Here is a 115343-nt window from a genome sequence, read left to right on the forward strand (position 1 = left end):
AAAAAACAAATCGATAAATTTGAATTAAAACCTGATGATTTAGGGTTTAAAACAATCTAAATATCAAAATAAAAAAGTGACGTTAGTCAGAATTTTAAAGATGTAGAAAATAAGGAAGATGTATTGTTTTTATGGCGGGACTTTGGAGATAGTTCTATTGATTATGAATTAAGGTTTTGGATTAATTCTACTTCTGCTTTAGAAGTAGCTAAAGCTAAAAGTGAAACAATTATGTTAATAAAAGAAGCTTACAAAAATAATAATATTAATATCCCATTCCCTATACGAACTTTGGATTTGCCAAAAGGTTTTGATTTAAAAAAAGAAAACAATTAAAACACAGACAAAATAAAGTGATAGATTGTCTTTTCAATATTATATTAAGAACATATATATATAACAAAACAATTTTGTATAGAGACTTAATAGCCTCTTTTTAATATTAGCAGATGTAATTCATTATATAATATGAACTTAAATGTTTTGTAAAATTTAAATACTGATATCAGAAAAATTGAAAAACTTGTATGATATTGTTTTGTTGTTTAAAACTAATGAAGGATGTTATGTTTAATTCCTAATTGAGAGGCTATTTCGAAGAGGATTGCCTCGAAAACAAAATATTTTTCGGCAGTATATCTCGTGAGTTTACTTCGAGGTTATTGATTAATTACAAATTTTTTTATTGTTATAATTTAACCAAACTAATATCTAATATTATGAGAAATATTAATCCTAGCATTATTAGACAAATTTTTATATTGCTTTTAATTCTTATTATTGGGGGGCTTATTTTTAGAGAAATATTACCTTATTTTTCGGGTGTTCTTGGAGCAATTACAATTTATGTTTTATTACGTAAATGGATGGTTATTCTTTTAAGAAAGGGTTGGCATCCAGATATGGCAGCTACAGCATTGTTATTAGGATCGTTTATAGGTATCTTAATGCCAATTGTTGGTATTGTTTTTATGCTAGGAAACAAGGTGGGAGATGTAGTTAAAAACTCTGAAAAAGTGATTGTTGCATTAAAAAACAGATTAGACACATGGGAATATCAATTAGGATATGATATTAGCTCTCAAATAGATCCCGAATCTATATCTTCATGGCTTTCCGAAAGTTTACAAAACTTTGCAGGAGGTACATTTAACGTGTTTATCTCCATCGGAATCATGTATTTCTTATTGTATTATATGTTTACTAACCGAAGAGAGTTGAAAGAGTCGTTATTTGAATATATACCTATAAATCAAGAAAATTTAAAAATTATAGGTAATGAAAGTCAAAAAATGGTTCGATCCAATGCTTTAGGAATACCTTTGGTTGCAATAGTACAAGGAATAGTGGCACTTGTAGGTTTCTTAATTTTTGGGATAGAAGATCCATTATTTTGGTTCGTGATTGTAACTGTTGGTTCGATGATTCCTTTTATAGGTACTTTGGTAGGAGTTTTGCCTGTGTTTATTTTAACTCTTTCTATGGGTAATACATTTCAGGCGTGGGGGATTTTACTCTATGGGCTTCTTATAGTAGGCTCTTCTGATAACTTAGTCAGGTTATATGTCTTAAAAAGGTTAGATAATGTACATCCAATAATAACTTTAATAGGAGTTGTTGTCGGGGTCCCGTTATTTGGATTTATCGGGCTTATTTTTGGACCGTTATTAATTAGTTTGTTTCTTATTGTAGTACAAATTTATAAATCCGAATATGGGAAATCAAATTATAAAGGAGAAGGAGAGTTGTAAATAATACAATAGGTGGTGTTAAAAGTCTTATTATCAAAAATTTAAATCATGAAACTTGTAGGTTTTTTAGCTGTTTTTATATTTACTATAAATTATAGTTCGGTTGCACAAGAAAAAGTTCCTAATGCTGTTAAGCAATCTTTTCAAGAAAAATATCCTGGTGAAAATGATCCAGATTGGCATAAAGATAAAAATGGATATTACGAATCTAATTTCAAAAAAAAAGGTAAGCATTTTCGGGCAGATTTTGATGCTTCAGGAAATTGGATAGAGACAGAAAGGAGTATGAAAAAGAAAAATTTATCAGAAGCTATAAAAGAAAAAATAAAACAAAATTTTAAGGATTATAAAATTGTAGAAATAGAAGAAGTGGATCATTATTTAAAAGGAAGATTCTACGATGTTGAATTTAAAATTGATGGAAAAAAACAAGATGTTGAGTTTGATGAAAGCGGAAAAATAATTAATTAATACGATTTACGAATAAAAATCTCGCATATAATCGCATTCTTTTTCTACTATATTTTCTTCATAAAATGAAACAATAGCTATGGCTATTCTTTAATTTGATTCATCAATCTAGCGAAAAACCTTTGCAATTATTTATACGCAATTCTCATCCGTAAATCGTATGAGTATGTTCGAAATTTTGATAATAAAAAAACAGTAGATATAAATATGCTGCTTTCTGTTAGTATTTTTTATCGATACTTGATCTTTAGAGTTACTTCATTAAAAATTAAACTAAAGATAGTTTGTTAGTAACAATACTCTTATAATTAAAAAAATGTTCTTTACCCCATGTTTTTAAAAAACAGGTAAAGGGTGGCAATAAAATGTTTGAAATAATTATTAATAGAGAGCTATTCTTTTAGTTTTTACAGTTAAAATTTAAAATTATAGGTTATTATAAAAGGAAGTATTTTTTGATTGTTAAATTAGTACTTCCATATCATTTTTAAGGTGTGTTTCCTGCTTTTGCATCGCACATAATAAAAGCTTTTTACATTCACATATTTTACACAGGTCTGTTTTTACAGTTATTCTCTTTTTGATCATATCAAATATTTTTTATAAAAGATGCTAATTTTTAATGATGAATATTAATCCTATTGATTAAATCAAAAACAATTCTGGATTCTTAAATTTTTATAATGAAATGTTAAAGTAGTAAATGAGTTAATGTTTATTTCTTTTGAACAAAGCGAAGCTTTAAAGCAGTAGTAGTTTTACAGTGAAATAATTGATTATACAAATTTAATAATATGGATTTACATTTAATACTAATATTCGTGAGTGGGTTTGCATCTGGTATTATAACAATAGTTACGAAGGAATCTTTTACAAGAAAATCAAATAACAACTAATTTATATTAATAATTATTTAACCGTAATAGAGATGTTAAAGGATATGCATCTTTAAATAACTATCCATAATTTAAAAAAATAAAATTATGAAAACATACACTGAAGAAGTAGGAAACAAATTGAATGATTTATTAGAAAAAACCTATGATGCAGAGAAAGGCTTTAAGAAAGCAGCGGAAAATGTAGAACATTTTGCTTTAAAAAATTATTTTAACCAAAAGGCTCAACAGCGTTATGATTTTGGTCATGAATTAAAAACAGAAATTAAATCTTTTGGACAAGAGGTTGATAAAGGAGGAAGTATAACAGGAGGCTTGCATAGAACATGGATGGATATAAAATCTTTGGTATCTGTAGACAGTGAAGAAGGAATGCTAGAAGAAGCTATCCGAGGAGAAGAAGCATCGATAAAGGAATATAATGAAGTGCTTACTGAAACTTCTCTACCACCAAGTACACAAACTGTTTTAACGCAACAAAAAAATAAAATTGTTAGTGGTCTGTCTAATATTAGAACTTTAGAAGATCTAAAATAGTTTTTAGTTCACCTATTTAGGTGTCATAAAAATCACCAGAAAAGCTTACTTATTTTTATTTGTTAGCTGTTTTGGTGATTTTTTGGGTTATAATAAAAATCATAACGAATGAGTATAAATCAAGGATGAATAAAAGAGTTTTAATGATGGTGTTAAATAATTTTTATTAGTAGTTTTATAAAACTACTAATAAGAATTCAATAGAAAATATAGCTTTCTTGAACTCCTTCTTGTTACTTGTTTTTTTGTATATCCTCAAAATTAATACTATTATCTATTGCTCCTTTAAAAGCTTTTACCCAAGCATTTTTAAAAATATTAAAAACTGTAGGCCATACTTTAGTTGTAACATTATTTAAATCCCCTTCTAATGGTACCTTTGTTGCCAAAGTATTATTTTTTTGGTTCTTTAATATAAATTTAAAAACACCAACAAAACCTTCCCATAAAGTCTCTAAGAAAGAATCTTGTTTGTTAAGTAATTTTATATTTTTAAACATAGGTTTTATATATCCTTTTAAATACCCATTTGAAATTGCTATTTCGCTATATATATTATAGCTACCACTATCAAAGTCAATGCCTGCATAATAATCTGTTAAATCATTGAGAGATGTTATATTGGCATTCTCTAACGAAAAAGAAAGATCTATATCAGGAATTTGTTTCACTAAGTCCATTTTTCCTTCTAGCTTAACATCTCCTTTTCCTATAGATGTAGCGGTAGCATAAACAGAAGAAGGTAATTTTTTGTCATCACGAACTACGTTCCTAAGGTTTTTAGCTTTAAGATTAATTTGATTTAGTTGTAAATCAATATCAGGTTTTGCAGATAATTGTAAAAAAGCTATTTTTCCATTATTTATTTCTAGTGTATTAATATCAATAGGAACTAAATTGGTTAGAGCCTTAGACCAATCCTCAAGCTCTGGATCTTTTACATTTTCTTTTTTTTGATCCTCAAATACATAAATCAATTCTGGTTTGATTATACTTATCTCACTCACAATTTTACCTTTAAATAAAGATTTCCATTCTATAGAGATATCTGATTTTTCAAATTTTAAAAACGGAATCTGAGAGGAGGCATCTATTTTATTAAGGTATAGTCCTTTGATCTGATAGGCTCCCCGTATTAAAGAAATATTAACACCTTCGATTTGACCATAATATCCAGGAATATCAGATAGAACATTATTTACATATTTTTTTACTAAATATGGCATTGACAGCCTTATGATGATTAGTAAAGTTATGATTGTAATAGGAATACCATATCGCTTTTTTCTTAGATTTCTTTTGTTACTTTTATTCATTTAATCCACATTGTAGAGTTTACTTTTCTGAGGCTTGCCTCAAAAACAAAATATATTTTTGGAAGTACACCTCGTGAGTTTACTCTGAGGTTATTGATTTTTTTCTAATATTATTACTAATTTTATTTTTTTCCATTGCCTGCAACCACATCTTTTAATCCATCACGAATACTTATCCATAGAAAATTAAAAAAGGACTTCGTTTGATCTCTTTCTATTTCAATTTTTCCAAATCGATACCCATTGCTATCTGTTTTAGAGCCATCATTTACCAATAGGTTGGCTAAAGCTGTGAAAGTTTTGTTTATTTTTAAGGCATCTTTTTTTAAGATTACAAATTCAAAATCCTGATATTTCATTTTCATATCCCCTATGGATCTTTTATCATTTCCACTGATAGTAAAATAAGCTTCACTTACTTTACCTTTGGCTCTGGATCGTAAATTATTTTCTAAAAAAGAATTGATGCTTTTTGATGTAAAATTTTTAAAACTTCCTGAAGCGGTGAAATTATCTTGAGTTGTCTCTGTTTTAAATCTTAAATCTAGTGCAACAGCCGCTTCTCCCATAAATACAGCACTGCTATTTATTTTTATATTTTCATTTTTTTTATTCGCACTTGATAAAGCTATAGATGTATTAATATTCTCAAAATATATTCTTCCTGCCTCTGTGTGATAATGTACAAGCTCTTCGTATCCAACAAAACCATCGATTACCTCTATTTTTGGTATATGTATATTAAAATTTAATTGTTTTAACATTTTGCCATATAGCGGTTTATATGTTTTGTTATCTGGTATTAATTTATCCCTATATAATTCTAGTATAGGTTGTTTAATTTTACTGCTGTCAGCCTTAAAAAATAAATTGCCTTTATTGTTAGAGTAGTAGTGATAATTATATAATTCTAAGACAGGAATGGATAAATAAACATGATCTCTTTCTGTTTGGATTTTGTTAGATAAGTTACGTTTATCATATTTGGTTTTTATCTCTACTTTTTTAGCAAGTACATTATTTTTATCAAAATAGATATCATCTATAATAAGGTTATCAAACTGGTTTAATATTACGTTTAATTTTTTAAAGTTAGCATTAATATTGTGATAACGAAATGGAATTTTTTTTAACAAAGTGTGATTGTCTGTTCCAAAATCTGTTATCTTAATATTAAATTTTTTAATATCTAATTTGAGTGTGTTACTTGGTTTTTCAAAGACAGAAATTTTTCCGTTTTGTATTGTTAATTCATTAATGTTAAAAGAAGAAAATCCTGGGTTTTTAATTGATTTTTTAGAAATACTACTAATATTGGTATTAGAATATTTATAAATTTCAGGCTCTTTTAAAGTAACATTAGATATACGTATATTTTTTTTTGTAATGTATGGCAAATACTCAAACCTAAGAACAGATAGTTCTTCTAATTTTATTTTAGTGTAATGTAAAGAATCCTTTGAATAAAAATGTATCACAGGCTTCTGTATAGATACATTTCCATTGATCCATTCTGTATTTAAGTCTGAATATTCGATATTTATATTATCTGGTAAGCCTGTATCCAAAAAATTCTCTACAGTTATAGTAAGCCATGCTTTAATCAAAAAATACATCAGTACTATCAAAAAGACTATTGTTAATAACACAATGATTAATCGCTTTTTTTTGAGAGTATAATTCATAGGATATTTTTTTATCTTAAATAGCCTATTAAGTTACTATAAATACTAGATAAATGTTGCTTCATATAAAATCAAGATTAACTCTTTTGATATACTTTGAAGTAGATAGATTAATAATAAAACAGATTTTTGTGACAAAATTAGTTGATTATGAGTTGATTTTTGGAGATGTTTAGATTTAAGTTTTTTCTTTTTTTAGAGCCTAATTGTATTTCGTCTATATTTTTTCAAATTGATGATAACGGTTTCTTTTTAAATTATAATCAAATGCGTTATTATTTAAACCATACACGATAACTTAATAGCCAGAATCTGTATTACTTGCATAACTATAATAAGAAGTGTAATTATGGATATGTACAATAAAGTTTCGAATACAGCAGAAAGAAAAATGATAGAGAATGAATTTGGTGTAACTTTTAAATTTCCCAAATTATATAAGCCTTCTCCTGTAATAAATGGGGCAGAAGAAGCTACTTTATCTATTATAACCATGGAAAATCCTGATATTATATCCTATGGTATTTGGGGTATTTTACCAAATGATTATAAAGATGAATGGATGGATTTTCAGAACGTATTAAGCACACTAAGTGTAAATAAAAAAAACTTAAATAGAGATTTTTTATTCAAAAAACCCTTTCGTTACAGAAGATGTCTTATTATTGTTACCGGATTTTTTATCAATCACTTACACAATGGACACTTATATCCATATTATGTTTACTTGAACACTAAAAAACCATTTTGTCTTGCAGGAGTGTATAACACTCTGGATGATGGGTTTTTAACATGTTCTATTGTTGTGACAAATACATTTGGTGTTATTAACAAAATTCAAAATATAAATTCAAAAATGCCTGTAGTTGTTCCTAAGGATTTATATAAACTATGGTTAAATCAAGATTCTACCTCAGAGCAATTAAATGATCTTATTGTGCCTAGTAGTTTAAAGTTTCAAGCACACCCTATTGCCAAAGAATTCTTTAAAAATGGGATTTCTTATGAGTCTATGCTGGAACCTGTGTATTATAAAGATATTCCTAATAGATTATAATATTGTTATATGAAATTGTTGCATTGAAGGGTATAGTTTAAAGAACTTATATCTATTTTTAAAGTTTTAGGGATTATCCCATACCTTAGACCAACACCTTTTATTAAAAAACCTTTGAGATATTGTTCTGCAGATTGTGTGTTCTGAAATATATAGATTCCTCCCACAGTATTTGTTATCTCATTTGAATGACAAAATAAGGATATCAGACCTTCTGTTTGTATTAATTCTTTTTTACGATTTTCTATTAATACATATAGTTCTTTTATAGATAATTTGGACTGAAAATTTAAATTAATAATCGCTTTCTCTTCTTTCATAACCATTTATTCTAATTTGGATTAGGGAGATAAATCTTGTATCGAGATTATAAATCGAAACAACTGCAGGAATATGTTTTGAAAATGATATTTTACTAATAAATTATTTAGATTTTATTTTTTTTCTATAATCTATTGGTAAAACGCCATATTTTTCAAAAAATATTTTGGAAAAATAACTGCGACTTTTAAATCCAACCTTATATACTATTTCTGATACAGAGTCATTAGTGTTCTTTATATAATCCCTTGCAGTTTCTAGTTTTATTTGTCGTACATATTCATTGACTGTTTTAGAAAATAATATTTTAAAACCTAATTGTAATTTTTTAGGGTTTAACCCTGATTTAGTGGATAGAGATGTAATAGACATAGGTTCAGATATATTATTTACAATATAACTAGATAGGTTATTAATTTTTTTAATATCGGATCTAGATATAGATTCAGGAAATCTTATGTTATCTTCAAAATTATTAAGCTCCAGAATTTGCATAGCCATTATACGATTTAATTGCCCTTCTATAAAAAGAGTTCTTACAATACCATTATCACATATTTCTTGTAATTGCTTAATCTGATCTGCTATTTTTAAATTAAAATCACCAAAATGATTGTAAACAGACTCTGCCTTCTCATTTAGAAAAGTAGAAAGTAAGTTTATATTAAGATAAGATAAATTATTGTTTTTCTTTTTAACATACTCTTTAGGCTGCATGTAAATAAAATTTACTTTTATGGTAGTTTTATTAAGAAAGAGATATGTTTCTTTAGAGTTTTTTTTATTACAAGTTATGATATTCTGATATCTTTCAAAATCATATTCGGTATCTTCATCATCATTATAATATTTTAAATTTCCTTCTGATACAAAAATAAATTTTATTGGATTTATATCTGAAGATTTGAAAATAATTCTTACATCTTTTGTGAAACAAACATTGTAATCTATTAAGGATACTCCCCAATCAAAAGTTATACTGCGTATAACCCCTTTGCCAAATTCATTTTCAAAAACCAAGGAATGTTCTCCACAGTGTTCTTTTAAATCTCCATTTAAATGTATATTTAATTGCTCTAATATTTCGTGACTCTGAACAGTGTTTATCTCTATCACCCGCATTCTCTTAAAAATTTTCAATTTATAAGTTGTGCAAAGAAATAACATAACTGTTAGGCACATTAACAATTTTGAAACCTATACTAACAATTTTAATTAGTTTATAGTAAAATGAAGTTTATAAAAAATAAACAGAGATAGATAGTATTATATGACTTATACTAACTAAGCAGATTGAGAGTTTCTTTTTTTATTTCTAACTTGATCTAAATATTGTTTAGGACTTACCCCATATTTTTCTTTAAACAGTTTAGAGAAATAACTTCTTGAGTTAATCCCGACTTTATAGGTGATTTCTGTTATATTAAGGTCAGAAGATTCTAGCAAAATTTTAGATTTTTCTATTCTAAAGTTTCGTATATATTCGTTTACTGAAGTTTTGTAAAGTTGTTGAAATCCATTTTGTAAAGTATTTTGATTTAGCCCAACTCTTTTAGCTAATTCTAAAACATTGCTGATACTATCAATTTCTTCTTTGATAATAGAAACTGCCTCTTCTATAGACTCTATAGTGGCTTGTCTTAAAATAATTCTTTTATCGGGTTCATTAAGATCATCTAGAAATTGTTGTAATTGATGTGTCAAAATCTCGTATGCTTTACCTTCAAGATATACCTGTCGCATAAAATCGGTTAATTCACATTCTGTAAATTCAGAAATAAATTTAGAGATCTCTAAACTGTAGTAATTTTTATAATAAAATTGGTTAATCCCATTAACATCTCTAAATAGAGATATTAAGTCTTCATTCATATTAGGTAAAAATGCTTCTATTTTTTCTTCAAAAAGTTTTCTGTTTATTTCTAGACTAAATATACAAATAGGGGTGTTTGCAGGGATTTTAAATATATGATTATTTTTTGAGGTACTAGAAATCATAGCATTCTCTAATCTCCTGATTTCTTGAAAAGATGTATCTTCTTCAAACCTATGATAAAAACCAGACTCTCTGTTAAACATGATTTTAAGTGGGTGTATAACTCCTTTTTCAAGTGTTATATGAAGATCCTCTTTTAATAAATAATCACTTTCAATAACTCCGATGCCAAAATCAAACTCGTAGGACTTAATGTAACCAGAACCATATTTTTTTGGAAATCGAAGGCAACATTCAAATTCGGATTCTTCATAATCAATACCAATATTTTTAGCCAGATCAATAATAGTATCTTTAATATGATAGTCGCGAATCAACAATTTTTTTTTCATTATTTTTTTCATTAGCCCCAGTTTTGTTAAAGGTACTTTATTTTTCAAGAATTTATCTCGAAACTTTTTTAACAAAAGGGATGGAGTTAATATTAGTATGGATACCGTTAACAAAATGCCTTCTGTTTTAAGAAATTTACACCAGTGAAAGATTTGATAGTCAAATCGCTCTATATTGGGCTTCTAATTAACTAAAAAATATATATTATGTTACGTTACACCATTATTTTTGTAGTTCTTGCAATAATCGCAGCCGTTTTTGGGTTTGGAGGTATTGCTGCAGGTGCTGCTAGTATTGCTAAAATACTATTCTTCATCTTTATTGTATTATTTATATTATCATTAATCTTTGGAAAAAAATTCAGAGCCTAACCAAAAAAACTAATAATTATGAAAAAGACACTTATATCATTTTTATCTATAATTTTTATTGCAACAATTACTTTAAGCTGTAGAGAAAAAACAGCTGGAGAGAAAGTAGAAGACGCTGTAGAAGACGTTGGAGACGCTGTTGAAGATGGAGTAGAGGATGTTAAAGATGCTGTTGAAGATGCTACAGATGACAACTAAATACTAAGAACATTTAAAAAGTTCTTTTTAGTAAATAAAAAAACGGATAATGGTCTAAGTAAAACTTGTCAATATCCGTTTTTTTATTTTCAATCCACATTGTGGAGTTTGATTCTACGAGGCTTGCCTCAAAAACAAAATATATTTTCGGAAACACACTAGTGAGCTTTATCCGAGGTTATTAATTATTAAATAATAATAAAAAAAAATTATATAATGAAACAAAATTTTGCTAAAAATGAAAAAGAGTATATAGATAAGTACCAACAAAAAGGATATACCACTAATTATCGTTTTGTTGATAATAGGCTAATCGATACTACTAATAATAAAGAGTATTTTGCTGATGATATTTTTATTGTTACTCAATATCGTTTTGAAGGAATGAGCAATCCTTCGGATATGTCTATTCTATACATAATAAGAACAAAAGATAAATCAAAAGGAACTATGTTAATTGGGTATGGACCAACTGGCGATATAGAATTAGCAGATTTTTTTGATTCTATTCCAGAAAAAAATTTTTGTAACGACAAAGATTTACTTTGATATATTTTTATTATACATTTTGGAAAAACACAAACAAATAATTGTTTGACTTCTATCTCTAGGGTTTTAATTATTCGAGATCTAGTCTTAAAAACAAAATATATTCTATAAAACACTCCCCATAAGTTTACTCAGAGGTTATTGATTTAAATACTTTTTTTGTGGATTGTTGAAGTGTCGGAATCTGTTAACCTTACAAAATCAGAAGGGTTTTCTAATAAATAGAACTGCTCTCCTTTTATAACAATAGGATAAGTAACAACTTCTGGGTGTCTTTTTATTACTTTAAGCCAGTCATTTACTTCTAATTCAGTTTGTTCGCTGTATGTTTTTTGAAAATCAGGATGCTTTTTGTTTATAAGGTTAGAGAGCTCAATGTTCAATTTTTGTGCTATTTCTATCCACTGTGTTCCTGTTAAAGTGTCCATAGATAAGTCTATGCGTAGAATACTTTTGTTAGAAGTACTCACATAGCTATTAGCTTGTTTTCCCAAAGATGTTTTAGAATTATATATAAGTGTTATTTTATTTTTATCTGTAGAAAAGATTCCCATAGCTATATATTTTTTATTTTTATAAAAGTACTATACTGTCAATATCTTTTGTTGTTCAATAGCTATAAATTTTAGCGCATTTAATAGATACAATACAAACTCTAAAAAATTAATTAATGACTATTTTTATTATCATTTATAGTATTGTAAGCATATTATCTATTTTACATATTATCCTTTATGGATCCCGACCAACAAAATCATTAAGTTGGCTTCTTATTGTTTTGATATTGCCATTTATAGGAGTGATGTTGTATCTTATATTTGGGATCAACCGTAGAAGATTTAAATTTTTTAAATTAAAACAAACTGTAAAAAGAAAATTATACGACAAAACACATAAAAATAAAAGCACCAAAGAGCAACAGGTTCAATTTAAAGATCCTAAAAAAGCCAAATTAGCTAAGCTTTTAAGAAACAGCTCAGATTTTTCAGCAAGATCTAATAACGAAGTAAAGGTTATTCAAACAGGAGAGAAAACCTTTGATACTATCTTTAAAGAGTTAGAGAATGCCGAAAAGTTTATCCACATGCAATATTATATTATTGAAGAAGGTGAAATATTTGATAAGCTTTATAGACTATTTAAAAATAAAATAACTCAGGGAGTAGAAATACGTGTTTTATATGATGCAATAGGGAGTTATTCTTTACGAAAAAAAATAATTAAAAAATTTAAAGAAATAGGGGTGAAAATATACCCCATATTACCATTGCGATTTGGTAGTTTTATATTTACTTTAAATTATCGTAATCATAGAAAGATTATTATAATAGATGGAGAGGTAGGTTTTACTGGAGGGGTAAATATTTCAGATAAATATATCAAACCCAAAGATTATTTAGGAATATGGGATGACACCCATCTATATATTAAAGGACCCGTTGTAGACACTCTTAACCGGGTGTTTATAAAAGATTATTATTTTGCAAGTGATCAGGAACTATTACTCTCTGATCAATATCTTCCAAAAATACAGGATAGTGGAAATGTGACTGTGCAAATAGTAGCAGGAGGACCAGATTCTGATCACCCCTCTATTATGCAACAATATATTACTATGATAAATTTGGCAGAAAAATACATTTATATTTCAAACCCTTACTTTATTCCTAATAGCGCAATGTTAGAAGCATTAAGAATTGCAGCATTAAGCGGTGTAAATATAAAATTGCTTGTTCCTAAAAAATCAGACTCTTGGTTAGCTAAACATAGTATGTTATCTTTTTTTGAAGAACTATTATTTTTGGGAATAGAAATATATCAGCAAAAAGATGATTTTTTACACAGTAAAACTATTGTTATGGATGGAGAAATAGCATCTGTAGGTTCTGGAAATTTCGATCATCGAAGTTTTGAACATAATTTTGAAACTAATGCTATAATTTATGATAAAAAAATAGCAGAAAGCATTTGTAAAGATTTTATAGAAGACTGTAAAAAAAGTATCATATTGGATTATAAATGTTATAAAAACCGTCCTTTAAAAAGAAAATTATCTGAGGGTATTGCTCGATTTTTTAGTCCGTTGTTATAAATACTTGTTAATTAGTGGGTTTATTATTTAAATGATCTTTTTTGTTTTTTTAAGCTTTTATTAGCCCCATACTTTTGTGTTTAATGAGTTAAAAACTCAGTTATATGAGTTAATCAAAATACACTTTTCTAGGTAGTTTTGATCTAACAAAATTTTATAACTAAAAACTTAAAAAAGATGAAAAAAGTCATTTTATTTTTAACACTTACTTTTTGCAGTACATTTTTATTCGCACAACAAGACACAAGTAATAAAATTCAATTAGGAGCTCGTGGCGGGGTTAATTTTGCTACTATAACTGGAGACGATTTTGAAAGCCCTGAATCCAGAACTAGTTTTTATGCAGGTTTAGTAGCAGAAGGTTTTGTTACAGATAGATTTTCTTTGCAAAGTGAAGTGTTCTATTCAGGACAAGGGTTTGATATAGAAGAAACACTTATTACACCAAAAGCAGAATATCAAATAGGGTATATTCAGGTTCCGGTTTTAGCTAAAATATATCTAGTAGAAGGGCTTAACATCCATGCAGGACCACAATTTGGATTTAAAGTAAACGAAGAAATTGATTTTGATCCAAATAGTGATGGTGGGGATTTTGATATGGATCAAATTAAAGATTTTGATTTTCAATTAGCAGCAGGGGCAGAGTACAAGTTTTCAAATGGTTTATTCATTCAAGCTAGGTATACATATGGTTTCTCTGAAGTCATTAAAGATACAGACGTGCATAACTCTGTACTTTCGGCAGGTTTAGGGTTTATGTTTTAATCCACATTGTGGAGTTTAATTCTCTGGGATTATTGATTAAAACACACAGATTTAAAATAATAAGGATAATAAAGGCTAGCTGTTTACCAGTAAGCCTTTATTTTTTTGAGTAAACTATAACCAATTTTATTCTTAAAGTAAAAAAAGATAAAGGTTAATAGTAGGAACAACTTTAATGCAATCTTAATATAGAATTAAATCGCTGATTTATTAGCGATAACCACTATAATTAGATGCCAAAAAAGCGTCAACATTTTGCAATAATAAAACCTCTGAAAATATTTTGAAAAAAATGAAAAATTTGTAAGTATATGTTCTCAAAAATTAGTTGGTTTTATTAAGGGATATTTAAAAAAAAACATGAAGATACTCTCATTAATTATGAAAATTATGTAGAAATATTTAGAGCTCTAGATACAAGGCGTTTCAAAGTTAAAATGGTATAAGATATATATTTGCCAATCTAGACTAACCATAAGCTATTACTCTTAATTATTTTAGAATTAATATCTGGATTACAACTAAGTTTCGTTATAATTTAAGTTTTAAACCAGCTCTAATATATAAGCTATTTTGATCATTAATCGTGAGGATATTATCTTGGTTACCATTACGTAATCGTATATCATTTATAATAGTAAACCCTGTATAGGTATAAAATAATAAGTGATCTGTAAATAATCGTTCATATCCAAAACCAGCTAATACAATAGTCATGGATATATTGTTAGCAGTTTTTTCTTCTAAGGATTCTAAATCTGCTAGATTTCTGTTTTTTTGGATATTAGCAAAAAAACCATCTAGTGTAATAAAACTTTGTAAGATGTTTTTTTCTTTAAAATAATATTTAAGATTTGATTTTGGAACACCTAATACAAATGACCAAGAAGGATGAAATTTTCTATAATAATTTACAAAAGGAAGAGGAAAAGGTCTTCCTGATGAGGTAGAGTACTGTAAACCTAAAATTAGACGCCAAGGTTTAGTTGTTTCTATATTTTTTTTGTCTTTTATAAAATAGAAAGAACCTGTAAATAATAAGTCATCACTAATCAATTTATGTTCCTCAAAATTTGAGGCAGCTATAACTCCAGACTGAACAGCAAATCTCCAATAGTTTTTTAATTTAAAGGTATAGCCCAGGCTTGCCTCAATAGAGCTAAATCTTTCTAAGTCATTAGTATTAAAAGAGGTTTTATCTCTATAGATAAAATTTACATTTCGATATTCGATTCCAGGTACTAAAAAACTACCTTTATCATTTAATTTAATAGGCAGTCTCGCAAAAGCTCTAAATCTCCTAAAGGAATTATCACTATCTCTTTGTGGGAAATAAGTGTATTCTACTCTAGCAAGATCTGACATCTGAGCTTGCAGAATTGTGGTAAAAATTACCATCTTAAAAAATAAGATAAACTTACATCTCATAATTTTTAATTCTTAAAATTTAAAAGTAAAATCGAAAGAAAACCTCTCACCGTCTTCCCCTGAGAACAGATTAAATGTTGCATTCATTGCATTAGCACTATTAATCCAAAATCCTCCACCATAATCGCTATGCCATTTGTTAGATATATCGTTTTTACGAATCCAAACCCTGCCGGTATCTGCTCCTGCAAATACTCCTATTTGTAAAGGAAGTATTTTGGTTTTAAATTGCGTAAAACTATACCTAATATCTGCGCTTCCTGCTAATGCCGATTGTCCTGTAAATCTTTCGGTTCTGTATCCTCTTAATAAATTTTGAGCACCTATTTGAGCTCCTTGATAAAATTCATAATTTTCTCCTATATTAAATTGCCCTTGTATAGCTGTTTTTAATACCAATTTACGATTACGAATTAATGCATTATAAAATCCTAAATATGGTTTTATATATCCAAAAGTTCTTTTCGTATCTTTTATGTTTATTCTACCTCCTGCATTAATTTCAAATTTCATTCCTCTGGTAGGGTTTACATTTATATCATAACTTTCGTATCGGTATGTTCCATCTAATCCCACAAACCATTTGCGGTTAAAAATATTGGGATCTTCTATATTTGCTTCTTGAGTGATAAATCGAGAAGGAGTATTGTCTACTTCAATTCCTTCTAGAGAACCTTTGTATTCAAAATAACTACCTAATCGACCATTTTTTACAGCTCCTATAGATACCTTATAAATACTTAGTTTAACACGATTATAATCAAAATTCAATACATTTTGATTGTTTTTAGTTTCATTTCCAAAACCAAAAAAGTTTTCAGCAAAATTAGGGCTGGTGTACTTTAGTTCTGTAAGTAAATTGTAATTTCCTAATACTCCTGCAAACTCTCCTCTATACCCCAAATCAAAACCATGTGTGGCAAAATAATAACCTCCAGAAAAAACATGCTTACTCGAAAAAGGATTTCTATGAAAACCTTTAAAAGTAAGATTTACCAATGGTCCTATGCGTATACCATCATCTGGATTAAAACCTATAGATGGCAGTACGGATGAGGTTGCTAAGACTCTTTCGTTTTTATCAAAATTATTTATTCGATAATTATCTGTAAGTCTAATTTTTGCTGCTCCTTTTTTTTCCACAGTATTTGGTTTGCTTTTATGATCATAAACAGAAATTTTATGCCCTTTTTTAAAACGGTATATATCGTTATTCTGACCGCCTATAATATTGATTTTTATAGGGTTATCGACGTTTCCTTCTGCTTCAAAAATATCATCGTCATCTAATCCATAAATCCATATTTCTTTAGTAACTTTTTTGTCAAATATCTTATCACTTATTACATCTGCTTTTTCTCCATCTTTAATTCTGGATACTACTACCCGAGTTTTTCCTTTTTTCATTCGTTCAATACGAATAAAATCATCTTTATCGGTTCCTGTTATAATAGCAAGTCTTGCCAGATAATCATAATATCTATCTGCTATGTCTACCAAATTTAGACGTCTACCTTTTAGATTTTCTTTAATTATGTTCAAATCTTCTCCCTCTGCTTCTTTAGGGATGTTTTTAAAGGCTTTTTCGATGGATTTATCCGTAAGGTTTTCTTGTATGAATTTAGCTTGTTTAAGCCACTCGTCTTTACCACTGTTTTTAATTAGCGTTCTATCTAACCTTGTTACCGAAGCATTAATCCATTTAATGTCTTTTAATTCTTCGTCATAAACTTGAAATTGATTAGCAAACCCAAGAAGCCCTTTTAATGTACCTAAAAAACCTCCGTCAAAATTAGAAAATGCCTGATCCCGATCTCTTGGTATAGGTTTAAAAATATGGTTTCCGTTATCTAATTTATACTCTGCCCATCGCCATTGATCTTGATGTCGATCCCAGTCTCCTATAAGCATATCAAACATTCTTGCACGTATGTAAGAGGGTTCGTCTATTTTGTATTTCTCATCTCTACGTAATCTTTCATAAACATCTGCTGTGCTCTCTATATCATCAGGTTTTCCAAAAGAGGCTAAGTCTTTGTGATTTTCTTCTGGTCGCTCCTCTATCATATACAATTCGTTACCATGATCTGTATTATGTTTTCCTAAAGCTTTTTGTTTAGGAACATAATAAATTTTCGGATTGGTATGAAAGATCCCTATAGCATCAGACAATTCTGGTATGACTGTAAATATGTATGGATGGGATGCGGTGTAAAAATCGAGAAGGATATCTTCTGAAATAGTATTTTCCAGAGATTCTTCAATATAATTATCAGGAAACACCGTAGATTGAAGGAATTTTACTCCACTTTTCTTTAAAGCACGCATATTATATTCCTTACCGTCTTTACTTTTCAATCGTAAAGACCTTGTTTGATGACCACCGCCTTTTCTTACTACCTCTAATCCTCCGTACAATGTATCCAGAATTGCTGTTTTAGCTTTAATTTTTTTCCCATACAGATCTCTATAATGATCTCCCCATATACTCTCATAAAAATCAGTTCTATCTGTAACTTCTTTTTCATACACAGAGGCTGCTATTGTTTGCTGTGTAACTTCTGGGATCTTAGTAACATCATATCCTAGTGTTTTTTTATATATTTCTTTTCGGAAAAGTAATTCAGCTTCGTTGTTTTTAACTCCGTAATAAGAAGCCCAAGATGCACCGTTTTTATAGATATCCAGCCTTACAAAGCCTTGACCTCCATATGCAAATAAACCGTCGTTGCCAAGATTGGCATAAGAGTTTTTTGCTCCTGCACCAGAGACTATCTGTTTAATTCCTTCATGCTCTATATACTGTAAAGAATGTTCGTGACCCGAAGCAAAAATAATCCGTTCTGATCCTTTGGCTAAAGTCTCTAAGCGGTTTACTAAAGATTTGTATTGTTTATTTTGAGTATCTTGTGTGGATATTGCTCCTGCAGTTCGTATTTGCATTGCTAAGGAACCTAAAACAGGTACTGGTATTTTTTTTTGGGATGGATAAAGGTGTTTTACTGGCGCATATTTTCCTCCATGTACTCCGTTCGTATATAAAGGGTGGTGCAAAGCAAAAACGATAGTTTTATTTTGATTTTTCTTAAATTCACTTTCTATTTCGAGAAACATAGCTTCTCTGGTTTTAATTTCGGGACAGTTATCGTTAATAGTCGGGTGCTTATCCCAATCCTCTAAATACCATTGCGAATCCAGAATAATAAGTTGAATATTATCTGTAATATCGATACTCTCTAAAGCACATCCTTTGGATGGGCGAAAAACTTTTTTATCTTTTAATTTGTTCTCAAAATATTTTTCTTCTCGTTCTAGTCCTTTTAAACCTTCATTATACCAATCGTGATTACCAGGGATAAAGTATACTTGTCCGTCAAAATTTTTAACTGCATCGATTTGCGCATCTAAGCGATGTTCTGCAATTTTTCTATCTTTTTTGCCAGCTTTTGGCATACCAGCAGGATAAATATTATCTCCTAAAAAAATAGTATAATTACCTTTATGTTTGTTTTTATTTAAATAGTTTTTTAGAGCGGATAGGGCAGGGGTACTTTCTCCTTCAGAAGCATAACCTGCATCACCTATAAGATAGAACGTTTTTTCTATTTCATTAGATGATGGTACTATAGTATCTTTAAAAGGTTCCCTGTACTTAGGCTCATACAATGCACAACTTGAAACTAAGATTGTAATTATAAAAAGAAAAATATACTTATAATGCATACATTAAATTTTTTAAAGAAAAACTAAAAGTGATTCTCTGTATTTTATTTTAAAATTAGTTTCGATACAAATGTTTTCCATTCACTAAATTTTTCTTCAGACATCACTCTTTCCATTTTCACTTGTCCTCCTTTTTTCTTTTGTGTTCCACTCCACTCTGAAAAAAGATCGATAGGAACTTTAGTTACTTTGACTCCTTTTAAAGCCTTTGATCTGGCAACTCTATAATTTTTATTAGCTTCTTTTAGAATTTCATCCAGAGCTTTTGCGAGTTCTTCATTTGTTATATCTGTTTCGGTCCCCAAATACCAATGGTGGTAAAACTCTTCATTGATTTGAACTGCTGAAAGTGTAAATTCGGGAACCTTTATATTAAATTTTGCTTCGATTTCTCGTAAGGCAGTATTCATTTTTTGTACAGATAATTGCGACCCTACTACATTAAGAAAAAATTTTGTACGACCAGTAATTCTAATTTCTGCTCGTTCGATATCTGTAAACTCTATGGTGTCCCCAATAATATATCTCCATGTTCCAGAGACGGTACTAATTAGCAACACATAATCCTGACCAACTTCTACTTCTGCTAAGGTAATAGAGGGAGCATCTTGTTGTAAGGATCCATCTTGATTAATGTATTCTGGCTTAAATGGCACAAATTCAAAATAGATTCCATTGTCGGTAATCAACTTCATTGCATCGGTTTCTGGTCTTTCTTGATAAGCAATAAACCCTTCTGATGCTAGGTACGTATCAATTACGGTAATCGGGTGATCCAAAAGACTGTTAAAACTCTTTTCGTAAGGAGCAAAAGCAACACCTCCCGAAGTATATACCTGTAGATTTGGCCAGATATCGTGTATGTTATTTAAATTGTGGTGTTCTATTACTTTTTGCAACATGAGTTCTATCCAAGAAGGAATACCACTAAGGGCACCTATATCCCATTCTTTTGCTTTTTCGGCTATTCTTTGTACACGCTTATCCCAATCTTCTATTTCTGAAATTTCTTTACCAGGCTTGTAGTACCCTTCAAACCAAAAAGGTATATTGCTGGCGCTAATACCACTTATTTCTCCTTCTAGATGGCCATCTTTTTCTCGTAAATTTGTAGAACTACCTAACATCATAATTTCTTTCTCGAAGAATTCTGCAGGCAAATCAAAATTAGATAAAGCTTCTACTTGTTTTATTCCTGCTTTTCGTATAGCTTCAATCATTTCATTAGTAACAGGAATACGTTTACTTTTTTTTCCTGTAGTTCCAGAACTCAAAGCAAAATAATCAGGGGTTTCTGGCCAGGTAACATTTTTTTCTCCGTTTATAACTCTGCTCCACCATTTTTCGTGTAACTGATGATAATCAAAATAAGGAATGTTATTAGCATACGCATTTTGTATATCCTCTGCTTCTAGAACACTATTAAAATTATATTTTTTTCCAAAATGGGTATCCAAAGCTTTTTTTAATAAACCTTCTAATACCTTTTTTTGCTCCTCGATATGATTTGTTTCAGAAGATAATACTCCCTTTAAATCTATAGCTCCTTTTATTAAATTTCCTATAATTGCCATGGTTTGTTTTTTATTTTAATATTATGGGATCACTTACTTTTTCAACTAAATCCATATCTGCAAAAGCAACGATAAAAGCAATTACTGATAGGATAATCCCAATAGTGAAAACTATATAAGTTATTTTAAGTAAAGCATATTTTCGTTTAAGTACTAACCCTAGTAAGTATAAGTCTTTTGTTAGCATTTTATATACATAAGATTTATCATCTATAATCTCATTGATAGCCCATTGATATTCTTCATATTTCATTTTATAGAAATTGCCAAAAAATAGTAAGTTAACCTTTCTGTTTTTAACTTGTTCTTTAGTGAATTCTCCTCCTGTAACATTAGGTTGCGTAGACATTATAGACAATATGATAGATGCAACACTGAAGAGGACAAGGATCAAACTGGGAATCATTAAATGACGATTACTTACAGCATCTAGTTTAGGGATAAGGTTAGCTAATGCTAAAGAAATAATAATAGCATTAACAGATAATAATATATTGGCCTTAGTGTCTGCTATATCACTTAATTTAATATGATTTCTAAGGGTCACCCTAAATAATGTTTGTATACCTCGCTCGGGGCTTTCTTCTTTATATTTTGCTTTTAGCTTAGCTTTAGTAATTTCTCGTTGTTGTTTCTTTTTATTTTTGTTCTGTCTTTTTAATAAGTTAAGTAGGTTTTCATTTTTTTTTGGAGTCCAATTTTCTACTGCATAGCGAGTATAATACTGGTGTTGTTCAGAAAACATTTTTATATTTTCTGCTCTCCATTCCTTTATAGAATATGTAGAGATGCTGTGAAGAATCATTTCTTGATGTAATAGTTCGCTAACTTCCTTAAAATAATCTTTTGCAAAATGGGAACTATCGGCATCTTTAATAATTTCTTCCACTATGTTTTGGGGTTTATGATTAATTTCTGTGGCTAAAATGCAATCTTTTACTGCAATGATCTTTTGTTCCTCTAGGTTGTATTTGGTTAGAAATTTTTCAGCTATTTCTGCACTTATTATTTCATGACTTTCAAAGCCTTTAATGTATCCAGCGTCATGAAACCATGCTGCCAGTAATATAATTTCAGTATTTTCTTTGCTGATTTCTATATTTTCAATAATTTCTTGAGCACTTTCAACAACACGTCGTGTATGTAAAAAATTATGATACAGATAGGTTTTGGGGAGCTCATTTTTGAATAGCTCAAATATATAGTTTTCTGCTTTTTTTATAAGTAATGACATATCCTTAAATTTTATTAAATAGTGAGAATTGAATTGGTAAAAGGTTTCAGAAATTTAATTTCCTTCTTGTTCTTTTACCAGCATTAAAATCTCATCTGGGGATAAGTATAATCGCCTTATACGCGATTTATAAATTTCAGGTAAATCCCCTTTACTAAGTATAAATTCTTTTGTAGCCAAAATATAATCCTTCATATTATGGGTAACCGCATAAGTGTCTGCAATGCGTTCTGCTTTTCGAATATAACCTTGAGAGAAAAAGTATTTAATACCAAACAATACCAGATTTGCACTACTTCGGTTTTGATAATCCATTATATGCCCTAATTCATGCCCTAACCACCCTATTAAAACCTCTTTAGGAATATCTTTTATATGAAGTTGTATATTTTCTACCTTAAAAACTCTACTCATTAAGATTACATAACCTCTTTTGCTTTTTGAAGCAAAAAGTGTAGGGATTTTTGGTTGCGCTTTCATAAAAGATTTACTTAATGAAGATTTAAACTTAAATTCAATAGAGACTTCTTTTAATTCTGGATAATGAGATAATGCTGTTCTTGCTTCCTCTAGAATTTCTTCAGGAATTATTTTGTTTTTAAAAGATATCGTATCAGATGGAATCATAGTAGCATTTAAAATTTGGGTAAAAAGGAAAGCTATTATAAATATTTGAGAATAAAGTATATGTTTCATTTTACAGAGGCAATATAGATAAGAACCATTTATGATCTTAATGCATATGATAAAAAGGGTAACTCTTTTACTAGTTTAAATTGTTTTTTTTTGATGAGTTTTATACTTTTCTGAAAATAACCTAGTTTAATCCATATTGTGGGGTTTAATTCTCGAGGCTTGCTTCGAGGTTATTGATTAAGTGAAATAATCATCCAGATACGAGAGTAGATCTGTTAGCCAAGATCCCATATGCTTTTACGTTAATCCAGTGTTATATTTTGACCCCTATTCTATACTAAAGACTCTCTTTTATACATTTTATTACCTTTAAGTAATCATAGATTGATTAATATTTTCAAAAGAAGGATTTGTTTTAATCCTACTTATAATAATAGGTGACTTAAATTTTTCGTCGTTGTACATTAAACTATGACTTGTTTGATAAGATAATTTAACTAAATAGGTTGTGAGGCTAAGTCTTTTTTGTATAGTGGTTTATGATTTTGTGCTTTTGATTGATCTTATAATCATCCTTTTCTAGGATTATCGTTATTATGCTTGAGCGTAAATTTGAAAAGAAACAAGCATTATTATAAACATTGAAATTAACACTTGTTTTTTTTCATATTCTTACATGCAGTTCGCTTGTATAGTATGACCAAGTTACAAAAATGATCATTAGTAATTTTAAAAGATAACTCTATCCGAATAAGTTTTAACTGTATCGATAAATAACTCTTACAAACACATACTTTTTAAGTACTTTGGAGACTACAATAAAATTTGATTCATGATAACTAGATTAATTTTTGCCTGTTTATCACTTACTTCTAAAAATGTAGGTAGAGTTATTGATGCCCCAAAGCTAGTTGTTTTAGTAGATCAAATGCGTTATGATTATTTAACTCGTTTTTATAACCAATTTACTTAAGGTGATTTTAAAAAGATGATAAATAAAGAAAAAAAATATTGGGGACATGATTCGACTACATCTCTTATATGGTTAAATAAATTATTAAATACATTAGGTGTGGAAATAGACAAAAAAATCGGCTTAGTTTTTTTAACTCTAGATGATCACGCTACACAAGTTCCACAATATCTAAAATCGGTAAAAGAACCTTTAGAGTATTTTACAGAAAGGGCTGTATCTATAGAAATAAAAAATCAAACAGCAAGCTTTCTTTTACAACTTGAAGATGTGCAGCATTTATATGCACGTACTCAGTTTCAAAACACAACTTTTAATTTAGGTATAGTAGTATTAATACAAAAAGACTTCAATCTAAAAAGAAGGATAGATGATTGTTATACCTTAAACCCAGCTGTTATTTCGTATTCAAAAACAGGTCTATTTCATAGAAGCAGTTTTGTATATGATATACATGTGCCTCTAACATTCTATGATATGGAATGCTATAAAAGAACTATCTGTCAAAAAACATTAGTCGTTGATATTGCTCCTGTCTCTATATTACAAATTGTATTGGCAAAGAATATTACAAGAAATGTTATAAATGAAGTTGTTGATTAAATAAAACGACATAAAAAAATAATGAACTATACCACTATAACTCTAAAATCATTCTTAAATATTATAGCTACTACCTATAAAAATTGGATAAGCAATGAACCTTTTCAAATGAGTGCTGCAGTTAGTTATTATGCGTTATTTTCTTTTCCTGCATTATTGATTATAATTATTCAAACCACAGGAGTGTTTTACGAGAAGAGTCAAATAAAAGAAAAAATTATTAATGAAATTAAATTAGTATTAGGAAAAGATTCTGCTCAAACTGTTGAAATAATGTTAAAAAATGCAATAGACCAAGAACAATCTACACTGGTTATTATAGTCGGAATAATTACATTGTTATATGGTGCCACAGGAATGTTTATAGCATTGCAAAAATCTTTAAATACGATTTGGGGAGTTAAGCCTAAACCAAAAAATGAGTTTTTGAAAATGATTAAAGATCGTGTTTTTTCTTTAGGCTTAATATTAATGATAGGTTTTTTGCTATTAGTATCTTTGGTAATGACCGCGCTAATTACTGCCACTACAGATTGGTTGAGTCAATATTTCCCAGAAATTATCATCTATGGTATTCAAATTTTGAATTTTGTAGTATCTCTAGTTTTGATTACAGTTCTTTTTGCTATGATGTTCAAAATTTTACCAGACGCAAAGATAAGATGGCGAGATGTTTGGTTAGGAGCCTTTGTCACTACAATATTATTTAGTATTGGCAAATCTGCTTTAGGTATTTATTTTGGTACAGTTAATCCTGGATCTACTTTTGGTGCTGCTGGATCTGTTATATTAATATTGTTATGGGTTTCTTACTCTAGTCTTATTTTGTTTTTCGGGGCAGAATTTACTCAGGTTATTGCTTTAAAATATGGTGCAGGAATACACCCTACTACTTATGCTGAAAAAATTTCTTAAGACAGTTTTTTAAAATACGCGGTGTCTATGTTATTGAATATTAAAAATATTGATAATCAGTTTTTTGTAAATAAATTGAATGTTTTCGTAGAATTCTCTGAATACCTTGTATTGAGATTGTTGATTATAGAATGTCCAAATCAAATATGATGTTTAATTAAATCCAGATAATTACTCTATATAAAGTTGTTAGATATATATGCAACCATTGATTGATAGAATTGTCTTTTAATTTATAAAATTAATACATGTAAGAAGTAGTAGTTTCTTAAATAAAGCCTTGTTAGCTTCTTAAAGACTACAATAATAATTTAATGTCTATGAGAAATCAAACAGGCAAACACTATTTCTACTCTAAAACCTATTAACTAAGTAAAGAATATGATAACACAAGAAGAAGTAGTCGTTCAAAAAGTCTTTAAACAATTAGACGGTATGTCAAAAATAGAAGTATATGACATACTTTTTAAGATAGAAAGTATGTTGCTAGACTTTAAAAGCCCCATCCAGTATGAAGAGCTGAAAAAAACATTAAAAAGCACTTCTAGAAAAATAAATGTAGGAGCGGTAGATAATTTCGGGCATTTCTATTTAGAAGACCAATGCGAGTATATCAAAATATATAAAGTTAAAACTTTACTACCTAATTTTTTGGACAAAGAGTTATTATACTTTTTTACACCTTGGCAGTTAAAAATTATGGATTATACAACCGAAAACCTGAAAGAAACTTTTCAAGGAACATACCTAGAAACTGTGGTAAATCATTTTTTAGAAACTCATACTCCACAAACACGAAATCCTGTTACTAATAGGTTTATCCTTTTAGAATTCTTAGATCAAATGGATTTAGATTCTTGAAATTAATATGTAGTATACAGAGTAGTCGATTTTGTTATTTTATTTAAACCTAGGATGAATAAAATACGAAGAATAGTTAAAATAGCTTAAAAAACTAAACAATATGGAAACATATCTAGTTTTGTTTTTTCCTTTAAACAATAATAAATAGCTTTGTTAAGAATTATCTTAATAAAAAAATATGGCTTTACATACACAAAAAATTCCAGTAACTATAATTACAGGTTTTCTGGGATCTGGTAAAACAACTTTAATACATAAAATCGCTCAAAATGCTAATGGTAGAAGGTTAGCAATTATTGTTAACGAGTTTGGCGAACTAGGTATGGATGGAGAAATACTAAAAGGTAATGATTGTGGATGTGAAGAGGAAAATATACTCGAATTAAGTAATGGTTGTCTTTGTTGTACAGTACAAGAAGAATTTCTACCAACAATGCTGCAATTAATGGAGCGTAAACAAGATATTGATCATATTATTATAGAAACCTCGGGATTAGCATTGCCTAAACCACTATTAAAAGCTTTTAATTGGCCGGATTTAAAACCACAAATAACCGTAGATGCAGTAATTACTGTAGTAGATAGTGTAGGACAAGCTACGGGAGAAATATGTGATCGGGATAAAGTACAGTCACAAAGATTAGAAGATGAAAATCTGGATCACGAATCCTCTATAGAAGAGTTATTTGAAGATCAGTTGGCATGTGCAGATTTGATTGTAATGACAAAATCAGATTTAATTAACCAAGAGCAATATGATGAGGTAAAGAATGTCATCCAGAACCGAGTAGGAGAAAAAATCAAATTAATTTCAGCCATAAAAGGAGACGTTTCTGTAGAGGTTTTATTAGGTATTGGAGCCCAATCCGAAGATCATGTAGATAGCAAACACTCACATCATGAAGACCACCACCATCATCATGACCATGAACATGACGATCATCACCATGATCATGAACATGACGATACTATAAACTCTATTGTTATAGAAGTAAAAGTTGCACATACACCAGTAACATTAATAAAAGCACTAAAAGAATTGGTAGCAGAAAATTCTATTTATCGAATTAAAGGAATTATCCACGTGCCTGGTAAACCAATGCGTATGATTGTTCAAGGAGTAGCAGAACGGTTTGAAAATTATTTTGATAGAAAATGGACGGATGCAGAACCAAAAACTACACGGGTAGTAATTATAGGAGAAAAACTAGAAGAGCAAAAAATTCAGCAAGTATTAGAAGAAAAACTGATGATTGAAGCAGAAGTATAAAAATACCCTAAAAACTTAATTAATTTAAAATTGACACCTTGAAAATATATACACGCAAAGGAGATACCGGTATGACCGGAGTTTTTGGAGGAAAAAGAGAATATAAAGATTCTGCTCGTATAGAGTGTAACGGAGCTTTAGATGAAGCAAATTCAACCATTGGTCTGCTACGAGCAAAATTAAGTAATGATCATGAGTGGCAACCAAACTTGCATAAAATTCAAAAAGATTTGATGGATATGATGTCGCATTTGGCAAGACCATCCGATTCTAAAAAAGTAAATACAAACCCTAAACCTATAGATGGAGCTGATTTTTGCGAACAGTGGATGGATGCGATGGAAGCGAATATAAGCTCTCCTTCCGATTATTTTTTATTGCCAGGCGGGAACGAAATCTCGGCTTTATGTCATGTATGTAGAACTCAAATAAGAAGAGGAGAACGTAGACTAGTTACATTAATGCACGAAGATCCAAACTCTGTAGAAGAATATGTAGTAGCCTATGTGAATAGATTATCAGATTTGTTCTTTACTATGGCAAGAGCAGAAATGGATAAAGCAGGAGTAGCAGAAGAAAAATGGCAGTTATTTTTGTATAAACGAAAAAAGAAAACAACATAACTATTTTGCACACTATTCATGGAATAGCTTTGGGTCCTGGAGATCCAGAGCTTCTTACCCTAAAAGCATTACGAATACTAAAGGAAGTAGATCTCATTTTTTATCCTGGATCCATTACCAAAAATCAGAAAAAGAGTTTTGTGTACCCCATTTTGCAATATCACGGGCTGGAAAATAAAGAATTGACTGGTTTTTTTCTAAAAATGTCGAATGATCGTAAAGAAGCCTCAGACACGTATGCAATAACAGCAAAGAATATAGAAGAAGCCTATCGTTCAGGAAAAAAAATAGCGATTGTATGCGAAGGAGATATTAGCTTATATGCATCTTTTTCCTATTTATTAAAAGAGCTTCAAGATTTAGAATTACCTGTATCCTTAGTACCAGGGATTAATTCCTTTTCTTTAGGAGCATCCCAACATCAAGTACCATTAAGTTTACTTAATGATAAGGTTGCTATACTTCCTAGAGTAAAAAAAATTCAGGAAATCACACAGTATTTTCAAGAATTTGATACCGTAGTACTAATGAAAATACGTTCTGGGTGGAACACTTTTTACACAGACTTGATACAAAAAAACTGGAAATATTATTATTGTGAACGCTTAGGAACCAATGAAGAATATATAACTACAGATTTAAGCACTCTGGCTAATAGAGAAATACCATATTTCTCTTTATTAATTATAAAAAAATGATCAAAGTTGTAGGACTAGGTCCAGGACATTCCGACTATATTATACCAATGGCTACTCAAGCAATTTCAGAAGCTACAGTAATCATAGGCTATCATTATTATTTTCAATTTATACAACATCTGGTACTCCCCGATGCTTTATGTATAGGAAAAGAGTTAAGTGAAGAAGAAAAAAGAGCTGAAATAGCAATACAACACGCCCTAGAAGGAGAGTCTGTAGTGGTTATAGGCTCTGGCGATGCCAGTATATATGCAATGGCATCTATTGTATATCAAAAAGTAGCAGAGCAAAACTTAGATATTCCTGTAGAGACAGTGCCAGGGATTTCTGCATTTATTACAGCAGGTAGTAAATTGGGAGCTATATTAGGACATGATTTTTGTTGCATCTCCTTATCCGACTTAATGACTCCGTGGACCACAATCGAGAAACGTATTCATGCTGCAGCTATGGGGGATTTTGTAACTGGTCTTTATAACCCCAAAAGTAAAAAGCGATATTGGCAATTACAGACCTTAAAAAACATATATCTGAAATACCGCTCTGTAGCGACACCTGTAGCGATCTGTAAGCAATTAGGAAGAACCGAAGAAGAGATTAAAATTACTACTTTAGGAGATCTGGATGTTAACAAAGTCGATATGTTTTGCGTGGTATTGATAGGAAACAGCCAAACCTTTAGATATAAAAATCACTTGATTACGCCTAGAGGATATCTGAACAGAAAACCAGAAACGGGTGAAGAGATACAGCAAGCCAGTTTTGCAGAAATACTAAATAATATTCCGCAAAACACGTTGGCAAAAGATACATTATGGGCAGCTATACGATGTATCCATACTTCGGGAGATTTTGAGTACATAAACTACCTTAAAACTTCAGAAAATGCGATTTCGATCTGGCATGAGTATTTAATAAAAGGAGGAACTATAGTTACCGATGTAACCATGGTAGCAGCAGGAATTACAAAAGCATATACTACTAAGTATAATAATAAAGTAATTTGCTTGTTAAATGATAAAGAGTCTCTTCAGCTTGCTGAAAAAGAGGGATTAACACGCACACAAGCAGGTATAAAATTAGCAGCAAAAAAGTATCCTAAAGCACTTTTTGTTATAGGTAATGCTCCAACAGCATTAATCGAAATAACAGATCAGATGCAAGAAGGAGTGTTATCTCCAACAGGAGTTATTGGAGCCCCAGTAGGATTTATTAATGTAATAGAATCCAAAGAACGGTTAAAAACAATAACCAATACACCCTATGCATTAATTACTGAAAAAAGAGGAGGAAGTAATTTTGCAGCAGCTATTGTAAATGCAGCATTTACTCTGGAAGAATCCAAAACATAAGTGGATATGGAAGAAATATCTCCACAACGTTTATTTACTGCTAAAGAACAAGAATTACTAGAAGAGATACTGATCCATCGTAGAGATGTTCGAGGAAATCATTTTTTAAATACTCCAATACCGCAAGAAGCAATAGATACTATACTACAAGCAGCGTTAGCAGCTCCTTCGGTTGGGTTTTCACAACCTTGGGAGTTTGTATTGATTCGAGATCAAAAAACAAAGCAAGCAGTAAAAGAAACTTTTGCTGAAGAAACAGCACATGCAGTAACCCAATTTACAGACCAAAAACAAAAAGAATATATTCAGCTTAAACTAGAAGGGATTTTAGAATCGCCACTAAATATAGCAGTGTTTTATACCCCTAAAGATGGTCCTGTTCTTGGGCAAACCAGTATGCCCGATATGGGTAAATATAGTGTGGTTTGTGCTATACAAAATATGTGGCTCATGGCTCGTTCTTTAAATATTGGAATGGGATGGGTGAGTATTTTGGATCCCGAAAAAGTAAAAAAAGTACTTAAGGCTCCAGAAAAAAATCAGTTAATAGGGTATTTATGTTTTGGATACACTGATATGTTTTATAACCAACCAGAATTAGAATTAAAAAAATGGAATCGTAAAAAACTTCAAAACGAAGTGGTTATTCAAGAAAAATATAAGTAATGGAGGAGATTATTATATCATTTTAATTTTGAAACTTTTTCTCTTTTCTTTTTACTCTTCTTCTATTCTTCCTTTTAAGGAACTTAATCCCTAATCCAGTTGCTGAAAAACTAAGGATTGTACCTCCTGTCAATAAAATAAAAAGAACAATGTCCCATAGAGGTCTGTTCCATGCTAAAAATGAGAAATCTAAACTGTGTAAGCCATGATAAATCCAACGTTGAATTTTGTTTTCTGTGGCACATTTATAGACTATTTGAGTTGTTTTTGGGTTAATGTAGTACGTTATATTTTGAATCGTTTTAATCCTGATTATGGGTAAATCTTTATCATTATGTCGACTGTAATAATAGTTGTCATATTTTTTTAGAAGAATAGTTTCTACCACATCATTTTCAAGAGAAAAAGAATTTATAGCTTTTTGGTAACTGTTTAAGTTTAAAGAAAAATTAGAATTCCCTAATTTATATAAAGAACTTGTGTTTTGGAATAAAACTTGAGCGTAAGCATTATTTTGAAAAAAATTAAAATTTACCTCTTTAAATTCCTTTGATTTTATCTGATTTAAAAAACTAGCCCAATTATCTTTATCATAATAATTTATAGTATGTTTTTGGGATTGCCATTTTAAAACTTCTTTCTCATTTAATTGGGTGCTTGGGAGCCAGTTAAAAGGAGTCATACTCATCCATCCGCTAAAAATCCAGGTACAAACAAATAGCCCAAAAAATAACCCAAAATAATAATGATAATTGTACCATTTATTTTTGAATCTTTTAAACTTAGCTTTTGGCTTCTTTTTGTATCTCACTAGCCCTGTTACTATACCTGTAATCACCATGATAAAACCTAAAGCAGCTAACCATGTAACTAGTTGTTTCCATAAAGTATTATGAACTCTAATGTCTTTAAAATAAATCCAGTGAGGAATAGCTCCTAGCCAAGACCAAAACCTTTCAGAACTAGTGTTAATAGCAAGTAACTCTCCCGTTACAGATGAGATATAAACCAATGTCTTATTTTTATCCTCAAATTTTATTTTAAAAATAGGGAGATGCCGTAAATATTTTGTTCTAGGGATCCATTGGTCTAACTCTGTTAATGTTTGGATAGTAGAATTAGCTGTTATTTTTGTGTTTTTTATGGTAGCTTTTAGCGCTGCTTCTTTTGTTAAAAAAAAATCCCTCCCATTATCTGCATATTTGGAAAAAAGCTTTCCTTGATTTGTAATCAAATGAAAAACAGGTCTGTCTAGAATAAAACTTAGTTTAAGTTGAGCTATGTTGCCAATGCTATCATTCTTAAAAACAGTTTTAGGAGATAGGATCTCTGTATTTACTCCATTAGAAAGCATTTCTATTCTTTTTGCTTGCCCTAGATAAGGAAAACTTTGATACATCATAACAAAACCTGATAAAAACCAAATTAAGAATAAAGCACAAAAAAAAGTACCTAACCAATGATGTAAAGAGATAATTTTTTTCATCTGTTTTACCGTGTAAATTAACTATATGTTTTATTAAAATAAAGGGGAATGAGTAGATACATCTAGTTATCAACTCATTCTCCTTTTTAAGCTTGCTCAAAAATTATATGCCAAACTTAATTTATAGTTTCTTCCTTGACCAGGAAAAAACTGGTTGGAATAAATGGCATCTGTAAAATAAAGTGTATCAGCAATGTTATTTATGTTTAACCCTATTCTAACTTTTTTTGCTTTATAATAAAGAGATCCATCTACAGTCGTGTAAGCAGGTAAAGTATATGTGTTACTCGAATTAGTAAAGTTTTTGTCTACATAATTTAATCCCAAACCAGTACCTAATCCTTGTAGAAATCCTTTTTGAAATTCATAATTCCCCCAAAAATTAATAGAATTTTTAGGAGCATAAGGCAATCTATTTCCTGCTGGTATAGTTTGTAATATTTTGTTGTAATCTCTAATTTTGGCATCTACAAAAGCATACCCTGCTTTTATATAAAGCCCTTTGACAGGTTTTGATTCAATATCTAATTCTATCCCTTTAGAATCTGCAGAACCTATTTGTTGATAATTGTCTACACTCGTTTTTTCTACTATATTATTTTTTAACATGTAATATGCAGAAAACGTAGCAGTAAATAGGTCATTTTTTTGAAACTTGATTCCTAGCTCATTTTGAAAACCAGTTTCAGGATCAAATATAGCCCCATCAGGAGTTACTCTTCTGGATGGTTTAAAATAGTTAGAATATGAAGCAAAAATACTAACCATATCTTTAATTGGTTGATAAACAATCCCTGCACGATATGAAAAAGAAGACGAAGGGATTTCTGTACGAGCTCCAGGGGTAATTAAATCTCTGTTATTATCAATACTATCTCTATAATAAGTTCCAGTAAATGTATCATAACGAAGCCCTATCAATGCTTTAAATTTATTAGAAAATTTAATCCAATCTTGTAAATATAATGCATATACTATTTCTTCCTTTATATCGACTTGATTATCTATAGCTTCAATATGTCCTTGATTTAAAGTAGGGTTTTGGATAGAAATAGTCGTAAAAGTACCAGGGCCAATAACCTCTCCTCTAAAAGTTTTACGATCCAAAATACTTATAGAATTCCCTAATAAAGCCTTGTGTTCTATAGTACTTGTTTTAAATTTATAACTTAAATCTAATTGATTTTGCAGGGTTTTGGTTTGGTGATTAAAATAAAAAGGAAAAGCTCTGGTAATAGAATCTTTAGTTGGATTTACCTCTAAAAACTCTGTAGAAAGATAATCTATATCGTCATTGGAATACGATAAGAGATTAGATATTTTTAAATTAGAATTAAAATCATGTGAGTAATTTATTTGATAATCAAACCGTTTATGTTTTAAATAATCCTGTGGATCGTTGTATCTGGTTTCTGGATCCATTCCTGAGATAACAGAACTGTTTTCGTTAACAGGGATACCTGTATCAGTATCATATATATCTTTATTGGCCTGAAAATAAAATTTTAGATTGTCATTTGCAGAAAGAGTATAATCTAACATTAAGGATCCGTTATTGGTCGCTACCCCATAATCTCTCCATCCTTTAGTACGTGTTATTCCTACATCTACTCTATAGCGTAATTTATCTGAAACAGGACCGCCAATACCACCTTCTATATTATAAGTATCATAACTACCATAAGTGGCTTTAAAATTGGCTTTTTGATTATGTGTAGGTTTTTTACGGACTATATTTATAATTCCTCCTAATGCCGAATGTCCATATAGAACCCCTGCAGGCCCTTTGAGTACTTCTATTCTTTCTACACTTGCCAAATTCGTTGAAGGAGCACTGGTAGATATATTATGCCGTTCATCCCTAACGCCATCGACTAGTAAAACAAAATTATTAAATCCTCTAATTCTAAAAGTTTGAAAACCTCCATACCTATTTATAGGCCTCACACCTGTAACACTTTTAACCGCATCTCCTATGTCTGAAACATTACGTTGTAACATCATTTCGCCATTAATACTGTTGGTAGTTACAGGAATGTCTATGTTTTTAACACCTAATTTATTTACACTTAATACTTCTTTATTTATCTTATGGTTTCCTCCATTAATAAGCACTTCTTCTAGTCCAGTAATACTTTTTTTAAGAGTTACATCCAAAATTTGAGATTCTCTGTCCAAAATAATATTTTCAATAACTTCTTGATAACTAATAGCAGAGAATAATATATTGTAATTTCCTTTTTCTAAGGAGATAGAATATCTTCCTTTTTCATCTGTAATTACCCCTTGATTTGTTTGTTGTATACTAATAGATACATTAGGAATCCCTTTTCCAGAAGCTAGACTTTTTACAGTTCCAGAAATTGTAATGCTTGATTGTGTATACGCAGTGAAGGCGCATAACAATAAGACACTGCATAATACTAATTTTTTCATTTTTCAAAAATTGAGATTAAGCAGGAAAATTGTAGAAATAAATAAAGACTACTTTCGAAGTTAAAAGCAGTTATTATTATTCATACTCTTTACCCGAGAGTTAATAATTATTAAATTTTATGGCAGGTATCCTGACTTGATCCGGTAGTTGCCTCCTTCCCATAGGTTTTGCTACAGTGGTTTTATGGCAGTACTTTTTTATGAATCTTACAGTTGCGGGAACAGTTTTGGATTTTCACCAAATTCCCTTTTAATTTTCACCATAGGTGAAAAACCATTTATCGAGCGCAAATATAGTTTTTATACTCTTGGATTAAGTTGAAAACTTTATAATTTTAGGATAGCATTTTTGCAATATGAAAACTTATATTTTAGGTATAATAAAACCTCTATCTTCTAACAAGTTTTTTTATAAAATTGTGATGAAGTATGGAGGAGTATATCTTTATTAAGTTTTCCAAAAATATTTTTTTAATCTCTCATTAAGAGGTTTTGTTCTCTGAAATATGCTTACGAAAATATTGGTGCAAATCTTGCTTCTAATACTAAATAATTGTAAAACAGAGAAGCAATATAATTTTGTCGAAGTGTGATAAATATTTGATTTCTATAAACTTTAACTTTGTAGCTTTGTTGACTCGATAAGAGAATATACAATATAAAAAAGACTATGACTTTTTATGTAATAGGTATTGGAAATAAAAAACCAAACTTTACCGCAAAACAGCAACAAAATATTCTGGATACCTGTGTTTTTAGTGGCGGAAAACGGCATTATGAATTGGTTAAAGACTACCTCCCTAAAAATCATCAATGGATACCTATTCAATCTCCTATGCAGGAGGTGTTTAATGCATACGAAGAAGTGACAGCATCGATTATTGTTTTTGCTTCTGGAAACCCTTTGTTTTATGGTTTTTCAAATACATTAAAAAATAAATATCCAGATGCAGAAATCGTAACGACTCCTTATTTTAGTTCGATTCAATTATTGGCTAATGCAATGAACATAAATAGTAACCAGCTACAAACAATAAGCGTACATGGCAGAACCTGGAAAGCACTAGATACAATTCTAATCCAACAAAAAGAATGTATAGGAGTGCTTACCGATGCCGATAAAAATCCAGCTACCATTGCAAAACGACTTTTGGAATATGGGTATGATAATTATAAAATGTTTGTAGGAGAGGATATAGAAGGAGAAGAAGAGAGGTTTCAAGAAATAATCCTAAAAGAAGCTACCATGATGAGGTTTCATTCTCTGAATTGTGTTATACTAGAAAAGATACACCATCGCCCAATTGATTTTGGAGTAAGAAATACAGGTTTTAAAGGCTTACCAGGTAGACCTAAAATGATTACCAAAATGCCTATTCGATTAATGACCTTACACTATTTAAATATTCTTACTATAGATACAATATGGGACATCGGTTTTTGTACAGGATCTATTAGTATAGAAGCTAAATTGAAAAATCCAGATATAACAGTAGTCGCTTTTGAAAAAAGACCAGAATGTGAAGCAATAATGATAGAGAATCAAAAACGATTAGGAGTTCCAGGGATCCAAATAGTAATGGGGGATTTTTTGGAGCAAAATCTTAATCGATTACCAAAACCTGATGCTATCTTTATTGGAGGACATGGTGGTAAATTAGAACAACTGTTTTTAAAGATCGCTCCTTTTTTACATCAAAAAACAAGTATTGTTATTAATGCAGTAAAAGAAAGTTCGATACTAGGTTTTAAACAAGGGTGTACAAAAATAGGATATACGATTACCGAAGAAAATACGATTACATTAGATACACACAATCCAATTACAATATTGAAAGCAGAGATACCTTCAAGATTTTGACACCTTCAAGGTTTTTAGGGAACTTTGAAGGTCTGGAAAAAAAACCTTTTCATATCATTCAATTTATGTAGGTTTGTTATTTAATCATTTTTTAGATGAAAATAACTTCACTTGTAACTGGCGGGGCAGGATTTATAGGTTCGCATGTAGTAAATCATTTACTAAAACAAAATCATCAGGTTATAGTTTTAGACGATCTTTCTGGAGGAGATAAGGAAAATGTCAACTCAGAAGCACTATTTTATGAAGGTTCGATACTGGACGTTACCTTAATACATACTCTTTTTGATACTTATAAGTTTACTTATGTTTACCATTTGGCGGCGTATGCAGCTGAAGGTTTAAGTCATTTTATTAGAAACTTTAACTATCAAAACAATCTCATAGGTAGTGTTAATCTCATTAATGCATCGGTAAATTATGATATAAAATGTTTTGTTTTCACCTCTTCTATTGCGGTCTATGGTACAAATACGTTACCATTGGTAGAAACACAATTTCCACAACCAGAAGATCCTTATGGGATAGCAAAATATGCGGTAGAATTAGATTTGATAAATGCACATAAGATGTTTGGGATGGATTATATTATTTTTAGACCTCATAATGTATACGGAAGACATCAAAATATTGGAGATAAATATCGCAATGTTGTTGGGATATTTATGAATCAAATTCTAGAAAATAAACCGTTAACTATTTTTGGAGACGGTGAACAGACAAGAGCATTTACACATATTGATGATGTTGCACCTTATATTGCTAATTCGGTAACGATACCCGAAGCATGTAATACAATTTTTAATATAGGAAGTGATACGGTATACTCTGTAAAAGAATTGGCAATAGCAGTTAGTAATGCAATGCAATCAGAACCGAATATAGAACAATTAGAAAAACGGGAAGAAGTTACGCATGCCTATGCGAATCATGCAAAATTTGATACTGTTTTTAATCCCAAAAAACATATAGATTTAGAGATGGGGCTTTTAGAAATGGCCAAATGGGTAAAAACCCATGGAGCTCGTTCTAGTAAAGAATTCCAACACATTGAAATAACAAAAAAATTACCAAGTTCTTGGAGAAAACCCGCAAAGTAATGACAAATCAACCACTAGTTACGATTATAATGGCAGTCAAAGATACGGCTCCATATTTACACGATTGTTTAGATTCTATTCTGGCGCAAACGTATCAAAACTGGGAGCTTATCGCAGTAAATGATCATTCATCAGATGATAGCCCAAAAATTTTGCAGGAGTATGCCGCAAAAGATTCCAGAATTCGATTTTTTAATAGTGACAGGCCTAAACTAATTCCCACATTACAAGTAGGATATGCAGAAACCAAAGGAACATTGATAAACAGAATGGATTCTGATGATAAAATGCCAGACTATAAAATAGAAGTGCTTGTAGAAGAATGGAATAAACACGGAAAAGGTACTGTGATAGCAGGAGGAACCGAGCATTTTGTAGGCGAAGGTGTTGTTGGCGACGGGTTTATTAAATATGAAAAATGGTTGAATCAAGTTGCTAGAACAAGTACACATTATCAAGAAATTTATAGAGAATGTGTAATCCCTTCTCATTGTTGGTTATTACACAAAGAGGATTTTGATGCAGCAGGAGCTTTTGACCCAATAATATATCCAGAAGATTATGATCTCTGTTTTCGATTTTACAAATTAGGACTAAAGGTTGTGGGGATGGATAAAATCCTGCACCACTGGAGAGATCGATCCGATAGAATTTCACGCACTTGGGAAGAGTACAAAGACAATAGATATTTTGATCTTAAACTTCGTTTTTTCTATGAATTAGACAGAGATAAAACACGACCTTTGGTATTGTGGGGGGCAGGAAAAAACGGAAAAGATATGGCAAAACTATTACAATCCTATGAGGATGAATTTCATTGGGTATGTGATAATGACAGGAAAATAGGAAAGGATATTTATGGAGTAGTATTAGAACATTATAAAGATGTCAAAATGCTAGAGGCTCCTCAGATAATAATTGTGGTAGCATCCCCAACAGGGAAAAAAGAAATAGAAGAGTTACTCACTTCATGGAATAAAAAACCAGTTGTTGATTTTTGGTTTTTTGCGTAACAGGTATATATAATCTGATATAATTTCAATAAACATTTTTTAAGACGTTAACAACCTAATATCTTTGTGTCTAAGTGAATTTAATAGCTTTTTCAAAAAAACACATGTCAGAACACACTATAAAAGTTGCAATCCTCTGTTTTACAGATCAGGGAGTATCCATTGCAAAAACCTTGCAAAAAGAATTTTATCGTTCTAAGCTCTTTACAACAAGAACAGTAGAAGCTAGTAAGGATATAAAGCAAATCGATTCCGTATCTGTATTGATGGAAGATTCTTTTCAGAAATATGATGCATGGATTTTTGTAGGTGCCTTAGGTATTTGTGTACGCAGTATTGCTCCTCATATCAAGGATAAAACCACAGATCCTGCAGTTATCAATATAGATGATCAAGGTAAATTTGCACAAGCAGTACTTAGTGGTCATATAGGTAAAGCAAACGAACTTACTACTCAAATTAGTAGAATCCTTAACGCACAAGCAGTTATTTCTACGACCAGTGACTTACAAAACCTATGGGCGTTGGATACTTTATCCAAAACCTATGGTTGGAAAACAAAAAGTTCACTACCTCTTAATGAAATTATATCCCTATTTGTCAATAAAAAACCTACTGCATTAGTACTTAGAGTGAAAGACAGAGGGACTCAGTATTTAGAAAAAACACGTCCGGATTTTGTAGATATTTATTATTCTATAGAAGATTGTGATATCACGAAATACGAATTAATATTATATGTAGGGTATGAACTTTTACATATCGATAAACCTCTACTTTCATTGTACCCTCCATGTATAGGATTAGGTAGTGGTTGTGCAAAAGATATAGAACCTTCCTTATTAATTAATGGAATAGAGCAAGAGTTAATAAAGCAAAATATCGCTATAGAAAGTATTGGTAGTATTGGATCTGCAACTATTAAAAACGAAGAGCAAGCGTATTTTGATTTTTCAAAAAAACACACTATTCCTTTTGTTACCTATACAGGAGAAGAACTAAATACAGTAAAAGTAGCCAATCCATCAGAAGTGGTAAAGAGAAAAGTTGGCGTATATGGAGTATCTGAAGCAGCAGCATCTATACTAGCGGGGCAACAAAGTTGGCTGGTTGAAAAAACAAAAGTACTTACATCCTCTGGTAAAAAATTCACTTATGCATTAAGCGTATTGGCAGTATACGAGCGAAAAGCAAGTATTGCCATTGTAGGTGCAGGATCAGGAGATCCAGAATTGTTGACCCTAAAAGGACAGTATATTTTAGAAAATGCAGACTGTATTTTATATGCAGGTAGCTTGGTGCCAGAAGCCTTGACCCACATGGCAAAAGAAGGAGCCTTAGTGCGAAACTCTGCATCTATGACCTTAGAAGAGCAAATACAGATCATGGATCAATATTATGCACAAGGTAAATCTATTGTACGGTTACATTCTGGTGATCCTTCTATTTATGGAGCCATACAGGAGCAGATGACGATTTTTGACGAAAAAGGATATGAATATTACATCGTTCCGGGGATTTCTTCTTTTCAGGCAGCGGCTGCATATCTCAAATCAGAATTTACAATCCCAGAAGTAGCGCAAACCATAATCCTAACAAGGGGAGAAGGAAATACACCGATGCCAGAGCATGAAAAAATTGCAGATATGGCAAAATTAAGAGCTACTATGTGTATTTTTTTAAGTGTGGGGATTGCCAAAAAGATACAAGCGCAACTTCTGGAGCATTATCCAGAAAACACTCCATTGGCAGTACTATATAGAGTAAGTTGGGAAGATGAACAAGTGTGGACAGGAAAGCTATCAGAATTAACAACGATTATTAAAGACAACAAACTTACCAGAACAGTTTTAATAGTGGTAGGAGAAGCAGTAGGAGCCCGAAAAAACAGATCCTGGCTGTATGATGATAAATGGAATCATATCTTCAGGAAAAAAGAAAAAACCTTGCAATCGTGAGAATACTTGTTTTTGGAGGGACTACAGAAGGTAAACAAGTTGCCAAAATATTGGACGAACTAGAATATCCGTATTACTATTCCACCAAAACAAAAATAGAGTATAAAGGAAAAGGAATTTATGTATATGGAGCCATGACAATGTCCTTTTTAGAAAACTTTTGTATACAAAAAAAAATTACGCATATTATTAATGCATCCCATCCTTTTGCTGTAGAATTGCATAAAACGGTTTCTGATATTTCTATAGTAATACCATTGATCCGTTTTCAAAGAAAGTTTTCTCCACGAGTAATAGATCCAAAAGTTTTTTATGTGGATAGTTTTGAAGAAGCAATACAGCATTTTAATAAAAATAAATACAGTTCATTAGTAGCATTATCTGGGGTACAAACCATAGTAAAGCTAAAGTCGTATTGGAAAAACCATCCTACCTGGTTTCGTATTTTAGATAGGGATAGTTCCCGAGCAATTGCTACAGAAGCAGGTTTTCCTATAGCCAATTTATTATTTGGATACCCGCAATCTAAGGAGGAGGAAATAAGTTTGTTTACTAAACTATCTCCCGATGCGGTTTTTACAAAAGAAAGCGGCAGTAACGGGAGGTTAGAAGAAAAAATAGAAGCGGCATTGTTTCTAGAAATTCCAATTGTGATTCTCAAAAGACCAAAAATATCTAATCGGTATATTTGTATACAAACAAAAGAAGAATTGATTAAAGAATTACAATAACTTTTGGGAGAGTTACAAGACATACCAGACAGACCATTACGAAAAGGATATACTACAGGAGCGTGTGCTACGGCATGTACAAAAGCAGCATTATGGAGTCTGGTAACCCAAAAGGAAATTAAAGAAACTCAAATACAACTACCTATTGGAGATCTGGTAACGTTTAAAGTACAGAGAAATAAATTCACAAAAAAAGAAGTTACCTACACTACCATAAAAGATGCTGGCGATGATCCAGATGTAACACATAATGCAGAGATCTTGGCAACTGTATGTCTTAACAACACAGGGGATATTCTTTTTAAAAGAGGAGAAGGGGTGGGGTTAATTACCTTACCAGGACTAGAAATCCCTGTAGGAGAACCAGCCATTAATCCTGTTCCTCGGGATATGATGCGTATTGTATGTAAAAAAATACTATCCGATCATGGATTAGAAAAAAATGGAGTAACTATTACGATATCCGTAAAAAACGGAGAACAGTTAGCAAAAAGAACCTTAAATAGTCGTTTGGGGATTTTACACGGAATTTCGATTCTAGGAACCACAGGCGTTGTTACCCCATTTTCTGCGGCTTCATATATTGCAAGTATTCAACAAGGAATAGATGTTGCGATTGCCAATGGTAAAACAGAGTTACTCATAAACTCTGGAGCGCGAAGCGAAAAAATGTTGAAGGCATTATTTCCAAATATTTCAGAAATTTCATGTATACATTACGGAAATTGGATACAGGAAACTTTTGAAAAAATTGACCAATCCCCACAAATAACCAAGGTATCTATGGGTATTATGCTGGGTAAAGCAGCAAAACTTGCACAAGGCATGACCAATACCCATAGTGGTAAAACCACCTGGGATAAGGATTTTATATACCAACTAGCCATAGAAGCAGGATACCCTGATCAAATTGCTAACAAAGTTTTAGCATTAAATATGGCAGGGCGCTTACGAGAAATTTTTACTTTTAACGATCAAGAAAATTTTTACCAAAAATTAATAGAACAATGCCATTATTATTGTCAGAGAATAGCACCAAAAGTAACAATAACCATGTATCTGATTAATTCTGATGGAACACACATATCTTATTCAATATGAACATAATGAACCTTGTCCGGCCTTTGATTGCTGGTGTTTTACACTCTTTTGAGCCCGATCACATGTCTGCGGTATCTGTTTTAGCAGCAGAAAATGCAATACAAAAAAAGAAAGTTTCTTTTAAAACAGCCTTTACGGCATCACAATGGGCATTTGGACACTCTGTTACACTATTAATGTTTGGAGGAATTGCACTGGCTTTTAAAGCAGCATTGATGACCTTTGTAGAAAGTATTTCTTTTTGGGCTGAATTTTCTGTCGGACCTATTATGATTTGGTTAGGCATTACAGCAATTCGACGAAATCATAAGATTAATGAAATGATGGCAGATCATAAAAAAATAGAAGCACACGAGCATCTTGCCGGTAATCCTATTCATCTGCATGGCAAAAAAGGAGAAGAAATAGCTATGAATCCTATAAACCGTTCTTTTTGGATAGGTATGCTACATGGTTTGGCAGGTACAGGAGGAGCGCTTACATCGGCATTAATTATTAGTGCAGATACTATTTCTGACGCTATTTTAATACTTATCGTAGAATCTGTAGGGATTATTTTTTCTATGGCAGTGTATAGTTACGTTCTTATTTTTACGATGAGTCGTTTTATAGAGCGTAATATATCCATTTTTAAATGGATGAATGGTGTTATAGGAGTGATCTCTATATTAGCAGGATTAATGGTGTTACAAGCAGTGCTTTTTGAGTAATTTGTAGCTAAATATATTTGTGGTATAAAAAATACTCGTACTAATAATACTAATTTAATCTTTTTGTTAAAACATGTTGCCGTAACTAAGGCTATGCTAAAACATTTTGACTTAATCTTGGAAAAAAAATAACTCAATTTAATTACACGTCATCAAAAAATTAAATATAAGATGAAATTATTTGTCATTTTGGAGAGAATCAGAATCCGTGATCAGATCAAAATAGTTAAATTAAATGTTTCTAATTAAAAATAAATCAAAATGGAACAACCAAACTTATCTGCAATACATAAATTATCGAATGGAGATAAAATTTTTGAAGAAAAAATATTTAATGTTATAAAAAGAGAATTTCCCGAAGAGAAAGCACAGTACTTTATACATTTAGAAAAAGGAGACTACGTAAAGGCAGCAGAAGACGTTCATAAATTAAAACATAAGATCAGTATTTTAGGATTAGAAAAAAGCTATGAAATAGCCACAGATTATGAAAAAAACTTGAAATCTGGAACGTATGATCTTAAAGAAGAATTTGAAAAAATTCTACAAATGATTACAGAATACGTAAATACACTATAAATCATAAGTAGAACTTTTTTATTTAGGAAACTATAGTTTTACTTAACTTTTGATTTTACCTTAAAATTATAGTAATAAGCAATATGGGCAAGTTGTCCCACAATTTTTATGGAATCTTTCATAGATAATTTTGAGCCATCTGCATGAATCCACCGTTTAAGAGGTTGTTCACATATATAAGAAATAGCCTTTTCTTTACCATAAAACTTACGCATTTTCATAAAAATCTCTACATCAAATAACCATTTTGTTATAAATTTTTCACGAAACATTTCATTTACTATTTCCCGATCCATAATTTTTGCGCCGCATTGCGTATCGTTAAAAGACATTCCTAGGATATTTCGGATAATTAAATTAATAGTTTTGCTTATTATTTTACGTGCAGATTCTTTCGTAATGTTAGCTCCCATTCTACTCATTCTGGAACCGCTTACAATTTTAAATTTTGAAGACTCTATAGTTTTAACCAAATCGTCAAAATCTTTAAAATCTGTAGACAAATCGGCATCCAGATATCCTATATAATCTAACTGAGGGTCTTTGGCTAGATGAAGAACTCCTTGGCGTACAGCCTCTCCTTTTCCTCCATTTTTAGCACAATTATAAACACTAATGTTATCTTCTCGCCCTTTAGATAATTTTTTTAACACCTCTAACGTTTTATCGGTACTACCATCATTAACAAAGCATAAGTGGTATCCTAAATTACTATGAGTAAAATCAATAAACTCTTTACTTAAAAGTCGTTTTTCTTCATTGTAACAAGGGATCACTACTCCTACACAATGTCTTTGTAACATTTGTCCTTTAGAACTGTTATCTAAAAGTTTTTCAGACTTTATCCCAAAAATTCTGGCTATTCGAGCAGATATTTCATTAAGAGATAATGGTTTTTTCATATAATCATCGATCCCTAAATCAAAACCATCTATGATAGTATCCTCATCGGTATTACCAGACATTACTAAAATCTTAACATCCGATTTTTTTTCTTGACGAATGTTTTTAATTACTTCTAAACCACACATGCCGTCCATATTAATATCTACGATAACAATATCGGGTTTAAAAGATTCAAATAACTCTAACCCTGTTTGACCATCGCTAGCACATTTAATAGTGTATCCTAAATCGGTAAGGTGTTTTTCTAAGGATAATAAAATAAGTTGTTGGTCATCTATCGCTAAAATTCTTTTCATATAAATAGTAGGTTTCTATGAGTAAAATAAAAATTAATATCATTGAGATAGATAGGGGTTTGTAACGAATTTGTTTTTTATAGGATTAATAATTCGTTGACATCTATATAAAGATTGAACTTGCTTTTTGTGTAAAAAGTGAGGTTCAATACTATCCTAAAAATAGGGAATTATTAGCAGATTTAGTTTGTGAAGTGTTAAAATTTTATGATAATTTATTTGATGTTAACTAAAACTCCATAGAATTGAGGATGCAATACAGGTATTTTTGACGATTGTTTGGCTCCCTGATATGCCAGAGATTTGTAGTGTTAAATACTTAAGATCAAATCCAGACGATAAAAGAACAGATAATCTGGAACACTTAATAGATTTTGATTGGATTGCTCCATACTGGATTCCAGATCAAGTCTGGAATGACAGGGCTTGTCTTTGATTTGTCATTCCAGCGTAGGCTGGAATCCATAAGGAGTGAAAACGAATTGTCTTTGATTTGTCATTCCAGTGTAAACTGGAATCCATGAGGGAATTGCTGCTCCATACTGGATTCCAGATCAAGTCTGGAATGACAGGGCTTGTCTTTGATTTGTCATTCCAGCGTAGGCTGGAATCCATAAGGAGTGAAAACGAATTGTCTTTGATTTGTCATTCCAGTGTAAACTGGAATCCATGAGGGAATTGCTGCTCCATACTGGATTCCAGATCAAGTCTGGAATGACAGGGCTTGTCTTTGATTTGTCATTCCAGCGTAGGCTGGAATCCATAAGGAGTGAAAACGAATTGTCTTTGATTTGTCCTTCCAGCCCTTCAGAAAGCTCAGGATAAACTAAAGGCTAGAATCTATATAAGATTTCCTTGTTAGAGATTGACTTTAAGTAATTAAACATTATTTTTATCTAAAAGTCTTGTCATTCCAGTGTAAACTGGAATCCAAATGTACATCACATGCTAAAACCTAAACATCAATATGCTGTTTATATACTTACAAATAAAAAGAATGGAACACTCTACATAGGTATGACTAATAATCTAGAAAGAAGGATTTTTGAGCATAAAAATAAAAGTGTAGAAGGTTTTACTAAAAAATATGGAGTAGATAAATTAGTTTATTTTGAGGTATACCAATATGTAAATGATGCTATCACTAGAGAGAAAAGATTGAAATCTTGGAATCGACAATGGAAAATAGACCTTATAGAAGAAGAAAATTCAAATTGGAAAGATTTAGCCTATGATTGGTATGATTAAAATGACCCCGGTCTACACCAGAGGACAATTCGTTTATTAGTATGAATACGTTATACTTGTCGTCCCCACAAACATAATTCCGTATTTTTACCATCCATTAAGATCAAAAACCATACATACGCTAATGCAATCCAAATACACCTATCCTTTTACTGCAATCCTAGATCAGGAAGATTTAAAATTATGTTTAGTACTCAATCTGATAGACCCAAGTATTGGCGGCGTTTTGGCAACAGGAGATAAAGGTACCGCCAAAACCACTATGGTACGAGGATTGAGTCAATTAATGGGAGACGATTTTCCGTTTGTTAATTTGCCAATAGGTGCTACCGAGGATCGGGTGCTAGGAAGCATTAATCTGGAAGCATTAATTAACCAAAAAACCACTATGGTAGACAAAGGACTACTAGCGCAAGCACATCAGGGGTTTTTATATATCGATGAGGTAAATTTATTGAATGATTATCTAATGGATGTATTATTAGATGCATCGGCAACAGGAGGCTATCATCTAGAAAGGGAAAGTATCTCGCAATGGATGGATAGTCGTTTTTGTTTGGTAGGTACTATGAATCCAGAAGAAGGCGCATTGCGCCCCCAATTATTAGATCGATTTGGATTAAGTGTACATATTACTACCCCAAAAGAAATAAAAATTCGAACCAAGATAGCCATGCAACGCCTTAACTTTGATAGTGATCCAGAGGCATTTTATCAAAAGTTTGAAAAAGAAGAAAGAACCATTAAAACTCAGGTTCTTTTAGCAAAAGAACGACTTCATAAAGTAACCATTTCAGAAACTATACAAGAGCAATGCGCAGAACTCACCATTGCTAATCAGGTAGAAGGAATGCGCGCAGATATTTTATTATTAAAAACAGCAAGAGCTTATGCTGCATATTATAATAAGGAACAGGTAACCACAGAAATGGTAACTGTAATAGCTCCATTTGTATTACAACATCGTGCAAAAGAATATACACCACCATCTAATCAAGATCAAGAACAATCTTCTGATCCAGAAAATCAAGAACCTAAAGAGGAAACAGCTCCTCAAAATGGACAAAGTAACACTACATATCAATTGCCAAAAACTGTACGGCAAGGCTTAAAATTTACCGCTTCAAAAGCAACCAAAAAACAAGAAATCCCATTAGATACATTACAAAAACTATATCAGGTATCTTATCCAGCTCAGCGACAACCTGAAATTTCGGTACTGCAATCGGTAAAAAATTATCTTAGTACCAATAAATTTAGAACCATATACAAACAAGCAACAAAAAAAGCAGTAGCGCGAATTGTATTTTTGGTAGATACCAGTGCATCTATGGCGATAGAGCAACAGATGGGATATATAAAAGGCATTATCGAAAAAACGATCACTTCCTGCCCAATGCAAAAAGTACAGTATGCCATTGTAGGTTTACAAGACACAACCGCAAAAGTTTTTCAGGAATTTACAACCAGTACACCACAGATTTTATCGGTAAATTACCAATTAAAAACAGGAGGAAAAACCAATTTGGGAGCGGCTTTTTTTAAAGTATACGAAGTTTTACGATCCATGAATATGCAAACCGTACAATTGTTTGTCTTTACAGATGGAAAAATAAATACAGGAACAGAAAACCCGTTTCAATACGCAGTTACTACCTACAAAAAGTATCTTGCCAGAATCCCTAAAGCCACCATTGTAGATACAGAATATGGTTTTGTACGATTAGGCAAAGCACAGCAATTGGCACAGCAGTTACGACTTGGTTATAGTACTATTTCTGATTTTTAATACACTTGTTGTTTCCCCATACCAGATTTCAGGGCAAGTCTGGAATGACAGGGCTTGTTTTGATTTGTCCTTCCAGTGTAAACTGGAATCCATGAGAGTATTGTTGCTCCCCAAAGTAGATTCCAGGGCAAGTCTGGAATGACAGGGCTTGTTTTGATTTGTCCTTCCAGCGTAGGCTGGAATCCATAAGGGTATTGTTGCTCCCCAAAGTAGATTCCAGATCAAGTCTGGAATGAGAGGGCTTCGAGTGCCGTATCCCGCGATTTGCAACCACAACTCCTGAGCTTCGATTGTCTCTGCCAGCTATGCAATCTTTACAAAGGATGCCTTTAGAGTGACCCCAACCCATGATATACTTGCTCCCGGCAGCCGGGACGATACTTTTGATTGCCGGGAAGGGGTACGACACTGCCGGGAAAGGGTTTTATAGTGCCGGGAGAGCATTGTTAACTGCTGGGAAGGGTCTCTATACTTACGGGAAAGGTAAACACACCTACGGGAAGGATTTTTTATTGCCAGGAAGAGGTTCTATATCGCTGGGGACATAAAATAAGTTGCGGGGACGGTGAATATGGTGCCGGGCTTCGGTTTCGAGTGCTTCAGCAATCTATTGTTGAACTTTTATATTTATTATTTTTCGGTTTTATATTAAAAATTCGGGCTTTGGTATGTAGTTATAAAAATCAAACAGTCTAATATCTAATCTTTAACAGCAAAGCGGTCTGGACTTCTAAAAGCGTAGCAATCTAAACAAAACTATATAATAGTACTCTTGCGATATCTTATACACTAAACTATCTTTGGTATTTAGTTATAAAAATTAAACAGTCTAATATCTAATCTTTAACAGAAAAGCGGTCTAACTTCTAAAAGCGTAGCGATCTAAAATCTCAATTCTTTATAAACCTATGTCCAAAGCATTTTTAATAGCAGCTCCGTGGAGTAACTCAGGAAAAACAACACTTACTTTAGGAGTGTCAAGATGGTTTAGTAATCAGGGGTATAACGTACAAACTTTTAAATGCGGACCCGATTATATCGATACCATTCATCATGGTACTGCAGCAAGAAAAGCAGCAATAAATTTAGATACAATTATGATGCCTGCACAACACATGATCGATGTTTTTGAGCGATATAATGCGGCTTCCGATATTAGTATTGTAGAAGGAGTAATGGGATTGTTTGATGGCGCCGTAAAAGATGAAGGAAGTTCTGCAGCGATAGCCAAAATGTTGGATATACCTGTGATTTTGGTAGTAAATGCAAGTAGTATGGCATATACTATAGCTCCGATCTTACATGGGTTAAAAACTTTTGACCCCCAAGTTAAGATTGCAGGCGTTATTTTTAATTTCGTAAAAACAGAATCTCACTACGCCTTTTTAAAAGAAGCGTGCGATACGGTCGGGATACCATCATTGGGATATATCCCGCCAAATAAAGAGATTGCTATCCCATCGCGTCATTTAGGGCTACATATTGAAGACCTTTTTGAAAATGTTATCGAAAAAGCAGCATCACATATAGCAACCCATATATCGTTGCCAAAACTTTTGGAACACACCAAAACCTATCCTAAAATCGATCCTAAAATCCCTGTGAAGACAACGGGAGAAAAAAAATATAGAATCGCGGTAGCCAAAGACGAAGCATTTACATTTACCTATCTAGAAAACCTAAAATGGTTAGAAACGATAGCAGAGATTATATATTTTAGTCCAATTAGGGATCAAAAACTACCAGAAGCAGATGGCATTTATTTGGCAGGAGGATATCCAGAATTATATGTAGAAGCATTGTCTGCTAATACCACAATGCGAAACCAAATTAAACAAGCCGCAGATCGGGGAGTAAAAATATTGGCAGAATGCGGCGGGATGATGTACTTAGGAACTACTATTGTTAATGAAGAAGGAACTGCATATCCTATGGCAGGTATATTTCCGTTTCATACCTCTATGCAAGACAAAAAACTATCCCTAGGATATCGTAAAGTAATTTTTAAGGATATAGAAATATGGGGACACGAATTTCATTACTCTAAAGTATCGAACGACGATAATATACCAACGGTAGCAAGAGTATTTTCCGCAAGAGAAAAAGAAGTTGCTACAAAAATATATCAATATCAAAACGTATACGCTAGCTACATACATTTGTATTGGGCAGCGTTACAACAACCAGCAGACTTATGCATTTAATAGCAACCATACCCGGAGGGTGGAATCCCAATGACGATGGGATATTTTATATAGAGCAACAACCAGGCGATATTGTATTTCTTAGCGCAGGAGATACAGAAATTCATACCTTAAATGAAGCCTATAAAGAGCTGTACCAAACCGAAGGAGATACACTACCCAGTTTACGAATGACCAATCTGGTATATCTTAAACAAGAACTAACTATCGATACCTATCTCGAAGAAGTACTAAGCAAAGCTAAAGTAATTGTTTGTAGCATGCTTGGGGGTGTTAGTTATTATAAATATTTGGTAGAATCTTTGGTAGAGTTGCAGGAACAAACAGGTAATACGGTGTTGTTTTTACCTGCGCATGAACCCGATTTTGAATTGATGCAATTATCCTCGGCAGATCTACAAATAGTACATCAATGCAGACAATATTTGCAAGAAGGGGGAAAAGAAAATGCCATAGCATTACTTAACTATATACAAAACACTTTTTTTGGTACCACTTTTACTATGGTACCTCCTACATCTATTGCAGAGGTATTTTTGTATACCCAAAAAACAGGTATGATCTCTCAGGAAGCTTTCGAACCTACAATAGATAGCTCTAAACCTACGGTGGTATTGTTAGCATATCGTACCCATTACCTCTCGGATAATATGGAGCCGTTGCATGTGATAGCTAGTGCGCTACATAGCAGAGGGATGAATGCCTTTGTAGTATTTGCTAGTAATTTAAGAGATCCAGAGTTAGTAGAGCAGGTAGAAATGTTGATGACATATAATGGAAAACGTAATATCCATACCATTATGAATACGACAGGATTTACCATCAAGCCGATGGATGGCTCTGCATTTATTTTTGAAAAACTAAAAGTACCAGTACTGCAAGCTATATTTTCTACTTCTAATAAAGAGGTGTGGCAAGACGGGCTTTTTGGATTACCACCTACCGATATTGCGATGAATATAGCCTTGCCCGAAATTGATGGGCGAATCATTGGTCGTGCAGTTTCTTTTAAAAAAGAAATAACCAAAGATACCCTTACCGATAGTTCTATCTTAAAATATGAAGCATATCTCCCCGCATGTGAGTTTATGGCAGAACTAGCACAACGATGGACGGTGCTACAGTATAAAAAAAATATAGATAAAAAAGTAGCCGTTATTTTGCCAAATTATCCAAATAAAGATAGCCGTTTGGCTAATGGAGTGGGTTTGGATACACCAGAAAGTTGTATTGTTTTATTAGATGCGCTTAAAGCGGAAGGATACGACGTAGGAGAGCAATTACCTCAAAACGGTACAGAACTGATGCACTGGATAACGCAGGTAACAACTAATGATATTACCACTACAAGAACAAGACCACATGCACTGGTTTTTGAACGTTCGGATTTTGATAGCTGTTTTTTGGCATTGTCAAACGAATTACAAAATAAAATAAAAGAACAATGGGGAGAACCAGAAGAAGATCCCTATTATACAGGTGCTGGATTTATCGTTTCCGGATTTTTATTAGGAAATATATTTGTGAGCATTCAGCCTTCGCGAGGATACAATCAAGACCCACAAGCAATTTACCATTCTCCCGATTTGCCACCAACCTATTCATATTTAGCATATTATTTTTGGGTACAACAAAGCTATAACGCAGATGCAGTAATCCATTTAGGAAAACATGGAAACTTGGAATGGTTACCAGGAAAAAGTGTATCTCTGGATCCTGAAACTTGTTTTCCAGCAGCCGTATTTGGGGCATTACCTCATTTTTATCCCTTTATCATAAATGACCCGGGCGAAGGAACACAAGCAAAACGACGTAACCAAGCAGTGATCATTGACCATTTAATTCCGCCGATGACCCGTGCAGAAACCTATGGTGGTTTGATGAAATTAGAACACTTGGTAGACGAATATTATGAAGCAGCATCACTAGACCCAAAACGAGCTAGAGTATTAGAAAAAGAAATAGCAACAGTAGTAAAAGAAACAAAGCTAAATATTGACTTAGGAATAGCCACCGAAGATGTAGATGAGTTATTAGTGAAACTAGATGGGTATTTATGTGAGTTGAAAGAAGCACAAATCAGGGATGGATTACACATTTTTGGAAAAGCCCCTGTAGAGGAGCAACTTATCGATCTGTTAATTGCATTACATCGTGTGCCAGGATACCATCAAGAAGGCATAACACAAGCATTAGCTAAAGATTTAGAAATCACCCAAAATATTTTAGAAATAGCCTATACAGAACCGATGGAGGTAACTATCGAAGGCGTTTTTTGCAAAACTGCAGGGCAAGTTACTGCACAATTAGAAAACATAGTAAAAAGAGTACTTATCCTGTATCTACAAGAAGGAACACTACCAGAACTCTATCCAAGAACTACAATACAGCTACAACAAATAAAAGCAAGTACCTTAGTAAAAGTAGAACAAACTACAGACGAGATAACTTGTCTTTTAGATGGGCTTAATGGATATTATGTTCCATCGGGGCCATCTGGAGCACCAACAAGAGGTAGATTAGATCTATTGCCTACAGGACGAAACTTTTATTCTGTAGATGTACGTACCATCCCTACCGAAACCGCATATCGGTTAGGGGAAAAAAGTGCCCAACTGATCATCGATCGGTATTTGCAGGAAAACGGAGAGTATCCCGAAACCATAGGGATTTCTGTTTGGGGAACCTCGACCATGCGTACAGGAGGAGATGATATAGCACAAGCATTTGCATTAATGGGAGTACGACCGATTTGGAAAAATGTAAACCGAAGAGTAACAGACTTTGAAGTGATCCCAATTATACAATTAGGAAGACCCAGAGTAGATGTAACTTTGCGAATTTCAGGGTTTTTTAGAGATGCATTTCCTGATGTTATTAATTTATTTACTGCGGTAGTTACCCGCTTGGCTAATCTGGAAGAGCCTTTGGAGGATAACCCAATCCGAAAACGATTTTTAGAAGAACAAAACCAATGGCAAGGACAAGGATTACCACAAGAAGAAGCAACACAACGTGCTTTATATCGTGTTTTTGGATCAAAACCAGGGGCTTATGGTGCAGGATTACAAGCGGTAATCGATGAAAAAAACTGGCAAACACAAGAGGATCTTGCTAAGGTATATATCAATTGGAGTGGCTATGCCTACGGAAATTCTAAAAAAGGAGTATCGGCACACGAGTCTTTTCAATACCGATTACAAGCCATGCAAATTGTAATGCAAAATCAGGATAATCGAGAGCATGATATTCTGGATAGTGATGATTACTATCAATTTCATGGGGGATTAGCAAATGCAGTAAAAACTATAAAGGGTAGTGATGCCGAAATTTATTTTGGAGATAACTCCAGACCAGAAACCCCTAAAGTAAAAACATTAAAAGAAGAGTTACTAAAAGTATATCGCTCTCGGGTAATTAATCCTAAATGGATTGCAGGAGTACAACGCCATGGATATAAAGGCGCTTTTGAAATGGCAGCTACCTTGGATTATCTATTTGCATATGACGCAACCACCAATTTGATCGATGATTTTATGTATGAGGGGATTACCGAAAGCTATTTGTTAACTCCCGAAAATAAAGAATTTATAAAACAAAATAATCCTTGGGCATTAAAAGATATGAGCGAACGATTGCTAGAAGCAATACAACGAGGTATGTGGGCAAATCCATCCGATAAAATCAAAGAACAACTAGAGGATTTGTATATGGAAGGGGAAGGATTAGTAGAGTAAGTAAAAAAAAGTTTATATACACTATTTTAAAATTGAAATGGTATTGAATAAAGAATAATTAAAAAATACACCCTCCAATTTAGGGTAACAATACACCAAAATAAGAACTAGTATAACAAATACAGTACAATACATGATTAAAATTACACCAGTTAGATTTCAGTTTAAAAAAAGGATTATTTCGAGACTCGCTATTACAATTTTATGTACAATACTATCCGTTTCTTGTACTGGGCAAATAAATGAGGAGAAAGGTTTAGTAGAAAAAATTATATATAACAAATCCAAGTTAGATTATTCTGTAAACCTTCAAACTCATTACCCTGTTGAGGTTTTTGTAAACAATTTTCCTGTTATACAAAGTTTGGTTCGTGTTAATAGTTCTTTTATTGATATGGCTATCCATAAAAAAGGAACACAGAAATTAAAAATAGTATTGGATTTGAATGTTACTTTAATGAAAGGATATACTCCTAAAAATGAGGATCCAGTATTAAAATTCAAATTAGAAAAAACGAATATAACAGACGAATTTTATGAGGAAAAAGAAATAGAGAATTTTGAAATTTTATACTCAGATTTAAAAAAGGAAGATTTTGAAAAAGGATATTATAGCAAAGAAATAACCTTTGAGGCAAATCCAGAATACGAATTTAACAGTTGGAAAAATGCTATAGATTTACGATTGCTAGATAAAAACATATTATTAGATAATGTTTATAAAGCGTATGAAACATTGATATCAGATATTAAAAATGCAAATACAAAATCATTTGTACATAAAATACAATTAGCAGAATATGAAATATCGCAATTGCGAGGAATGAAAAAAGAATGGGTGTATAAAGAAAGAGAAAGATTATATAATAACGAATTCAAATGGATGCCCAAAGATAGTTGTAAACTCGTTTTTTTTGATGAAGGTAAGCTCGTTTCTCTCGCAAGAAAATATGATATTTGGAGCAAAAAAGATACTTCTGTTATTGATTTTACCCCGCTTTCTGGTAAATGGGAAAAAGGGAGTGTTCCCCGATTTATAACCTATTATCATAACTTCTATTATACAAAACCCAAAAGTGACGCACCATTACAGTTGATACGATATAGAACCTTTACTTATGATATGGATTTATAAATTGGGATGGCCTCTTATTGAAGGGATAATTCCCTATGATGTTTTAAAAATATACCTCGTAAGGTAGCTTTTGGATTGTAGATGAATAAAAATAGGTAGTTGACTAGATTTAGTAGTGTTTATGAAAAAAATGATTGTAATTATATCTGTTGTTGTACTGTTTTGTTTCCTTTTTTTAGATAGATGTAGCATTATTAATATTACAACTGCCGATATATTTAGGCCTAAGGCATATAAAAGATTTACTTCTTTAAAAGACAGTGTAGCCTCTGATAAGTATGTGATTACTCCAATATCAAGTGCTTTTCCGATACTGTTTGATAGTATTAAAAGTGAGTTTTATTTACGAAACGGTAAAGGATTAACAAAAATAGATAGAGAAGGAAATGTTATTATAACAAACTCTTTACATCAAGAGGAATATAGTTCTACAGCAAATTTCGCTAATTTTATCCCGTATGTATTTGTGAAAAACGGAGTATACGATTTTTCTGGAAACGAAATGAGGTATCATACTTTTTCTGAAATAATAAATAGTAATAATGAAGTTAAGGACGAAGATTTTAAAACAGAGTTTGAGAAAAGTTATAAGGAAGCAGAACTGGTAGTTTATGAAACAGATCAAAATATAGATCTGGAATGCCAATGCTATCCCATGTATTTTAAAATCAATACCCAATGGAAATTAATTTTTTCTCAAAAAGGAGAGTATAGATTTACCCATTTGTCTAACAATCTAGAAGCAAAGGATACTATTGGTCAGATAGATTTTGAAAAATTTCCGGCAAAGTTTACAAACAAAAAGCTAATAGTATTAAAGGACGATAAACATAAACGATATACTATAGAAAGCCCAGGAATGACTCGCAATACCGACGAATATTTTGATACTTATTATACACAAATTTTAAAGGAGAAAAGTTTTAATTATCATTCTGAAAACACCTTAAAAGTATTGTCTTATAAAAAAGAAAAGTATTATCATACAGGAGGGTATTGGGATTTTCCGGATTGGGTAACCCCTTCGTTTGAGGTAACAGCATTTTTTGAGTTAACCTATAATGAAGAAAAATTATTTTTTAAAGAAAACGCTATAAAATATTATAGTAAATCAAATATAGATAAAGGCATTTTTCTTTATGAATTACCAGAACACGAAAGACATAAATCTAAAGTAGCTTTCTTTTATTATGAAGGCGGTTCAAATTACTATAACCCGCAAACAGGAGAAACAGAAAGTGGCGCAAACGGATTGTATATTATTAAACCCAAGTCAAAAAAATGAATGATATTATTGAGTTTTTACTAAAGAATGAAGCAGATACACCTCAAGTTATCTTTTTTATGTTCTTTAGTTGTGGGATTGCTATTTTTCATACTGTGATATTAGGCGGATTATTTAATCTAAAGTTTAAACCTTGGTTATTCTTTGTTTTAAACCCTTTATCATTATTGATAGTCTCGGTAATAGACAAAAGATTAGTTCTTCCGTTATTATTACTCCATTTTATATCTGTTTTTTTATTAGGGATTATTGGTGCTATTTACTCAGGGATTAGATCTGTAAATAAAGAGAAAAAAGAAATAGCCAAAATAAAAAGAAAATACAATGCAAAGGAGACTCCATTATGGAAAAAAATAGCAGGTATTTTACTTATGATACTGTTTTTTATAAGTTTCTTTTTTATTGGTATTCATGCCTTTTTATTATTATTTTTAATAGTCCCTGTGCTATCCTCTTTTTTTCCGAGCAATAAAAGCAGATTTTTGAAGTATCAAAAAGTTTTACCAACAGCTGCTATTCGTTCGGTTGCAATGGGGTTAGCAGAAATAGAAGGTACTCTCGAGATGATAAAACCAGTAGTTTCGCCCATAAAAAGCAAAGAGTGTATTGGTTTTAGGTATAGAATAGAAAAAATAAGTAGCGATAAAGATGGTCGAGACAGTTTTTCTACCATCTTCGATGAAATTACTTGTAACCCTTTTTATATGGTAGACGAAACGGGTAAAATTGAAGTGAATCCTGATAAAATGGAATTTGTATACGTTCCCGAAGATGAGCAATATAGAGGTTCTGGAAAGAGATACACGCAATTTATTTTACAACCAAATGATAAAATGTTGTTAATTGGTAAAGCGAGTTTAAAAGAAAACAACCAACCTGTTTTTGAATACGAAGATATCAAAAAAGTATTTGCAATTGCACCTGTAGATAAAGTGAAGTATTATAATACCTATAAACCTTTACTTAATTCATTTATATTATTTACTTGCTTTTTTGCTTTTATAGCATCACTTATTCTAATTTCTCCAATACGAATAGAAAACGATACACTTATAATAGATCCACCAAAATTTATAGCCAATATAGATGCAAATACTGTTATAGAGCAAGACCATGTAAATCAAGACCATGTAAATGAAGATATAAAGGAAGCAAATGCAACAGAAGCAGGACAAGCTACAAAAAATGAAGTTGCTCCAGAAGATGATACGAAACCAAATCAAGATAGTTTTTAATAGTTAAAATAATAATTTATGAATCCACTTATCTCTTACTCCATCTTAGCTTTATTAGCACTAGGGGTTATTAGTATTATCGTTTCTGCTTATAATAAGCTAATAATGTTAAAAAATAATGTAGCAAAGTCATTTTTTAATATTGATATTTTGCTAAAACAAAGAGCAGACGAAATACCTAATCTTATAAAGGTAGTAAAAGAAAGCATGAAATATGAAGAAGCTACGCTTACTAAACTTACAAGATTAAGAACAGATTTCCTGAATTCTACAAAGGATGAGGATAAAATTTCATTATCTAATGAAATGGATAAAATGGTGAAATCTATTTTTGCAGTATCGGAGAACTACCCGGATTTGAAAGCAAATAATAATTTTATGCTTTTACAACAAAGGGTTTCGGGAATTGAAGATGCAATTGCAGATCGACGAGAATTTTATAATGAGAGCATAACTATGTACAATATAGGTATAGCAGAGTTTCCTACAGTAATCTTATCTAAATTGATGAATTATAAAGAGAAGCAATTATTACAAATTACAAACGAAGAAAAACAGTATAATGGAATTGAATTTTAGTTTTATAGATCTTCTAAAAATAATAGATGAGGAGCCTGTATTTATGGTTATGTGGGCGGCATTTGGAGTTTTCTTTACTATTTTCCTTTTGATGATCCCAATGTATATATTCAGAAAATTAGGTATTAGTACTTATTTTAAAACTGCTTTTGGAATATTAGTTGGAACTATTTTAATATCATGGATTACAGGCTTTATTTCACAAATCATACTCCTGTTCTCAGATGTTTCTGGAATAAGAATGTTATTGATATGGATTGTTATGTTTGTAACATATTTAGCGTTTTGTATTTTCAATAAAAAAGCAATATTAAAATGGGTCAATGAGCATTCTCCTGTAAAGTAGAAAAGATAAGATAGTCAAATACTCTTTCTAAAAAGGATGGAGGATAGGATAAGTGTTTACTCATAAAGTTATATTTCTAGTTGTTTTATCAAGACTATTCAATACTAAAATAAAGGCTTAATAAGCCCCCTGTTTTCAGGGGGATGATTTACCTGAAAACAGGGAGAAGATTGGTCTAAAATAATATTAATTTTACTAAGTGTTAATGACTGTTTTGCATTAACTTATTTATAATAACCTAATAAATAAAACCTTTTAAAACCTTTAAAATGAAACAAATGATTTTACTTCTCTATTCTATGAAGTTGTATTTATCTTTATAAATATTTCTCATAGCAAGCTTAATGTCAGATAAATTTATAAATTATATTAAAGATGTAATTTTGTTTTTGAAACAATAAGCTTACCATGCTCTTTTATCTTAAAATTAGCGTTTTTAGTTATGCTTTTTTTGAGTATGTAAAAAATAATTTAAAAACCTATATTAAAAAGGAATCATGTATAAATAGTCTTTAATAACAGATGTTGGTTAAGCTTCTTTGAAGGATTCTTCTATACTAATAAAAAGTTAACTATTAGTTAAAAAAAGTTTATGTTAAACAAAAAAACAGACGTATATCACTTATAATCAAAGGTTTATTTTTTTTGTTTTTTTTAAAATATTTAATTACGGTTTAACCACAACCTTTCTATTGATTAAGATTTGTAAATTTGATCATAGCATTAAAATTAAATTGCAAAATATGTGATTTAATGATATTTAAGTCTTTATTTTTATTTTGGAAATAGATAGGTTTAGACAGAAAATAAAATAGTTATAAAAGTTAAATTTTATTTTTTTTAGAATTCTGAATAAATAACAAAAAAACAATTTAAGACAAAATGTGGGTCAAATGGCGAAGCCTTGCCTTTTAGTTTGATCGATTTTATAATAACAAAATAATAAAAACAACTTTAGATAAGTAACTTTAATTTATCTGATAATTTAATACAAACGTTAGTTAATAGTAATAAGATTTATAATGTACTGGTTTTAGATTTTGATATATTCGAAATAAGACGAAATTATAAATTTATTATTTATAGCAATTTATTACCCCACCTCATTTTTTGAAATAGATAAATTCAAACAATTTTTTAATGTTTGGGTTTGTCTGAATTTCAGAATATTTTTTCAATATTCTTGATTTTTATAATAAAGTTTATGGCTTAATGTGAGCCAAATGGCGAAGCCTTGCCCTTAATTAAAATAATTTTATCAATATCATTAAAAATGAAAAAGAAGATTAATCCCTCTAGGGAGTGGTATGTGTTATATGTGAAATCACGTCATGAGAGGAAAATTGAAGCTCTATTAAAAGAAAATAATATAGAGACGTTTTTACCATTGGTTAAAACGGTTAGAGAATGGAGTGATCGAAAAAAGATAATTGAATCACCATTGTTTCCTTCCTACCTTTTTGTAAAGATTGATTTTAGAAAAGAGTCAGAAAAAGTCCTTGCGATAAGAGGTTTCTGCTTTTTTGTAAGATTTGGAACCGAATTTGCTAAAATTCAAGAGCATGAAATAAACTCTATTAAGCTTCTTATGGAAATAGATGCCTCTATGGAAGTTGAAAATAACCATATTCAGCCACAAGTAGGAGAGCTTAGGAAAATAGAGATAGGGGCATTAGGAGGCCTAGGGTGCGAAATTATTAAAGTTAATAATGAAAATAAAATTATAGTTCGAATAGACTCTATAAACCAGAATATATTAGCAACAATTCCATCATCTTATCTTACTCAGTTAGCTACGGTATAGCAGGTATTTCTTAACTCATAATGATTGTTGTAAACTAAAACAATCTGTGTTTTATCTTAAATTTTTCAAGAACCGTAGTTATGTATAATATTCTATAACCTGACATTTTAAAATTATGAGTAATTCAAGATTTTCCTAATATACTATAGTAATCCCCTTCTGAGTTTATAAAAGTTGTGCGAGAATTAAAAATAATTAAGGAAGAGTTTAATATATTCTATCATTATCAATATTTTGATATATTTAAAAAAAAGATTTTAACCATATCTTTCTATAGAAACCGTATTAGCAGATAATTATTCTTATTTAGAATTTCACAATTTTATATTTTTTATCCCTTTATGTGTTTTAGCTAAGAATACATAAACAAACTAATACTTCAATATCTTCTATTATATATTATGCGGATATAGTATAAATACCATTTTTAAACTACTTAAAAAGCATACCAAAAGCAGTTATATTGTTTATAGCTAGTTGTTCTAAGTGATTAGAAACATTGACTATTGCTATAGATAAACTATAAAATGTTTAATATTTTGTTCAATTTTTTAATATAAATAATTTATAATTATGGATTCACTCAAAAAATATCATTTGTCTGAAGATGCAAGAATTGTAACACCTACACTTCCGGGAGAAAAGTCAAAAGAATTATTAAAATTACAGGGAGAGATTGAAAGCAGTGTTGTCTCATACCCAAGGAACATGCCTATAGCTATCAAAAGAGCAAAAGGAAGTATTATAGAGGATGTTGATGGCAACTATTTTATTGATTTTTTTGGAGGATGTGGAGTTTTAAATGTGGGGCATGGTAATGAGTATGTGTTAAAGTATGTTAAGGAACAACAATCAGATTTAATTCATGCATTAGATTTTCCTACAGAAAATAAACTTAGTCTAATTAAAAAAATAATAGGACACTTACCAGAAGAGATTCAAAAGGATTATAAAGTATGTTTTGGAGGCCCAACAGGTTCTGATGCTGTAGAAGCAGCTATTAAATTAGCAAAAATAAAAACAGGTAGAGATGGTATAATTGCTTTTATGGGCGGTTATCATGGTATGACCTCTGGGGCTTTGGCAGTAACTTCGGATATATTTTTTAGAAATCATATTACTTCTTTAATGCCCAATGTTCATTTTGTTCCTTACAATTATCCATATCGGGATAAATCAATAACAGGAGACAATGAAAATAATATTTCAGGGATAGAGTATTTTAAAAATGTATTAACCAATGGTCATTCTGGAATAACAAAACCAGCAGCAATTCTTATAGAGCCAATTCAAGGAGAAGGAGGTAATATCGTTCCAGAAGATGGGTATTTAGAAGAATTAGTTAGAATAGCTCATGAAAATGATGTTTTAGTAATATTTGATGAAATTCAAAGTGGGTTCTTTAGAACAGGAAGTTTTTTAGAATTTATGAATACAAAAGCAGTTCCTGATATTATTACCTTTTCTAAAGGGTTTGGTGGAATAGGGTTTCCAATTTCTGGATTGATTTATAAAAAAGAAATAGAGGCTTGGGGTCCCGCAGCACATATTGGAACATTTAGAGGTAATCAAGTAAGTATTGCAGCTGCTAGAGGAGCTTTTGATTTTATAGACGAATATAATATTGGAGAATATGCAAAATACATTGGGGCATATTTAATGGACAAACTTAAGGAACTACAATTAGATAGTCCATTTATAGGAGATGTAAGAGGAAGAGGTATGATGATAGGGGTAGAGCTAGTAAAAGATAGAGATACAAAAGAACCATTTCCAGAGTTTGTTAAGAAATTCAGAGCAGAATGTTTTCAAAGGGGTCTGTTGTTTGAAGTAGGAGGACACCATAATAATGTATTACGTTTTGTTCCACCTTTAATAACTACAAAAAAAATTATTGATAATGCAATAGCTATAATGAAAGCATCTATAGCCGTTTGTCAAGAGGATTATTTAGAATCTACTTTTTCTTAAACTTAAGAAACACCCATAATAGAATGTTACCTATAAAACCCTTCCGTTTCTAACGATTCGTATTTTATAAAACCTTAATAAAAGTATTCCAAAAAAACACATATTACAGCAGTTTAAGTAAATCTTTAGCTTTTTTGAGTTAGAGTCATTTTTAAACAATTATGTAGCATCATTAAGGATAAATTATTAAAAGGAGGTATTGAACTAAACTTAAGAGCTCTGGGAGAATGAAAAGAAATAGTATAGATAACGTTTTTTGGTTGATTCCACTCCTTTTTTAAGAGATCAGAAATGTTTTTTTTCTATGATAGAAGCACTTCAATGGATAAATTTCGAATCATAAACCTTAAAACCGATAAAGGGTTATTTTTATAATTTAACTTTAGTAAATACATACTTACAGTAGCTTTCGTCTAAAGCATAGCTAATATTAATATATTAAATCTATTCGAATGAAAATTTTAAAGTTTGGAGGAACTTCTCTTGGGTCTATTGAGAACTTAAATAAAGTAAAAAATATTCTCAAAAGTGATTATGATCAAAAAATAGTTGTTTGTTCAGCGATGTCAGGAGTTACAGATCAATTAGTTTCTCTTTCAGAAAATATTAAATTAAAAAAAACAAAGGAAATTGCATTGCAATTATATAATTTGAAAGAAAAGCATGTAGGTGTAATTGATAATTTAATAGAAGATGAAGATAAACGAAAAAAAATGAGAAGTGTTTTATCGCAGATAATAAATGAGATTTTGGATCTGTCTGCAATGGAATACTCTGAAATTTTACATTCAAAAATAATAACTCGTGGAGAAGCATTATTAACGCATATATTTTCTGACTATTTAAATTTAGTAGGAGTGCCTAACGAGTTACTTAGTGCAGAAGATTTTATGTGGGTAGATAACATTGAAAATCCTAATCTAGAAAAGGTTTCTAAGAAATTAAATTCAATTTTAAGAAAAAAAACAAATATACCGTTATATATAACACAAGGATTTATTTGTAGAAATAAGGAAGGAGATATAGATAATCTTAGAAGAGGAGGAAGTGATTATTCTGCAACAATAATTGGAGCTGCATTAGGTGCTGACGAGATACAAATATGGACAGATATAGATGGGGTACATAATAATGACCCCAGATATGTCGAAGATACTTTTTCGATACCTTCTTTATCTTATAACGAAGCTTCAGAATTAGCGTATTTTGGAGCCAAAATTTTACATCCGCAAACCGTTTTTCCTGTAATAGATAAAAATATTCCTATCGTATTAAAAAACACATTTAACACAGAAGCATTAGGTACTATAATTTCAAATAAATCGATTGCTAGAGGAATAAAAGCTATTTCGGCAAAAGATAAGATAACAGCTGTAAAAATTAAATCATCCAGAGATTTAATGACTTGTGATTTTCTTAAAAGGATATTTGAAGTATTTAATAAATATCAAACTTCTATTGATATGGTTGCTACTTCAGAAAAATCAATATCCTTAACAATAGAGGATACAGATGATCTTATAAAAATTCAAAAAGAGATAGAGGTATATGCAGAAGTAATCATAGAACCTCATAATAGTATAATTTGTATTGTAGGGGAATCTATTATCACAGACAAAAAATCACATAAACTATTTGATGCTTTAAACCACATATCAATCAAAATGATTTCTTTTGGAGGTAGTGATAATAATATTTCGATATTAGTAGAGACTAAAGATAAAACCTCTGCCCTAAAAGCTTTACATAAAAATCTTTTTTTGATACAACAAGAAGTAATGATATAATACTTTTAAATATGTAAAATTCTAAGAAAATAGATTCTTACTTTTTTCCATAGGAATAACAAGTTTTTAGAAAAAAATGACCTAAACATTCTATTCGTATATAGTTGAAGAAAACCATGATAAATTACTAAAAGAAATAGTACCAAGCTTTTCGGTTAATTTTTAAGAAAAAATTTAAAGATACAAGCGATGGCAAGATGCACAACTTTCGTTATTAGGAAGAATTATTTTATGCCAAGGTTAAAAAATAATAAATAAAAACATATCCATAAATGATTTACGTTATACTACTTATAATAAACCATATTTTGAAAATAATACTATAAATTTAATGTTTCTCACTCAGGAAACATAGTAGTTTGTGCCATATCAGATAAGTGTGATATAGGTATAGATCTAGAAAAAGTAAATGCGGTTATGAAAGCACATGGACAAGGACATTCAATTTCTTTAAAATCTTTTGAAATTATAGATAACCAAACTAAAATTAATAAATAAACTTTTTTTAAAAGAAATCGGAATGGATGATGATTACATCTGTCATTTAAAAACACAACAAATCCAATAGTTTTAAATCCTCCAGTAATAGATTTTTCTATATTTTAAAGAGTGTTTGTTACTTAAAATTTGACCCCTTATTAAGAGGTTAATACCCCAAGACTTAGCCCGGAAATAAAATTACATTTTCGGAATATGCCTCGTGAGCATGTCTAAAGAGCTAATTAAACTACACGGTTTTTATGGAGTCCTTCTAAAAATAATTTAGAAGGACTCTTTTTTTTTAAAAGATTATTATGAAAGAAAAATGATTATAATCTGTTTTATACGATTTACGAATAAAAATCTCGCATATAATCGCATTCTTTTTCTACTATATTTTCTTCATAAAATGAAACAATAGCTATGGCTATTCTTTAATTTGATTCATCAATCTAGCGAAAAACCTTTGCAATTATTTATACGCAATTCTCATCCGTAAATCGTATTAAAGTGATTTAACGTAATTATTTTTATAAAAACAACAGAGCAATTGCTAAAAGTGGTATTACGGTAAACAGAGAATATGATTTAATCTGTATTGGAGGTGGAGTTATGAGTGCCACGTTAGCTTTAAGAATAAAACTTTTAAAACCTGAAACCAATATCCTAATATTAGAACGTTTAGATCAATTGGCAAAGGGAATTTCTGCAGCATGGAACAATGCAGGAACAGGACATTCAGCTTTGTGTGAACTTAATTGTTGCCTAGAAGATCGATCGACTGCTCCTTCAATTATGTTACAGGTGCTAGAAAAGGCTTTTCCTGAGATTCTGGAATCTGCAGATGGAGCTAAAAAAATAAAGAAATTTATCCCAATGTATAACACAAAAATAACTTCGGGTCTCTTTCAAGAGTACTTAAAAAACACCAAAGAAATTTTAAAATTATAGAATTATAAATCATATTTCAAGACTATTTAAAGGGTAGTTCCTCCATCGACTATAATTTTTTCATTTCGTAAAACTAGAGAGTTTTTGGATAATAAAAACTCTAAAATAGGAGCAATATCTTTTGGCTGCAATATTCTACCTATAGGAGAGGTTTCAGAAAAATGACGTAATAAATCATCTATGGCATTGTCATCCATACCTGATTTTTTTTGTATTGGGCTTTCTGTAACTCCTGGACTAATTATATTAATTCTAATACCTTTTTGAGTAAGTTCGATATTCAAGACTTTAGCAATAGATTCTAATGCAGCCTTACTGGCAGTGTAAACACTTGTGTTTTTAAAAGCTTTAAATACAACAATAGAAGTGTTTAAGACAATGCTAGATGGGTTGTTAAGAATAGGTATGAACTTTTGAATCGTAAAAAAAGCTCCTTTAAAATTGATACCCATAGTTTGATCAAAAATATTCTCGGTAGTATCTTCAAAACCAGCAGCCTTAAAAATTCCTGCATTAATAAAAAGACCATCTATTTTTTTAAACCGTATTTTAATTTTTTCAACCAAAATATCTATATCTTCTAAGGAAGAAGTATCAGAGATATACCCAGTAGCTTTGTTTTCTAATACCTTAAGCGCATTCTTTAAGTTAAGTTCTGTTCTGCCTGTTATGATTACTGTATATTGGTTATCGATTAAGTACTTAGCACAGGCAAGACCTATTCCGCTGGTTCCTCCTGTAATAACAATATTTTTTTGCATATCATTTTTTGTGTAAAAGTATATTGTTACTAACTTTGAAACAAGTACTTACAATAAAGTAAGTAACTAACCTTTACTTCGGAAAATGATGAATAAAGAGGATATTGCAACAAAAAAAAATGAAAAAAAATATCAACAAGCTAATGAGTGCCCTATTACCATATTTATGGAAAAAATAGGAGGAAAGTGGAAACCTGTTATTATTTGGTTGTTGATATTAAATAAAGTGATGCGTTTTAATGAGTTAGATAAATCTATAGATGGTATTAGTCAAAAAATGCTATCGCAGCAGTTAAAAGATTTAGAACAGTTAGGAATACTTAACCGAAAATCATATCCGGTTATTCCTCCAAAAGTTGAATATAGCTTAACACCTAAAGGGCAATCGTTAGAGCCAATTCTGGATGCTATGAAAACCTGGGCAAATGACAATGTGTTATATAGTAAATAATATTTCAAAAGTTTAAGGATATATCCGATGTTAGATAATAAAATTAAAGAGAGGATATGTTTTTTACTCACTATTAATGTTTTTTTTAGAAAATGAAAATCAAAAGTATATTAGATACTACAGCACATAGGCCTTGGGAAATACCCAATAAAAGTTGGAAATTCTATCAAGAATGGAATAATGCAATATTTTTGCATTGGGAGGTAGAATTAGATGAATTACAGAAGTTTGTGCCAAAAGAATTAGAAATAGATTTGTTCGAAGGAAAACCATGGGTTTCTTTAGTAGCTTTTACGATGGAGAAAATACGACCAAAAAATTTACCGCCTTTTTCTCCAATTTCTAATTTCTATGAAATAAATATTAGAACTTACGTAAAATTAAATAATAAAACAGGAGTATATTTTTTAAGTATAGAAGGAGGGACCAACTTATCTTGTAAAATCGCAAAAATGATTTCAGAACTACCATATAGGTATTCTAAAATAAAACGAGACATGTACGCTTATCAAGCTATTAACTCTATATTTAAGGATAAGTTATTTATAAAATTTTTAATTGGAAAAAAGGTTAAAACAAAAAATGCATTAGATATTTGGTTAACAGAACGATATGCATTGTTTCAGGATACAGAAAAATTCATTAATGAATTTGAAATTCATCATCTGGAATGGCCTTTAAGAGAAATTGAAATTCATAATTTAGAAGTTAAATATAAAAGATTTGATACATTGATAAAGGGTAAACCACATAAAATTCAATATTCAGAAGGGGTACAAGTAATTGCTTGGGGGAAAAAATCCAAAGAAAAATAACGTATACACTGTATGAATAATTAATAACCAATAAAATCACACACGATGGAAGCACCTAGCAGTATTTATATTAATGGACACAAACACGTTAGTTATTATTCAGATATTCTTTCAGAAAAAGAAATCGTTAAAAAGAGCAAGTCTTTTTATGATTGGTTGGATAAAAGAAGATCTGTTCGAGATTTTTCTGAGGAACCAGTACCAAAAGAAGTAATAGAAAATCTTATTAAGAGCGCATCTACAGCACCATCTGGAGCACATAAACAACCATGGACATTTTGTGCTATTTCTAACCCAGCATTAAAAACTAAAATTAGAAAAGCAGCCGAAATAGAAGAAAAAGAAAGTTATGAAAACAGAATGAGTGAGCGTTGGAAAAAAGATCTGGAACCTCTTGCAACAGATATGAACAAACCATTTCTAGAAATTGCTCCCTGGCTTATTATAGCTTTTAAAAAAGTATATGAACTAGAAGAAAACGGAGGGAAACATAATAATTATTACGTAAATGAATCGATTGGGATAGCTTGCGGAATGTTAATATCTGCAATTCATAATGCAGGATTGGTCACTCTTACACATACTCCAAGCCCAATGAATTTTTTGGCAGACATACTTAATAGGCCAAGTAACGAAAGAGCTTTTTTATTACTTCCTGTTGGATATCCAAAGTTTCCTGCCTATGTGCCAGATCTAAAAAGAAAAAACTTAGATGAGGTAACTGTTTTTTATGAGTAGAGTTTATTTTAGTAAAATAATGTTATTTGATACCAACAGGCTTTTTGTAAGACATTTAGAGGAAGATGATCAGGAATGGTTTTATGATATGCAAAGTAATTCTAAGGTGATATTGTATATCAAAGCAGTAATGAATAGGAAGGAAAGTAAAACAGAATTAGATCGGTTTATAGGATACTATAAGGATACGACTGTTTTTTTTAAAATATGGGCAGTTGTAGAAAAGTGTAGTAATAAATTTATAGGAATCTGAGGCGTATACAAAAATGATATCAATGAATTTGAGATAGCATATCGATTAAGAGAATGTTTTTGGGGTAAAGGATTTGGTAAAGAAATAGCCAAAGGACTTATAAAATATTGCTTTAGTGAAATGCATCTTGAACAGCTTACGGGTTATGTAAGTAAGCAAAATATAAGTTCAGTTCGAATTTTGGAAAAAGAAATGATTTTTATTGAAGAGTTCTATTCCGTAAAAGAGAAAAATATAGAAAGAAAATATATTTTAAAAAATTTCTATAAGAAAAGGTAGGGTATGCTTTTAATAAAGCGTTTTGTATACATAAACAAAACTATAAATCTGTAAAATACTAGAGTTTAAGGGACAAAGTGAATTCTGAAGTTCAGATTTTAATAAGTTGACAGATGGAGAGAGTTTTCTTTCCATCTTTTTTTTGGTAGAAAAGATAGCGCCATCACTTAATTAGTTTTTCAATACCTTTTTGAGAGTCTATAGAAATATCTTTATACTTTAATGTCCACCCAAGAGAGTTTGTTACAAGATATATTTTTTGTAGCTCACTAATTAATCTGTTTTTTGAATTCGTTACAAGCGTAGATTTCTTTACTTTTTTATTCAATTTTTCAATAACTATTTTTCTTACAGTATTGTGATCATCAGTACTAAACTTATTAATAATCCCTTCTTGTATATCGTGGTATGTTATTTCAGGATTAATATTGATCTCAGCTTCAGGTATTTTGGTGATTGTTACTGTTTTTGTTTCTGGGTCTATGTGATGTTCAATTTTTCTTAGGTCATAAGATACTTGAACATTGGCGTTAACCAATACAATGATTTTCTTTTCAGAAGTAATAAGATTAAAATAGGTTTTACCATCTTTATAAGTAATAATATCAGAAAAATAACCTTCGGTAACCACAAGTTTTCCTGTATTTTTTATTTGATCGCGAATAAGGCCAGAAGATGCTACTTCGGTTTTTCTAGTATTGGATTGATCTATAAAATATTTAATCCCAAATGCTAAAAATGCAGTGATAAGCACTCCAAGTAGAAAATTACGCATAAAATTGTTGTATCAAGTTTTGCATAAATGTACATAAAAAAATAGCTCTTCTACGCAGAAGAGCTATTTTACCTACTTACGTAATTTATACTCCTTAATTTTCCTGAGGCGGGTATTTCTCCAAAATCGCTGCAACGATTTCATTTACCTTCTCTTGTTTTCTGTTTACATCTTGAGTTAATGCAGATGTACCCATTCCTTGCCAAATTAATTCTTTTTTAGAAGCATCAATAAGATCTATATATAAAGTTCCTTGTGTAGTGGTTGAAACTGTGTTATAACCAGTTCCCCAAAACCAAGGATTCCACCCCCAACCATATCCCCAACCGTAGTTGTTTTGGTAGATATTTACATTTTCTTTAGTTTTTGTAAAAATACTTATCAACATATCTGGATTAGATGATTTTGTAAATCCTTTTGCTGTCATATCTGCTTCGATAGCTCTTAAGATTCGTTTTTTGTCTAGGTCACTAATTTCTGCTTTGTCTATTCCTGGCTTGTAAAAGGCGAAACTTTTATAAGTATTAAAATTGGCCTGCTTATCATAATCCGAGGCAACACGCACAGTAGAGCAAGAACTAAGAGTTATGATAAAGATTAAGGATAAAAGTGATGAAAATTTCATAATCCTTGTGTTTTAAACGTTTAACAATAGATTTTTATAAAAATAATATCAATAATTGTACCGTTAAAAAAAAGTTTTTTTAAGAGTAACTGTTGGTTTTTTTATCATACCCATAAGGACAGTGTCTGCAACCACTCTCACAACAATAACCTCTTCTTAGGTGATATTGTTCTGTAAAACATCGATATCCTTCTGGAGTGATGTAATAATCTCCTTCTTTTGGAGTTAATACTTTTTTAGAGTTATTCATATTTACAAAAATAGTATCTTGCAGTTATATGCCCATAATCGTTAACAAATATTTGATAGGTCGTCATTTTGTGGGTATTGCCCTATGGCCTTTTATCGTGATAAATAATTCTTTTCTTAAAAAAGATGATGCTTTTATTAATCATGAAAAAATTCACATTAGGCAACAGGCAGAATTATTGGTTATACCTTTTTATGTTTTTTATCTCATTGAGTATATCATTAGAGTAATTAGATATCGAAATTCACAAAAGGCATATCGTAATATTTCTTTTGAGAGAGAGGCATATTATAACGAAGATAACCTTAATTATCTTAAAACAAGAAAACCCTGGACTTTTATTAAATATCTGTAAATGCATATTTTTTCTTCGGAAATACCAACTTCAAAAACTCAAACCATTACCCATCCTATTTTGGATACAGCAAAAGTTTTTCTTGATATTAAACGAGAAGATCAGATTCATAAAGAAGTTTCAGGTAATAAATTCCGAAAATTAAAGTATAACCTTTTAGAAGCTAAAAAAAAAGGACATAATACTGTTCTTACTTTTGGTGGAGCATATAGTAATCATATTGCAGCAACAGCGGCGGCAGGAAAAATTATAGGAGTACAAACCATAGGAGTTATACGTGGAGAAGAATTAGCGGGAAATCTTGAAAAAACACTATCTGAAAACGATACCTTACGATTGGCTTTTGATGCTGGGATGCATTTTAAATTTATAAGTAGAGAGATGTATCGAGATAAATCATCTACTAGCTTTTTAGAACAATTAAAAAATGAATTTAGTTCTTGTTTTATTATACCTGAAGGAGGAACTAATGCTCTGGCAGTAAAAGGTTGTGAGGAAATACTTACGTTAAATGATACGGTTTACGATATTATTTGCTGTGCAGTGGGAACAGGAGGAACCATAGCAGGGGTTATTAATAGCACTAATAGTAATCAATCTGTTCTTGGTTTTCCTGCGTTAAAAGGAAATTTTCTTTCTACTGATATTAAAAAATACACTTCAAAAACAAATTGGAAACTTATTAATGATTATCATTTTGGAGGGTATGGTAAAATAAATAGAGAACTTGTAGAGTTTATCAATACATTTAGTGAAGAACAACATATTACATTAGATCCTATTTATACCGCTAAGATGATTTTTGGTATTTTTGATAGGATACAAAAAGGTGTTTTTAAGAAAAATACTCGTATTTTAGCCATTCATACTGGTGGTTTGCAAGGGATAGCTGGGATGAATAAGAAACTAGAGAAAAAAAAACTACCCCTTATTACAATTGGATATTAAAAATGAGGAAATTTATTTTACTGTTATGTATTGCTACATTTATGATTTCTTGTGGAGGAAGCAAAAAAGTAACATCTTCGAGAACAATAAGACCAAAGCCAAATAGAACTATTATTACCAGTACCGAACGGAGTATTACAAAGGTAGTAATACCCGATGATGTTGTCGAAGAACCTAAAGAAAAACCTTTGCCAGTATTGTCTTATAAAGACAAGATACAGCGATATATTTATGAGTTCTCTGAAATTGCCAAAAGTGAAATGAAAACTTATGGGATACCTGCAAGTATAACTCTAGCTCAAGGGATTCTAGAATCTGGAGCAGGATATGGAGAACTTACACAAAGAGCAAAAAATCATTTTGGGATAAAATGTCATGAGTGGACAGGAGATAGAGTGTATCACGATGATGATCGTTCTCAAGAGTGTTTTAGAAAATATAAGGCAGCAAGTGAATCTTTTAGAGATCATTCTTTGTTTTTAAGAGATAGAAAAAGATATTCCAGACTATTTACTTTTAATAAAAAAGACTATAAATCGTGGGCGAGAGGTTTACGAGAAGCAGGGTATGCCACTGATAAAAAATATCCTCAAAAACTTATTTCTATCATAGAGCGATATCAATTAACTAAATATGATGATGAAGTTTTGGGAAGAAGGGCTCCGAAAACAGAAGATAATGATGTGGATAAAGTAATTACTGTAATAACAACAGTACCTAACAATACGGCTTATACTGTTCAAAAAGGAGATACTTTATATTCTATTTCGAGAAGATATAAGATTTCTATAAAAGAACTTAAAACATATAACAAATTAGTAGATAACCATATAAAAATCGGTCAAGTACTTAAAGTAACAGCAGCCGATCAAGAAGAGGAAGAAGATTTTAATTAATATGATCTATAAAAGAAGTAGTGCATTATTTGCAGAAGCACAAAAAGTGATCCCAGGTGGAGTTAACTCACCGGTACGAGCCTTTAAAGCAGTAGGAGGAGATCCTATATTTGTTAAAGAAGCTAAAGGAGCATATTTGTATGATGAAGATGGTAATCGATTAATCGATTATATCAATTCTTGGGGGCCTATGATTTTAGGTCACGCACATCCACCAGTAGTGGACGCAATTATTGATAAAGCTAAAAAAGGAACCAGTTTTGGAATGCCTACCGAGATCGAAACAGAGATTGCTGAGCTTGCTGTGGCAATGGTGCCTAATATAGATAAAATAAGATTTGTAAATTCAGGTACAGAGGCTTGTATGAGTGCAGTTAGACTTGCGCGAGGGTATACAGGTAGAGATAAGATAATCAAATTTGCAGGATGCTATCATGGGCACAGCGATTCTTTTTTGATACAAGCAGGTAGTGGCGCTGTTACTTTTGGAAGTCCTAATAGCCCAGGAGTAACTAAAGGAACAGCACAAGATACTTTATTAGCAAAGTATAATGATTTACAAAATGTAGAAAGTATTATACGGTCTAATAAAGAAGAAATAGCTTGTATCATAATAGAACCTGTAGCAGGAAACATGGGGTGTATACCACCAGTAAAAGGATTTCTAGAAGGGTTAAGAGATTTGTGCAATGCTAATAAAATTTTATTGATTTTTGATGAGGTGATGACTGGTTTTAGATTAGCGAAAGGAGGGGCACAGGAACTTATGAAGGTAAATGCTGATATTGTTACTTTTGGTAAGGTAATAGGTGGAGGTCTGCCAGTAGGGGCATTTGCAGCTCGATCAGAAATTATGGATTATCTGGCACCATTAGGACCAGTTTATCAAGCAGGAACCTTAAGTGGTAATCCTTTGGCAATGTCAGCAGGGTTAACAATGCTTACCGAATTAAATAAAAAATCTGAAATATTTAAAAGCCTAGCAGATAAGACTGAATATCTACATAAAGGGATTGCTAGTGTTTTAGAAGAAGAAAATATCGTACATACTATTAATAGAATAGGATCTATGATTTCAATTCATTTTGATAAGGATGCTGTGGTAGATTTTGATTCTGCAGTAAAAGGAGATAATGAAACGTTTAAAAAATTTTTCCATGGGATGTTAGATAATGGTATCTATATTGCGCCAAGTGCTTTTGAAACATGGTTTATTACAGATGCTCTTACCTATGCAGATCTCGATATAACAATTGCTGCTGTAAAAAAAGTAGCTAAGACGCTTTGATCCATATTGTGGAGTTAATTTCGAAACTTGAATCAAAAATGAAAGAGAAAGTTTCTGCTTAACACCTCGTGGAATTGATTTGGGGTTACTAATTAAATTATAGACGCTCTTGTTTTGAAACCCGAATTATAGATAACAGGTTTAAGTAAGAATTAATATTACTTTTTCTTAATAAGGATTAGGAGTAGATATTTCTGGGGTTGTTATTTTTTCAAATAGAATATCACCAGTTCCTTGAATATTGATTTCTATCGTACTTGAAACTTGTTGATTTGATTTTAAAGAAACAGTTAATTTGTTTTCTCCTGTTTTTAAAGGTATTCGAGAGTAGAATATTTTGTTAGGCAAACTTTGCCAGTTACGCGTGTCGGCCCCTTCTGTTAAGGCATTAAACACGCCTAATAAAGCACCAAGGTCACTATTTTGGTTTTTAACTACATATTCAGAAACTTTTTTTGTTCCTAATCGTAAAGCTACTTTTCCTATTTCTCGCAAAGTTCTATCTTTTAAAGTTTTAAAAGCAATTTCCTCATAATTTTGTGTTAGCTGAAAAGGATAATATGTGCTGTCTATTTGTGCTTCGGCAGAGTTATAAAGAGATGGTCTGCTAACATATTTAGGAAAAGCAACATTAAAAATATCTAGATCCGAAAAATCAGACCTATTATTTCCTCCTGTTGGTATTGGTAGTGGTAAGTTTAAAGACAGGTCTTCATTAATAATAGTTAAAAATCCAATATCATTGCCTGGTAGGATTGTAAAAGTATAGTACGTTTCATCTTTATAAGGGGCTAATCCATTTTCCCAAAAGAGTATAGCTTCTCCACCTTTTGTGATTTTTTTAGGTATATATGAGGTATTCAATAGCTTTTCATAGCGTTCAACTACATCTATAAACCCCATTACATTTGCGGTATGTAACATGTCTTGGCATAGCTGATGGGGTATGGTAACCCCGATGTAAGTACCTTGGTTTTTTAAATATAGATCTACTGCATTTCGATATGCAATAAATGCATTGTTAATATCTCCAGAGGCCTCGTATAATAAGCCTTGTAAAATATGTGCAAATGCATCATCATTATACCTGTTCTTTTTTTCAGGAGGGTAACTTTCGTTTATTTTTTGTAATTGTAATGAAATACGTTTGGCTTCTACAATTGCTTCATCATATTTGTTTAAAAACATATAGTTAAGTGCTTTGTAGTAATGTATTGCTACTTTTTCAAAATCTTCTCCTTGATATGTTTCTTTTTGTGGATTTAAAAGAACCCCCAGAATTTGGTTTCCTATTGCTTTTTTATTGGATTCTATAAACAGATCGGCTTCATTAAAAAGTGAATTACTTAGAGTATAATCATTAGCTAAGTATGCCAATTTTCCTTTTTCTAATAAGTATAGAAGATGGTTTCTGGGTTTTCCTAAAAATTTATTTTTTTCGATTACCTCCAAAGCACCTTGCATATCACCTTCTTGTACCTTTGCCTGAAAAAGTGTGCTCTTAGTATGATAGCTACCACAGTTACTTAATAGTGCTAAAAGACAGCATAATAGTATAGTACGAAAGATAATTTTTATTGGCATCCTGATCAATTATCAAAAAAGCTTTCTTTAAGAAAGCTTAGTTTTTTTTGTTTGAAAGTATTGGGTTAAGAATTAGTTTTTAACAAACTTTTTTATTTTTTTATCTCCAATCCATACTTTTTCATTGGTTTGGATATTAGTTAGTTCCAAGTCAATTTGGTAGTATACTACTTTGTCTCTTTTGTGAGCATCTACTATAGAATTAATATTTCCTTGTAGCATATAGTCTGCTCCTGTTTCTAAACCAAATTTTTTAACAGTAGACATAGATGCGTTGTCTTGTTGGTCAGCACGTTCTCCTCTTAATTCTTCACGCATTTTACCGCCTTGTACAACTCTAACCTTTTGTCGTTGGATAAAAGCTTTTTCTATATCTTTAATAAAGGTTTCACTCTCGATATGCTCGTGTGATTTGTTTCGTATTAAACCAACTATAACTACAGGTTTTTTTCCTTTTTCCTGAAGATGATCTGTAATCCAGTTACCAGTAAGTACTTCTTGAGTAAGTTCTTCTGCTGCAAAGCGTGAATCAGTATCATTCCAGCGACCGCTAATATCAATTTGTGTATCTGGAGCTACACGAGTTATTTTTCTTGCGCAAGAAGTGGTTAAAGAAACTACCAGTACTACTGCTATAGCTGCGATTGATTTTCTCATTTTGTAATTTTATTTGATATATTTTAATTAGTGTGTTTTATGTGTGGGATTACCAAAGGATACATGCTCCTAAAATCCCTAGTGTTAACCAGTCATATCCATAAGATCTGTTTCCGTAATAAGATCCATAATCATGGTATGTGGTATTTTGGATACGTTGTAGTCTTCTTTCATGTCTCCAATATGCTCTTTGCGATCGATATTGTCTTCGTAAAGAGCGTAACTCTCTTTTTTCTTCCAATGGATCAATAGCTTTATAGGTTTCTTGTGCAGTCGTTCCTTGTTGTAGGGTATATTCCTGACTATTAGATAAAAACCTGTTCATAGCCTCTTTATAATTTGGGTTTTGATCTTCTACAAGTTCTGCTGTATCTTGCGCATAGCTTGTAACTCCTATAACGGTAAAAACGAATATTAGAAATATATTTTTCATAATGCGTATAAATTAATTCTTTATTTGTACTTCAATTATCACGCCAAAGATTAGGTGATTAACATCATTTTTTATTTGATTTTATTTTTTACTAATGACTCATAGCTTACTTTAAGGTCATTAATTACTATAGACAATATAAAAAACAAATGGTTGCATCTTTTTGTAAAGATAACATAGTATATTTAAATTATATAAGCTACGAGGTATATTAAATTGTTACCAAAAAGCAATAAAAATAAAAAAAAGAATGAAATGTTTTCATCTAATACTTTTCATATTACTATTTACAAATTGTCAGGCTCAAAATGATAAATTATTGATTCATAAGGAATTGGTTTCTGATTTATCGAATATTCCAATCTATCCAAAATTGATCCAAGAAATAAATGGCGAAACTGTTTGGAAAGAAGAGTTTAAATATATAGATAGTATAGAGATTTATAAAATTTCTTATTTGAGTGATGGTTTGAAAATCAATGGCTTAATGGTAAAACCTAAAGAAAAAGGAAATTATCCTTGTATAATTTATAACAGAGGAGGGAATAGAGAATTTGGTTCCTTAGGAATGATTCATGGGGTAAGAACATTAGGGCAAATAGCAAAGGAAGGATATGTTGTGATTGCAAGTCAGTACAGAGGAAATAAGGGGAGTGAAGGGAAAGAAGAATTTGGAGGAAATGAAGTAAATGATATTGTCGTACTTACAGAAGTCTTAAAAGAAATTGAATCGGCTAATACAGAAAATATAGGAATATATGGTTGGAGCAGAGGTGGGATGATGACATATATTGCATTAACAAAAACAGATAAGATTAAAGCCGTAGTTGTTGGGGGTGCAGTTTCAGATCACTACCAAACAATAAACGATAGACCAGAAATGGAAACTAAGGTATTAGCAGAATTAATTCCAAATTATAGAAACAATAAAGAAGAAGAATTGAATAAACGTTCTGCTATTAAATGGGTAGATAAATTTCCGAAAAATATACCAATATTAATGTTACATGGAAATTCGGATTGGAGGGTAAAACCCGAGCAAAGCTTAAAACTTGCATTAGAGTTTGAAAAATATAGAATTCCCTACAGATTAATAATGTTTGAAGGTGGAGATCACGGAATTTCTGAGCATCGAAAAGAAGTAAATGAACAAGTGATAAATTGGTTCGAACGATATTTGAAAAAGAATGAGCAGATTCCAAATATGGAATATCACGGAAGATAAAAAAAGAAAATAATGGAGAGTTTTATATACGAAACCAGAGTATTTTAAGTTTTTTCGGCAAAAAAAATACTAAACTAATTATTAAATAAGCGACAAACGCTAAGATGCTAACCATGCACCTAGCTCCATAACATTTCCATTAGGGAATTTAACATCATAAGTATCTGGTGTAATTACATTTTTTTGGATGTAAGGATATTTTTGTAAATATTCTGCTCCACCATAATCTGTATAATCTTCTCGTACAGGAAGAATAGCAATTTGATCTAAAGATTTTTGTGTACTAGCATATCGTATTTCCCATTTACATTGTTTGGATTGTATAGCATTTTCTGTAGCAAGAAAAATAAACTTTTTATTGTCTTTGATTTTACTTTCTATTTCTTGTTTTAAATGTTCTGGAGTATCCAAAGTATTGTTTTCTACATTTTCTTGCTTATTAAAGATGTAATCTGCATAAATAAGCACGCCAAATCCCTTTAAAAAATTAATTGCACTATCCAGCTCTTCGAGTTCCTCTTGTTTATAAGAAACAAATACAGATACTTTTAAAAATTTGGATTCTTCTTTAAAAAGCTGCAAACTTTCTGTAACGGGCTTGCTGTATATTCTGGCAGCATTTCTATATTGTAATAACCCATATTTAGGTAATATATTCATGAGTTTTATAATAACATTTTATAGGTATAGATAACGTATAGATACTATGTTTTGTTGTGGTTTTTAACGTTATCTTTAAGGATGTTGTATGATTACCCTTTTTTTAGAACTATAATTTATGAAAAACAATATACGCATGTAACGAGTGTATGATTACAAAAAATACCGAAAGAGATATGTATAGTGCCGGTAGATATTTAATTTTAAAAAAAGATTGATTACCTATCAACCCGATTCCAACAAACCAGATAATAGTAGTATATGCGGGAGCCATAAAACCTATAAGGCTTTCAGACCAATTACAATTGGGGCATACTATCATTACTATCCACGAAAGAAAATACAATGCCAAACCAATACAGTAGATTATAAATCCAATTTTTTGCAGTTTTGTTTTTAAAGAAAGCACCATTATTGCTGGTAATGCCAGTACAATAACTTTAGATATGTTTTCACTATATTTTATTAGCAGAGGGATATCTTCCCAGAGTGCATCGTTGCCATATCCTTTTGGGAGATAATTTATAAAAACAATATTCCATATAAAGATTGAGATGAGTAGTAAGAAACATGTGGACAGGTATTTGTTTACTCGCATACATTTGTATTTTTTAGTATTTATACGTTCCGTTTACTATACTTTTTTTAGGAAATGCGATAGTATAAAGCTTAGTTTCTTCATTTTTTATTAATTTAATTGATATTCGATCCCAGGATTATCATCTATCTTATACTTTATCGTAACCTTGTTTTTTTGAGTGGGAACAGAAAAATCTTCTAAGATCAAAGGGGTGGTTAATCCACTTTGCTGAATACTGATTTTATCTTTTCCAAACACTTGTATTTCTGTAAGGACTGCAAGTTGATTAAAGTCTTTTAAGTGTTCTAATGGTATGGATATTTGCTTTTCAGGAAAACTTAGTCTTCCATTACGTAGTGTTGATGTTTGGTTGTAATCGACTATTTTCTTTCTGTTTAAAGTAAAGAAATCTCCCAGACGTATACAATAGTCCTCTTCATTAGTGTTTTCTTGCCTTTCAGATAATTTTATCATATTTAACAAACAAAGATCTAATGTAATATCTTCAGGAATCAAAATAGCTTCTTCTTTGATTTGATTCATAATATTTATTACTATGGGGACTTGCTGTTCCTTTTCTAGTGCTCGTTGCATGGTTTCACTTATAACAATGTCTATATCTTCTTTTGGATCTATAACATAGATGGTGGCATCCTCATTTACACTTGCTTTAATATATCCTGAAAACCCTAATGTCTCGATTACATGATTTACGCTATTAAAACTTACTTCGTTTATTTCTAGCAGGGTGCATTGCACTTCCTCTTTACTATACGTAGCTAATACTGGTAGTAATAGAGTCGCAAAAGGACCAGTGCCTGCATAAAAAATATGTACAGGATCTTTTTTAGTTTTTTTCACATGTTCTATAGCATTAAAAAGTCCTTTGATAAATGTTTTTGTACGAATAGGATCTTTTATACATAGTGCTGCCGAAGTAGTCCCTAAAGCTTTTCCGTTTTCGAAATGAATATCATTTTTATTCAAATCATCTTCCAAATGTATATTAGATATTTCAAAAGCTAAAGCGGTGTAATCCCGTATGGTTTCAGATAGTTCTAAATAATCGGTTTGTTCTTTGCACAGTACTGCAGCAATTTTTTTAAGTCTTTCCATGTTTTTATTTAGATATTCTACGGGGATAAAGGTCAGGGTACTATCTATTATTTTTTAATAGTAATACGTATTAGTTAATATCTTTAACAGTCGGTTTTATGTTCTTATACAGGTATTGGGTTAGGAACACAATTAGCAACCAAAGGGGTGTCTAAATCTCCTGTAGCAAGATAATTGCAATATGCTTGCGTAACATATATATCGCATCCACCGGGTGGGTTCGTATCGTTACCAGGAGGTGCAGAGTTTGCAGCAGCTTGTGCCTTGGCTAATGTATACGGTGGTGATCCTTGTGGATTAGATGCTAAAGAAAGTTGCGATACATTCGATCCATAGCACATTAGATACCCTGCTACTGCCGCTCCGGTTCTGTTTACTCCAGAATCACAATGTATATAAATGATTGCATTTGTAATAGAACTAATGGTGGTAGGAAAGGTTGCGGGTAGGCTCGTTATGTTATTGGTAAGTGTGTTTCGAATTGCAGGTACTAATCCCGAATAGTTAAATTGGGTAGTGCCAGATCCAATAGAATTGGCTGGAGACACAGGCCATGTGCCATTAGCAGTGGTTGGCGGTGTACCACCTATAGCTTGTATTGGCCAGTATATCATTATACCAGAGTTATTAGTTATGGTAGAAGGAATGTATGTTGGATATGGCCCAGACTCTCCATTAAGAGTAGGGGGTGTGTCGGTAAACCAAGTCATCTCTGAAGTTACAATACGATCATCTTTATGACCAGGAGCAAAACCAATTAAACAAAAATCTACTACAAGAGGGTTTTTTGCAAGTTGTATCCCTGTGCCCGTAAAGTTAGGGTCTTTTTTGATGGCTGCTGTTAGATCTGAAATAGTGAAATTAGAAGCTCCAAAGGCAGAGCTGCCACGAACTAGTATATTGTTATTGGTAGTGTCATAATCAACTACCCGAACAGATTCTGAAATAAAATTTCCGTGACCGTGTTTTTTTTTAATATCCATGATTTAAAATAAGAGGTTAAAAGAGAATGCTATCTTTTTTAAAATTATGGATTATTTTTTACATAGAAATAAAAAACCTCATTCTATAAGAGTAATTTATAGAATGAGGTTGTGTAAATAATCAGGTTTTTAATTCTGCATTAAAAAGGAGACTCCTTAGAGCGAACTCTACGTTTTTTGACTAGGATCTCTCACTCTCTCATTAAGGATTTAATTACTTCGGCTTTGCCTCAAAAAAGGAAATATATTTTTTAGAAGCATAATTCAGGTTTCAGAAATGGTACTAGTTTAATTTTTTTAATAACATCTCGGCTACTAATTCTGAAGAGGCTGGATTTTGACCAGTAATTAATAATCCATCTTCTATCGCGTATGGTGCCCAGTCTTGACCTTTAGAATAGATTCCTCCGTTATTTTTTAACATATCTTCTACTAAAAAAGGAACTATTGATGTAAGCTGTACTGCTTCTTCTTCACTATTCGTAAAACCTGTAACTTTTTTGCCATTCACTAATGGTTTTCCGTCTACTCCTTTTGTGTTTTTAAATACGGCAGGTGCGTGACATACTGCTGCTACTGGTTTATTGTTTGTGTAAAAAGATTCAATTAAAGCGATAGAGTTTTTGTCTTCTGCCAAATCCCATAATGGGCCGTGCCCTCCTGGATAAAAAATAGCATCATAATCTGCTTGTTGTATATCTTCTAATTTTACAGTATTTGCTAAAATAGCTTGTGTTTCTTTATCAGTATCAAATCTTTTGGTAGCTGGGGTAGCAAAATCTTCAGAAGCACTTTTAGGATCTATTGGGGGTTGTCCTCCTTTTGGAGATGCCAAAGTAATCTCTATTCCTTTATCTTTTAGTGCATAATATGGTGTTGCAAATTCCTCGATCCAAAATCCCGTTTTTTCTCCGGTGTTTCCTAGATCTTCATGACTGGTTAATACAAATACTACTTTTTTCATGTCTTTTGTTTTTTCAATTTTAAGATGTTCTTTTTCTACAGTTTTTGTATCCTCTTTATGTTTGTTACAAGAGGCAAATACTAGAGATATCACTAATACACTAAGTGTTTTTTTCATGGGATGTACTTTTTTGATCAAAAGTAACCGATAGATTTCTCTAAAAAATTGATGTAGGATAAGAAACTATTTTTTTGCAATTTCTTTACGTATCCTGCTTAGACTTTCTGTAGTGATACCAAGATACGAGGCAATATGGTAGTTTTTTACTTGCTGTTCTATATTTGGATAGGTTTTGGTAAAGTTAATATACCGTTCTTTGGCAGGTTGGGATAGGTTGGCAAGGATTCTTTTTTGAAAACTCACAAAAGAGCGTTCCATTTTTTTTCTGAAAAAACGTTCTATTTTTGGAATTTGGTCATAGGTTTCTTCGATATCTTTTTTTGCAATTTTAAATAAGGTAGCATCCTCAATACACTCTATGGTTAATACTGATTTTGTTTCAGAAAAATATCCAATGTAGTCACTGATCCACCAATCTTTAATAGCAAATTGTATGGTGTGTTCTTTTCCTTGCGGATCTATAAAATAGGTTCGTAAACATCCGAAGTATACATAGTATTGATGTGTAACGGTTTCATTAGTGTGCAATACAATATCTCCTTTTTTAAAGTGCACTTTTTTAAACGTATTCTCGATACGATCTGTTTCTTGTTTTGTAAGTGTGATTCCTTTAAAAATTTCGAGTATCATTTTTTTAGTTTTACTTATCATTTTTTAGATATTTGACAGAATGATAAAACCATTAGTTGAATGTAATTTGTAGGGGATAATATTAGCCTAAGTTAACATAAGAGGAGGGAATAGAATATTAATTTTTATAAAAATTAATCAAAATAAGAATTGGAGTAATTATTCGTAATTATTCCTTTCAGATTATAGATAACTAAATGTTTAAATAGTTTTTCTTTTGTAAATAATTCGAATAAATTATTCTCTTTAAATACGAGGTTGTCAATTCTAAAAAAATAAATCTTCACTATTAATTCTAAATTAACTTCTTTTTTTATGTTTCTGGCTTCTTGGGCTTGCTTCAGTAAATTATAAACTATAGAGTTAGCTAATTCTTTAGTGAAATCATCAAATAATCGACTGGCTTTTGGATAATACTTTTCTAATCCAAAAAGAAAAGAGGGTTTAATATATCTTAAATAGTCAAACCCTCTTTGATAAATTAAAATAACACTTAAAATAGGATCATTACTGTTATTAATAATAATCCTATTTATATCTTCTCTATACTCATTTAATAATATTTCTAAACTACAGGTAACTAAGTCTTCTTTATTTTTGAAAAATGTATAAATAGTTTTTTTAGAAATACCAAGCTTGTTTGCTAACTCATCTAAAGTTACATGTTTACTTCCGTATTGGGTAAACATTGTTATAGAACATTTTAATAATTCCGCTTTAGTAATCATGTTAACGTATTTTATCTCCAACCACCACCAAGTGCTTCGTACAAATCTACAATAGTCACTAATTGTTGTAGTTTGCTATCTATAATGTTAAGTTCTGCTTTTAATGCACTTTGTCTTGCTGTTAATAGATCTAAGTAATTTGCGTAACCGCTTTTAAGTAACTCTTCAGAATTTGTTTCGGCTGCACGTAAGGCTTCGACTTCATTTTTTATAAATTCGATTTTTTTAGTTTCAGATTCATAAGAAAATAAGGCATTAGATACTTCATTTCCTGCAATTAACAATGTCTTTTTAAACAGAAGTAAAGCTTGTTCTTGTTGTGTAATAGCAACTTCTTTTTGAGTTTTTAGTTTACGTTGATTAAAAAGAGGCTGTGTTAAACCGCCAACAATGGTTGCAAATAAGGAACTCGCGCTAAATAACTTATCTAATTCTAAACTTTGTAATCCACCAGAAGCTGTTAATTTTAATGATGGATACAAGTTACTTTTGGCAACATTAGTAAGTTCAAAAGATTGAATTAAGCTATACTCTGCAAACATTACATCTGGTCTGTTACTTAATAACGTAGTTGGTATACCAAGTTTAATGTCTTGCTCTAATTTTTGAATATCTAAACTGTTTCTCTCAAAATGTTGTGCAGATTTACCTAATAAAATACTTAATGTATTTTCTGTTTTAAAAATAGCAGTTTCAATATCTACTTGTAATGCTTTTGCACTATTATATTGAGCTATATTTTGGTCTACTGCAACTTGCGTTACTTGTCCTGCATCTTTCAAATATTTAATAGTCTCTATACTACTTTCTCTATTCGTAATGGTCTGTTTAGTGATTTCTAATTGTGCATCTAAAGCTAATAAGTTGTAATAGGTATTTGCAATGCTAGAAATTAATTGTGTTTTTACTAACTGATGTCCTGCTACACTTTGCAAATAGGCTGCTTGAGTAGCTCTTTTACTACTACGTATTTTACCCCAAATATCAGCTTCCCAGGATAGGTTGGCTGTAATATCAAATTGATCTGTTGATCTGTTACTTAAGAATGCTCCAAACTGACTGTTTTTAGACAGTTCTTGATGTGTCCAGTTAGTACCAACATTTACTGATGGTAAATAACCAGCTTTACCTTGTTTTGCATACGCTTCGGCAGCTATCATTTGTTGGATGGCAATACGTATATCGATGTTGTTTTGTAAACCTTCTTCTATATACTGTTGAAGATATTGATCTGTAAATAAGGTTTTCCAAGATACATCAGCTATAGATAGACTATCTGTTGGTAAATTATCTGTTCTGTAAAGTGTTTCACTCACTGGTAATTCTGGCCTTACATAATCTTGTGCAACAAAACAGCTTTGTAATGTTAATACAACGACTAGTATTAGTGCTCCTTTACTGAAATTTCTATGTTTTATATTAATTTTCATTGTTTTTAATCTTCAATAGTTTGTACTGCTGGTTTACTTGATACTTTTTCTTGTAACCACTGAAATAATATAAATAAGATAGGAATAACAAAGACTCCTAAAATAGTTCCGATTAACATTCCTCCTGCAGCTCCTGTGCCGATGGAGTTGTTTCCTTCTGCTCCTACACCTTTTGCTAGTACTAATGGCATTAATCCCAAAATGAATGCAAATGAGGTCATTAAAATTGGACGTAAACGTGATTTTGCTCCATAGATGGCTGCATCAACAATGCTTTCTCCATTTTTTCGCCTTTGAAGGGCAAACTCTACAATTAAGATGGCATTTTTAGCGAGTAGTCCAATAAGCATGATTAATGCAATTTGAAAATAAATGTTGTTTTCTAACCCAAAAAATTTAGTACTTATATAAGCTCCGAATACACCAAACGGAATTGAAAACACAACCGCAAACGGTAATAAATAACTTTCGTATTGTGCGCTTAATAAAAAATATACAAATAGAATACTTAATACAAAAATGAAGGTTGTTTGGTTACCTGCACTTACCTCTTCACGGGTTAAACCTGAATAAGCAATTGTGTAATTACTGGGTAATTTTGCAACTTCTTCCTCAATAACTCTAATCGCATCTCCTGTACTAAACCCTTGGTTTGTAGCTCCTGTTATTGTTGTAGAATTAAATAAGTTGAAACGTGTTACTGATTGTGGTCCATATACCCGTTTTAAGTTTACAAACTGTGTAATTGGAGACATTTCGCCAGAATCTGTTCTAACATACATGCTATTTAAAGAATTAACATCCGTTCTATCATCTGGTAAAGATTGAATGTATACTCTAAACTGTTTTCCGAATTTTGAAAAATCAGATGCATAAATCCCTCCAATATACCCTTGTAATGTTGAAAAAATGCTATTAATTGGCACCCCTTTTTCTTTTGCTAAAGGCACATTGATTTCCATTTCATATTGTGGATAATTAGTATTGAAAGAAGATTGAGCATATTTAATTTCTGGATGTTGCATTAAAGCCATTGCAAATTCTTTATTTGCTTTATCTAAGTCTGTAAATTCTCCACCAAACTTATCTAATAAATTTACCTCAAAACCTGCAGAGTTACCAAAACCACGAATACTTGGTGGCGAGAAGAAAATAATGTTTGCTTCTGGCATTGTTGAAACAATCCCAAATAATTTACCTGTAATGGCTTGTACAGATAATGATGGATCTTCACGTTTGCTCCAGTCAGCTAATTTTATAATACCAAAACCGTAATTACTACCTGCTCCACTAATAAGGCTTCGACCTTTAATAAAGTTTACTGCAACTATACCATCAATGTCGTTTATTTTTCCATATAAAGTTCTGGCTACAGCATCTGTTCTGTCTAAAGATGCACCTGCTGGTAATTCAATATTTGCAAAAATAATACCTCTATCTTCATTAGGTACAAAACCTGTTGGTGTTGTTTTTGATGCCCAAAAAATTCCAACAATGGCTAATATTAATAATAAAGCAGGCACCCATTTTCTTTTGTATAAAAATTGAAGTGATTTACCATATCTTTCTACTGTAGCATTAAATCCACGATTAAATAATATGTAAAAACGTTTTAAAGGGCTTTTTCCTTTTAACTCTTTATCTTCTTTATGTTCTTTTAATAGTAAAGCACATAATGCAGGACTTAAAGTTAAGGCATTGACTGCCGAAATTAAAATGGCAATAATTAATGTTACACCAAATTGCTCATAAAATACGCCAGTTGGCCCAGATACAAATGTTACTGGAATAAATACTGCTGCCATTACCAAGGTAATAGATATGATGGCCCCAGATATTTCGTTCATGGCTGTTAGTGTTGCTTTTTTAGGGTTCTTTTCGCCTTCATCCATTTTGGCATGAACTGCTTCGACAACCACAATAGCATCATCCACCACAATACCAATAGCAAGTACTAATGCGAATAGTGTTAAAAGGTTGATAGAGTATCCAAAAATATTTAGAAAAAAGAAGGTTCCAATAATAGATACGGGTACTGCAATTGCAGGGATTAAAGTAGAACGGAAATCTTGTAAGAAAATAAACACAACTAAGAACACAAGTAAAAAGGCTTCTAATAATGTGCTTATTACTTTTTCAATAGATGCATTTAAAAATAAACTCGTATCATATGGTACAAAAACATTTAAACCATCAGGAAGGTCTTTTTTAACCGACTCTAAGGTGGTTTTAATGTTTTCAATAATTTCTCTTGCATTAGATCCTTTGGTTTGAAAAATCCCCATAAATACTGCGGGATTACCTAAACTCATAGCATTAGAAGAGTAGGACTGTGCATCTAATTCGATAGTTGCAACATCATTTAAACGAAGAAATTCTCCGTTTCCTAATGCTTTGATAATAATATTTCCATATTGTTTTTCTTCTTTAAAACGCCCACTGTATGTTAGGGTATATGAAAAAGCCTCTCCACTATTTTGCCCTAAAGATCCTGCGGCAGCTTCTAAATTTTGCTCTTTTAAAGCTGCTGTAATATCTGAGGGGATTAATTTATAAGCGGCTAGTTTTTCTGGCTTTAACCAAATACGCATGGTATAATCCTGTTGAGAGAAGACACTAACATCTCCAACACCACTAATACGTTGCATAGCTGGAATAACGTTTATTTTTAAATAGTTCTGAATAAATGTAGCGTCATAATCTTTACTTTCAGAATACATTGAGATAAACATTAAAGCACTTGTTTCTTGCTTTTGTGTGGTTACTCCTGTTTGAAGTACTTCTTGGGGTAATAATGAATTTGCTCTAGATACACGATTTTGAACGTTAACTGCTGCAATATCTGCATCCATTTCCTGATTAAAATAAACAGTAATTTCTGCAGTTCCTGTATTAGATGCAGTAGAGGTAATGTATGTCATCCCTTCTACACCATTAATTTGCTCTTCGATAGGGACAATTACACTTTCTAATACTGTTTCTGCATTGGCACCTGGATATGATGCTGTTACTTTAATTGTAGGAGGTGCAATATCAGGGTATTCTTCTATAGGTAAGCTGGTTATACTGATAACTCCTAGTATAACTATGATAATAGAGATTACTGTTGAAAGTACTGGTCTTTCAATAAATGTTTTTAACATGACTATTATTTTTGTTAGTTAGTTACTAGTTTTTAAATAATGTTTTTATTGGTTTAATAGCATCTTCAAAAGAAGTTTCTTGTGGCGAAATTTCCATTCCATTTCTTAATTTACCAACACCAAAAACTATAATTTTATCTTTTACATCTACCCCAGACTCTACAACATATAAGTTGTCTATTGTTGTTTTTACCTTTACAATAGAAGTTTTAACCTTGTTACCTTGATCTAACTTAAACAACATGATATTTCCTTGTTGCTCAAAAGTGGCTTTTTGCGGAATAACAATAGCGTTTTCATATACTGTTGGGATTCTTATTTTACCGCTATTACCATTAGTTAGTAACTGATTGGGGTTATTAAATACAGCCCTTAAACTTATCGTTCCTGTATTTTTATTTACTTGTCCTGTACTGGTTTCTATTTTACCTTTTTCAGAATATGTACTTCCGTTTGCTAAAACCAAATCTATAGCAGAATAATTAGCTAGTTTTTCTTTTAAATTTTGACCTTCAGCATTTTGTAAAAAGTCTAAATACTGGGTTTCGTTCAAACTAAAAAAGGCATACACTTTACTAATATTGCTAACGGTTGTTAATGCAGTAGGGTCACTTGGAGTAACCAACGTACCTTCTCTAAAATTAATAGCACCTACATAACCATCTACAGGGCTTTTTATAGTCCCGTAACCAATACTTGCAGATATACTACTATAATTAGCTTTTGCTTGTGCCAAATTAGCTTTTGCTGTTTCTAATTGTACAGGACTAATAATATTTTTTTCTACAAGTGGGATTAATTTATCTACCTCTACTTGTGCTACATTAATACGCGCTTTTGCTGCACCAGCATCTTGGTTTAAAGATTGTGTTTCTAATCTAAATAATACTTGACCTTTACGTACTTTTTGTCCTTCGTCTACTAATACTTTTTGAATATAACCAGGTACTTTTGCTCTTACATCACTGTTTACAATACCTTCTAGATTTGTTGGGTATTCTTGATATCCTGTTACTGTTTTTTGTTGCACTTGTGATACAGGAAACGGTGCTGGTGGCCCTTCCGCAATGGGTTGGTTATTAGTGCTTTTACCGCAACTTAAAGCAACTAAGAATAGACTTAGTGTTAGTAATGTATATGGTTTATTATTTTTCATTATTGATTGAGTTTAAATATTGAATTTATTGTTGGTTATTTTTGTTCTTAATTCCTCAATAGAATTTGTTGCTCCATCAAGAAATTTTATGTAATCGTTATGAAAATTTAAATCGAATTTTTCTTCTTCATCTTCAATTTTATTATCGTTTATAATGCGCTTATACTCCTTAATCTCTAAATGTAATTTGCGTTCTTCTTGCCAGTTACTTACCATTTTATCAATGTGTTGAACAATTACATCTTTATTGATTACAAAATATTTTTTTCGATCACCAGTTTTGGTGAAATACATAATTTTATTTAAATCTTGTAAATGATTAAGATGTGTTGATATTGTACTTTTGCTAGCGCATAGAATTGTTACCATATCTTCAAAAGTGGTTCCTTTTTTGCCAGTAAGAATTATATAAGATAAGATGCGAGCTGCAACAGGTGCTAACTGTTCTCTATTCTCTAAATGCACACCTAATTTTTCAACTAATGCCATTTTTTCTTTACAAATATTATCTTTCATTTTTAATCATTTTATTACTGTTTTAAGACAACGAATATTTTTTTACAGTAAAATATTCTGCAAATATAATTTTTAGTTCGGAACAGTCCGAACTATCAGGACTTAAATTGTTGTTAAATAATTTAAGCCTCAATTGAGGTGATAATTCCCCGATAAGAATATATATTTTTGGTAGTATACCTTACAAGTTTGCTCTGGTGTTATTGATTTCAATACACTAAAACAATATAAAAACTAAAAGTAGTGTGAAATAGATGATTTTTTTAGGGCGAAACACCCATACCGACAAGGGGGTACCCCCTTATCGGTATGGGGTCGAGCCCAATAAGAGGTAGTTCGAGCTGATAATATATCGCTTCGAAGGGTCATTGTGCTACCCTTTAGCCCATAAGTTGACCCTTCGAAGTGATAATTTTTGGGCAGCAGGGCTTGGCAGGAGGGGTAAAAGCGATATGTTTTGGGGTCCAGGGCCATACAGAGGTGGTTCGAACTACCTATGGATGGGCTAGAAGGAGCTTAGAGATCCTTAGAAGAGTGTTTAAGGTACTTGTTACTTCCTTAATAAGTTTAATGTGGTATAGAAATATTATTTCTTTTCATTTTTATGACATGGATAATGTGTGTTATACGATTTACGGATGAGAATTGCGTATAAATAATTGCAAAGGTTTTTCGCTGGATTGATGAATCAAATTAAAGAATAGCCATAGCTATTGTTTCATTTTATGAAGAAAATATAGTAGAAAAAGAATGCGATTATATGCGAGATTTTTATTCGTAAAGACACCCCTTCAACAAGTGTTGTTTAGAGTACATCGAGAGGATGTTAATTTTAGATTATTTATCAAAAAGCTTGTTGAAGGGATGGTATATATGTTATATAGTTATACTATATTGACACTGTTTCACTATTAGTATCTCCAGAGTTTGGTATATTGTTTTTGTTAAATAGTACTTTCATATCCTGATATACTGTTTTTGCTCCTGGTTCGTTTTCTCCTGCCAAAAAACGCATCATTCGATAAAAACTTAATGCATTAGTATAGTTATCATGATCTAGTAAGGTTTTGGTATCTACTAATTGTTGTGCCAGATTTTCTAGTTGCTGTACGTGGGTTTCTAATTGTTGGCGAGTACTATAATCCCGATCAAATTCTTCTTTATCCAAAAAACGAGGGATCCAATTAGGATGCTGCTCCATATAATTTTTTGCTTTGTCTACAATGAGCTTGTTTTGGTTGGCAATCCGCCCGTATTGTCCTCGTTGCTCTGGAGTAAGATTAACTGTTTTGCCTTGTAATACCTCTTGGATATCTTTTATCCCTTTACTAAGTTTTTTTACTTCTTCAGGAGTAAGCGTTAAACTAATTAAATTTTCTAAAGCCATATTCTTGTGTGTTTAAGGTTATTAATTATTTTTTTACGACACAAGAATAGCATATGATAGTTTCATTTTTCGGGAGTGATATTATTTTAAGAGAGTTTTAAGAAAATTTTTGCATTTTTTAGATGTTTTAACCTGCATTGGATTAGGTGAAAAAATGTTTTATTGTTATTGCTTAAAAAAAAAATGATAATAATTACATTACTTTTTGTGCTAAATATCTTTGTACGGCATATACATCGATACTTTTATTAAATTTTTTACTTACGGTAGGGGTGTTTTCGCTAGAGATCCAAATTTTTAACTCTGCATCCAGATCAAAAGTCCCTGCGGTTTCTAAAGAAAATCTCGAAATATTTTTATAAGGCATGGATTTATATTCGGCTTTGCTTCCTGTAATACCTTGTACATCTATTAAGATTAGTCGTTTGTTGGTAAACATAAAAATATCGCGAAGTAATTTGAACCCTAGTTCGATTTGTTCATTTTCGATAAGTAATCGACCATATTTTTCGTTTAATTTTTCGGTAGATATTTCACTTGCGTTTCCTAATATTTTATTAAATAATCCCATTTTGTATTTTGGTTTTTTAGTGGTTGATTTATAGATGATTTTATTATATTAAGTCAAAGGTATACTTAAAGGAAGTAGCTTTTTTTAAAATTAAGATACTTGATTTTATTTTCTAAATATAACTAAATTAAGGGGTTTTGAGATTTAGGAAATAGATAATAATAAATAAAGCCTCTATAGAAAGTTTTCAGAAGGTTTTTTTAAAATAAATTATACGTTTTAGTAATTGCTATTATTGTGTCCTAGTTATTTTGTCCACTTTATTTTTACAGCAGATATTTTTTCTAATTCTAATCTGTTGTCTGCTATTTTTTTAAATTCATTTTTTAAATAAAAATCTAAAGGGGATTTGTATTGTTTTCCATTTTTTTTTATATCATTATTATGATCAATTACCCATCCGTTTAATTGAGTTTCTTTATTCTTTGCTAGATTAAGGATTTTTGTTCCAAATCCTTTTTTTTGTGTGTCTGTATCTAAAAGTATAGCAAACCATTTTTCGTTTTCACGAATAAAATCAAAGTACCACCCTTTAATATTTAGGCTTTTATCCATTATTAAAATGTGGGATTGTTCTTTTAAATTTTTTAGATAATTATCAAAATCAGTTAGAGTTTGATAATTTAATTTTTCAGGATATTCGTTATTCCAAAGAGTAAGAATTTCTGTTTTATGAGCTTTAGATAATTGAGTTAACTTAATAAATTCCATTTTGTTCTTTTTGAAAGGTTAGAAGAGGCTTAGCATTCGAATATGTTTTGCTTTTTAGGTTATATAAATATATAAAACCCTATTCTCGATAGCTCTGCTGAACTTGCCGAAGTATAATTTTTATTGATGTTATCTCGAGTCTTGCGGCAGGCTCAAGACAGGCTTTGTCGAGAGACTAATACAAAAAAACAACAATTGACGGGTTTTATGGTATTATATAAATAAAAAAGATTTAAAGGAGTGATAACACTTTTACTTACTTTATTAATTTCATTATTTCGATATGTACTTTAAATGTCTCTTTAAAATCATGTAAATCATTTGCTGTATTTTCTAAAATAATTAGGTTCATGTTTTTTTGAGGATAAAAATAACAAGTAGAAACAAAGCCTGGCGCATAACCTAAAGCACCAATTTGAATATTTTGTTCTCCATCCTTAAATAGTAAACCATATCCATATTCGACGGCATCAAAAATTGGATGGATACGAGTTGCATATCTTGTTGCCATCAATTTTAATGTTTTTTTTTGGAGAAGTTTTCCAGAGTATAATTGTTGATTCCATTTATTTAAACCCTCAACATTTGATATAAAAGAACCTGCTGCTACATAATTATATAGGCTATTAGGTGTAAATTCTAAAATACCATTTTCATTTTCTTCATACCCCTTTACAAGATGTTGATTATTTTTGTTTTTAGGATGAAGGATGTTTGTTAATTTAAATTGGTTAAAAATCTCGGTAGATAGCTTTTCAAATGTTTTGCCAGTTACTTTTTTAAGAATCTGAGCAAGCAATTCATAACCTAATTGTGAATAATCAAACTGCGAACCTGCCTTAAATTCTAGCGGCTTGTCTAATTTTTTAATTCCGTGAGTATGAGTAAGTAGTTGATGAATAGTTACTTCTTTTGACCAAGGTTGATCGATGTTTAATAAAAACTGATTGATTTTATCATCAAGTTTAATTCTTCCCTTTTCATATTCTCGTAATATTAATACGGCAGTTATTTGTTTACTTATTGAGCCAATTACGAATTGATCATTAAATTTTATGGGTATTTTTTTTTCTAAATCAGAATACCCAATGGATTTGGAATACACTTTAGTGGAGTCCTTTGTTAGAAGGACAACTCCATTAAATCTATTATTATCTATAATAGAGTCTATTTTTAAAGTTAATTCAGGATGGTTTATATTTTTTTTCTGTCCAATGATTTGGTAAGGAGTTAAAAAAATATAGACTAAAATAATAACATTAAACTTCATTAAAGGATTTTTGTTTTAAATGGTATTGTATTTGGCGTGTGCTTGGTACGAGTATATTTTTTTTGTTTTATCGAAGATAAATATTAATCCAGAAATAGGAAGCTCTTTGTATACAGTTTATACCAACGATAAATACGGATCAACTTTAATCTTAGTTTATATCATTTACATTTTAGATTTACCGTAATGAAATACTCTTTTATATTTCTACTTTAGAATGAAAATGAACCGTAGTAAATGTTATATTCCGTTTTTAATCCATATTGTGGAATTTAATTCTCGAGGCTTGCCTCGAAAGCAGAAATATATTTTTTTGGAAACATACCTAGTGAGCTTGCTCCGAGGTTCTTGATTTTAACCATAGCGATGCGATGCTAAAATCAAGAAAATAGGCCGTATTTATGGCGTATTCAAGCTTCATTACGAAGTTCTACTGCATAAAGCGGGTTTAATACGATTTACGAATAAAAATCTCGCATATAATCGCATTCTTTTTCTACTATATTTTCTTCATAAAATGAAACAATAGCTATGACTATTCTTTAATTTGATTCATCAATCTAGCGAAAAACCTTTGCAATTATTTATACGCAATTCTCATCCGTAAATCGTATAACTATTCTAATGAATAATCCGGTTTAAAAATATAAACGATGCGGTATTTGTTATTATAAAAAAAATCCTTGTCAGAGGGTTCTGACAAGGATTGTAATGGTATGTAGTGTGTTCTTATTTTTTAGGTTCTAGAATGCTAGTAATACGTTCTGCAATATCTTGCAGGTGGTATTTAGTCATCGTATTAGAACTTCTATTTACAGCATTTTTCACTTCTCTACGCAGAGTATTTAATTCTGCTCGTACTACCGCTCTTATATCACTTTGCGATGCATTTACATCAGTGCGTACGACATAGCGTTTCATTTCTTCTGGGATTTTAGGTTGCTCTTGGGTCATTAAAAACTGCATTCTGTCTATATATGCTCGTTGTAGATTACGACGATATACATCTATAGTTTTACCACGAGGTAGCTCCGCCCATATTCCTGATCGTAATTCGGTCATCATATCTAACAGAGTATAGGCATCTTTTTTGTATAAAGCTTCGTTTTCAATTAGTCTTGCCATTCTGCCATGATCTAACAGGTTGTCTAACGTTTTTACTTGGGCATTACGAATACGTTCTATATTTCCTGCGGATTCTATCTTATCAAAAATATTTTTATCTAATAACCAATCTGGAGTGGTAAATAGTTGCTCCTGTAAAAACTGCATAGCACGTTTTTGGTTGGTTTTGGAGACATGAGAGTATACAGCACCTTCTTGATCATAGGTTTTGTTATATTCATATACACCACCAATATTAGCAGATACATGTCCCATATATCGGTTATATTGAGATAATACTTGTTGGTAAATAGTGTTTAGATCCTTGTAGTTTTTACCATCTTCGGCAGTCCATTGTATTAAATTAGGTACAATTCTTTGTAGATTTTTAATTCCATAATCGCTGGCTTTTACAGCATCATCTCCAAGGTCTTCGGTTTGAGAACTAGGGTCGATAACGTCAAATTGTTGTTTACCAAATCGGTACATAGGATCGTTTTGGTGTTTTAGTATCCAATTGTCTAATGTTTTCTTTTCTTCTTCTGCGGTCTTGTCTAAAATAGGTTTGTATCCCCATTGTATTGCATATTTGTCATAAACGCCAATATTAGGCATAAGTGCGACATCTCCATCTCCTGGTTGCGCTATATAATTAAAACGAGCATAGTCCATAATAGAGGGGGCGGTACCATATTTTTTGGTAAATACAGGATCTCTAAGAGATTCTACAGGATAGGCAACACTACTACCCATATTGTGCGGTAGCCCTAATGTGTGTCCTACCTCGTGTGCAGATACAAAGCGAATCAATCTGCCCATTACTTCGTCTTTAAAAGCTACACTTTGTGCTTCGGGATTAATGGCTGCGGTTTGTACAAAAAACCAATTACGTAATAGTGTCATCACGTTATGATACCAGTTTATATCACTTTCTAATATTTCGCCTGATCTAGGGTCACTTACATGTGGTCCATTAGCATTTGGGATAGGGGATGCTAAGTATCGTACTACGGAGTATCGTGCATCTTCGGGGCTCCAATCTGGATCTTCTTCTGGAGATGGTGGATCTTTGGCAATAATAGCATTTTTAAATCCTGCATGTTCAAAAGCAACTTGCCAATCTTCGATCCCTTGTTTTATGTATTTAACCCATTTTTTTGGTGTAGCACGATCGATATAATATACTATTTGTTTTTTAGGAGTTACGAGTTCTCCACGTTTAAATTTTTCGATGTCCTCATCTCGTACTTCAAGTCTCCATCGATCCAGATATTGTATGGTTTTGCTTTCTTGTGCTTCTAATCCATAATCTACTTGTCCGCGAGCAAACCATCCAACCCGTTGATCAAAGTAGCGACGTTTCATAGGGGTTTTAGGTAGTAAAATCATAGAGTTACTCATCTCTAAAGAGATAGATCCTGTACTTGCGTTAGATGGAGGCTCTGCTGCATTATAAGTTTTTACATGGCGTGCCTCTATATTTAAAGGGTAACTTCTAATGGTATCGATATAAGATCTGTTATCGTCTAGTTTAGATATTTTATATTTTTTACGTTGTCTCTCAGGAAATCCTAAGGCTTTAACATCGGTTTTGTATAATCCAGTAACTTCGATTACAGTAGTGTTATTATTAGTATTTGCAGAGTCTTTATGAAAGGCTTGTATAGGAAACGCATATAATACTGGTTCGAAATTAGAGTTTTTTACAGCTTCATGAACAGGTAGAGAATCTGATGCGTAGACTTGATGAGATACTACACGTAATAATATTTGTTTGTTTTTCCGTTGCCAGCGTAATACTTGAGTATTCTGTTTTCCTCCTCCAAACCCGATACCTGTTGCAGTTTTTGCAATACGGGTTACCATAAGCATTTCTCTGTTTAGTAGTGAATCGGGGATTTCATAATAATATTTATCTTCTAAAGAGTGTACCGTAAACAAGCCTTTGTCTGTTATAGCTTTTTTGGTAATTACTTCGTTATAAGGCTTTATAATGTCTTTTTTTTGATCTGTTTTTTTAACATCTGTTGTTGATGCTTTTTCTTTTTTAGATTGAAGAACAGAACAATTAGAAGTTGTGATTAAAACTATGAGTAGTAGTAATCTAAATGTATTTTTGAACATGTGATAATTTTTAATTTGCGGAAGGTAGTAAAATAAGAAAAATGTTTATGTGAAAGTAAGGTTAAAGGTTTATGCAGATAGGTTACATCTAAAATGGTTACGTTTTACAAAAAATAAACAGTGTTTTATTGCTGTAAATGTAAAATGTAAACGGTGTTGCTATAAAATAAAACCTCTCTATCATAGTAATTTAGATAGAGAGGTCGTTCCAATTCCCTTTTTTTTGGTTTTCGTATTTTTTATGTTTACGTATTGTAGTATTATTTACTACAATACGAGGGTTATATTATTATAAACGATACCAAGATGTATAAAAACTGGTTTGTTTTTAGTCGTTTTCTGGGGATATAAATTTATAGATAAGCCCAGCAAATATTGCTCCTATAATTGGTGCAACCCAAAATAGCCATAGTTGCTCTATTGCCCAGCTACCTGCAAATATTGCTTGACTTGTACTTCTTGCTGGATTTACAGAGGTATTGGTCACAGGTATGCTTATTAAATGAATAAGAGTTAAACCTAGTCCTATTGCTATTCCTGCAAAGCCTTTTGGTGCTTTAGAGTGCGTTGCACCCAAAATAATGATCAAAAACATAAAGGTCATTACAATCTCTGTTATCAAAGCCGATAACATATTATAGCCTCCTGGGGAATGTTCTGCATATCCATTGGCAGCAAATCCACCAACTTCAAATCCTGATTTTCCAGTAGCAATAAGATATAATATCCCTGCACCAGCAATACCACCAAGTACCTGAGCAGCAATATAAGGCAGGAGCTCATTTTTATCAAAACGACCACCAATCCACAAGCCTATAGATACTGCGGGGTTTAGATGACAACCTGAAATGTGCCCAATAGCATACGCCATAGTTACAACAGTTAGACCAAAGGCAAGAGATACTCCTGCAAATCCGATTCCTAATTCGGGATATGCTGCTGCTAGTACAGCACTTCCGCATCCTCCTAATACCAACCATAAGGTTCCGATAAATTCTGCAATTAATTTTTTCATGTTTAGTTACTTAATATAATTTATTGTTAATAATGGCGGGTATGCTAATCACTAAAGTAAGTATATTTTGTTTTATTACCGCGAAATTACAGACACCTTTTTTAATATTTTTATGGAAATCCGTATACTAAATAAAAACACACATAGATCTGTTATCTACCTGTGTATAGTGTGCATGTAATATAATTATTTTTGTTACGAGAGTCCCTTTGTAGAATTAATGGTTACTAAATCTAAGGTGGTTTTATAGAGATCCGTATCAAAAATTTTAGATTTTATCCAAGCATAAAAACTCATATCAAAAATATCTTCTTTTTGTGATGTAGAGGTAGTAAGTGTTTGTAGTATCTTGTCTTTAAATACTGTGGTAGTGGCTATTTCTGGCTTATTGTAATAAGCAGTAGCTAGTTTTAAAAAAGAAAGTACTCGTGTGTCTTCATTATTTTTTAAATACAGTTTATGTTTTTTCTTAAAACTAGCAATTCTGGATTCTACCACCTCGATATGATCTAGCTCAATGTGTAATAAGATTTCAATCAGGTTTTTTTTGATTACCCAAGCAATACCTGCTTTTTCGGTATACCAAATGTCACTATGGTAAAAATCATTGATAGTGTTTAGGGCTTCTTTAAACTGCTGCTGTTGAAAATAGAATACAATAAGACTTAATTTAATATCTAAAACATAAGAAATCTGGTCTTTATGTTTTTCATAATCAAAAGCATCCAGCATTGTAATAGCTTTTTTTGCTTTACCTGTATAGTTAAGGTTAAGAGATTGTACCAGAATGTATTGTGGATAAAACTGTTTATGATATTTTTGTTGGTATTTTTGCATTTGCTCTTGCATACTCTGTAAATATAGCATAGAGGTTTTAAAATTTTTATTTCTAAAATAAGAATTGGCTACATAATACAAGATCTGAATATGATAAAACAAGTGTTTGTCTATTAGGTTTTCTTTGGTATCGATTTGCTTATAAGTTTCTTCTACAAAGGGTAAAATAGTATGGTAATCTCTAGTAACATAAGCTGTTTTATTGGTAATCTCTAATATTTTAAACAGAGATCTAAAAGTAAAATCTTGGGTGATAGATAACCCGAATTTGGATAAAGTACCTTTAATAATAGGCACTACGTCCTTTTTTTGTTGTATTAGTTCATGTTGTACCGTAGCATAAAACAAGTTTAAGTTTTCTTCTTGTTGTAAAGATTTTTTATTGTTTTTAAAATGAATAAGCAATGCCTCTAAAGAGGTGGAAGTATTAAGGTGTGCATACTGTATCTGAGTATAATAGATTTCATTAAGAATGCTAAAAAGAGCATATTCTTTTGCTTTTTGCTCTGCTTTTTTAATCGTTTTAAATGCTATTTTGTATTGTTTTTGCTCAAAAAAAATCCTACTAACTCTTAATAATCTTATAGTTTCCATTTCTTCAGAAGTTTCTTCTTCAAAACTTTTAGAAGCTATAAAATCAATTAAAGTATCGTGTAGCCTTTTGCATAAAGCATGGTATGCTCCTTTAGCTTTTTTGCCATAAATAAGGATATCCAAATCTTTATGAGTAGTGGTACTGTCTAAAAGTTTAAATAACTGTATGTTTTTGGTATCGCTCCTTTTGTTTTTTTGACGTAGTAAATTTATAAAACGTCGTTTTTCTTCATTAGATAAGGTGTGTATAATCGAAGATAACATATATTATATAGTAAGTATTTTGTGTGTAAAAATACTATAATTGTTAATATATGTATTTTTTTAATTAAAATATATCATAAGTTTTTTTGTAAAATAGAATTTTATATCCAAGTAGATCATCGCACATTTGTCTTGTCAAAATAAACAATTGAATAATCATCAAAATCAATTATTATGAATTATAAGTTTAGCGGAGATGTATCTGAGGATACTATCGAAAATGTAACAAAAAAAGAAAAGAAAGTATACGACCAAAAGCCTACACCGGCATTTATATCTGCATCTTGGGCAGCACTTTTTGTAGGGATGATATCGTATTGTATCGGGTTATGGAATGCAGGAATGGTTCTTAACGAAAAAGGATATTATTTTACAATTCTGCTATTTGGATTATTCTCGGCAGTATCCGTACAAAAAAGTGTACGAGACAGATTAGAAGATATACCTGTTACTGATATGTATTATGGAATAAGTTGGTTTACTACACTTGTTTCAATCTTGCTATTAATCATTGGTTTATGGAATGCAGATCTGGAACTTAGTGAAAAAGGGTTTTACGGAATGTCGTTTGCCTTAAGTTTATTTGCTGCTATTGCAGTACAAAAAAACACTAGAGATAAAAAGTTTATTGAAAACAGTAAAAAGTAATCAAAAGAAGGGACCTTAGGGGGGCTTGGGGTCTCTTGTTTTGATGATTATAAAAGGCAGCCGTATAGTTGCGGTTGCCTTTTTGTAATAAACCATTAAAAAAAGTATAGATGAAAAAAGTATTATTTATTATTAATACATTAGCTTTTGCAATTACCTTGGGATGCTATATAACAATGGGAGAGATAGGAGGATTGTATATTCAGATTTTTCTTGGATGTATTCAGATTAGTATTGGATTAGGTTTTTTTATTCGATGGAAAAAACATAGTAGCACCATAAAGAAAAATGTACTAGTGTATTGGAGTATTGTATTGCTATATAGTATTTTGTTTTTATTAATAATCGAGAAAAGCCATGTTTATAAGGATGTGGAATTAGTTTTTTTAGCGATCATACCTATGAGCATAGCAGCATATTCTGTATGTATTACCTATCTAAATATGAGATATAAGAAAGTTCTGGATACGGTAAGTATTTCTATAAACACCATACAGAAAAGAAATGTAAAATGAATAAAGAGTTGGTTTATACCATTATTTATGAATATTCTTATATACAGCTTTATTGGCTTACCTTTTTCTATTTCTTTGCCTTGTATTATGGTATAGCACCTGTGTTTAATAGAGTGTGTATATGGTTGGCAAGTAAAGGGATAGTTTATAAAATACTTAAAAAAGAAGCTACAAAAAGACAAAAGAGGATAGAGAAGATACATTCTCTAAAGTCGATTTTTGTTTTTGGGTTTTCGGTACTGCCAGTAGTGTATTTAATGAGATCAAATAGTACTGTACTACTGCCAGACACAGTATTAAATATCGTATTAGGGATACTATTATTAACCTTATGGAATGAGATTCACTTTTTTTTGGTGCATCGAATAATGCATATTCCATTTTTTATGAAACATGTGCATAAAACTCACCATAAATCTATAACCCCAACAGTATATTCTGTATTTAGTTTTCATTGGTTTGAAGCTTTACTTTTAAGTACAGTTCCGCTTACGATACTTCCGTTTGTGCCGTTTTCGCCTATAGCAATTTTTTTATACCCTTTGGCAAGTATATTATTAAACTATTCGGGACATTGTAATTATAGGTTTGGAAAAGGAAATGGAGCGGATTGGAAATTATTTGGTACCCGACACAATGCACATCACAGTACATTTAAAAAAAGCTATGGATTTGCATCGCATATCTTAGATAAATTAAGTAATAAAATACGCCATCAATGGCAATCAAAAAAATAAACAGATGAAAAATGTATATATAACAAGTTCTGGTATCTATTTACCAAACAAACCAATATCGAATGATAAAATAGAAGAGTATTTAGGCAAGATTAACGGACAAAAAAGCGCTGTAAAAGAACGTATTTTAAAGCAAAACGGAATTAAACAACGTTACTTTGCTATGAATACTAAGCAAGAAAGTACACACTCTAACGCGCAACTTGCAGTAAAGGCTATTGAGAAAGCTATGGGTAAAAGTACACTTAGTAATAAAGAAATAGAATTGTTATCTACAGGAACGACTCAAGCAGATTTACCTGTTCCTGGATTTGCAAGCATGGTACATGGTGGACTGGATTGGGGGACTTGCGAAGTAGCAAGTTTTCAGAGTGTATGTGCCAGTAGTATGATGGCCTTAAAAAATGCGTATGTACAAATAAAAGGAGGAGATAAACAAAATGCAGTTTGTGTAGGAAGTGAATTTGCTAGTAGACTTTTTAAGGCATCCAGATTTGAAGCTCAAAAGATGAAATCTGTTCCTTTTGATACAGAATTTTTAAGATGGATGCTATCGGATGGAGCAGGAGCATTGGTGTTAGAAAATAAGAAGAGCACAAAGGGAATATCTTTAAAAATAGAATGGATGGATATTAAGTCACACGCTAATACTTTTCCTGTATGTATGTATACTGGTAAAAATGATAATAAAAATGAATCGGAACAGACTTGGTTGGATTATCCTAATTATGAATCAGCATCAAAAGCAGGAGCTATAAATCTGAAACAAGATGTTAGATTGCTTACTAAGGTCGTACAAACAGGGGTAGGACATTACTTTGAGCTAATTGATAAGGGGATGATAAATCCAAAGGATATAGATTGGTTATGTTGTCATTATTCTTCAGAATATTTTAAAAAACCTATTAAGGATCTTATGGAAAAAGGAGGTGGAGGAATTTCAGAAGAAAAATGGTTTAGTAACCTTACTAGTAAAGGAAATACAGGTGCCGCATCCATATTTATAATGTTAGAAGAGTTAATGTATTCTGGTAATTTAAAAGAAGGACAATCTATATTATGTATGGTTCCTGAAAGCGGTCGGTTTATTACTTCGTTTATGAAGTTGACCGTTGTTGGTGAGCATGATGAAATCCAGAAAGGATATCCAATTAGAGAAATTGAAGCTCCAGAGCTTCATATAAATGAAGATAAAGTATCGCAATGGCTGGTTAGAAATCTCTCTAGAGTTTGGATAGATTTTGAAAGCAATTTGTTAAAGGTGCCTATAGTAGAAAAGATACATAACAAAACATTACGAATAGAAGACTATAAGTTACTTTTAATAGATTTAAGACAGCAAGTAATTGATGGATCTCAGTGGATATCACGAGCAGCTTCTAATATTGATATCGAATTATTCGACCTGCGTTCTGCTTTTATAAAGCATACGGCAGCAGAGCATAAAGATTATCAGATGTTAGAACAAAATTTTGAAAACCTTGGGGAGGATATATCAAAAATACAATCTGGAGAAAAAAACATAGGTAGTATGGGACTTTCTTCCTTTATGTTTCAACAAGCTAGTAAACCAAATCCCATAGATCTTTTGGGAGCAATGTTTATTATAGAAGGTATTGGTAAAAGACTTGCGGCACACTGGGGAACAATGATTAAAGATCAGTTAGGCTTAAATGAGGATCAGGTTTCTTTTTTTACGTATCATGGTGTTGCAGATGAAAAACATTTCGAAAACTTAGAAAAAGCATTAAATCATCCTTTAATGCATATGGGGTTGGCAAAAGAAATAGTGAAAACCGCAAAAACAACAGCGCTTTTATATGAGATGCAATTAAAGGAATTAGGTAATTATTAATCTATACATAAAACGAATGAAAAAAGATATATTTGAAATAGAAACACATGACAACAGGGATCCTAATCCATGGTTAGCTCTATATTTGGATAATAGTATCCCTATTAATGATACTACAAAGAAAGTTTTGATGTTGGATAATGACTCCAGATCTGCAAGATATCTACAGCCATTACTGGTTTTTTGGTCAAAAATCACCATGTTTTTTATCCATATACTAAAATTTTTCTTTCCAAAGTTGTTTAACTCATCTAAGTTTTTGCATATCATTTTAGCATGGGGACTTAAGCGTTTTGTAAGCCCAAATGCAAACTTGTTAATATTTAGACATTTTCATGTAGGTAGCGAAATTTTACAATTTATTGCTGGTAATATTAAAGGGATTGATATAAAAACAAGCCCTTTAAAACCAAAAGATTTTAAGGATGTAAAAGACGATTTATTTCTTAATCACGACCTTAATTTGTTCAATTTTGTAATTAATTTAAATAGTAAGTTAAAAGAAAAAGGAGAAACTATTAGTTATGTAAAAGAGTTGGATACAAGTATGATTTCTGAAGATCAATTTGACCATATTAAATTTCCAGACAAATGGACTAATATTTTAGATTTAAGATCTGCTATCGAACTTTTTACACCTTTTTATCAACTTTTTTTAACAGCCAATGATTTTGTTAGAGCCTCTAATTCTTTGCAATTGGATGAAACTATTGCAGTTTATGTTTCCCAAATATTAGGAACGCCAGGTCATCTGGGGCTAGTAAATAACAAACATCCTATGGTGCCCAGAAGTACATACTCTGCTGCGTATAATTTGGTGTTACATGGTTTGGCAGCCGAAACCTTACATGAAGTGTTGGTTAATATAAAAAAGGAGAATGCAAGAGATGGGATTGTGGTTCCTAAAAAAGGACAGGAATATTAATTGAGGTATATATGTTATACGATTTACGAATAAAAATCTCGCATATAATCGCATTCTTTTTCTACTATATTTTCTTCATAAAATGAAACAATAGCTATGACTATTCTTTAATTTGATTCATCAATCTAGCGAAAAACCTTTGCAATTATTTATACGCAATTCTCATCCGTAAATCGTATAAGTTGTTAAAAATAAAGACTGTTTATTAACTTATAATAAGATCTTAAATAAAATTGTCTAAACAATTTTATTTAAGATCTTGTATAATTAGCCGTAATAAAACAAGTTTTTTATAAATTACTTATCTATATGCTTTGTTCTGATCAGATAGCAGTAAAAAGAAATATTTTATTTTGGGAAATACCAAAAAAGTATGCAAGCTACCAGGCTTCTTCGATTTTAATACGTTGTCCATTTTGATAAGAGGCAATAAATGCATTTTTAAAGCCTAATCGAACGATTTCTCTACGAAAGATCTTAGCTTCTTCTAGAGTTTCGAAATTCCCTAAAGCATATTTGTTATACCCTTCACTTTTAATTTCTTTAAAATTCACAAAGTTTTTAGAATATAGAGACAAGTCTTTGCTCTCAAAAGCTCCAATTTGTACTGCGTATACTTTTTCTCCTTTTAAAGAGCCCGCAGATGAGTTATTAGAACTACCTATTTCTTCATTCATAGAAAGGTTCTGGATGGTTTCAGTTAACTCGGTTATCTTATTGTCTCTTTGGGCAACTTCAGATTTATACTTTTTTTTAGTAACCATATTGTTTGGAGTATTAAAATTCATAAAATACACCGTTCCGGCAACTCCTAATAATGCAAGAATGCCTAATATGATAGTTGCTATTTTAAACTTTTGATATTTTTCCTGTTCGTCTTTTATTTCTTTGGTACGCATATAATCTGCAGTACGTTTAGACTCTTCAGCTTTTTCTATTTGATCTTTATAATTTTGTAATTCTTCGTCTGTTATAAAAGGCATCTGATATGTATTTGGATATTCAAATATAATTGATTCTTGCAAAACTTCAACATTTTGTATGCTTTAGCAATTTTAATAACATACATATAAGTAAGGTTATAGAGGATAAACCTTAAGATTATTAAGGTTTATTTAACTTGTGGGTAACGTTATCCTGTGAAATCAAAAATATATTTGTATGGGGTAATATTTTAATAAATATAAACGGAGATATCGCTGGAGTAGCGATTGTTACTTCTTCAATCAGTTTTCTGGGGGTAGAAATAGATAGAAGATATCTCCTGATATAAAATTATGGAGGTTACCATTAAGTAGCAATAGTGTATTGTAAATACTGTTGTCTAATAAGGATATGCAATTGCTGTTGGGGTGCAGTTTTTGTATAGCTTAGAATTATTTAAAAGGAAAAAACGCGATCTAATGATCGCGTTTTTTATGGATATGTTATTTTTATATAGTTTTATGGAAAGAGGATTTTTTATAAAACTACTCAGCAATTTCTACTATTAAGTTTTCTTCGGTTTTAGTAACTTTTGCTAATCCTAGTTTTGAAAGCCCTTTCATTCCTTTATCCCAGGCTTTATTACTTAATCCACTTGCGTTTTTAAGATTTACTAATACCAAGCTTTTTTCTTTTTTAAGAATATCAAAAATTATCTTTTCATTTTCATTAAGTTCTACTTGTTTTTTCTCTGGTCGCATCTGTGGGAAGAATAAGACCTCCTGTATAGATTGGTTATTTGTCATAAACATGGCTAATCTATCAATACCGATTCCAATACCCGAAGTTGGAGGCATACCATATTCTAATGCACGTAAGAAATCCTGGTCTATAAACATTGCTTCATCATCTCCTTTTTCAGATAATTGTAATTGATCTTCAAAACGTTCTCGTTGATCAATTGGGTCATTTAGCTCTGTATATGCATTAGCAAGTTCTTTACCGTTTACCATTAATTCAAAACGCTCGGTAAGTCCTTCCTTAGAACGGTGCTTTTTGGTAAGCGGACTCATTTCTACAGGATAATCGATAATAAAGGTTGGTTGAATGTAATTTGCTTCGCATTTTTCTCCAAAAATTTCATCTATCATTTTTCCAACTCCCATAGTTTCATCAACTTCAAGCCCTAAATCTTTGGCGGCTTGTCGAATTTCGTCTTCACTTTTTTGGTATAAATCATATCCAGTATGTTCCTTAATAGCATCTAGAATACCAATACGTTTGTAAGGGGCTTTGTAATTTATAATATTGTTTCCAAATTGTACTTCAGAAGTACCATGCAGGTTCATTGCTACTTTTTCTAATAGCTTTTCAGTAGTATCCATCATCCAGTGGTAATCTTTGTATGCAGCATACATTTCCATTACTGTAAATTCTGGATTATGCGTGCGATCCATACCTTCGTTCCTAAAGTCCTTTGCAAATTCATATACCCCATCAAATCCTCCTACAATTAGACGTTTTAAATATAACTCATTGGCTATACGCAGATACAATGGGATATCTAACGCATTATGGTGTGTCATAAACGGACGCGCAGCTGCACCACCTGGTATTGGTTGCAGAATAGGCGTTTCTACCTCTAAAAACCCCATTTCGTTATAAAAATTACGAATGGTATTTACGATCTGTGTACGTTTAATAAAAGTATCTTTAACCTTAGGGTTAACCACAAGATCTGCATAACGTTGGCGATATCGTAATTCAGGATCGTTAAATTCATCATGTATATTTCCTTCCTTATCTGTTTTAGGAAGAGGAAGTGGCTTTAGAGATTTGCTAAGTAATGTAAAGTTTTTTACTAAAACTGTTTTTTCGCCTACTTTGGTGGTAAAAAGTTCTCCTTCAATACCTATAAAATCTCCTATGTCTAAAAGTTTTTTATAGACTTCGTTGTATTTAACTTTATCCTCACCAGGACAAATTTCATCTCTGTTAAAATATACTTGTATACGGCCATCGGTATCTTGTAACTCGGCAAAAGAAGCACTTCCTTGTATTCGTCTGGACATTAATCTACCTGCAATAATGACTTTTTTACCATCTTCAAACTTGCTCTTTATCTGTTTCGAGGTATGGTTAACCGGGTATAAAGGTGCCGGATAAGGATTGATACCTAGATTACGCAAAGCGCTTAATTTCTCTCGTCTTACAAGTTCTTGTTCTGATAGTTGCATAAATTCGTCATTTTAAAGGCACAAAAGTAGCCTATTTGAAGAATTTAAAGAAAAGTCTGCTTAAAAACTTTTACTCTAGATTAGATGCGGCACTTAATTCATTAATTTTATTTTCTATTTCTTCATTATTGGTAAATTCTAATGATTTTTTGTAGTATTGGATTGCATTGGTACGATCCTTTATATAAAGATATTTGTCGGCAAGATTTATATAGGTTTTGGCTTTTTTTGGAAACAATGCTATATTAAATTTTAATACTTCGATAGCTTCTTCTTTTTGATGCCCATAAAAAAGTACACTTGCATAGGTGTTTAGTTCGTATAAATTTTCTGTTTTGTCTTTAAATTGTTTTATAAGTTTTTTGGTGTTTTTAGAGATATATGAAATTCCTTTTTTAACTAGTATGTCATTCATTAAAATTACCGAACTATATTTTGGAGTATAGTTTTTGGTAAGTAAAGCAAGTATGTCTTCTTCTATAGTTTGTAGGGGAGATTCTACAATTCGATTAACTTCTATACCGTTTTTATAAAAAATAAAAGTAGGTACTCTGTGAATAGTAAGCCCTTCGTGTTCTCCACCCGGACTTTGCTTATAAGTTTCCTTGTTTCGATCTACTGCTATAATGGTTAATCGATCTAATGAGAAATTACTTTTTTCAAGAACCTTATAAAAGCGAGGTACTTCTCGTTTACTATCTCCACACCATGTGCCCATAAAAAGAGTGATAGTATAGTTGTTTAATATAGGTTTTAAAGAATCAATGGTACTTTGTTTTGGGGTATACTCTTTATAGTTTTTTAAAAACCATTCTTGATAAGGTTCTTGCATAAGTGCAGGTTTATTTATTTTTCCTAAAAGTATAGGAGGGTTTGTTCCTTCTTTAACCTCAAGATTAAAAGATTGAGAATAGAGTGTACTTGCATATAAAATAAGAGATATAGTAAGGTGTAAAATTGTTTTCATTGTATGAGTTTTATATTTATGATAAAGACATAAGTTCCTCAAGGCTTGCTTCGAAAAACAGAATGTTTATATTTTCAAAAGCAAACCTGTCGAACTTATATGTGTTTGTTGGTTAGTGTAAAAGGTGTAGGTGATACTCTCTAAAAGATGAGTAGGAAAGGGTTTTTACTTGCTTATAGGTGTGCCACTGCTATTAACCTTTTTTTTAGGAGTAACCATAGCTTTTATTTTAAGGGTTTCGGTACCATTTTGTGTATTAGTGGTTATGGTAACTTGCTTAGTTTGCATATTTGGTTTACCATTAGAATTAAACGTTACCAGTAATTCTGCTGCAGCACCAGGAGATATAGGTTCTTTAGGCCATTTAGAAACAGTACATCCACAGCTTCCTTTTGCACTAATAATAACTAAAGGGATAGCACCTGTATTAGTAAAAGTAAATTTATGTTCTACAATATCTCCTTCGTCGATTACTCCAAAATCATGAGTAGTTTCTGTAAAAGCCATAATAGGAAAACTTGCAGGTTTTACGTCCTTACTTGCAGTAATTTCAGAGGTATTAAGAGCTACATTTTTAGTGTCGGTATCTTTACAAGATATAAAAGATAATAGAAATAGACTTGATAGAATTAAAATAGAATTTTTCATTTCGCTTTGTTTTTGAATTAGAGTTTCAAAAATCAAAATATAGGCTGATAAAATCTATAACAATGGGGTCGAAAAGAGGACTAGAACCTAGGTGGAATTATTTTTTATTGTTGTTAAACAGGGTTTTAACTTCGTCTCTGGAGCTAACGTCTAATTTTTTATACAAATTGTTTATATGGGTTTTTATCGTGCTAACACTTACGAAAACCAAAGAAGCAATCTCTTTATTGGTCTTATCTTGGAGAATAAGGTCCAAAACTTTTTGTTCTTGTTGGGTTAGGTTTTTTCCAATAGTATTAGATGTATTTTGTTTTTTACGGTAGATAATAAACTGAAATATATTATATGTAATGGAAATTCCTAATAAAAGTAATAGAGGTATAATCCAGTTTTTTTGTGAAGATGTTTGTTTTGGGTGAATCAAAAATTTATCCGAAGCTAATTCTGCTTTATATTGTTTGGTATAAGTACTGTTTGGATATTTTTTTTGTAACCGATCTAATAAATTATCATAATATGCATTTTGTTGTAAATCTTCGAGATAGTTTGCATATAGGTTATTTGCCTTTTCTGATAAAAATGTATACACATAAAGTTCTGTTAAGGGTTCATTTTGTTTTTTTGCAAATTGTTGTAAAGTAGTAAACCATTTTTTAGAATTTATTTTTCTGTTAGTTTCGCTTCTATACGAAGCAAAAGCAAAACGCATCTCATCTATGATAGAGTCGACTCGGATAAAAGCATTACTTTTTTCGTTGTTAGAAACAATTTTACAAAACATTTCATTATCAAAAGAAAAAGGTAAAGCAAGTGTATCGGTATTATTGGCAATAAAAAGAATTTCTTTACTGTGTGGGCAAAATCCATTAAAATGAATAGGCTTTTTTTTATTTTCTGTACAATTTTCTATATGAATTCTATACATGTGGTTTTGTAAAGGGAGATTATCTCCCGAAAAACTAAAATACCCAACAGAATCGTTTGTCGTTTTTTGAATGATTTGTTCTGGATAAACGCCCGATAATTTTCTGTAATCCTCTATCATAGATAAATAAATATCTCCCGACCAGTTTTCTTTATCTACATATCCAGAAAACTGATATTGTGCAAATACTATTTTTGGATAAGCCAATAGTAACAGATAGATAATAAGGTGTACTAATTTCATATATTCGTAAAACTAGTTAAAAATATAGAAATTAATTTTAGCATGATATTGTAACATAATAAAATTGTTGTCTACATATAGATATAATCTTTAATTTATTTTACACAAAAATATATGAGTATTTGGAGAGTTTTATTAGCTATTTTTTTTCCACCATTGGCGGTTTTAGACAAAGGCTGTGGTTCTGTTTTAATAGTATTGTTGTTAACTATTTGTGGTTGGGTACCAGGAGTTATAGCAGCATTGGTTATCCTTAATAACCCAAAATAAAGAAAAATTCACATGTTGGATATCTGTTTTTGATATAGCACAAATTTAGGTGGTATTATAAAAATCAATTTTTTATGGTTAGAAAATTCCTTATATGTGCATTGGTAATCTTATTGTTAGGCTGCTCTTCTGTAAAAAAATATAATGAGCAAATAAGCAAATTACACAGTATTGAAGAAATACAAGAAGATATTGATTTTACGTATCATAAATTACAGAGATTTCATCCAGATTTATATTGGTATATTAGTAAAGACTCTCTGGATAAAAAGATAAGCACTTTAAAACAGAGTATAAAAGCTCCTGTTTCTAGTATTGAGTTTTACAAACGCTTGGCTCCGGTAGTGGCAAGCATACGACAGGGACATACTGCTATTTATTCTCCTAGAAAAAAACAATCCAAAAAAGAGAAAAAAACAAAAGGTAAAAGAAGTTATGGGTTTAAATCTCTAGCTTTTGAAGGAGAGGGAGGTAAGGTTTTTATAAAGAAAAACTATGGTAAGGACAGTACTTTGATCGCTGGGTCTGAGATATTGAGTGTAGATAATGAAAAAACAAATGACTTATTAAATTATTTTAAAAAGCTTCATACAGGAGACGGGTATAATACTACTTTCATTCCTAAATACACCAGTTCTAATTTTGGTTCTCTATATGCCAGAACCCATGAACAAAAAGATAGTTTATTGGTGACTTTGAAAACAGAGGATAATATATATTCTCGTTATGTATATGCTAGTTACAGTAAAGAAAACGAGGTTTTAAAAAAAGACACAGTTACGGTTCCAAAACAAAAAATAAGTAAGCAGGATAAACAAATAGCTAGAAAAAAGAATAAGCAAATCCGTAAGTATCAATATAAGTATGGGTATGATTCTTTTAAAAAAGAGTATAACAGAAATTTTGAATTTATAACATCAGATACTACCGCTACTGTTGCTTACATGAAGATAAGAAGCTTTACTAAAGGAGGTTATAAAGATTTTTATAAAGAAATTTTTTCGAAAGTAGATTCTGCAAAATGCCAAAACTTGATACTGGATTTAAGAGGGAATTTAGGAGGTAGGTTGTCTGAAATTGATGAACTCTACTCGTATGTAACAGATAAAGAATATGTATTTGTAGAAAAAGCGAAGATGACTAAACGTATGAGTTTTTTATATCCTTTTTTTCATGCAAAATCTTGGGTAGGAAAAACCGGAGCGATACTGTTTTCTCCTTTGTTAACGATATATCAATTTTTTAAAGTTAAAAAAGTAAAAGGAACCCCTTATTTTAAACTTAAATATAATAAACTTCGAGATCCAAAATCTAATGCCTATACTGGTAAGATTTATGTTTTAATAAATGGAGAAAGCTTTTCTGCAAGTAGTATTTTATCTACACATTTAAAAGCAACCAAACGAGCCACATTTATAGGAGAAGAAACTGGCGGAGCTTATAACGGAACTATAGCAGGTTTGTTTACGATACTCGAACTTCCTAATTCTAAAATAAATATGCGTCTTGGTCTTATGAAAATTAATGCCCCTTATACAGTTCAACCAGATGGATTTGGAATACTTCCAGATGTATATATTCAATCTAAAAGAGATAAAGATCAGGAACTAAACTGGGTTTTGCAAAACATAAAAAAAGAAAACTAAAATATGTATAGATCATTAAAGGGTTTTTTTAAATAGAAAGAGGACATTGTTTTCTCTTTTTTATCCTTGTATCTTTACCATTCTTTATATAGTTATGAATAAAAAAATTCAATTTCAGGATATTGGTAGTAAAGATTTTAAAGAAACTTGGGAGTATCAGGAAGATCTTTTTAAAGGTATTTTAGATATAAAAATAAAAAACCGAAGAGAAGATGCAGGCTTAGAAACACCTAATTACTTTCTTTTTGTAGAACATCCACATGTATATACGTTAGGCAAAAGTGGAGATATTAGTAATCTTTTGTTGTCTGAAGAACAGCTTAAAGAAAAAGAAGCTACTTTTTATAAAATTAATAGAGGAGGAGATATTACCTATCATGGCCCTGGGCAAATTGTAGGATATCCAATTTTGGATCTCGATAACTTCTTTACTGATATACATAAATATCTGCGTTTCTTAGAAGAGATGGTAATTCTTACTTTAGCAGAATATGATATTAGTGCAACTAGAAGCAAAGGCGAAACTGGAGTATGGTTAGATGTAGGAACTCCATTTGCACGTAAAATTTGTGCTATGGGGGTTCGTGCCAGTCGTTGGGTAACGATGCATGGCTTTGCTTTAAATATAAACGCTGACTTAGGATATTTTGATCATATTATCCCGTGTGGAATAAAAGGAAAGGCCGTTACATCACTTCAGGTAGAATTGGGGCTTGAAAAAGTAAATGAAGAAGAGGTTAAGAAAAAGCTATTAAAGCATTTTATAGCACTTTTTGAGGCAGAGTTCATAAAATAAATATGTATTAAGCAAAAAATGAGCGGCACATTTTACTGTACCACTCATTTTCACGTAATAATTAATTGTAAATACTATTTATTCTTTTACAAATTGAAAAGATTTGTATTTACCTTTTCCTTCTGGGTTAAGTTTTAAAATATATAATCCTGATGGTAATGAAGCTGTGTTAATTGTTTTAGAAGTTAGTTTACCGCTCATGATAATTTTTCCAAGTAGATTAACAACTTGGTATGAAGTATCCTTTTTAGAGGTTACGTTTAAAATGTTTTCATTTCCTACTGGATTAGGGAATAAAGATATTTGTATAGGGTCTGTAGTAATAGTTTTTTCTACAATTACCGTAGATCTGGCAGAAGAATTTCCAATAGTAAAAACTGTAGCTTCGGATGCTCCAAAAGATCCTCCAGATGCTATAGTTATACCTTCAGATATAAGCGTGTAAGATCCGTTACCATAAGAACAGCAGATACCATCTCCATAACTATCTCTAATTGTAAAAGTATAATTTCCAGGTTCTAAACATTCTGTTACAGAAAGTGTAGATCCATCTGGTTGTGTACCATACGTTCCTCCTGATGCTACTACTTGATTATTTTCGTTAGTAATTTCCCAGCTTGTTTCTTCTGGATAGTTGTCAAAATTAAGGGTTAATACTGTATCTGTACAAGTAGTTTGACCACCACCTTCGGTAAGACGTACATTGTCGATAGCTATATCTCCTTGCCAAGTGCTTCCTGTAGCTCCACTAAAGCGTAGTTTTACAGTAGCTCCTAAATAAGTATTTAAGTTTATGTTTTCAGATACCCAAGAATTTCCTTGATTTCCTGATTTTGACCATAAAGAGGTCCATGTTGTACCATTATCGGTACTAGCTTCTAAAGCCAAGCTTCCCATGCTTGCGGCACCATACATATGATATTGAAATGTAAAGTTTGCAGCTGTTAGATTACTTAAATCAAAACAAGGGGAGTTTAATATAGCTTTTTTTGTAGGGAAATTAGGAGAAGAAGACTCCATGTATACATAATATGTTCCTTCTACAGCACTTGCAGGACCTGTATTGTTTGAAGGGGTTCCATTAGCATCTACAGTCCAGTTAAAATCGTCAGATATATCTTGTGTCCAAGAACCTAAAGTATTTTCAAAACCTTCAGTATAAGGAAAAGAAGATATATCTGCAGTACATAAATTACCGCCAGAAGATGGTAATGTTGTAATGTTTAAGGTATTACTAGCGTTAGAGAGATTACCTGCAGCATCTTTAGCTTTTATACTAAAAGTATATGCTGTATTTGGAGATAAGCCAGTAACTTGGTATGAGGTAGTGGTAACTGTAGTAATTACAGTTGTTCCTCTATAGACATCGTATCCACTAACTCCTACGTTATCTGTGGAAGCATTCCAATTAAGATCTGTAGATGTCTGTGTTGTATTAGATGCAACCAAACCAGTTGGAGCTGTTGGTGCTTGAGTATCTGTTTGCGATGCTGTAGTAACATTTACACTGGTACTAGCAGTAGATATATTACCTGCAGCATCTTTAGCCTTTATACTAAAATCATAAGATGTATTAGACGATAAACCAGTAACTTGATACGAGGTGCTGGTTACTGTAGTGAGTACTGTGTTTCCTTGATATACGTCGTACCCAGTAACACCTATGTTATCTGTAGAGGCGTTCCAGTTTAAATCTACAGAGCTTTGTGTTATATTAGAAGCAACTAGATTTGTAGGGACTGATGGTGCTTGCGTGTCTCCGCCAGTGCTCCCAGTAATAGTAAAATTGGCATTAGAAATGTCGTAGAAAATATGACCAGAACCTCTAACCATAATTCTATTTTGTGTTCCTGCAGCATTTGGTACGGTTATCGTTTGAGAACCATCATTAGTAACAGCAGAAGCAATTGTTATAGGGTATGTGTTTCCTCCATCGGTAGATAGCAAAATATCTACATTAGTTGCATTAATACCATTTGCAGTCGTTCCTGCTACTGCCCAAGTAACCGTTTGTGTAGATCCTGCAGCCCAACTTACATTACTGTTAGGACTGTTTACTACAAAAGGCCCTGCAGCGCCAGCTACAGTTATTCTGGTGTCATCACTAGCACTACTTGCGCCACCAGCAGCATTATCTCTTACG

104 protein-coding genes and 1 riboswitch (1 of these 105 running past the window's edge) are annotated in these 115343 nt (G+C 31.3%); of the genes, 59 read left to right on the plus strand and 45 right to left on the minus strand.

The features are described from left to right. The first annotated feature begins 123 nt into the window (after positions 1-123). From H527_RS0100005 to H527_RS0100020, 4 genes are all read left to right on the plus strand, one after another. The gene (locus H527_RS0100005; protein ID WP_027410808.1) at positions 124-336 is read left to right on the plus strand and encodes a mechanosensitive ion channel; all 213 of its coding nucleotides are present in this window, start codon (positions 124-126) and stop codon (positions 334-336) included. Positions 337-719: 383 nt separating this feature from the next. Then, the gene (locus H527_RS0100010; protein ID WP_035087003.1) at positions 720-1751 is read left to right on the plus strand and encodes an AI-2E family transporter; all 1032 of its coding nucleotides are present in this window, start codon (positions 720-722) and stop codon (positions 1749-1751) included. A 48-nt stretch (positions 1752-1799) separates the two neighbouring features. Then, positions 1800-2222 (plus strand): PepSY-like domain-containing protein, encoded by a 423-nt coding sequence (locus tag H527_RS0100015; protein WP_027410810.1) that lies wholly within the window; start codon positions 1800-1802, stop codon positions 2220-2222. 983 nt (positions 2223-3205) lie between these two features. Continuing rightward, positions 3206-3655 (plus strand): ferritin-like domain-containing protein, encoded by a 450-nt coding sequence (locus H527_RS0100020; protein WP_027410811.1) that lies wholly within the window; start codon positions 3206-3208, stop codon positions 3653-3655. Positions 3656-3888: 233 nt separating this feature from the next. Here the strand turns inward: H527_RS0100020 and H527_RS0100025 are convergent, their stop codons facing one another. Then, positions 3889-4971: a DUF748 domain-containing protein gene (locus tag H527_RS0100025; protein WP_027410812.1), complete on the minus strand. Its 1083-nt coding sequence runs from the start codon at positions 4969-4971 to the stop codon at positions 3889-3891. Between the two features lie 122 nt (positions 4972-5093). Further along, complete coding sequence (locus tag H527_RS0100030; protein WP_155837768.1) at positions 5094-6656, minus strand: AsmA family protein; 1563 nt, start codon at positions 6654-6656, stop codon at positions 5094-5096. A gap of 349 nt (positions 6657-7005) precedes the next feature. Here H527_RS0100030 and H527_RS0100035 point away from each other — a divergent pair, with 349 nt between their 5' ends. Further along, positions 7006-7713 carry an SOS response-associated peptidase gene (locus H527_RS0100035; protein WP_051316557.1) on the plus strand — a complete coding sequence of 236 codons (708 nt, stop codon included), beginning with the start codon at positions 7006-7008 and terminating at the stop codon, positions 7711-7713. A 5-nt stretch (positions 7714-7718) separates the two neighbouring features. Here H527_RS0100035 and H527_RS21025 read toward each other — a convergent pair whose 3' ends face one another. The 3 genes from H527_RS21025 to H527_RS0100050 all read right to left on the minus strand — a co-directional run bounded on the left by H527_RS21025 (position 7719) and on the right by H527_RS0100050 (position 10374). Beyond that, on the minus strand, positions 7719-8033 hold the full coding sequence (locus H527_RS21025; RefSeq protein WP_035087006.1) for a YdhR family protein: 315 nt from the start codon (positions 8031-8033) through the stop codon (positions 7719-7721). Positions 8034-8136: 103 nt separating this feature from the next. Then, the gene (locus tag H527_RS0100045; RefSeq protein WP_027410815.1) at positions 8137-9156 is read right to left on the minus strand and encodes an AraC family transcriptional regulator; all 1020 of its coding nucleotides are present in this window, start codon (positions 9154-9156) and stop codon (positions 8137-8139) included. Positions 9157-9318: 162 nt separating this feature from the next. Next, complete coding sequence (locus H527_RS0100050) at positions 9319-10374, minus strand: helix-turn-helix domain-containing protein (protein ID WP_027410816.1); 1056 nt, start codon at positions 10372-10374, stop codon at positions 9319-9321. 195 nt (positions 10375-10569) lie between these two features. Here H527_RS0100050 and H527_RS23405 point away from each other — a divergent pair, with 195 nt between their 5' ends. The 3 genes from H527_RS23405 (at position 10570) to H527_RS0100065 (ending at position 11481) form a co-directional block, all read left to right on the plus strand. Beyond that, positions 10570-10734 (plus strand): DUF1328 domain-containing protein, encoded by a 165-nt coding sequence (locus H527_RS23405; protein WP_027410817.1) that lies wholly within the window; start codon positions 10570-10572, stop codon positions 10732-10734. A gap of 18 nt (positions 10735-10752) precedes the next feature. Then, on the plus strand, positions 10753-10932 hold the full coding sequence (locus tag H527_RS0100060; RefSeq protein ID WP_027410818.1) for a hypothetical protein: 180 nt from the start codon (positions 10753-10755) through the stop codon (positions 10930-10932). 216 nt (positions 10933-11148) lie between these two features. Next, positions 11149-11481, plus strand: a complete 333-nt coding sequence (locus H527_RS0100065) for a hypothetical protein (protein ID WP_027410819.1) — start codon at positions 11149-11151, stop codon at positions 11479-11481. 146 nt (positions 11482-11627) lie between these two features. Here the strand turns inward: H527_RS0100065 and H527_RS0100070 are convergent, their stop codons facing one another. Further along, positions 11628-12035: an arsenate reductase family protein gene (locus H527_RS0100070; RefSeq protein WP_027410820.1), complete on the minus strand. Its 408-nt coding sequence runs from the start codon at positions 12033-12035 to the stop codon at positions 11628-11630. Positions 12036-12151: 116 nt separating this feature from the next. On the opposite strand from H527_RS0100070, the gene cls reads away from it, so the two are divergent. Both cls and H527_RS0100080 read left to right on the plus strand, forming a co-directional pair. Next, positions 12152-13573 (plus strand): cardiolipin synthase, encoded by a 1422-nt coding sequence (gene cls / locus H527_RS0100075; RefSeq protein WP_027410821.1) that lies wholly within the window; start codon positions 12152-12154, stop codon positions 13571-13573. A 177-nt stretch (positions 13574-13750) separates the two neighbouring features. Further along, the gene (locus H527_RS0100080; RefSeq protein WP_027410822.1) at positions 13751-14341 is read left to right on the plus strand and encodes a porin family protein; all 591 of its coding nucleotides are present in this window, start codon (positions 13751-13753) and stop codon (positions 14339-14341) included. Positions 14342-14872: 531 nt separating this feature from the next. On the opposite strand, the gene H527_RS0100085 is transcribed toward H527_RS0100080, so the two are convergent. The 5 genes from H527_RS0100085 to H527_RS0100105 are packed head-to-tail and all read right to left on the minus strand — an operon-like array spanning position 14873 to position 22996. Further along, on the minus strand, positions 14873-15769 hold the full coding sequence (locus H527_RS0100085; protein ID WP_027410823.1) for a DUF6268 family outer membrane beta-barrel protein: 897 nt from the start codon (positions 15767-15769) through the stop codon (positions 14873-14875). A 12-nt stretch (positions 15770-15781) separates the two neighbouring features. Further along, on the minus strand, positions 15782-19492 hold the full coding sequence (locus H527_RS0100090) for a metallophosphoesterase (protein WP_027410824.1): 3711 nt from the start codon (positions 19490-19492) through the stop codon (positions 15782-15784). Positions 19493-19536: 44 nt separating this feature from the next. Further along, positions 19537-21066: a GH3 family acyl-acid amido synthetase gene (locus H527_RS0100095; protein WP_027410825.1), complete on the minus strand. Its 1530-nt coding sequence runs from the start codon at positions 21064-21066 to the stop codon at positions 19537-19539. A gap of 10 nt (positions 21067-21076) precedes the next feature. Further along, a complete protein-coding gene (locus tag H527_RS0100100) occupies positions 21077-22300 on the minus strand; it encodes a Pycsar system effector family protein (protein WP_027410826.1) in 1224 nt (407 codons plus the stop codon). Between the two features lie 54 nt (positions 22301-22354). Then, positions 22355-22996 (minus strand): hypothetical protein, encoded by a 642-nt coding sequence (locus H527_RS0100105; RefSeq protein WP_027410827.1) that lies wholly within the window; start codon positions 22994-22996, stop codon positions 22355-22357. 772 nt (positions 22997-23768) lie between these two features. On the opposite strand from H527_RS0100105, the gene H527_RS23800 reads away from it, so the two are divergent. From H527_RS23800 to bluB, 9 genes are all read left to right on the plus strand, one after another. Next, complete coding sequence (locus tag H527_RS23800; protein ID WP_155837769.1) at positions 23769-23909, plus strand: hypothetical protein; 141 nt, start codon at positions 23769-23771, stop codon at positions 23907-23909. Between the two features lie 15 nt (positions 23910-23924). Continuing rightward, complete coding sequence (locus H527_RS0100115) at positions 23925-24512, plus strand: alkaline phosphatase family protein (RefSeq protein ID WP_027410828.1); 588 nt, start codon at positions 23925-23927, stop codon at positions 24510-24512. Positions 24513-24533: 21 nt separating this feature from the next. Beyond that, on the plus strand, positions 24534-25427 hold the full coding sequence (locus H527_RS0100120) for a YihY/virulence factor BrkB family protein (protein WP_035087009.1): 894 nt from the start codon (positions 24534-24536) through the stop codon (positions 25425-25427). Between the two features lie 381 nt (positions 25428-25808). Beyond that, positions 25809-26288, plus strand: a complete 480-nt coding sequence (locus H527_RS0100125) for a hypothetical protein (protein WP_027410830.1) — start codon at positions 25809-25811, stop codon at positions 26286-26288. Between the two features lie 181 nt (positions 26289-26469). After that, positions 26470-27561 (plus strand): cobalamin biosynthesis protein CobW, encoded by a 1092-nt coding sequence (gene cobW / locus H527_RS0100130; RefSeq protein WP_027410831.1) that lies wholly within the window; start codon positions 26470-26472, stop codon positions 27559-27561. Between the two features lie 38 nt (positions 27562-27599). After that, complete coding sequence (locus H527_RS0100135; RefSeq protein ID WP_027410832.1) at positions 27600-28184, plus strand: cob(I)yrinic acid a,c-diamide adenosyltransferase; 585 nt, start codon at positions 27600-27602, stop codon at positions 28182-28184. A gap of 5 nt (positions 28185-28189) precedes the next feature. Beyond that, positions 28190-28882, plus strand: a complete 693-nt coding sequence (gene cobI, locus H527_RS0100140; protein ID WP_051316558.1) for a precorrin-2 C(20)-methyltransferase — start codon at positions 28190-28192, stop codon at positions 28880-28882. After that, positions 28879-30234 carry a precorrin-3B C(17)-methyltransferase gene (gene cobJ, locus H527_RS0100145; RefSeq protein ID WP_051316559.1) on the plus strand — a complete coding sequence of 452 codons (1356 nt, stop codon included), beginning with the start codon at positions 28879-28881 and terminating at the stop codon, positions 30232-30234. Before cobI ends, cobJ begins: the two co-directional genes overlap by 4 nt. 6 nt (positions 30235-30240) lie before the next feature. Further along, on the plus strand, positions 30241-30900 hold the full coding sequence (gene bluB, locus H527_RS0100150) for a 5,6-dimethylbenzimidazole synthase (protein ID WP_027410835.1): 660 nt from the start codon (positions 30241-30243) through the stop codon (positions 30898-30900). A 22-nt stretch (positions 30901-30922) separates the two neighbouring features. Here the strand turns inward: bluB and H527_RS0100155 are convergent, their stop codons facing one another. Then, positions 30923-32386, minus strand: coding sequence for a PepSY domain-containing protein (locus H527_RS0100155; protein ID WP_027410836.1), 1464 nt, complete (start codon positions 32384-32386; stop codon positions 30923-30925). A 96-nt stretch (positions 32387-32482) separates the two neighbouring features. Further along, on the minus strand, positions 32483-34822 hold the full coding sequence (locus H527_RS0100160) for a TonB-dependent receptor (protein ID WP_035087012.1): 2340 nt from the start codon (positions 34820-34822) through the stop codon (positions 32483-32485). Between the two features lie 104 nt (positions 34823-34926). After that, a riboswitch (cobalamin riboswitch) is annotated at positions 34927-35116 on the minus strand. 376 nt (positions 35117-35492) lie between these two features. On the opposite strand from H527_RS0100160, the gene cbiE reads away from it, so the two are divergent. The 8 genes from cbiE (at position 35493) to H527_RS0100200 (ending at position 43875) form a co-directional block, all read left to right on the plus strand. Continuing rightward, positions 35493-36683, plus strand: a complete 1191-nt coding sequence (cbiE, locus tag H527_RS0100170) for a precorrin-6y C5,15-methyltransferase (decarboxylating) subunit CbiE (protein ID WP_027410838.1) — start codon at positions 35493-35495, stop codon at positions 36681-36683. 95 nt (positions 36684-36778) lie between these two features. Further along, the gene (locus tag H527_RS0100175) at positions 36779-37783 is read left to right on the plus strand and encodes an NAD-dependent epimerase/dehydratase family protein (protein ID WP_027410839.1); all 1005 of its coding nucleotides are present in this window, start codon (positions 36779-36781) and stop codon (positions 37781-37783) included. Then, positions 37783-38796, plus strand: a complete 1014-nt coding sequence (locus tag H527_RS0100180; RefSeq protein ID WP_027410840.1) for a glycosyltransferase family 2 protein — start codon at positions 37783-37785, stop codon at positions 38794-38796. Before H527_RS0100175 ends, H527_RS0100180 begins: the two co-directional genes overlap by 1 nt. 104 nt (positions 38797-38900) lie before the next feature. Beyond that, positions 38901-40754 carry a precorrin-4 C(11)-methyltransferase gene (gene cobM / locus H527_RS0100185; protein ID WP_027410841.1) on the plus strand — a complete coding sequence of 618 codons (1854 nt, stop codon included), beginning with the start codon at positions 38901-38903 and terminating at the stop codon, positions 40752-40754. Then, entirely contained in the window at positions 40751-41485 is a 735-nt protein-coding gene (locus tag H527_RS22900) for a precorrin-6A/cobalt-precorrin-6A reductase (protein WP_162143798.1), read from the plus strand. Before cobM ends, H527_RS22900 begins: the two co-directional genes overlap by 4 nt. Positions 41486-41488: 3 nt before the next feature. Then, positions 41489-42586, plus strand: coding sequence for a cobalt-precorrin-5B (C(1))-methyltransferase (locus H527_RS22905; protein WP_051316561.1), 1098 nt, complete (start codon positions 41489-41491; stop codon positions 42584-42586). A 5-nt stretch (positions 42587-42591) separates the two neighbouring features. Next, complete coding sequence (locus tag H527_RS0100195) at positions 42592-43296, plus strand: hypothetical protein (RefSeq protein ID WP_248601252.1); 705 nt, start codon at positions 42592-42594, stop codon at positions 43294-43296. Between the two features lie 261 nt (positions 43297-43557). Further along, entirely contained in the window at positions 43558-43875 is a 318-nt protein-coding gene (locus H527_RS0100200; protein ID WP_027410843.1) for an Hpt domain-containing protein, read from the plus strand. 38 nt (positions 43876-43913) lie between these two features. On the opposite strand, the gene H527_RS0100205 is transcribed toward H527_RS0100200, so the two are convergent. Further along, positions 43914-45077, minus strand: a complete 1164-nt coding sequence (locus H527_RS0100205; protein WP_035087015.1) for a response regulator — start codon at positions 45075-45077, stop codon at positions 43914-43916. Positions 45078-45345: 268 nt separating this feature from the next. Between H527_RS0100205 and H527_RS23805 the strand changes: the two genes are divergently transcribed. The 14 genes from H527_RS23805 to H527_RS24760 all read left to right on the plus strand — a co-directional run bounded on the left by H527_RS23805 (position 45346) and on the right by H527_RS24760 (position 65628). After that, entirely contained in the window at positions 45346-45513 is a 168-nt protein-coding gene (locus H527_RS23805; protein ID WP_155837770.1) for a DUF3892 domain-containing protein, read from the plus strand. 509 nt (positions 45514-46022) lie between these two features. Beyond that, on the plus strand, positions 46023-46325 hold the full coding sequence (locus tag H527_RS0100215; RefSeq protein ID WP_027410845.1) for a GIY-YIG nuclease family protein: 303 nt from the start codon (positions 46023-46025) through the stop codon (positions 46323-46325). A gap of 124 nt (positions 46326-46449) precedes the next feature. After that, positions 46450-48114, plus strand: coding sequence for a VWA domain-containing protein (locus H527_RS22910; RefSeq protein WP_051316562.1), 1665 nt, complete (start codon positions 46450-46452; stop codon positions 48112-48114). 908 nt (positions 48115-49022) lie between these two features. Then, complete coding sequence (locus H527_RS21040; RefSeq protein ID WP_035087017.1) at positions 49023-50318, plus strand: cobyrinic acid a,c-diamide synthase CobB; 1296 nt, start codon at positions 49023-49025, stop codon at positions 50316-50318. Then, the gene (cobN, locus tag H527_RS0100240; RefSeq protein ID WP_027410848.1) at positions 50309-54055 is read left to right on the plus strand and encodes a cobaltochelatase subunit CobN; all 3747 of its coding nucleotides are present in this window, start codon (positions 50309-50311) and stop codon (positions 54053-54055) included. The genes H527_RS21040 and cobN overlap by 10 nt, the downstream gene beginning before the upstream one ends. 133 nt (positions 54056-54188) lie before the next feature. Beyond that, positions 54189-55190, plus strand: a complete 1002-nt coding sequence (locus H527_RS0100245) for a hypothetical protein (RefSeq protein WP_027410849.1) — start codon at positions 54189-54191, stop codon at positions 55188-55190. Positions 55191-55320: 130 nt separating this feature from the next. Further along, the gene (locus H527_RS0100250) at positions 55321-56475 is read left to right on the plus strand and encodes a hypothetical protein (RefSeq protein WP_155837771.1); all 1155 of its coding nucleotides are present in this window, start codon (positions 55321-55323) and stop codon (positions 56473-56475) included. After that, positions 56472-57710: a hypothetical protein gene (locus tag H527_RS0100255; protein ID WP_027410851.1), complete on the plus strand. Its 1239-nt coding sequence runs from the start codon at positions 56472-56474 to the stop codon at positions 57708-57710. Before H527_RS0100250 ends, H527_RS0100255 begins: the two co-directional genes overlap by 4 nt. 18 nt (positions 57711-57728) lie before the next feature. Continuing rightward, positions 57729-58289, plus strand: coding sequence for a LemA family protein (locus H527_RS0100260; protein WP_027410852.1), 561 nt, complete (start codon positions 57729-57731; stop codon positions 58287-58289). Continuing rightward, the gene (locus H527_RS0100265; protein ID WP_027410853.1) at positions 58273-58635 is read left to right on the plus strand and encodes a G protein-coupled receptor family protein; all 363 of its coding nucleotides are present in this window, start codon (positions 58273-58275) and stop codon (positions 58633-58635) included. Before H527_RS0100260 ends, H527_RS0100265 begins: the two co-directional genes overlap by 17 nt. A 1273-nt stretch (positions 58636-59908) precedes the next feature. After that, a complete protein-coding gene (locus H527_RS0100270; RefSeq protein ID WP_035087019.1) occupies positions 59909-60439 on the plus strand; it encodes a UpxY family transcription antiterminator in 531 nt (176 codons plus the stop codon). 573 nt (positions 60440-61012) lie between these two features. After that, positions 61013-62410, plus strand: coding sequence for an aspartate aminotransferase family protein (locus H527_RS21045; protein ID WP_051316563.1), 1398 nt, complete (start codon positions 61013-61015; stop codon positions 62408-62410). A gap of 452 nt (positions 62411-62862) precedes the next feature. Further along, positions 62863-64197 carry an aspartate kinase gene (locus tag H527_RS0100280; protein ID WP_027410855.1) on the plus strand — a complete coding sequence of 445 codons (1335 nt, stop codon included), beginning with the start codon at positions 62863-62865 and terminating at the stop codon, positions 64195-64197. Between the two features lie 1092 nt (positions 64198-65289). After that, a complete protein-coding gene (locus tag H527_RS24760) occupies positions 65290-65628 on the plus strand; it encodes a malate:quinone oxidoreductase (RefSeq protein WP_027410856.1) in 339 nt (112 codons plus the stop codon). Between the two features lie 26 nt (positions 65629-65654). On the opposite strand, the gene H527_RS0100290 is transcribed toward H527_RS24760, so the two are convergent. Continuing rightward, the gene (locus tag H527_RS0100290; protein WP_027410857.1) at positions 65655-66389 is read right to left on the minus strand and encodes an SDR family oxidoreductase; all 735 of its coding nucleotides are present in this window, start codon (positions 66387-66389) and stop codon (positions 65655-65657) included. Positions 66390-66474: 85 nt separating this feature from the next. Between H527_RS0100290 and H527_RS0100295 the strand changes: the two genes are divergently transcribed. The 5 genes from H527_RS0100295 to H527_RS24785 all read left to right on the plus strand — a co-directional run bounded on the left by H527_RS0100295 (position 66475) and on the right by H527_RS24785 (position 68925). Continuing rightward, positions 66475-66840, plus strand: coding sequence for a winged helix-turn-helix transcriptional regulator (locus tag H527_RS0100295; RefSeq protein ID WP_081414521.1), 366 nt, complete (start codon positions 66475-66477; stop codon positions 66838-66840). Positions 66841-66932: 92 nt separating this feature from the next. Next, on the plus strand, positions 66933-67655 hold the full coding sequence (locus tag H527_RS0100300) for a YqjF family protein (protein WP_027410859.1): 723 nt from the start codon (positions 66933-66935) through the stop codon (positions 67653-67655). A gap of 45 nt (positions 67656-67700) precedes the next feature. Further along, on the plus strand, positions 67701-68393 hold the full coding sequence (locus H527_RS0100305; RefSeq protein ID WP_027410860.1) for a nitroreductase family protein: 693 nt from the start codon (positions 67701-67703) through the stop codon (positions 68391-68393). Next, positions 68386-68646, plus strand: a complete 261-nt coding sequence (locus tag H527_RS0100310) for a GNAT family N-acetyltransferase (protein ID WP_027410861.1) — start codon at positions 68386-68388, stop codon at positions 68644-68646. Before H527_RS0100305 ends, H527_RS0100310 begins: the two co-directional genes overlap by 8 nt. Before the next feature lie 18 nt (positions 68647-68664). Further along, positions 68665-68925 (plus strand): GNAT family N-acetyltransferase, encoded by a 261-nt coding sequence (locus H527_RS24785; protein ID WP_081414522.1) that lies wholly within the window; start codon positions 68665-68667, stop codon positions 68923-68925. Between the two features lie 163 nt (positions 68926-69088). On the opposite strand, the gene H527_RS0100320 is transcribed toward H527_RS24785, so the two are convergent. From H527_RS0100320 to H527_RS24165, 3 genes are all read right to left on the minus strand, one after another. Beyond that, positions 69089-69700: a DUF4230 domain-containing protein gene (locus H527_RS0100320; RefSeq protein ID WP_027410862.1), complete on the minus strand. Its 612-nt coding sequence runs from the start codon at positions 69698-69700 to the stop codon at positions 69089-69091. Between the two features lie 94 nt (positions 69701-69794). Further along, positions 69795-70325 (minus strand): DUF4136 domain-containing protein, encoded by a 531-nt coding sequence (locus tag H527_RS0100325; RefSeq protein ID WP_027410863.1) that lies wholly within the window; start codon positions 70323-70325, stop codon positions 69795-69797. Between the two features lie 79 nt (positions 70326-70404). Beyond that, entirely contained in the window at positions 70405-70575 is a 171-nt protein-coding gene (locus tag H527_RS24165; protein ID WP_162143799.1) for a C1orf53 family protein, read from the minus strand. Positions 70576-70603: 28 nt separating this feature from the next. Here H527_RS24165 and H527_RS0100335 point away from each other — a divergent pair, with 28 nt between their 5' ends. The 4 genes from H527_RS0100335 to hemL are packed head-to-tail and all read left to right on the plus strand — an operon-like array spanning position 70604 to position 74062. Beyond that, the gene (locus H527_RS0100335) at positions 70604-70930 is read left to right on the plus strand and encodes a hypothetical protein (RefSeq protein ID WP_027410864.1); all 327 of its coding nucleotides are present in this window, start codon (positions 70604-70606) and stop codon (positions 70928-70930) included. Further along, positions 70931-71878, plus strand: coding sequence for a 1-aminocyclopropane-1-carboxylate deaminase/D-cysteine desulfhydrase (locus H527_RS0100340; protein ID WP_081414523.1), 948 nt, complete (start codon positions 70931-70933; stop codon positions 71876-71878). Positions 71879-71880: 2 nt separating this feature from the next. Continuing rightward, positions 71881-72774 (plus strand): glucosaminidase domain-containing protein, encoded by an 894-nt coding sequence (locus H527_RS21050; protein WP_035087026.1) that lies wholly within the window; start codon positions 71881-71883, stop codon positions 72772-72774. A 1-nt stretch (position 72775) separates the two neighbouring features. Then, positions 72776-74062 (plus strand): glutamate-1-semialdehyde 2,1-aminomutase, encoded by a 1287-nt coding sequence (gene hemL, locus H527_RS0100350; RefSeq protein ID WP_027410866.1) that lies wholly within the window; start codon positions 72776-72778, stop codon positions 74060-74062. A gap of 168 nt (positions 74063-74230) precedes the next feature. Here hemL and H527_RS0100355 read toward each other — a convergent pair whose 3' ends face one another. The 3 genes from H527_RS0100355 to H527_RS0100365 form a co-directional block, all read right to left on the minus strand. After that, positions 74231-75646: a COG3014 family protein gene (locus H527_RS0100355; RefSeq protein ID WP_027410867.1), complete on the minus strand. Its 1416-nt coding sequence runs from the start codon at positions 75644-75646 to the stop codon at positions 74231-74233. A gap of 72 nt (positions 75647-75718) precedes the next feature. Continuing rightward, complete coding sequence (locus tag H527_RS0100360; protein WP_027410868.1) at positions 75719-76303, minus strand: penicillin-binding protein activator LpoB; 585 nt, start codon at positions 76301-76303, stop codon at positions 75719-75721. A 49-nt stretch (positions 76304-76352) separates the two neighbouring features. Continuing rightward, the gene (locus tag H527_RS0100365) at positions 76353-76736 is read right to left on the minus strand and encodes a hypothetical protein (protein ID WP_027410869.1); all 384 of its coding nucleotides are present in this window, start codon (positions 76734-76736) and stop codon (positions 76353-76355) included. Between the two features lie 250 nt (positions 76737-76986). On the opposite strand from H527_RS0100365, the gene H527_RS0100370 reads away from it, so the two are divergent. Beyond that, complete coding sequence (locus tag H527_RS0100370; RefSeq protein ID WP_027410870.1) at positions 76987-77961, plus strand: alpha/beta hydrolase family protein; 975 nt, start codon at positions 76987-76989, stop codon at positions 77959-77961. Positions 77962-78060: 99 nt separating this feature from the next. Here H527_RS0100370 and H527_RS21055 read toward each other — a convergent pair whose 3' ends face one another. The 18 genes from H527_RS21055 to H527_RS0100460 form a co-directional block, all read right to left on the minus strand. Continuing rightward, the gene (locus H527_RS21055) at positions 78061-78621 is read right to left on the minus strand and encodes a TIR domain-containing protein (RefSeq protein WP_051316565.1); all 561 of its coding nucleotides are present in this window, start codon (positions 78619-78621) and stop codon (positions 78061-78063) included. A gap of 109 nt (positions 78622-78730) precedes the next feature. Further along, positions 78731-79219, minus strand: coding sequence for a hypothetical protein (locus H527_RS0100380; RefSeq protein ID WP_027410871.1), 489 nt, complete (start codon positions 79217-79219; stop codon positions 78731-78733). A gap of 90 nt (positions 79220-79309) precedes the next feature. Further along, a complete protein-coding gene (locus H527_RS22915; protein WP_051316566.1) occupies positions 79310-80317 on the minus strand; it encodes an SAM-dependent methyltransferase in 1008 nt (335 codons plus the stop codon). A gap of 104 nt (positions 80318-80421) precedes the next feature. Further along, complete coding sequence (locus H527_RS0100390) at positions 80422-81300, minus strand: hypothetical protein (protein WP_027410872.1); 879 nt, start codon at positions 81298-81300, stop codon at positions 80422-80424. A gap of 283 nt (positions 81301-81583) precedes the next feature. Next, a complete protein-coding gene (locus tag H527_RS0100395) occupies positions 81584-82264 on the minus strand; it encodes a type 1 glutamine amidotransferase domain-containing protein (RefSeq protein WP_373297402.1) in 681 nt (226 codons plus the stop codon). Positions 82265-82447: 183 nt separating this feature from the next. After that, the gene (locus tag H527_RS0100400; RefSeq protein ID WP_027410874.1) at positions 82448-83014 is read right to left on the minus strand and encodes a Crp/Fnr family transcriptional regulator; all 567 of its coding nucleotides are present in this window, start codon (positions 83012-83014) and stop codon (positions 82448-82450) included. Between the two features lie 134 nt (positions 83015-83148). Next, positions 83149-83742, minus strand: a complete 594-nt coding sequence (locus H527_RS0100405) for a TetR/AcrR family transcriptional regulator (RefSeq protein ID WP_027410875.1) — start codon at positions 83740-83742, stop codon at positions 83149-83151. Positions 83743-83753: 11 nt separating this feature from the next. Next, on the minus strand, positions 83754-85172 hold the full coding sequence (locus H527_RS0100410; protein WP_027410876.1) for an efflux transporter outer membrane subunit: 1419 nt from the start codon (positions 85170-85172) through the stop codon (positions 83754-83756). A gap of 5 nt (positions 85173-85177) precedes the next feature. Then, positions 85178-88315 (minus strand): efflux RND transporter permease subunit, encoded by a 3138-nt coding sequence (locus H527_RS0100415; protein WP_027410877.1) that lies wholly within the window; start codon positions 88313-88315, stop codon positions 85178-85180. A 25-nt stretch (positions 88316-88340) separates the two neighbouring features. Further along, positions 88341-89471 (minus strand): efflux RND transporter periplasmic adaptor subunit, encoded by a 1131-nt coding sequence (locus H527_RS0100420; RefSeq protein WP_027410878.1) that lies wholly within the window; start codon positions 89469-89471, stop codon positions 88341-88343. Between the two features lie 12 nt (positions 89472-89483). Continuing rightward, positions 89484-89987: a GbsR/MarR family transcriptional regulator gene (locus H527_RS0100425; RefSeq protein WP_027410879.1), complete on the minus strand. Its 504-nt coding sequence runs from the start codon at positions 89985-89987 to the stop codon at positions 89484-89486. Between the two features lie 889 nt (positions 89988-90876). Next, positions 90877-91374: a hypothetical protein gene (locus tag H527_RS0100430; protein ID WP_027410880.1), complete on the minus strand. Its 498-nt coding sequence runs from the start codon at positions 91372-91374 to the stop codon at positions 90877-90879. Between the two features lie 193 nt (positions 91375-91567). Beyond that, positions 91568-91945 carry a PH domain-containing protein gene (locus H527_RS0100435; protein WP_027410881.1) on the minus strand — a complete coding sequence of 126 codons (378 nt, stop codon included), beginning with the start codon at positions 91943-91945 and terminating at the stop codon, positions 91568-91570. 246 nt (positions 91946-92191) lie between these two features. After that, a complete protein-coding gene (locus H527_RS0100440) occupies positions 92192-92656 on the minus strand; it encodes a hypothetical protein (RefSeq protein WP_027410882.1) in 465 nt (154 codons plus the stop codon). 256 nt (positions 92657-92912) lie between these two features. Further along, positions 92913-93926 (minus strand): serine hydrolase domain-containing protein, encoded by a 1014-nt coding sequence (locus H527_RS0100445; protein WP_027410883.1) that lies wholly within the window; start codon positions 93924-93926, stop codon positions 92913-92915. A 729-nt stretch (positions 93927-94655) separates the two neighbouring features. Then, complete coding sequence (locus H527_RS0100450; protein ID WP_027410884.1) at positions 94656-97154, minus strand: zinc-dependent metalloprotease; 2499 nt, start codon at positions 97152-97154, stop codon at positions 94656-94658. A 328-nt stretch (positions 97155-97482) separates the two neighbouring features. Beyond that, positions 97483-98169, minus strand: a complete 687-nt coding sequence (aqpZ, locus tag H527_RS0100455) for an aquaporin Z (RefSeq protein WP_027410885.1) — start codon at positions 98167-98169, stop codon at positions 97483-97485. Between the two features lie 195 nt (positions 98170-98364). Beyond that, complete coding sequence (locus H527_RS0100460; RefSeq protein WP_027410886.1) at positions 98365-99864, minus strand: hypothetical protein; 1500 nt, start codon at positions 99862-99864, stop codon at positions 98365-98367. Between the two features lie 174 nt (positions 99865-100038). Between H527_RS0100460 and yiaA the strand changes: the two genes are divergently transcribed. The 5 genes from yiaA to H527_RS21070 all read left to right on the plus strand — a co-directional run bounded on the left by yiaA (position 100039) and on the right by H527_RS21070 (position 104544). Continuing rightward, positions 100039-100512: an inner membrane protein YiaA gene (yiaA, locus tag H527_RS0100465; protein ID WP_027410887.1), complete on the plus strand. Its 474-nt coding sequence runs from the start codon at positions 100039-100041 to the stop codon at positions 100510-100512. 110 nt (positions 100513-100622) lie between these two features. Then, the gene (locus tag H527_RS0100470; RefSeq protein WP_027410888.1) at positions 100623-101027 is read left to right on the plus strand and encodes a hypothetical protein; all 405 of its coding nucleotides are present in this window, start codon (positions 100623-100625) and stop codon (positions 101025-101027) included. Beyond that, a complete protein-coding gene (locus H527_RS21065; protein ID WP_081414524.1) occupies positions 101024-101764 on the plus strand; it encodes a sterol desaturase family protein in 741 nt (246 codons plus the stop codon). Before H527_RS0100470 ends, H527_RS21065 begins: the two co-directional genes overlap by 4 nt. A gap of 4 nt (positions 101765-101768) precedes the next feature. After that, on the plus strand, positions 101769-103619 hold the full coding sequence (locus H527_RS0100480; RefSeq protein WP_027410889.1) for a StlD/DarB family beta-ketosynthase: 1851 nt from the start codon (positions 101769-101771) through the stop codon (positions 103617-103619). Between the two features lie 16 nt (positions 103620-103635). Continuing rightward, complete coding sequence (locus tag H527_RS21070; protein WP_035087031.1) at positions 103636-104544, plus strand: DUF6999 family protein; 909 nt, start codon at positions 103636-103638, stop codon at positions 104542-104544. Between the two features lie 380 nt (positions 104545-104924). Here the strand turns inward: H527_RS21070 and H527_RS0100490 are convergent, their stop codons facing one another. From H527_RS0100490 to H527_RS0100510, 5 genes are all read right to left on the minus strand, one after another. Continuing rightward, positions 104925-105527, minus strand: coding sequence for an SPOR domain-containing protein (locus tag H527_RS0100490; protein ID WP_027410890.1), 603 nt, complete (start codon positions 105525-105527; stop codon positions 104925-104927). 486 nt (positions 105528-106013) lie between these two features. After that, positions 106014-107705 carry a lysine--tRNA ligase gene (lysS, locus tag H527_RS0100495; protein WP_027410891.1) on the minus strand — a complete coding sequence of 564 codons (1692 nt, stop codon included), beginning with the start codon at positions 107703-107705 and terminating at the stop codon, positions 106014-106016. A 70-nt stretch (positions 107706-107775) separates the two neighbouring features. Further along, complete coding sequence (locus tag H527_RS0100500; protein ID WP_027410892.1) at positions 107776-108672, minus strand: thioredoxin family protein; 897 nt, start codon at positions 108670-108672, stop codon at positions 107776-107778. A 165-nt stretch (positions 108673-108837) separates the two neighbouring features. Continuing rightward, positions 108838-109320, minus strand: a complete 483-nt coding sequence (locus H527_RS0100505) for a DUF1573 domain-containing protein (protein ID WP_027410893.1) — start codon at positions 109318-109320, stop codon at positions 108838-108840. Between the two features lie 97 nt (positions 109321-109417). Beyond that, complete coding sequence (locus tag H527_RS0100510) at positions 109418-110488, minus strand: response regulator transcription factor (protein ID WP_027410894.1); 1071 nt, start codon at positions 110486-110488, stop codon at positions 109418-109420. A gap of 114 nt (positions 110489-110602) precedes the next feature. Here H527_RS0100510 and H527_RS23415 point away from each other — a divergent pair, with 114 nt between their 5' ends. The 3 genes from H527_RS23415 (at position 110603) to lipB (ending at position 113200) form a co-directional block, all read left to right on the plus strand. Continuing rightward, the gene (locus tag H527_RS23415; protein WP_081414525.1) at positions 110603-110758 is read left to right on the plus strand and encodes a YqaE/Pmp3 family membrane protein; all 156 of its coding nucleotides are present in this window, start codon (positions 110603-110605) and stop codon (positions 110756-110758) included. 74 nt (positions 110759-110832) lie between these two features. Beyond that, entirely contained in the window at positions 110833-112404 is a 1572-nt protein-coding gene (locus tag H527_RS0100520) for a S41 family peptidase (protein WP_027410895.1), read from the plus strand. A gap of 94 nt (positions 112405-112498) precedes the next feature. After that, positions 112499-113200 carry a lipoyl(octanoyl) transferase LipB gene (gene lipB / locus H527_RS0100525; protein ID WP_027410896.1) on the plus strand — a complete coding sequence of 234 codons (702 nt, stop codon included), beginning with the start codon at positions 112499-112501 and terminating at the stop codon, positions 113198-113200. A 78-nt stretch (positions 113201-113278) separates the two neighbouring features. Here lipB and H527_RS21075 read toward each other — a convergent pair whose 3' ends face one another. Beyond that, positions 113279-115343: the 3' portion of a reprolysin-like metallopeptidase gene (locus H527_RS21075; protein WP_081414526.1), read on the minus strand. Its footprint extends 1589 nt past the window's final position; the window shows 2065 of its 3654 coding nt (coding positions 1590-3654); the start codon falls outside the window, past its right edge — the gene reads right to left on this strand; it ends in the stop codon at positions 113279-113281.

Source organism: Aquimarina muelleri DSM 19832 (assembly GCF_000430665.1).
Classification (GTDB): domain Bacteria; phylum Bacteroidota; class Bacteroidia; order Flavobacteriales; family Flavobacteriaceae; genus Aquimarina; species Aquimarina muelleri.

Bases quoted from the DNA above. Each gene is read 5' to 3' on its own strand.
- H527_RS0100425 (WP_027410879.1), bottom strand. From the start codon at position 89,987: ATGAAAGATAATATTTGTAAAGAAAAAATGGCATTAGTTGAAAAATTA.
- lipB (WP_027410896.1), top strand. From the start codon at position 112,499: ATGAATAAAAAAATTCAATTTCAGGATATTGGTAGTAAAGATTTTAAA.
- H527_RS0100395 (WP_373297402.1), bottom strand. From the start codon at position 82,264: ATGAAAAAAGTAGTATTTGTATTAACCAGTCATGAAGATCTAGGAAAC.
- H527_RS0100160 (WP_035087012.1), bottom strand. From the start codon at position 34,822: ATGAAAAAATTAGTATTATGCAGTGTCTTATTGTTATGCGCCTTCACT.
- H527_RS0100175 (WP_027410839.1), top strand. From the start codon at position 36,779: ATGAAAATAACTTCACTTGTAACTGGCGGGGCAGGATTTATAGGTTCG.
- lysS (WP_027410891.1), bottom strand. From the start codon at position 107,705: ATGCAACTATCAGAACAAGAACTTGTAAGACGAGAGAAATTAAGCGCT.
- H527_RS0100090 (WP_027410824.1), bottom strand. From the start codon at position 19,492: ATGCATTATAAGTATATTTTTCTTTTTATAATTACAATCTTAGTTTCA.
- H527_RS0100520 (WP_027410895.1), top strand. From the start codon at position 110,833: ATGGTTAGAAAATTCCTTATATGTGCATTGGTAATCTTATTGTTAGGC.
- H527_RS0100100 (WP_027410826.1), bottom strand. From the start codon at position 22,300: ATGTCATTACTTATAAAAAAAGCAGAAAACTATATATTTGAGCTATTC.
- H527_RS0100125 (WP_027410830.1), top strand. From the start codon at position 25,809: ATGATAACACAAGAAGAAGTAGTCGTTCAAAAAGTCTTTAAACAATTA.
- H527_RS0100070 (WP_027410820.1), bottom strand. From the start codon at position 12,035: ATGGGAATCTTTTCTACAGATAAAAATAAAATAACACTTATATATAAT.
- bluB (WP_027410835.1), top strand. From the start codon at position 30,241: ATGGAAGAAATATCTCCACAACGTTTATTTACTGCTAAAGAACAAGAA.
- H527_RS0100065 (WP_027410819.1), top strand. From the start codon at position 11,149: ATGAAACAAAATTTTGCTAAAAATGAAAAAGAGTATATAGATAAGTAC.
- H527_RS0100430 (WP_027410880.1), bottom strand. From the start codon at position 91,374: ATGGCTTTAGAAAATTTAATTAGTTTAACGCTTACTCCTGAAGAAGTA.
- H527_RS0100080 (WP_027410822.1), top strand. From the start codon at position 13,751: ATGAAAAAAGTCATTTTATTTTTAACACTTACTTTTTGCAGTACATTT.
- H527_RS0100450 (WP_027410884.1), bottom strand. From the start codon at position 97,154: ATGTTCAAAAATACATTTAGATTACTACTACTCATAGTTTTAATCACA.
- H527_RS24165 (WP_162143799.1), bottom strand. From the start codon at position 70,575: ATGAATAACTCTAAAAAAGTATTAACTCCAAAAGAAGGAGATTATTAC.
- H527_RS0100355 (WP_027410867.1), bottom strand. From the start codon at position 75,646: ATGCCAATAAAAATTATCTTTCGTACTATACTATTATGCTGTCTTTTA.
- cobM (WP_027410841.1), top strand. From the start codon at position 38,901: ATGTCAGAACACACTATAAAAGTTGCAATCCTCTGTTTTACAGATCAG.
- H527_RS0100085 (WP_027410823.1), bottom strand. From the start codon at position 15,769: ATGAGATGTAAGTTTATCTTATTTTTTAAGATGGTAATTTTTACCACA.
- H527_RS21055 (WP_051316565.1), bottom strand. From the start codon at position 78,621: ATGAATATATTACCTAAATATGGGTTATTACAATATAGAAATGCTGCC.
- H527_RS0100200 (WP_027410843.1), top strand. From the start codon at position 43,558: ATGGAACAACCAAACTTATCTGCAATACATAAATTATCGAATGGAGAT.
- H527_RS21045 (WP_051316563.1), top strand. From the start codon at position 61,013: ATGGATTCACTCAAAAAATATCATTTGTCTGAAGATGCAAGAATTGTA.
- H527_RS21070 (WP_035087031.1), top strand. From the start codon at position 103,636: ATGAAAAAAGATATATTTGAAATAGAAACACATGACAACAGGGATCCT.
- H527_RS22910 (WP_051316562.1), top strand. From the start codon at position 46,450: ATGCAATCCAAATACACCTATCCTTTTACTGCAATCCTAGATCAGGAA.
- H527_RS0100325 (WP_027410863.1), bottom strand. From the start codon at position 70,325: ATGAAATTTTCATCACTTTTATCCTTAATCTTTATCATAACTCTTAGT.
- H527_RS0100365 (WP_027410869.1), bottom strand. From the start codon at position 76,736: ATGAAAAATATATTTCTAATATTCGTTTTTACCGTTATAGGAGTTACA.
- H527_RS0100435 (WP_027410881.1), bottom strand. From the start codon at position 91,945: ATGGGATTATTTAATAAAATATTAGGAAACGCAAGTGAAATATCTACC.
- H527_RS0100400 (WP_027410874.1), bottom strand. From the start codon at position 83,014: ATGATACTCGAAATTTTTAAAGGAATCACACTTACAAAACAAGAAACA.
- cls (WP_027410821.1), top strand. From the start codon at position 12,152: ATGACTATTTTTATTATCATTTATAGTATTGTAAGCATATTATCTATT.
- H527_RS0100255 (WP_027410851.1), top strand. From the start codon at position 56,472: ATGAATGATATTATTGAGTTTTTACTAAAGAATGAAGCAGATACACCT.
- H527_RS0100510 (WP_027410894.1), bottom strand. From the start codon at position 110,488: ATGAAATTAGTACACCTTATTATCTATCTGTTACTATTGGCTTATCCA.
- H527_RS0100480 (WP_027410889.1), top strand. From the start codon at position 101,769: ATGAAAAATGTATATATAACAAGTTCTGGTATCTATTTACCAAACAAA.
- H527_RS0100320 (WP_027410862.1), bottom strand. From the start codon at position 69,700: ATGCGTAATTTTCTACTTGGAGTGCTTATCACTGCATTTTTAGCATTT.
- H527_RS0100215 (WP_027410845.1), top strand. From the start codon at position 46,023: ATGCTAAAACCTAAACATCAATATGCTGTTTATATACTTACAAATAAA.
- H527_RS23800 (WP_155837769.1), top strand. From the start codon at position 23,769: ATGATAACTAGATTAATTTTTGCCTGTTTATCACTTACTTCTAAAAAT.
- H527_RS0100270 (WP_035087019.1), top strand. From the start codon at position 59,909: ATGAAAAAGAAGATTAATCCCTCTAGGGAGTGGTATGTGTTATATGTG.
- H527_RS0100310 (WP_027410861.1), top strand. From the start codon at position 68,386: ATGAGTAGAGTTTATTTTAGTAAAATAATGTTATTTGATACCAACAGG.
- H527_RS22915 (WP_051316566.1), bottom strand. From the start codon at position 80,317: ATGGAAAGACTTAAAAAAATTGCTGCAGTACTGTGCAAAGAACAAACC.
- H527_RS0100470 (WP_027410888.1), top strand. From the start codon at position 100,623: ATGAAAAAAGTATTATTTATTATTAATACATTAGCTTTTGCAATTACC.
- H527_RS0100410 (WP_027410876.1), bottom strand. From the start codon at position 85,172: ATGAAAATTAATATAAAACATAGAAATTTCAGTAAAGGAGCACTAATA.
- H527_RS0100490 (WP_027410890.1), bottom strand. From the start codon at position 105,527: ATGCCTTTTATAACAGACGAAGAATTACAAAATTATAAAGATCAAATA.
- H527_RS0100045 (WP_027410815.1), bottom strand. From the start codon at position 9,156: ATGCGGGTGATAGAGATAAACACTGTTCAGAGTCACGAAATATTAGAG.
- H527_RS0100030 (WP_155837768.1), bottom strand. From the start codon at position 6,656: ATGAATTATACTCTCAAAAAAAAGCGATTAATCATTGTGTTATTAACA.
- H527_RS0100500 (WP_027410892.1), bottom strand. From the start codon at position 108,672: ATGAAAACAATTTTACACCTTACTATATCTCTTATTTTATATGCAAGT.
- H527_RS0100105 (WP_027410827.1), bottom strand. From the start codon at position 22,996: ATGAAACATATACTTTATTCTCAAATATTTATAATAGCTTTCCTTTTT.
- H527_RS0100205 (WP_035087015.1), bottom strand. From the start codon at position 45,077: ATGAAAAGAATTTTAGCGATAGATGACCAACAACTTATTTTATTATCC.
- H527_RS0100245 (WP_027410849.1), top strand. From the start codon at position 54,189: ATGATTAAAATTACACCAGTTAGATTTCAGTTTAAAAAAAGGATTATT.
- H527_RS0100505 (WP_027410893.1), bottom strand. From the start codon at position 109,320: ATGAAAAATTCTATTTTAATTCTATCAAGTCTATTTCTATTATCTTTT.
- H527_RS0100340 (WP_081414523.1), top strand. From the start codon at position 70,931: ATGCATATTTTTTCTTCGGAAATACCAACTTCAAAAACTCAAACCATT.
- H527_RS0100445 (WP_027410883.1), bottom strand. From the start codon at position 93,926: ATGAAGTTTAATGTTATTATTTTAGTCTATATTTTTTTAACTCCTTAC.
- H527_RS23415 (WP_081414525.1), top strand. From the start codon at position 110,603: ATGAGTATTTGGAGAGTTTTATTAGCTATTTTTTTTCCACCATTGGCG.
- H527_RS0100180 (WP_027410840.1), top strand. From the start codon at position 37,783: ATGACAAATCAACCACTAGTTACGATTATAATGGCAGTCAAAGATACG.
- H527_RS0100460 (WP_027410886.1), bottom strand. From the start codon at position 99,864: ATGTTATCTTCGATTATACACACCTTATCTAATGAAGAAAAACGACGT.
- H527_RS0100155 (WP_027410836.1), bottom strand. From the start codon at position 32,386: ATGAAAAAAATTATCTCTTTACATCATTGGTTAGGTACTTTTTTTTGT.
- H527_RS0100120 (WP_035087009.1), top strand. From the start codon at position 24,534: ATGAACTATACCACTATAACTCTAAAATCATTCTTAAATATTATAGCT.
- H527_RS0100300 (WP_027410859.1), top strand. From the start codon at position 66,933: ATGAAAATCAAAAGTATATTAGATACTACAGCACATAGGCCTTGGGAA.
- H527_RS0100335 (WP_027410864.1), top strand. From the start codon at position 70,604: ATGCCCATAATCGTTAACAAATATTTGATAGGTCGTCATTTTGTGGGT.
- H527_RS0100360 (WP_027410868.1), bottom strand. From the start codon at position 76,303: ATGAGAAAATCAATCGCAGCTATAGCAGTAGTACTGGTAGTTTCTTTA.
- H527_RS0100035 (WP_051316557.1), top strand. From the start codon at position 7,006: ATGGATATGTACAATAAAGTTTCGAATACAGCAGAAAGAAAAATGATA.
- H527_RS0100305 (WP_027410860.1), top strand. From the start codon at position 67,701: ATGGAAGCACCTAGCAGTATTTATATTAATGGACACAAACACGTTAGT.
- H527_RS0100060 (WP_027410818.1), top strand. From the start codon at position 10,753: ATGAAAAAGACACTTATATCATTTTTATCTATAATTTTTATTGCAACA.
- H527_RS0100250 (WP_155837771.1), top strand. From the start codon at position 55,321: ATGATTGTAATTATATCTGTTGTTGTACTGTTTTGTTTCCTTTTTTTA.
- H527_RS0100440 (WP_027410882.1), bottom strand. From the start codon at position 92,656: ATGGAATTTATTAAGTTAACTCAATTATCTAAAGCTCATAAAACAGAA.
- H527_RS0100370 (WP_027410870.1), top strand. From the start codon at position 76,987: ATGAAATGTTTTCATCTAATACTTTTCATATTACTATTTACAAATTGT.
- cobJ (WP_051316559.1), top strand. From the start codon at position 28,879: ATGATCAAAGTTGTAGGACTAGGTCCAGGACATTCCGACTATATTATA.
- cbiE (WP_027410838.1), top strand. From the start codon at position 35,493: ATGACTTTTTATGTAATAGGTATTGGAAATAAAAAACCAAACTTTACC.
- cobW (WP_027410831.1), top strand. From the start codon at position 26,470: ATGGCTTTACATACACAAAAAATTCCAGTAACTATAATTACAGGTTTT.
- H527_RS0100290 (WP_027410857.1), bottom strand. From the start codon at position 66,389: ATGCAAAAAAATATTGTTATTACAGGAGGAACCAGCGGAATAGGTCTT.
- cobN (WP_027410848.1), top strand. From the start codon at position 50,309: ATGCATTTAATAGCAACCATACCCGGAGGGTGGAATCCCAATGACGAT.
- H527_RS0100025 (WP_027410812.1), bottom strand. From the start codon at position 4,971: ATGAATAAAAGTAACAAAAGAAATCTAAGAAAAAAGCGATATGGTATT.
- H527_RS0100420 (WP_027410878.1), bottom strand. From the start codon at position 89,471: ATGAAAAATAATAAACCATATACATTACTAACACTAAGTCTATTCTTA.
- H527_RS0100050 (WP_027410816.1), bottom strand. From the start codon at position 10,374: ATGAAAAAAATAATGAAAAAAAAATTGTTGATTCGCGACTATCATATT.
- H527_RS0100390 (WP_027410872.1), bottom strand. From the start codon at position 81,300: ATGGATATTAAAAAAAAACACGGTCACGGAAATTTTATTTCAGAATCT.
- H527_RS0100265 (WP_027410853.1), top strand. From the start codon at position 58,273: ATGGAATTGAATTTTAGTTTTATAGATCTTCTAAAAATAATAGATGAG.
- yiaA (WP_027410887.1), top strand. From the start codon at position 100,039: ATGAATTATAAGTTTAGCGGAGATGTATCTGAGGATACTATCGAAAAT.
- H527_RS0100095 (WP_027410825.1), bottom strand. From the start codon at position 21,066: ATGGCAATTATAGGAAATTTAATAAAAGGAGCTATAGATTTAAAGGGA.
- aqpZ (WP_027410885.1), bottom strand. From the start codon at position 98,169: ATGAAAAAATTAATTGCAGAATTTATCGGAACCTTATGGTTGGTATTA.
- H527_RS0100020 (WP_027410811.1), top strand. From the start codon at position 3,206: ATGAAAACATACACTGAAGAAGTAGGAAACAAATTGAATGATTTATTA.
- H527_RS23405 (WP_027410817.1), top strand. From the start codon at position 10,570: ATGTTACGTTACACCATTATTTTTGTAGTTCTTGCAATAATCGCAGCC.
- H527_RS0100010 (WP_035087003.1), top strand. From the start codon at position 720: ATGAGAAATATTAATCCTAGCATTATTAGACAAATTTTTATATTGCTT.
- H527_RS0100195 (WP_248601252.1), top strand. From the start codon at position 42,592: ATGAACCTTGTCCGGCCTTTGATTGCTGGTGTTTTACACTCTTTTGAG.
- H527_RS0100115 (WP_027410828.1), top strand. From the start codon at position 23,925: ATGATAAATAAAGAAAAAAAATATTGGGGACATGATTCGACTACATCT.
- H527_RS0100280 (WP_027410855.1), top strand. From the start codon at position 62,863: ATGAAAATTTTAAAGTTTGGAGGAACTTCTCTTGGGTCTATTGAGAAC.
- H527_RS0100405 (WP_027410875.1), bottom strand. From the start codon at position 83,742: ATGATTACTAAAGCGGAATTATTAAAATGTTCTATAACAATGTTTACC.
- H527_RS0100260 (WP_027410852.1), top strand. From the start codon at position 57,729: ATGAATCCACTTATCTCTTACTCCATCTTAGCTTTATTAGCACTAGGG.
- H527_RS24760 (WP_027410856.1), top strand. From the start codon at position 65,290: ATGAGTGCCACGTTAGCTTTAAGAATAAAACTTTTAAAACCTGAAACC.
- H527_RS0100295 (WP_081414521.1), top strand. From the start codon at position 66,475: ATGATGAATAAAGAGGATATTGCAACAAAAAAAAATGAAAAAAAATAT.
- hemL (WP_027410866.1), top strand. From the start codon at position 72,776: ATGATCTATAAAAGAAGTAGTGCATTATTTGCAGAAGCACAAAAAGTG.
- H527_RS21025 (WP_035087006.1), bottom strand. From the start codon at position 8,033: ATGAAAGAAGAGAAAGCGATTATTAATTTAAATTTTCAGTCCAAATTA.
- H527_RS0100380 (WP_027410871.1), bottom strand. From the start codon at position 79,219: ATGCGAGTAAACAAATACCTGTCCACATGTTTCTTACTACTCATCTCA.
- H527_RS21065 (WP_081414524.1), top strand. From the start codon at position 101,024: ATGAATAAAGAGTTGGTTTATACCATTATTTATGAATATTCTTATATA.
- H527_RS21040 (WP_035087017.1), top strand. From the start codon at position 49,023: ATGTCCAAAGCATTTTTAATAGCAGCTCCGTGGAGTAACTCAGGAAAA.
- H527_RS0100415 (WP_027410877.1), bottom strand. From the start codon at position 88,315: ATGTTAAAAACATTTATTGAAAGACCAGTACTTTCAACAGTAATCTCT.
- H527_RS0100015 (WP_027410810.1), top strand. From the start codon at position 1,800: ATGAAACTTGTAGGTTTTTTAGCTGTTTTTATATTTACTATAAATTAT.
- H527_RS21050 (WP_035087026.1), top strand. From the start codon at position 71,881: ATGAGGAAATTTATTTTACTGTTATGTATTGCTACATTTATGATTTCT.